Below are 115,343 nucleotides of genomic sequence, written 5' to 3'. Positions count from 1 at the left end.
ATCAATCCGCCCGGGCCCGCCTACGGCGACACCATCTCCGGCACCAACCTGGCCGGTGGCATCGCGGCGGCGCTGCTCAAGCGTGAGCGCACCGGTGAACCATCCGTCGTCGATGTGTCGCTGCTCGGCAGCGGCCTTTGGTCGATGGGTCACACCGTGGCACTGACCGTGCACCTGGGACAGCGGCTGGAAGCGCCACCGCCCGGCATCCACGGTTCTCCGGTCAACCCGCTGGTGGGCGTCTACGCGACTGCGGACGGCCGGTACATCTCCCTGGTGATGATGCAGCCCGGGAAGTTCTGGGCCGATGTTTGCCGGCACATCGGCCGTCCCGAGCTGTGCGACGATCCGCGCTTCGCGACCGCCGAAAGGATCGCCGCTAACACGGCAGATGCTGTGGAGATCTTGACCAAAGTTATCGCAACACGCACGCTTGCCGAGTGGAGCGAACGCTTTGCGACGCTCGCGGGACCTTGGGCGCCGGTGCAGGACACGCTGGAAGCGGCCGACGACGCACAGGTCCGTGCCAACGAGTATGTGGTGCGCGCCGGCGAACTCGAACTCGTGGCCAACCCGGTGCAATTCGACGTCGCAGCGCCGCACACTGGACCGGCGCCGGGGTTCGCCGAGCAGACCGATGAGATCCTGCTGGAACTCGGATTCGACTGGGACCGCATCATCGAACTCAAAGCGGCCGGCGCCGTTACCTAGAACCGGAGCCCATATGACCAACGCCGCCACCGTCGCCGGCCTATCCATCGGATCGGATAACGGTTGTGCGTTTTCGGTTCCCCCTGGACGCGCGATGAGTAATAATCGCCGAACGCGGCAAGACATGGGGCTGGGTCGGGTCAGCATCGCTTGCAAGCGCCAACTCACGCAACAGAACGGAGGACTGGCGTGAGGATGGTAGCCGCTGTACACGGCGAATCGATGCGCTCTGCGGAGCGGTCGATGCTATTCGATGCTCGAATTAGTTTGGTCTGCAGCGTGTTTTGCATCCACGATACGGGAAGTCCGTTGACCTATGGCGAATAGGGCGGCGGACCGCTGGAGCCCAGGCATTACGTTCGGGCGTGGTTCCAAACCGATGCAGGCGGTCGGCGGGCTGTTCGCGATGTCGGCAGACGCCATCAAGTTCATTTTCCGCCGGCCGTTCCAGTGGCGTGAGTTCCTCGAGCAGTCATGGTTTGTCGCCCGCGTGGCGATGTTGCCCACGCTGTTGGTGGCCATCCCGTTCACCGTCTTGGTCAGCTTTACCCTCAATATCTTGTTGCGCGAGTTGGGGGCCGCGGACTTGTCCGGTGCCGGAGCCGCATTCGGCGCGGTCACCCAGGTCGGACCGCTGGTGACGGTGTTGATCGTGGCGGGTGCCGGTGCCACGGCGATGTGCGCAGACCTGGGCTCGAGAACGATTCGCGAAGAGATCGACGCGATGGAGGTGCTGGGCATCAATCCGGTGCAGCGCTTGGTGACGCCGCGCATGCTGGCCTCAGGGCTGGTGGCCCTCCTACTGAACAGTCTGGTGGTGATCATCGGGATCGTGGGTGGCTATGTCTTTTCGGTTTTCGTCCAGGATGTAAATCCCGGTGCGTTCGCCGCCGGCATCACCCTGCTGACCGGCGTACCTGAGGTCATCATCTCGTGTGTCAAGGCAGCACTTTTCGGTCTGATCGCCGGCTTGGTGGCCTGCTACCGGGGGCTGACGATATCTGGCGGTGGCGCCAAGGCGGTCGGAAACGCCGTCAACGAAACGGTGGTGTACGCGTTCATGTCGCTATTCGTCGTCAACGTGGTGGTCACTGCGATCGGCATCCGAATGTCGGCCAAGTAGTTGAGCAAACGAAGGTTCGCGGAGGAGGTGTAAACACACGTTGTGGCGCTAAGAGCCGTCTATCCGCGACTGACGCGGCAACTCCAGAAGCCGGTTGGTGCCCTGAGCCGCATCGGTGACCACACCCTGTTCTATGGCAGGGCGATTGCCGGAGCACCCTTCGCGGCCACTCACTACCGGCGGGAGATCATTCGCCTGGTAGCTGAGATCAGCATGGGTGCAGGGACTTTGGCCATGATCGGCGGCACACTCGTGATCGTCGGTTTCCTAACGCTAGCCGCCGGCGGAACGCTGGCGGTGCAGGGCTATAGCTCCCTGGGCAATATCGGCATCGAGGCGCTCACCGGGTTTCTGGCGGCCTTCATCAATGTTCGGATCGCCGCGCCCATAGTCGCCGGAATTGGTTTGGCCGCCACGTTCGGCGCCGGCGTGACCGCGCAGCTGGGTGCGATGCGGATCAACGAAGAGATCGACGCGCTGGAATCGATGGCCATCCGGCCGGTTTCGTATTTGGTCAGCACCAGGATCGTCGCCGGGATGATGGCGATCACCCCGTTGTATTCCATCGCGGTCATCCTGTCGTTTCTGGCCAGCCAGTTCACCACGGTGGTGCTGTTCGGTCAGTCGGGTGGCTTGTACCAGCATTACTTCACGACATTCCTCAACCCGATCGACCTGTTGTGGTCGTTCCTGCAGGCCGTCCTGATGGCGATCACGATCTTGCTGATCCATACGTATTTCGGCTATTTCGCCTCCGGCGGACCGGCGGGTGTAGGCGTCGCAACGGGTAACGCCGTGCGCACCTCGCTGATCGTGGTGGTATCGGTCACTCTGCTGGTTTCGCTGTCCATATACGGCTCCAACGGCAACTTCCACTTGTCGGGGTAGGGGAGGCCGCAGAAAAAGATGTCGCGCAACCTCGGGCCGAACCCGATGCACCGTTCGGAAACCACCAGCACCGCAACACCCGTCGCGGCGTCGCCGGGTCGCCACTTCGGCGTGCGTTCCTACGCCCGTCCGTTGACGGGCCTGGCGACCGTCTTGGTGGTCGTCGCCATCGTTGCCGTCTCGGTCGCCTTGTTCCGCGGTGACTTCACCGAGAGCGTGCCGGTCACCGTGGTTTCACCGCGGGCCGGATTGGTGATGAACCCGGATGCCAAGGTGAAGATGCGCGGCGTCGAAGTGGGCAAGGTTGCTGGCATTGATGTGCGGCCCAATGGCGACGCCGTTCTGCACCTCGCGATAGATCCGGTGCAGATCAAACTCATTCCGCACAATGTGCTCGTCGACATCGCGTCGACGAGTGTGTTCGGCGCCAAGTTCGTCGAACTGGTCCCGCCCGACAAGCCGTCGTCGCAGAGCCTGCAACCTCATCAGGTACTCGACGGCAAACACGTCACCGTGGAAGTCAACACGGTATTCCAACAACTCACCTCCCTGCTGTCGACAATCGATCCGGCCAAGCTCAACGAAACCCTTGGCGCCATTGCGTCGGCGGTGAACGGCCGCGGCCACCAGATCGGTCAGATGTTGTCCGATCTGGATTCGTTTCTGACCAAGCAAGATCCAAGTCTTCCCGATCTCGGTCACGACCTCTCGGTGCTGCCCGTGGTGAGCAACGCCTACGCGGACGCGGCGCAGGACCTCATTACCACGGCGGACAACGCGATCAGAATCAGCAAGTCGATCGTCGATGAGCAACGAAACCTGGACGCGTTCCTGATCAGTTCGATCGGCTTAGCCGATATGGGCAATGAAGTGGTCGGCGGCAATAGACAGGCGCTGACCGATGTCCTGGATCTGTTGGTGCCGACCAGCGATCTACTCTACGAGTACCGCCAAGCGCTGTGGTGCGGCATTTCCGGTTCCCTGGTGAATCTCCACGCGCCGCCGCTGCCCGAGCCGATGATCAAGGTATTGGTTTACCTTGGCTTCGGCGCGGAGCGCTACCGGTATCCGTCCAACTTGCCCAAGGTGGCCGCCACCGGCGGGCCACAATGCCATGACCTCCCCGTGGTGCCCTTCGACAAGGCGCCACCGTTCGTGGTGGCCGATGTCGGCGCCAACCCGATGGAATACGGCAACCCGCAACTGCTGCTCAACTCCGACGCGCTCAAGCAGTTGTTGTACGGGCCGATCGACGGGCCGCCGCGCAACTCCATGCAGATCGGACAACCCGGATGACCGGCTCGCGCGCGATGATCATCAAGTTCGGGGTGTTTGCCGCCGTGATGATCCTCTTAACGGTGTTCCTGTTCTTCATATTTGGGCAATACCGAACCGGTGCGACCAATGCGTATTCGGCCGTGTTCAACGATGTATCGCGGCTCAAGCCCGGAGAGACGGTACGGGTCGCAGGGGTTCGGGTGGGCACTGTCAACAGCGTCTCGCTGCGTGCGGACAAGAAGGTTCTGGTGCAGTTCGACACCGACCGCGGTGTCGTGCTCAGCACCGGCACGCGTGCCGTCGTTCGGTATCTCAATCTGGTCGGTGATCGCTATCTGGAGCTTGTCGACGGACCCGGATCGACCAAGGCGCTGCCGCCCGGCGGGCAGATCCCGATCGATCGGACGGCACCGGCCCTCGATCTCGATCTGCTGCTCGGCGGACTGAAACCGGTTACCCAGGGCCTTAATCCGCAAGACGTCAATGCGCTCAGCGCGGCGCTCATCGAGGTCTTCCAGGGCGAGGGTGGGACGCTGGAGTCGCTGCTGAACAAGACGTCGTCGTTTTCCAACACGTTGGCCGACAACAACGAGACCGTGCAGGCGCTGATTGACAACCTCAATGTCGTGGTGGGCGCCGTAGACAAAGACGGCGCCAAGTTCTCCGACGCCATCGACCGTCTCGAGCGGTTGGTCAGTGCCCTGTCGCAAGACCGCGACACCATTGGCGCCGCCATCACCGCCCTGGACAATGGAACCGCTTCGATCGCGGATCTACTCGGCCGCGCCCGTGCGCCGCTGGCCGGCACTGTGGATCAGTTGAATCGGTTGGCCCCGTTGCTGGACAAGGACAAGAACCTAATCGACATCTCGCTGCAGAAGTTGCCGGACAACTACCGCAAACTGACGAGGTTGGGTTCCTACGGCGCGTGGTTCCCGTACTACCTGTGCGGACTTGCGTTGCGCGTCTCCGATCTGCAGTACCGGACGGTGGAAGTTGGGGTAACCCACCAGGTCACCGGGAGGTGCGCAGAACCCGATGCTTAAGTACCGCGGAGCAGGTCTCATTCGGGCCGGATTTATCGGCGCCGTTCTGGTGGTGCTGGTGATCGCCGTCGGGCTAAATCCCGAACAGCTACTACAACGTGCCACCACCGTCCGCTATCAGGCGCTGTTTTCTGATGCCGGTGGTTTGGCCGTCGGCAACGATGTGACGGTATCGGGTATCAAGGTCGGCAGCGTGTCGGGGATGTCGTTGCAGCATGGCGACGTCCTGGTGACATTCACCGTTAGCGGGAAGGTCGAACTCGGGGCGGCCAGTACCGCGCACATCAGGACGGGCTCGCTGTTGGGCCAACGGGTGCTCACCGTGGAATCCGCGGGCGACGGTACGTTGCGTCCAAGGGCCGTCATCCCGATATCGCGAACCTCGTCGCCCTATTCGCTATCCGAAGCCGTTAGTGATGCGGCAACCGATATCGCCGGAACCAACACCGATGCACTCAACCAGTCCCTCGATACGCTCTCGGCAACGTTGAATCAGATTGCGCCGCAACTGGGTCCATCGTTCGATGGACTGACCCGACTATCGCAAGCGCTCAACAGCCGCAATCAGACGCTCGGTGAGCTACTTAAGGGCGCCGCCGATGTCACCGGCATCTTGTCGCAACGTAGCCAGCAACTTAACACGCTGATCCTCAACGCCGACGACCTTTTGTCCATGCTGGTGACGCGTCGCCAGGCCATCGTGCGGCTGCTCGCCAGCACGTCTGCGGTGGCCAGGCAGCTGTCCGGTTTGGTGCAGGACAACGAAAGCAAACTCGCGCCGACGCTGGAACGCCTCAATTCGGTGACCGCGATGCTGGAGAAGAACCGGGATAACCTCGCCGAGGCGCTTCCGGGGCTGGCGAAGTACGAGTTGACCCAAGGCGAGACCGTGTCCAGCGGCTTCTACTACAACCCGTTTATTCCAAACCTGTTCACAATTCAGTTCTTCCAGTGGTTCATCGATTATGCGTTTGGCTTCCGCGCCCACGGAGCTCCCGGTCAGCCACCCGACAACGCCGGGCCGCGGGCACTGTTCCCCTTCCCCTTCAACCAGAACCCGGGGGGGTCGCGATGATGCGGCTCGAGAGGACTCAGCGCACGGCGGTCAAGGCCGGACTGATGATGGTATTGGTCGGGCTCGTCGTTGTCGGCTCTGCAGTTGCGGTGCGTAACACCTTCTTCCGTCCCACCACGATCACCGCCTATTTCCCCACCGCCACCGCGATCTACCCCGGCGACGATGTGCGCGTCTCGGGCATGAAGGTCGGGAGCATCGCCGCGATCCGGCCGGAGGGGACCCGGGCCAAGATGGTTCTGCACGTCGACCGCGACGTGCCTGTTCCGGCGGACGCGAAAGCGGTGATCGTCGCCCAGAATTTGGTGGCGGCGCGCTATGTACAGCTCACTCCGGCGTATCGGTCGAGTGGCCCCGTGATGGCCGACGGCGCGGTCATACCGATCGAACGCACCGCGGTACCCGTCGAATGGGATGAGGTGAAAGACCAACTGATGAGGTTGGCAACGGAGCTGGGGCCCAACAGCCAGGTGTCCACGCCATCGATTTCTCGGTTTATCGACAGCGCTGCCGACGCGTTGGGTAACGGAAACGGCGTCAAGCTGCGTGAGACGCTGGCTCAACTCTCCGGAGTGGGGCGGATCCTGGCCAACGGCAGCGGCAACATCGTCGACATCGTCAAGAACCTGCAGACTTTCATCGGGGCGTTGCGGGACAGCAACGTTCAGATAGTGCAATTCAACGATCGACTGGCCACACTGACCAGTGTGCTCGACGACAACAAGTCCGATCTGGATGCGGCACTGACCGACCTGTCGAGTGCGGTCGGCGAGGTACAGCGGTTCATCGCGGGCAGTCGTGATCAGACCGCCGAGCAGATTACCCGGTTGGCCGACCTGACGCAGATCCTTGTCGACAACAAGATGGCGTTGAAAAACGTTCTGCACGTTACACCGAACGCGCTGGCGAACGCCTACAACGATTACGATCCGGATGTCGGAAATGTCCGCGGCGGCGTGGGAATCCAGAACCTCACCAACCCGGTGTGGTCGATATGCTCACAACTCGGCGCGATGGAGAACGTCACCTCGGTCGAATCGGGCAAGCTGTGCGGCCTGTACCTGAGCCCGGCGTTGAAGGTGTTCAATCCGTTGCTCTACTTCAACTTCAACTATTTCCCAATCCCGGTCAATCCGATCCTGGCTCCCGCGTTTGACCTGCAAAACGTGGTCTACACCGAGCAGCGGCTGGCGCCGGGCGGGCAGGGACCGAAGCCGATCGCGCCCGAGCTGCCGCCGGCGGTGTCGGCGTACACCGGGCTGCCGGGTGATGTACCTCCCGCGCCGCCGCCCCCGCCGCCGCCGGCGCGGATACCGGGCGCGGCGATGCCGGAGCCGCCCCCGCCGAGCACGCCGGTCGAAACCTCGCCGCCCCCGGCGAAGGTGTCGGACATGCTCCTCCCGGCGGAAGGGGCGCAGCCGTGACGGGAAGGGGCGCCGTACCAGCCATGGCCGCGATTGCCAGGGGTCTGGGCATTTGTTGCTGTGTCATGCTGGTCGCGACCGGGTGCGCGTTCAACGGGCTGAACTCACTGCCGCTTCCCGGCGCGGTGGGCCGTGGACCGGGGGCCACCATCTACCACGTTGAGGTCGCCAACGTCGGTACCCTCGAGCCGAATTCACCGGTGATGATCAACGACGTCGTTGTCGGCAGCATCCGAAAGATGACGGTGCAGCGCACGGCAAAGGGTTGGCATGCGGACGTCGAAATCTCGGTGAATCCCGATGTTGAAGTGCCGGGCAATGCGGTTGCCCGCGTCGGCCAGACCAGCCTGCTGGGATCCATGCATCTGGAACTCAATCCGCCTCCGGGCAAGCTCGCCGAAGGAAAGCTCGAACCGCGTTCCACGATCCCGCTGGACCGGTCCTCGACCTATCCGTCGACCGAGCAGACGCTGTCGTCGCTATCGGTGATCCTCAATGCCGGCGGACTGGGACAGATTGGGGACATCATCCACAACGTCACCGCCGCGCTGTCCGGGCGCGCCGGGGACATTCGTGACCTAATCGAACGTCTGGACAGATTCGTCGGCACGCTCGATGACCAGCGGGACAACCTGGTCGCATCCATACAAGCCCTGAACCGCCTTTCCGGCACCTTTGCCAGCCAACGCGACGTGATCACCCAGGCGCTGTACAAGATTCCGCCGGCGCTAGACGTGCTCCTCCGGGAGCGGCCGCGTTTCACCGCGGCGCTCAACAAACTCGGCACGTTTAGTGATACCGCCACCAGACTGGTCAACGACGCGGGATCAGATTTGGTCAAGAACCTGCAAAATCTCGGTCCAACGATTAGTGCGCTCGCCGACATCGGGCCGGATCTCGACGCCGCCATTGCCTACGCGCCGACCTTCCCGTTCACTCAGGGATTTATCGACCGCTATGTCCGAGGTGACTACGTCAACGGGTACTTCATCATCGATCTGACCAATGCCGGGCTACGTAAGAGCATCCTGCTGGGAACTCACTGGGGACGGCTAGGGGCCGAAGGCGTGCCCGCGCCGGGAGATCCGGAGTATCTGCAGTTCAAATTTGGCGCTCCGCTACCGCCCGGTCCGCCACCGGCTGGAGAGCCGGCTCCGGTGGGCCCGGCCCCAGGCCCTGCGCCCGAATCTACTGTCCCGATACCGGGCGCGACTCCGGCCACCACCGCGCTGACGGAGGGGGGCCCATAGGTGCTGACCCGTTTCGTCCGAATCCAGTTGGCGATCTTCGCGATCGTAGGAATCATCGGTGTGGCGGTGATGGTTGTGTGGTACGTCCAGGCGCCGACGCTGCTGGGCATCGGCAAGATGACGGTAACCCTGGAGCTGCCCGCCACCGGTGGTCTCTACCGCTTCAGCAACGTGACGTACCGCGGGGTGCAGATTGGCAAGGTGACCGCGATAGCATTGACTCCCCATGGAGCGAAAGCCACTCTTGCTCTTGATACTTCTCCGAAGATCCCGGCGAATCTGCGAGCCGAAGTGCGCAGCATCTCCGCGGTGGGCGAGTACTACGTGGATCTTCGGCCACGCACCGATTCGCCGCCTTACTTGCACAATGGGTCGGTAATTGCCAAGGAGCAGACCGCTATTCCACAGCCGATCGGTCCGGTGCTCGATCAGACCAGTGCCTTGCTCAGCAGCATCCCCAAGGGCAAGCTCAGCACATTGCTCGATGAGTCGTTCGACGCATTCAACGGGGCCGGTTACGATTTCGGGTCGCTGTTCGACTCCTCCGCACAATTCTCGGGCGATCTCAACGGCGTCGCCGATCGCACTCGTACCCTTACCGAGGAGACTGGACCGTTCCTGGATGCGCAAGCGCAGACCAGCGATTCGATCCGATTGTGGGCGCGCAGTCTCGCCGGAGTCAGCGGCCAGCTGGTCGACAACGACCCGCAGATACGCACCCTGCTCGAAAAGGGCCCCGGCGCCTTCAACGAGGCCTCAAAGCTGCTAGACCAGATCAGGCCGACGCTGCCGGTGCTGCTCGCCAATCTCACTACGGTGGGCCAGATTGCGGTGACCTATCACGCATCACTCGAGCAAGTGTTGGTGCTGCTGCCGCCGTTCACTGCCGCGATCCAGTCCTTCCTGGGTACCAAGAGTCCGGTTGGGTTGGCTACGGGCGCATTCAATCTCATCATCAGTGATCCACCGGCATGCACGGTCGGCTTCTTGCCACCGAGTCAGTGGCGTAACCCTGCCGACACCACCATCGTTGATACGCCGGACGGGTTATACTGCAAACTGCCGCAGGACTCCCCGATCGGAGTGCGAGGCGCCCGCAACTATCCGTGTATGGGGCAGCCCGGAAAACGGGCGCCGACCGTCGAAATCTGTGAGAGTGACCGGCCATTCGAACCTCTGGCAATGAGACAGCACATATTTGGCACCTACCCGCTGGACCCGAACCTCATCGCGCAGGGCATCCCGCCGGACGATCGGGTCAACTGGAACCGCGAGCGAATCTTCGGTCCGGTGGAGGGGACACCACTGCCCCCGGGTGTGGGTCCGCCGGCGGAAATGGCGATGCCGCCGGGACCGCTGGGCCCATCGGCGTCGGTGGGACCGATGGGCGAGGTGTCGCCCATCGCACCCATTGACGTTCCGGACGTTCCGTCCACCCCGCCTCCCGCGCCCAGCGGGGCGCCGTCGGCCGCACCAAGCGGACTCGGACGGGGCGCGTCAAGACCCGGCCCGTCAGTGGCCTTCGCTCGGTACGACCCGCACACCGGCAGCTACGTCGCCCCGGATGGCCAGGTCTACCGCCAGACGGATCTGGTCGTGCCCAAGGTGCCGAAGACATGGAAGGACATGTTCCCCACGTGAAGTCGTGGGCCCGACTGCTGAGCTAGGTGTGTGCGGTTACCCAATTTTGTCCAGCCGGAATGGCTGTTCGATGTACAGCGGGGCGTTGTTGCCGCAGGCGCCGCTTGGTCCGGTCGTCTTTTCCCGGCCAGCCAGAACGGGCGAACCAAGTTGGGTCTCACCGGTTTCCGGATTTGCTGGATAGAAGTAGATGACGTCGTGGCCGGTGAATGTTGTTCCGTCGGGGCAGGTTTCCCAGTTCGGTAGGTCGCGTTTGACGGTCCACAGTTGCCCGTCATGCATGGTCAACGGTGCGGTCCAGCCTTGGTCACTGGCTACCTGGCCGCTGCAATCCTGGGCGGTGCTGCACGAGGAGGTGATAGTCCAAATGCTACGTACCACCGGCTCGTCGTGATAGACCGTGTTGGTTCGTGCCCAGTCGCCGATCACCGTGGCGGTGTAGGTGCCGTTGATGGCCGGATTGTAGGCCCACGCCGGCGACGCCATGCTCACGCTGCCGGCCATCAGTATTGCGCCAACCACCATGCTAGTTGAACGCATCATTTGCTCCTGGACGCGCCATATTTGGCCACTTTTGGTGAGATCCAAAGACTAACACCGTCTCCGCGTACGGTGGTATGGGTCTGAGCCGGAACTTGGCATTCACATCGGATCGAATCTCTCGATAAGCCACGAATTATTGACCTTCAGCAGCGTCACCCGAACACTGCTTGATGTCACAATTGGTTCCGGCTTTGCCCTACTGGCGGTCTGTTGTTTGACGAATACCAGCACCACCGCTAAATGCGGTTGCAGCTCGGACACGGCCGCCTTGATCACGGTCGCGGTCGTCGTGACTCCGCCACGCTGTGCCGCCGGGCCCACGACCTGGTCCGCGAACTGCCGGTAGTAGGCCAGATAGTTGTCGGTGAGTCGCGCCTTGGCGTTGGTGAAATCGCGGTCAAGAGTGTCCGGCGAGTAGGACAGCAGTGCCGCGGCGCCGTCGCTGGCCGCCGTGATTGCCTGTTGTGCCGCAGCATCATCGGTTTGCAGATCTGTTCGGTAGGCAAAATGGAAATACCCCGCTCCAAACGCGAGCGTGGCAACAAGCAGCGTCGTCAACACGATTGCGCGCCACCTGGCCAGGCAGCGACGCATTATCCCTTTCAGACGGCCGGTTGGGCGCCCAGGTGTCGCAGTCGTGGTTGTGTCATCGTCGACCGTCACGGGACGAACTCGACTTTCGAAATCTTAAGCTGTGCGCCGTCCCTTTCGACGTTAACGACTATGCGCCAAGAGCGCGATTCCGGCTTTGCCTGATCAGGCTTGATGATTTCAGATTTCGCCGCCACCAGGACAACTGCCGAATCCGTGGTCATGGACTCTACGGCGATGGCTTGAACGGCGCCCTTGATACGGACCTGCGATTGTTCGACCGCCTTGACGAAGTCTTCGGCGCTCATCAATATGCCGGCCTTGAATAGCCCGGTGGTGTTGTCGACGAAGCGCTGTACGTCGTCTCGGGCCGTGGTCGCATCGATCGACATCATCGTCACAACGGCATTGCGGGCCGCTGCGGAGAACTCCGTCGCCCGCTGACGTTGCTGCCCGACGCTGCGGTGCTGCCACAGCAAAAACCCGCTTGCGGCCAGCGAGGCGCAGATTACGACGGCCGCGGCCCCGGCGGCCAGGACTTTTCGGGCCGGACGACGGGACCGTCGGCCCGGCGCCAGCGCCGTCGCGTCCTGCTCGGCGAGCGTGGCGCTGGCGTCGCGCTCACTGGATGCCGCCTCGGCCAGTTGGCGCAACCGGAGCGCGCGGGCACGGGCCGCCTCGGCGCGGGCTTGCGCTTGCGTGAGCTGGTCTGCTGCGGCGGATTCGGCCGCGGTCCCTGCCTCCGAATCGTCGGCGTCGAGCGTCTCAACTGGAAGCTCGCGCGGCGGCAATGGAATCACCTCCTGGTCCGCACCTGTAGGAGAGCCACATTATCACTGGCAAAGCGGGCACCAGAGCCGTCGCGGATTGCTCTGTGTCTGCGCGCTCTCTGAAAAGCAGAATTTCCTTCCCAATTTCTTTCCCCCCTGTGGCAAAGTTACTTTGTGCGATTCATCGTGGCATCGGTCGCAGCGCTGGGCATTGCCGTGGGGGCCGGTATGTCGGCGCCGCCGGCTGCTGCCGGACCGAGCACGTGTGACTATCCGGACTGCACGCCGGGTATCAGGCCGCATGTCGTGCTCGGTGCGCCCTGCGACAGCACCACCTACTACGTGTTTGGCACGGCTGACTATCACGTGTCCTTCGCCACTGAGCCGGGACGGCTGATGTTCTGTGGCTCACCGAGGCGGTATGAACCCCGCTGGTTCCGGTCGCCTCCGATGGCGGGCGTCAAGGACGAGAACGCGCCGTGCAGTGACTACCCGGAGTATTACGTGGCGCAGGCGCCGGATGGCCTATTCCTGGTCTGCGTCGCGCACGACGGTAGACAGGTCTGGGAGCGCGGCGACACCTAACCTTGTTCACGGCAACGTGTTCGGGATCTCGGGCCAGTCTTGGAAGGGGCTAGGTCCGAAGTAGTCACGGTTGTGAATAGTGCCGTCCATGTCGCGATGGTGTGCGTCATGGCAGGTGGTGGGATCCCACTGGGGTCCCCATGCGGGATCGAAGGGCTGGCCCGGACACCAGTGGTACCCCACGAACGGCCAGGGTGGGTCGTCGGCGTGCGCGGTGGACGCGGTACCCACACTCGCGAGGCCACATCCGGTGACGGCCATGGTTACTGCGGCAACCAAGCGAGCGGCTCTGCTCATGGTGGAAACGGTACCCGAACGCTGTTGCGGAGTGTTGTCTTTGGGCGATGCGGGGTGGCCACACGATCTGAATTCACTTGTGTCGCTGCGCGTTAAGCACTCTGCTTAAGACGCTCACCGCCGCCCCTGCGGCGTAGAACGTTCAGACGTCTAGCCGTCGCGCGCGTCCATGAGCCGGCCGGTAATGCGTAGCAGCTGCGCGCGCAGAGTTTTATCGTCGACGTCGGCGACCAGCGGGTGCAATACGCCGACGGCGATGGCACCGGACAGCATTGCGGCCAGCACCCGCGTGTCGTCGCCGGCATCGCCGACCAGCACGCCGTAGAGACGCTGGATGAATTGCTGAAACGGTTGGTGCTCGGCAAGCAATCGGACGATGACGGGATCGAACTGCAAAGTGCTGGCCGCTCCGCGCCGCTCGATGGCAAGCTCGATCACCCGGTCAAGCAGCAACTCCCGTGCCCGGGACGGATGATCCTGGGCCTCGGCCGCTTCCAAGGCCGCCTCAAGTCCTCCGAGTTCGCGTTCGGTGAGCGCGACAACGATCTGTTCTTTGGTCTTGAACTGGTGGTAGACCGCCGCTTTCGTGACTCCCACGGTATCGGCGATCATCTGCAGCGAGGTTCCGCCGACCCCGTGTTCGGCGATCAACTGCAGAGCGGCATCCAAGATGCGTGTTTGCGCGGCGCTGCGCTCGATGAAACGGAACCGGCTTGGGGACTGCGTCGACGCCACATCGAGAGCCTAGCCGATCGGCTATTGACCTCGGCTAGCCGATCGGCTAGTTTCGCTGACGAGCCGGCCGGAAGGAGTTCACCGATGTCCGACCTTGGCGGCAGCCCGGCGACCGGTGCGCGGCGGGCGGGAATCGCGCGGCGACGAACCGATGGCGAGCTGATCCTGTTGTGGACATTGCCGGTGGTGGTGATGATCTGGATCTCCGCTTTTGTGCTGTTTCCCGGCTTTACCCCGCCTATGTCGCCCGCTATGTCGGCCGAGCGAGTGGCCGAGTTCTACCGAGAGAACCAGTCCAGCATTCGGTACAGCATGATTCTGTTCAACTGGTTCTGCGTGGGGCTGGTCCCAATTCTGATCCTGCTCGTGATGCAAATCCGCCGGATGGCTCATCGAACGCCGATCTTTGGCTACTGCATGCTCGGCTGCGTGGCCGGCGGTCCCACCCTATTTCTCATCGCCAATGTCTGCTGGCTGCTCGCCGCCTTCCGCCCAGAGCGAAATGCCGAATTAACGTTGCTGCTCAACGATCTCGCGTGGATCACGTTCACCACCGTGGTTCCCTTTCTCATCGCCCAGAGCGTGATTTTGGCCCTGGCCATCTATTGTGATGATCCGGTGCATCCGGTCTTCAACAGCTGGGTTGCCCATTTCAACCTGGTTGTCGCGGCCGCGCTGACGCCCGCGGCATTCGTCGGGCTGGCATCAAGCGGCCCGGTGGCCTGGGATGGGTTAATGTCGTTCTGGCTGAAGAACATCACCATCGCGGTGTGGATCGTCGTCATGACTGTCGTTGTTGGACAAGCTATTTATCGGGAGCGCGGCGAGGACTCCGGGTGAAGCCAACGGCTACCCCATCAACATCGCCGGCGAATGTGCCCACCGGCTCGCTGCGCCGACGGATGGTTTGGCACTGCCGGCGCAACCCGAAGCGCGAACTCTGGTTGGCCTGGGGGACGCTCGTTGCGTTTTACAACCTGTTCGTCCTGGTGTTTTTTGTGCTGACCCGTACCCAGCCCCCTCCCAGCCCCGAGTGGGATGCGCCGAAGATCGTGCAGTGGTTCAACGACAATCACTTTGGGATCCTCGTCGGCTTCGCCGTCATGTTCGTCATCGCCGGCATGACCACGATGAGCAACGCGCTCATCGCGTATTCGATGCGCCGCATGTCGATCAGTCGCGCAATCGCGTACTCGTACCTCATCCTGTATTCACTTAGCGCTATCCCGGGCATGCTGCTGATGTGCATCGCGCTGACGGTCGGGGCAATGCGTCCGGACCGTGATCCCGAGGTGATCCACTGGATCTACGACTTCGCCTTCTTGTCGTTTGTGGGGACCATGGGTGTGTTCCTGATCGGATCGCTGGTGTGGATGCTGGCGATTCTCATTGACCAGAACGAGGTGTTCCCCAAGTGGTTTGGCTACCTCAACCTGTGCAACGCATTGACGGAGATCGTCGTGTCACCCGCATGGATCTTCCGGCGGGGGGTCTTCGCCTGGAACGGTCAAATCGCGTGGTGGCTGGACATGGTTGTCTTCGGGATCTACACGGCGGTGTTCATCGTCCTGCTGCGCCAAATGATCCAGCGTGAAGACTTCGGCACCGGGCCGCTACCGCGGCCTGCAACCCACCGGGAGGCGGTGCGGTGACCGGGGCCGCCCGTGAGCGCAGGGCCGCCGGGTTGGTACCCGGCCAACCCGACATGTGGGTCTTCGTGCTGTTCGAAACACTGGTGTTCACTGGATATTTTGGCTTCTACCTGTTCTATCGGACCCAGAGCCCGGAGCTCTTCCTGCGCTCTCAGGTGGAATTGGACCTGCGTATCGGAGTCGCCAACACCCTCCTTTTGCTGCTCAGTTCGTGGTCGGTGGCGCGATGCGTTCAGTCGGCCCGCGCCGGTGCGTACCGCCCGGCGCTCAAAGACGCGCTGCTTACCGCGCTCTTGGGCCTGATGTTCCTGGGCTCGAAGATGGTGGAGTGGGTCCGGCAGATCCAGCGGGGCAACAGCCTCTCCGGCGATGACTTCTTCACCTACTACTTCTTCCTCACCGGAATCCACTTCGTGCACTTGCTGATTGGCTTCGTAGTACTCGGTGTCCTGGTCTATCAGCTCGCACGCCCGGCGCTCAGATCCCAGGAGCTTGTCGAAACCTGCGCTACCTACTGGCACACCGTCGACTACCTTTGGGTGCTCATCTTCGCGCTGCTCTATGTGGTGAGGTGATCAATGATCAAGTTCAATGTGAGGCTCCTGGTCGTCTGGCTGGTGTTGGCCTCGTGCACGCTGGCCTATCTCTGGGTAGATCACCCCAGCGGGGATGAGATTGGCTCGCCTCGGTCGAGTACCGCTGTCACCTCGGCGGTGATCGTGATCGCAGCCATCAAGGTGCGCATTATCTTTCGCGAGTTCATGGAAGTCCGGCAGGCTCCTGCCCTACTGCGACGGCTGACGGATACCTGGGTGGTGCTCATCGTGGTGAGCCTGTTCGGCTGCTACTTCACCGGACTGATGATGCGCTAGCGGCTCACCTCCGACACGGCTACCCGGTAGGTGTGAACGTGATGTGCAGGTCGGTCAGTCCGAGCAGAATGTACGTCGGCTCGTAGGTGTAGCAGCGGTCGTCGGCCGGTCCGTGTCGGTGCTCATTGATCGCGATGTCGAGCATCCGGTCCAGAATTCGCTGCAGTGACACCCGACCCTCTACCCGGGCCAGCGGACCGCCTGGACAGGAGTGCACTCCGCGGGCGAAAGCCATGTGCTCGCGCACATTTGGTCGGTCGAGGCGAAACTCGTGAGGGTTTTCGAAGCGGCGTGGATCGCGGTTGGCGGCGCCGGGCAACACCATCACGACGGTTCCGGCCGGTATCTTGAGACCGCCCACCGTGGTCCGCTTGCGGGTCAGCCGAGAGTCGCTCTTGACCGGACTGTCCATCCGCAGTGATTCCTCGATAAAGTTCGGTATGAGGCTGCGGTTTTCGCGCAGCTTTTGCTGGATATCGGGGCGGTCGCCAAGCACCCGCATGGCGGCGGTCAGCAGCTTGGCGGTGGTTTCCTGACCGGCGGCGAACAAGAAGGTGGCCGAGCGGACGACCTCGATGACCTCCGGCGTCGAGCCGTCCGGGTATTTCGCTGTGGCCAGTGCTGTCAAGACGTCGTTGCGCGGCCGACGTCGTCGGTCCTCGATGTAGGCACTGAACTTGTCATCGAGCCACTGCAGTGGGTTGACCCCCACCGATTCATGGTTCAGCGCACCAACCCGACCCATGCGGTCGGCTCCGAGCACAACGCGAAAGTCCTTGCGGTCGTCCTCGGGGACGCCGAGGAGGTCGGCGATTACCAGGGTCGCGAAGGGCTTGGCGTATTCGCTGATGAACTCGCATTCGCCGGCGCTGAGAAATTCGTCGAGCTGGCGGTCGGCCAGCCGCCACATGAACTCCTCGTTCTGTTTGAGCCGGCTGGGTGTCAGCAGCCGGCTCAAGATCGATCGCGCGCGACTGTGCTCGGGTGGGTCCATGGTGACCATGTGCTCGTACATCGGAAATTGTTCGCGATGCGCGTCGATCTGGGCGTTGACGTCGTCACTGTCGGGAGCGAAGGGCAGGGGAGGGAAGGGGCCACCGAGCGCGACACAGTTTGAAAAGGAATCGGTGTCTTTGTATACCGCTGTCGCCTCCTCGTAGCCCGTGACCGCGACCACGCCGTGATGCGGTAGCCGCAGCACCGGACTCTGGCTACGCAGGTAATCGAAATAGGGATGCGGATCCGGGATCAGCGATGGGTCGGTGAAGAAGTCGATCGATTCGTAGGTGCTCATCTGGTGCATGCCTCCCGTTGCCGGACCTGTGCCGACCTGGCCGAATGGTGCATCGGCGGCGAGAGCTGGCGCCGCCGGCCAAGTCCGATGTCCGCCGTGCTGAGCACCTGCTTAGCACGGTACTCATGTCATGGTCAACATCCCGCGCGGCGATACGATCGTGGCGACCCGTGCGGATGCGTGGAGAGTCTGGAGTAGCGGTATGACATCGGCTCGTCGGATAGGGGCGCCAGACGCGAAGAATCGCGGTTTGCTGCTCGATACGGCCGAGCAACTGATGATCGAAGAGGGCTACGCGGCAGTGACGTCGCGTCGTCTCGCGAGCAAGGCGGGACTCAAACCGCAGCTGGTGCATTACTACTTCCGCAACATGGAGGAGCTGTTCCTGGAGCTTTTCCGCCGCCGCGCCGAAGAAGGTCTGCAAGCGCAGGCGCAGGCGTTGCAATCGGCTCAGCCGTTGTGGGCGCTGTGGAAATTCGGCAGCGATCCGGCGTTCGCCCGAATTTCCATGGAATTTATGGCCCTGGCCAACCACCGCAAGGCGTTGCGGGCCGAAATCGCCCACTACGCGGAGCGTTTCCGTGATGAACAGCGACGGGCCATCACAATCGCGCTGCAGCGCTACGGCGCGGACAGCCATGATGTGCCGCCGGTGGTGTGGACCGTGCTCATGACCAGTTTGTCGCGTTTTCTGGTGTTGGAAAAGGCACTCGGAATGTCCGGCGGTCACGCCGAGACCACCGAGTTGGTGGAGGGGTACCTGCGCCGCCTGGAAGGCGAGCCGTAGGTTCACCAGGTTCGCAGCGAGCAGAGCACGCCCCGAGGCCCGTCCTTGGAGACTTTGACCACCCCGTCCACGGCGAGTTCGCAGTGAAACTGCGGGGTGCCCGGTTGCCTGCCGGTGGTGGCGGTGACCACCGCCCATTGACCGGGGTTGGCCAGCATGACCTGCATCGTCCACGGCTTACCCGGGGCAATATCGGCCTGGATATTGGGAGTAAACGAATAGTTGTTATGGCTGTAGTCGGAGAAGACGGCGGGATCCTGGTCCCCATAATAGATGTCGGCGTAGATGGGACTTTTCGTCGAGACGGTATAGGTGACCTGATGCATGGGCGGATCGTCCGCGCTTGCGCGTGGCACCTGTACTAACGCGCCAGATAGGGCCGCGACAGCTGCCAGCATCGCTGAGCTGACACCAAGCCGGCTGTCGGTAGTGCTTCTCATGTCGCTCCTCCGGCTGCCGGGCGCGGCCTGGGGGTGCGGCTTATTACCCGCTCTGCGGCCTGCCAGTGTGCATCCGCAACCCACAGCCGTGCAAATGATGCTATCGCTTCATCGGGTGACACTCCGCTGATTACTCGCTTTATCTCGGTTGCCGGACGGCGAGCCAGCAATCTGGCGATCGATCGCCAGCCGGCATCTGGCGAGTCGAAGGAAGAGCGGGGTAACACTAGATCCACCAAGCCAATTCGCTCCGCCTCGGCGGCGTCGAGCGCGATGCCGGTGCCCGCCAACAGCAGTGCCTTGCTCTTTCCGACCAGGGTGGCCAACCGCTCGGCGCCGCCCCAGGCCGGCATGATCTCCAGCTGGACCTGATTGAAGGCGATCTTGATGTCGTCGGCGGCCACCCGGATGTCGGCGGTGACGGCCACCTCGGCGCCGCCGCCGAAGGCGTGGCCGTTGAGCACGGCGATCACAGGGGCCGGAAAGGCGGCCAGTTGATCGCAGATGGACCGCATGCGTTTGGCCATCGCCGAGGCATCCTCGTGTGTTCGCAACGCGCTCAGTTCCCTGAGGTCGCCCCCGGACACGAAGGCCCGATCGCCGGCGCCCCTGATCACCAGGGCCTGCGCGCCCACCGCCGCATCGAGCGCGCTCTGCAGCTGATCCATGGTGTCTAGCGCAATGGCATTGCGCGCGTGCGGGCGATCGATGGTCAATACTGCCAGCGCCCTATCGATCTCGTCGTACTCCAATTCCACCATGTGGTCAATGCTCCTGGACGAGTCCAGCGCGAGTCTGGTCAGGGCTATCCGATATTGGCATTCTCTTTGAGGGAGAATAACATCATCGCTGCAGGTCCAGAAGTTGCCGTTGGGCGGAAGCAAGGTGGTCACGTGCGGAACCAAATCGCGGCGATGGCGGTGGCGGGGCTGGCGGCGGCCGGTCTGACAGCGTGCGGTACACCCTCGGATTCGCAACTGGCCAGCACCGCATCGATGACCGTCAACGGCAACGACGTGCGCCCGCAGGTGGTGCGGTGCGACCAGATCGAGTGGTACCGAACGATCCAGATCGGCGACGAAGCCTCCGGGGCCAGGATCCTCATCGATCAAGGGGTCCGGCCAATGGTTACGAAGTCCGTTCGCATCACCAACCTGGGCGGCTTCACCGGACTGTACTCACAAACCGATGGCGGCGACGCGAACACCAGCTTTAGTGGTGACAAGGTCACCATCAGCGGGACCGCCAACGGGTTCAACACCGACAAACCCTCCGAACCGACAACCGCCTCGTTCAAGATCAGCGCAAACTGCTGATCGCGCATCTGGCGTGCACTGCCTACCGGGGCCCGTTGCGGCCGTCGCCCGCTGAGAATAGTATTCTCCTAAATCGCGAAGGAGGATTCCATGGCGGCCGACGTATCCAAGAGTTGCGAGTTGTCGTATCCGTTGTTTGATGCGGACAACCATCTCTACGAGACCGAGGAGTCGCTGACCAAGTACCTGCCCAGGAAATACCGGGGCGTGATCCAGTACGTCCAGGTGAACGGCCGGACGAAGATCGCGATACGCGGTCAGATCAGCGACTACATCCCCAACCCGACCTTCGAGGTGGTCGCCAGGCCCGGCGCGATGGAGGAGTACTTCCGGGTGGGCAACCCCGAGGGCAAGAGCCGGCGAGAGATTTTCGGCGAACCAATGCGGTCGATTCCGGCCTTCCGCGAACCCGGTCCCCGCTTGGAGCTGATGAACGAATTGGGCGTCGACCGGTCGTTGATGTTCCCCACCTTGGCCAGCCTGATCGAGGAGCGGATGCGCGACGATCCGTTGCTCATTCACATCGTGGTACACGCGCTCAACGAATGGCTGCACGAGGAATGGGGCTTCCGCTACCAGGACCGGATCTTTACAGTGCCGGTGGTCAGCCTGCCGATTGTCGAGAAGGCCATCGAGGAACTGGATTGGGTGGTCGAGCGAGGTGCGCGCGCGATATTGGTGCGCCCGGCTCCGGTGCCCGGGTATCGCGGTCCGCGATCGTTTGCCCTGCCGGAATTCGACCCATTCTGGCAACGCTGTGTCGAGCATGACGTATTGGTTGCCATGCATTCCTCGGACAGCGGGTACGCCCGATACACCGCCGAGTGGGACGGCGGCGACAGGGAGATGTTGCCCTTCCAAACCAATGCATTTTCCATGCTCAACGAGTGGCGCCCGGTGCAGGATGCCGTGGCATCCTGGGTGATTCACGGCGCGTTGTATCGGGTGCCGCAGCTCAAGGTTGCGGTCATCGAGGCCGGCTCCAAATGGCTGTTCCCGCTGCTGGACCAGTTGGCGGACGTCTACAAGAAAACGCCGGAAAGCTTCCCTGGCGGCGACCCCGTCGAAGAGATCAAAAACCGCATCCACATCAGCCCCTTCTACGAGGACGGAATCGGTGATCTCATCGAGTTGATCGGTGCGGATCGGGTGCTGTACGGCTCCGACTACCCGCACCCCGAGGGACTCGCGCAACCGCGCCACTACGCCGACGCGCTGCAAGATCTCGCCGTCGACGACCAGGCGAAGATCATGGGAGGCAACCTCGCTCGGCTGATGTCGGTGTGAACCAATGGCGGACCATCCCCGAGATGGTCTTGAGCGCGAGTGAGCGTTTCGGCGATGCGGAGGCTATCGTCGACGGGTCGCTGCGGATCACCTTCACCGAGCTGACCGACCGCGTGCGCCGCGCCGCGGGTGCGTTCGCGGCGTTGGGCATCGAAAAGGGGGAGCGGGCCGCCATCTGGGCGCCCAATTCGGCGCAGTGGATCATTGCGGCGTTCGGGCTGCTGACCGCCGGCGGGGTGTTGGTCCCGGTCAACACACGCTTCAAGGTAGACGAGGCGACCGACATCATCCGTCGCAGCGGTGTCAGGGCTGTGCTGTTCGAAAAAGGCTTCCTGGGGCTGGATTTCACTGTTCCGGGGGGAATTCCAGCGATCGATCTGCAGTCCGGGTTTCTCGAAGGTGGTTCGCCATTCGAAAACGCGGTGAGCGGATCAGATATCGCTGACATCGTCTACACGTCGGGCACCACCGGGCGGCCCAAGGGCGTGATGATGGATCATGCGCAAACGTTGCGGCACTGCGCGCAGTGGTGTGATCGCGCCGACCTGCGCACTGGTGATCGCTATCTGATCGTCAACCCGTTTTTCCATATCTTTGGTTACAAGGCGGGTTGCATCGCGTCGCTGATCAGGGGCGCCACCATCGTTCCGGTGCGCGTTTTCGACATCGACAAGGTGCTGGAATTGATTGAGCGCGAGCGAATTACGATGCTTCCAGGACCTCCGACGCTGTACCATTCGTTGTTGTCTGCTCAAGGTGAGCGGGATTTGTCGTCGCTGCGGGCGGGCGTGACCGGCGCCACGGATATACCGGTGGAGCTCATCCGGCGGGTCCGCACGGAGCTGCCTTTTCAAACCATCGTGACCGGTTATGGCCTGACGGAGGCCGGAACCGTGACGCTGTCCAAGCCAGACGATTCTTTCGAGGCCATCGCTACCACCGCGGGTGTGGCCTGCGACGGGATCGAGGTGGCGATCGCCGGCGACGGTGAGATCTTGGTGCGCGGATACAGCGTGATGAAGGGCTATCTCGACGATCCCGTCGCGACCGCCGAGGCGATCGACGACGAGGGCTGGCTGCACACCGGCGATCTCGGCAACCTCGACGAGGCGGGTCGCCTGCGCGTCGTCGGCCGCAAGAAGGACATGTTCATCGTCGGCGGATTCAACGCCTATCCGGCCGAGATTGAGGGCTACTTGCTCGGGCACGAGGCGGTCGCTCAGGTGGCTGTCATCGGCGTTCCGGACGCACGTCTGGGACAGGTGGGCAAGGCGTTTGTGGTTCGTAGAAGTCGCAAAAGCGATGTCAGCGCTGAGGATTTAGTGGGCTGGTGCCGGGAACGGATGGCGGGATTCAAGGTCCCTCGCTCGGTGCAGTTCGTCGATACGCTGCCACTGAACGCCGCCGGGAAAGTGGTCAAAGACCTGCTCCGCTAAGACAGGCCGCCAGTGTATGTCCAACACGAGAACAATATTTCCGCAAGAAAAATTTGATTTCCGGTTTGGTGTAGCGTTGACGCAGCAGCCGATTTGAGCAACCAGCGACAATGTGGCTCTCCAAGAATCATCGAAGCAAGGGGTCGATGCCGCGACATGGGCAGCAAGTCCGTCTGGCCGATCGCCAGGATTGCGGGTGCTCGCCGCGAGTGCGACATCGGCGCTGGTGCTCGCCCTTTATCGGGTGGTGCTAGTAGGGTTGCGCAACAGCGACGTCCGTCGTACCCCGCGCGCGTCATCGAAGCCGGCGCCCAGGCTCGATTCGTGCCGGGATATCGTCGCCGGCCGGTAGCAGATGGCAGTGAACATGCCGATGACGGATCAGGGGTAGAGGAGTTCCGCATTGAGCCATACGAGCAGTCGTCTTATCGGGCCGGTGCAGTGTGAGCACGGATATTGAAAACGGTGCTGCTGATTCGAGATCGGTTCCGGTGAACGAGGACGACATTCCCAGCACGGCTGCGGACATGCGGGCGTTGGCCGAGCAGGCCGAGGCCGAGGCCGCGGAAGCCGAAGCTCTGGCCGCCGCGGCCCGCGCCCGCGCCCGCGCTATTCAGTTGCGTCGTCAGGCCGAAGTCGCCGAGGCAGGCGCAAACGTTGAAGCCTCCGATGCCAGCCCCGTTGAAGCCCAACCGAGCACTGGGGACGATGCTTCCGCCGAATCGTCCGAGCATCCTGTCGAGGCGGTCGAGCAGGCGCAAGGAGTGGAAGTCGAGGTGGCCGAGATCGACCTCGTGCCCAAGGTCGATGAGTCTGAGGCCGAACCGGACGGGCGGCCAAGGCGACGCTGGTTGAGTAGGCGTCCCCAACGGTCCACGGTTGCCGCCGTGGTTGCCGTGATCGTCATCCTCGCCGCGCTGACGGGCAGCGTGTACATGGTCCTCGAACATCGCGATGCGGCCCGGCAACGTCAACGCGTGGCCGAGTTTGCCGCGGCGGCGCGGCAGGGCGTTGTGACTCTGACGTCGCTGGATTTCCAAAATGCCAAGCAGGGGATGCAACGCATCCTCGACAGCTCCACCGGGTCGTTCAAAGATGAGCTGCTGAAGACCTCGGACGATTTCATCCAAGTGGTGGAACAGGCGCAGGTGGTGGAGCAAGGGACCGTCCAAGCGGTCGCGGTCGACTGGGACTCGATGACTGACAATTCGGCGGTGGTGTTGGTTTCCTCGACGTCGGAAGTGACCAACGCTGCGGGCGCCAAGAGGGATCCCCGCAAGTACCGACTGATCGTGACCATCACCCGCGACGGCGATCAGCTTAAGATGTCGAAAGTCGAGTTTGTGCCGTGAGTGCAGAGGAATCCGCGGTTCGGGCGGAGATGCCGGACGAGAGTGGCCAGCTTGAGTCGCCCAAGCGGAAAGCCGGCTGGCCGAAAAAGTTGGTGTCCGGCAAGGTCGTTGCCACCCTGGTGGCGGTGCTCGTGGTGGCCCCTCTTGGGTTGTTGGCTTGGCTGTACTTATTCTCTTACCGTCCCGACCGCGCCGTCGATACCCAGGCCGCGCAGTCGGCAGTCTCGGCGGCAATGGACGGAACCATCGCCATACTGTCGTACTCCCCGGATACCCTTGAACGCGACTTCTCCTCCGCCAGATCGCATCTGACAGGCGAGTTCTTGTCGTACTACGACCAATTCACTCAGGAGATCGTTGCGCCGGCTGCTAGGCAGAAATCGGTAAAGACCCGCGCGGTGGTGTTGCGGGCCGCCGTATCGGAACTGCAACCGGATTCGGCGGCGGTCCTGTTGTTCGTCAATCAAAGCACGCAAAGCGCGGACCGGCCCGAGCCGACGCTGACCTCCAGCAGCGTCATGGTGAAATTGACGAAATCCAATGGAAAATGGCTTATCTCATCGTTTGATCCAGTCTAGATCGGTCCAGATCCGGTCTAGAAAGTCGGTGGGTGACGGGAAGCTCGATGATGACCAATGACATCCACTCGATGGTAATTGCGTCGGACTACCGGGTCCCCGATCCGACCAGGGTGTGGCCGTTGTTGGAGCGCAACAAGTCGGCTCTGGCCGACATCGGTGCGCATCACGTTCTGGTCTACGCATCGACGCACGACTACGGTCGCGTCTTGGTCATGATCGGTGTGCACAGCCGGGAGCCGGTCGTTGAGTTGCTGCGCTCGCGGGTCTTCTTCGACTGGTTCGACGCGGTGGGCGTCGACGACATTCCGGCGGTCTTCGCCGGTGAGATCGTAGACAGGTTTGTCGGCGTACCCACGGTGGGAGCTGCGCAGGCCCCGGGAGTTGTGCTGGCCGCCATCGCATCGGTCGCCGACGTGCCAACCCTAACCGCGAAAGTCGGCCTTGCGATGGATCGGTTCACCGCCGCCGGTATTCGGAAAACTTGGGTTTTCCAGGCTTTCGACGATAGCCACGAGGTTCTGATCCTGCAGGAATTTCCCGACGAGGAGCGCGCCCGCGAGTGGATCGATCATCCCGACGCCGCGGCGCAATGGGTGAGTCGGACGGGACGGGGGGCCTACCCGCCACTGTTCGTGGGGCGCTTCTCCGAGATGATGCGGATCGACCCGTAGTGAGTTGGTCGCGACCACTGTCTGGCTGGTGACGCCGGGTTGCCGCGCGCACCGACCAAGGATGTCGCGCAGGCCTGCGGAGCGGGTGCCGACGGCTCGTGCTATCGGCGTACACCGCGCTCGGTGTGCGTCTCTCAGCGACGCACACTGCCGTCCTGGGACAGAGGTTTAACGAGTTCGCCAAGCAGGTGCGGGATTTCGAGTCGCGGCAACATCGCCTCGACTAACACCATGCGGTCCTTGTGTTTCGCGGCCGCGGTGAATGCATCGTCGAGTTCACCATAGGTGTGCGCCCGAAATGCCAGGTGATCGCGCACTCCCAGCGCGTTGGGGACATCGACCCAGCTCCAGCTGACGATGTCGTTGTAGGGAGCCGACTCGCCATGAATCGCGCGTTCGACGGTGTAGCCGTCGTTGTTGACCACCACGATGACTGGAGACACGCCCTCCCGGGAGAAGGTGCCGAGTTCCTGCACGGTCAGTTGTGCTGCGCCGTCGCCGATCAGCAACACGGTCCTACGGTCGGGATGCGCCACCGCTGCTCCGACCGCTGCAGGAAGCGTGTAACCAATTGAACCCCACAGGGGTTGACCAATAAAGGTAACGCCTTTCGGCAACCGGTGGTCGGCCATGCCGTAGAACGAGGTGCCCTGGTCGGCCAGCACCACGTTGCCCGGTGTGAGCGCTACGCAGAGCCGGTCCCACAGCATCTGTTGGGTGAGCGGATCGTCGCGCGACGGCGTCGGTGGTGCCGCCTCGGCCGGTGGCGTTGCGACCGGCGGTGAACATATACCGCGTTGTCGCAGGATCGCGGTCACCGCCTCAAGTGCAGCGGCCATTTCCAACGGCGCGAACACTTGGTCGGCCACGCTGCTTTGGTATTGCCCGACATCGATGGTTCGACTCGGGTCGATCCGCTGGCTGAAGAATCCGCTGACCATGTCGGTGAACACCACACCCGCTGTGAGCAGCACCGGTGCCTGCTCGATCGCCGCGCGTACTCGGTCGGCGCTGGCCGCCCCGGCATAAATCCCGAGAAAGTTTGGTGAACTCTCGTCAAGCAGACTCTTTCCCCACATCAACGTGGCATGCGGCACGACGTCGGCGGCCAGCAATTCCTCCAGCTCCTTGATCACCTGCAATCGATGGACGAGCAGGTCGGCCAGTACGGTCAGCTGGTGGTCAGCGATCAGTTCGGTAGCGGCTTCGGTGAAATAGGACAGCGCACGCGGGCTGGTACCGCCGGTGTAGGGGGGCAACGGGGCCCCAGGTGGTTCGGTGGGAAACCGCGCCACGTCGGTCGACAGCAGTAGGTATCCGGGACGCTTCTGCTCCCGCACCTCCGACAGCACCCGATCAATTTCCCGGCATGCCGTTGCGGGCATGAGATTGGCTTGGGCGCAGGTTATTTCGCGGCTGATCCGGAAGAAGTGCTCGAAGTCTCCGTCGCCGAGTGAATGATGCAGCGCGCGCCGGGCGCCCTGAGCGTCTTTGGAAGGGCCGCCGACGATGTGGACAACCGGCACGTGTTCGGCGAAACTTCCCGCGATTGCGTTGGTCGCGGAAAGCTCGCCGACCCCGAATGTCGTTACCACTGCTGACATTCCGCGCAACCGTCCGTAGCCGTCGGCGGCGTACCCGGCGTTGAGTTCGTTGGCGCTGCCAACCCAGCGAATGGTCGGATGCGCGACGATGTGGTCGAGAAACTCCAGGTTGTAGTCACCGGGGACGCCGAAGATCTCGGAGACGCCGAGTTCGGCGAGACGGTCAAGCAGGTAGTCGCCCACGGTGTAGACGTCGTCGTTCGCGGCACTAGTTTCGAGTGGGGTCACGGAGACGACGCTACGCCGTCGAAACTATTCCGGTGGGGCCGCCGCTTCGCTATGGTGCGGCCATGGCAATCAAAGAATCCCGTGAGATCGTCATCGAAGCCAGCCCCCAGGAGATCATGGATGTCATTGCCGATTTCGAAGCGATGCCCGAGTGGTCCCCGCCGCACCAGAGTGCCGAAATTCTGCAGACCGGAGAGGACGGTCGGCCCAGCCAGGTCAAGATGAAAGTCAAGACCGCCGGTATCACTGACGAGCAAGTGGTGGCCTACAGCTGGGGGGACAACAAGGTGAGCTGGAAGCTCATCAGCTCTGGTCAGCAACGCTCCCAGGATGGGAGCTACGTCTTGACGGCGGAGGGCGGCAAGACCCGGGTGAAACTCGAGCTCACCGTCGACCCGGTGGTACCGCTGCCGGGCTTCGTGCTGAAGCGGGCGGTGAAGGGATCGGTGGAGTCGGGCCTCGATGACCTGCGTAAACAGGTACTCAAAGTGAAGAAGGGTAACTAGGTACCTTGCCCGGTGGGGGGCCTCTGGCCGGGGTTAGGGTCATCGAGCTCGGTGGTATTGGACCGGGTCCGCACGCCGGCATGGTGCTCGCCGATCTGGGTGCCGACGTGGTACGGGTGCGTCGCCCCGGCGGCCTGCAGATGCCCTCCGAGGACAGCGATCTACTGCACCGCGGAAAGCGGATCGTCGACTTGGACGTCAAGGCGCAGCCTCGGGCGTTGTTAGAGCTGGCTGCCAAGGCCGATGTGCTGCTGGACTGCTTTCGCCCTGGTACCTGCGAGCGCCTCGGCATCGGGCCCGATGACTGCGCGGCCGTGAATCCGCGGTTGATCTTTGCGCGAATCACCGGCTGGGGGCAGGACGGTCCGCTCGCGTCGACCGCGGGCCACGACATCAACTACCTGTCGCAGACCGGTGCGTTGTCGGCGCTGGGCCATCGAGACCGGCCCCCGATGCCGCCGCTGAATCTGGTTGCCGACTTTGGTGGTGGGTCGATGCTGGTGCTGCTGGGTATCGTCGCGGCGCTGTACGAACGCGAACGGTCCGGCCGGGGTCAGATTATCGACGCCGCGATGGTCGACGGTGTCAGCGTGCTCGCCCAAATGATGTGGACCATGAAGGCCATCGGCAGTCTGCGCGATGAACGCGAATCGTTCCTGCTCGATGGCGGTGCGCCATTCTACCGCTGCTATGAAACCTCTGACGGCAAGTTCATGGCGGTGGGCGCCATCGAGCCGCAATTCTTCGCGGCGTTGCTGGCCGGGCTGGGCCTGTCGGCCAGCGAGGTGCCAGCCCAGCTGGACGTGTCCGGCTACCCACAGATGTGCGAGACCTTCACACGACGGTTCGCCAGTCGGACCCGCGACGAGTGGACCAACGTTTTCGCCGGCACCGACGCATGTGTGAGCCCGGTGCTCACCTGGAGTGAAGCTGCGGCCAACGATCACTTGAGAGCGCGGTCGACGGTGATCACCGCCGCGGGTGTCGAGCAGGCCGCGCCCGCGCCCCGCTTCTCGCGAACCCCGGCAGCTCCGGTGCGCCAACCGCCGGCCGAAACCACACCGATTGACGAAATCAACTGGTAACCACGTATTTGCACCGAACCCGGTCCGCGAACGTGGCAGCGTTGCTAGCTTGAAGTTGGTGGCCGTAAAAGCATCGCGGGAATTCATCATTGATGCGCCCCCGGAAAAGGTCATGGAGGCGCTGGGAGATGTTGGTGTCCTGGAATCCTGGTCGCCCCTGCACAAACGGGTGGAAGTGATCGACTACTACCCCGACGGTCGCCCCCATCACGTGAAGGCCACCGTGAAGATTCTGGGACTCGTCGACAAAGAGATCCTGGAGTATCACTGGGGCCCGGACTGGGTGTGCTGGGATGCCGACAAGACTTTCCAGCAGCGTGGGCAGCACATCGAGTACACCGTCCGGCCCGAAGGTCTCGACAAGTCGCGGGTACGTTTCGATATCACCGTCGAACCGGCGGGCCCGATTCCCGGCTTCATCGTCAAACGCGCCAGTGAGCACGTGCTGGATGCGGCGGCGAAGGGGCTGAGCGAGCTGCTGACGGGTGACCGCGACCCGGACAAGACGACATAGGCCCGTTTCCCCTGCCCCGCAATTGGGATCGCGTTGCTAACTTGGTGTCAGTGGCCGTACAAGCGTCGCGCGAGATCGTGATTGATGCGCCTCCTGAGGTGATTATGGAGGCGCTCGCCGACATGGACGCGGTGCCGTCCTGGTCTTCGGTGCACAAGCGGGTCGAGGTCGTCGACACCCATCCAGATGGTCGACCCCATCATGTGCGGGTCACCGTCAAAGTGACGGGCATCGTCGACACGGAGCTGGTCGAATATCACTGGGGCCCGGACTGGATGGTGTGGGATGCCAAAAAGACAGCGCAGCAACACGGTCAGCATGGCGAGTACAACCTGCGCCGGGAGGGCGAAGACAAGACCCGGGTGCGATTTAGCATCACCGTCGAACCATCGGCACCGCTGCCCGAATTCTGGATCAGACGTGCCCGCAAGAAGATCCTCCATGCGGCATTGGAAGGTTTGCGGAAGCGAGTCATGGGTGCCGCGGAGTAGCTCCATCCCGCAGTACAGCGAGTCGCTTGACCGCCTCGTCGAGGGTTTCTTCACTTTTGCAAAAGGTGAACCGCACCAAATGATTCCACAAGTTTGCGGGTTTTGATTCATGGTCTGCCGCCGAATCGCAGAATGCCGACATCGGGATCGCGGCGACCCCGGCCGCTTCCGGTAGTACGGCGCAGAACTCCGTGCTGTCGTGATAGCCGAGCGGACGGGGGTCGGCGCACAAGAAATAGGTGCCGTTGCTGTCGTGCACCTCGAATCCAATTTTGGTCAACCCAGTGGCGAGGCGATCTCGTCTGGCCTGCAGCGAATTCCTCAACGCTGCCACCCAGGCGCCCTCGGTCTCCAGGGCGAGCGCCACCGCGGGCTGGAACGGTGCGCCGCCGACATAGCTCAAATATTGCTTGGCCGTACGCATTCCGGCTATGAGTTCAGAAGGGCCACAAGCCCATCCGATTTTCCAGCCGGTGCAGTTGAACATCTTGGCCGCGCTCGAGATGGTGATCGTGCGCTCGGCCATACCGTCGAATCCGGCCAGTGGATGGTGGCTGTGGCCATCAAACACCAGATGCTCGTAGACCTCGTCGGTGATCACCAGAAGGTCTGCGGCGACTGCGATCTCCGCGATGGCGGCCAGCTCCGAGTTGCTCAACACGGCTCCGGTTGGGTTGTGCGGCGAATTGACGATCAGCGCACGACTCCGGGGGGTCAACGCGCGCCGCAGCGCCTCGGCGTCCAGAGCGAAGCCGTCGCCATCGGGCACCATGGGCACGGCCACCCGGTGCGCGCCGGCCATCGCCACCACCGGCGAGTAGGAGTCGTAAAACGGCTCGATCAGCAATACCTCGGAGCCCGGTTCGACGAGGCCGAGCACCGCCGCGGCGATGGCCTCGGTGGCGCCGACCGTCACGAGCACTTCGGTGTCGGGGTCGTACTCGATACCAAAGTTTCGCCGGCGCTGCCCGGCGATCGCGTGCCGCAGCGCCGGGATGCCCATCCCCGGCGGATACTGGTTGACGCCGCTGGCTATGGCTTCTTGCGCGGCCTTCAGCATGGCCGGCGGTCCATCCTCGTCCGGAAAGCCCTGTCCGAGGTTTACCGCGCCAATACGCGCGGCCAAGGCCGACATCTCGGCGAACACCGTCGTCGCGTAGGGCTGCAGCCGCGACACCGTCATGGCGGTCGAGCCTAGCTGGACCGACTGCATGCCCGAAGTATCCGCCGGCGAGCTTGTCCGCGGGGACGCGGGGCCGCGGGGCCCGCGTTGCCACATTCGCCACGCTGGCCCCTGTCGGGTGGGGTGTTCGTTGTGCCCGCCTTCGCGCGACACGACGCCGATGGCAGGGCACATTACGGGTCTGCAGAGCCGGATAGTGAGCTGGCGTCGCGGCCACGGCAGTGGCTGTGGCCGAGGTGACCAGGGGTGTGTGCGGCCCCGCTCGTATCGGGCGGAGAGGACCACGTCGGCGGATGCGGGCAAGCCGGATGGTGGGTGCTCGCTGGGTCGATGCGACCGACGAAGACCTGCCCAACCAACAGGTTGGCCGAGGCCCCTGTTAGTGTGCCTGTACTGGACCTAGTCTTGATGACAAATCTGAACCCCAATTTTTGCGAACAGGAATACAGACATGTCCGAAGAAGCCTTCATTTATGAGGCCATCCGCACGCCCCGTGGTAAGCAAAAAAACGGCTCCCTGAACGAGGTCAAGCCGTTGAGCCTGGTCGTCGGCCTGATCGACGAGCTGCGCAGACGCAACCCCGACCTCGATGAGAATCTGATCAGCGACGTCATCCTGGGATGCGTTTCGCCGGTGGGCGATCAAGGGGGCGACATTGCCCGCGCGGCGGTGCTGGCTTCTGGCATGCCGGTCACTTCCGGGGGCGTGCAGCTCAACCGGTTCTGCGCTTCGGGGCTCGAGGCCGTGAACACCGCCGCACAGAAGGTGCGCTCTGGCTGGGACGACCTGGTTCTGGCCGGCGGTGTCGAGTCGATGAGCCGGGTGCCGATGGGAGCCGACGGCGGTGCCATGGGCATGGACCCCGCGACGAACTACGACGTCATGTTTGTTCCGCAGGGCATCGGTGCCGACCTGATCGCCACCATCGAGGGATTCTCCCGCGATGATGTCGATGCCTACGCTCTGCGCAGCCAGGAGAAGGCCGCAGAAGCGTGGTCGGGCGGCTACTTTGCCAAGTCTGTGGTGCCGGTCCGGGACCAAAACGGACTGCTGATCCTCGACCACGACGAGCACATGCGGCCCGACACCACCAAGGAGGGTCTGGGCAAGTTGAAGCCGGCCTTCGAAGGTTTGGCTGCGCTGGGTGGCTTCGACGACGTGGCACTGCAGAAGTACCACTGGGTAGAGAAGATCAACCACGTGCACACCGGCGGCAACAGCTCCGGCATCGTCGACGGCGCCGCGCTGGTGATGATCGGCTCAGAGGCCGCCGGCAAGTCACAAGGCCTGACACCCCGGGCCCGGATTGTGGCCACCGCTACCAGCGGAGCCGACCCAGTCATCATGCTGACCGGCCCGACACCGGCCGCCCGCAAGGTGCTGGACCGTGCCGGGTTGACCGTCGATGACATCGACCTGTTCGAGCTCAACGAGGCGTTCGCGTCGGTGGTGCTGAAGTTCCAGAAGGACCTGAACATCCCCGATGAGAAGCTCAACGTCAACGGTGGAGCCATCGCGATGGGCCACCCGCTGGGTGCCACCGGCGCGATGATCCTGGGCACCATGGTCGACGAGCTGGAACGCCGTAACGCTCGGCGGGCATTGGTCACGCTGTGTATCGGCGGCGGCATGGGTGTCGCGACAATCATCGAGCGAGTCTGAGAGGCTGCGAAAACAGATGGCAGAAAACACTATTCAGTGGGACAAGGATGCCGACGGCATCGTCACACTGACCATGGATGACCCGTCCGGGTCGGCTAACGTCATGAATGAGGCCTACATCGAGTCGATGGGTAAGGCCGTCGATCGCCTTGTCGCCGAGCGGGATTCGGTCACCGGCGTGGTGATCACCAGCGCGAAGAAGACCTTCTTCGCCGGTGGTGACGTCAAGACCATGGTGCAGGCGACGCCGGAGGACGCCGGAAACGTCTTCGACACCGTCGAGACCGTCAAGAAGCAATTGCGCACCCTCGAGACACTGGGCAAGCCGGTGGTCGCTGCCATCAACGGGGCGGCGCTCGGCGGTGGGCTCGAGATCGCGCTGGCCTGTCATCACCGCATCGCTGCCGATGTGAAGGGCAGCCAGATCGGACTGCCCGAAGTGACCCTCGGCCTGCTGCCCGGTGGGGGTGGCGTAACCCGCACCGTGCGGATGTTCGGTATCCAGACCGCGTTCGTCAGCATCCTTGCCCAGGGCAACCGGTTCAAGCCGGCCAAGGCCAAGGAGATTGGGCTGGTCGATGAACTGGTGAGCAGTGCTGACGATTTGGTGCCCGCCGCCAAGGCGTGGATCAAGGCCAACCCGGACGCGCACGAGCAGCCGTGGGACAAGAAGGGCTACAAGATGCCCGGCGGTACCCCGTCGTCGCCGGGGTTGGCGGCCATCTTGCCGTCGTTCCCGTCGAACCTGCGCAAGCAGCTCAAGGGTGCGCCGATGCCCGCGCCGCGGGCCATCCTGGCGGCCGCGGTCGAGGGTGCGCAGGTGGACTTCGACACCGCCACCCGCATCGAGAGCCGCTACTTCGCCTCGCTGGTCACCGGCCAGGTCTCCAAGAACATGATCCAGGCGTTCTTCTTCGACCTGCAAGCCATCAACGCGGGCAAGTCGCGACCGGACGGCATCGGCAAGACCCCGATCAACAAGATCGGTGTGCTGGGCGCCGGCATGATGGGCGCGGGCATTGCCTACGTCTCGGCCAAGGCTGGCTACGACGTGGTACTCAAGGACGTCAGCCTCGAGGCCGCGCAAAAGGGTAAGGGTTACTCCGAAAAGCTGGAAGCCAAGGCGCTCGAGCGAGGCCGCACCACCGAGGAGAAATCCAAGGCGCTGCTGGGCCGGATTACCCCGACCGCCGACGCTGCTGATTTGAAGGGCGTGGACTTCGTGGTCGAGGCCGTCTTCGAGAACCAGGAGCTCAAGCACAAGGTGTTCCAGGAAATCGAAGACGTCGTTGAGCCCAACGCGGTGCTCGGGTCGAACACCTCCACGCTGCCGATCACCGGTCTGGCGACCGGCGTCAAGCGGCAGGAAGACTTCATCGGGGTCCACTTCTTCTCGCCGGTCGACAAGATGCCGCTGGTCGAGATCATCAAGGGCGAGAAGACTTCTGACGAGGCGCTGGCCCGGGTGTTCGATTACACGCTGGCCATCGGCAAGACGCCGATCGTGGTCAACGACAGCCGCGGCTTCTTCACCTCGCGGGTCATCGGCACCTTCGTCAACGAGGCGCTGGCGATGCTGGGCGAGGGAGTGGAGCCGGCTTCGATTGAGCAGGCAGGTTCCCAGGCCGGCTACCCGGCCCCGCCGCTGCAGCTATCCGATGAGCTCAACCTGGAGCTGATGCACAAGATCGCCGTCGCGACCCGCAAGGGCGTCGAGGACGCCGGCGGCACCTACGAGGCGCACCCGGCCGAGGCGGTCGTCGAGAAGATGATCGAGCTCGGTCGGTCCGGCCGGCTGAAGGGCGCGGGCTTCTACGACTACCCCGACGGCAAGCGGTCCGGGTTGTGGTCGGGCCTGCGGGAGACATTCAAGTCGGGCAGCTCGGAGCCCCCACTGCAGGACATGATCGACCGGATGTTGTTCGCCGAGGCGCTGGAAACCCAGAAGTGCCTGGATGAGAACGTGCTGATGTCGACCGCCGATGCCAACATCGGCTCGATCATGGGCATCGGTTACCCGCCCTGGACCGGTGGTAGCGCGCAGTTCATCGTCGGCTACTCCGGCCCGCTGGGTACCGGCAAGGAAGCCTTTGTGGCCCGTGCGCGTGAGCTGGCCGCCCAGTACGGTGACCGGTTCCTGCCGCCGGATTCGCTGACGTAGTACCGCTTTGGTTCTGCGTTAGTCCTGTCGAACGTAAAGCCCCCGACGCGTCAGCGTACGGGGGCTTTTACGTCAGGGCGTGCCGGTGTCCCCGCGCCGAGATATAAGTCAGGGCCGGTGTATCCGGCGTGTCTTCGCCGCAGGTTATGTGTCGGCTAGTCGACTACGGACGCTCTGTAGCCCGTGAACTGCATCGAGTCGCAGAGTCGGCGCGCCGCAGCAATAACTCTTGTCCCACGACATGTCGGTAGTGATAGTCGAGTTCTTCCTGACTGCGGAACCTGAACACGGTTCGCGCGTCATCCAGCGGCGGAAGCTGGTCTGGGGCCCGAAGCCCACCCTGGCGGAATCGACCCGCGCGGTGGTCGCGTTCGGCGGTTTGTAGGACTGTTGTTCTGCAGTTTCCAGACACGCCCCACGACGAGTTGCGTACGGTGTCGGTGCCGGCTGCGCTCGCTGCACTGGGTGTGTGACGCACTCCCAAGTTTGGGTTGGCCGGACTAGAGTCCCAGCCATGCGCTTTGGTCTCTTCATTCCACAGGGTTGGCGAATGGATCTCGTCGGCATCGCGCCGGATAAGCACTGGACGGTGATGCGCGACTTGGCGATCCACGCCGACGGCGGCGTGTGGGATTCACTGTGGGTCTACGACCATTTCCATACCGTCCCGCTGCCGACCGACGAAGCCACGCATGAGGCGTGGTCGTTGATGGCGGCATACGCCGCGACGACATCGCGGATCAAGCTCGGTCAGATGTGCACCGCAATGAGCTATCGCAATCCTGTCTACTTGGCCAAGGTGGCGGCCACCGCCGACATCATCTCCGGCGGCCGAATTCAGATGGGTATCGGCGGTGGGTGGTACGAACACGAGTGGCGCGCTTATGGTTACGGGTTTCCGACGGCCAAGGTGCGGTTGGGTCGGCTGGACGAGGGCGTGCAAATCATGCGTGCAGCCTGGCGCGACGGCAGAGTCTCTTTTCCTGGCGAACACTACCAGGTCGACGGTGCAATCGTGGCACCGAAGCCATTGCAGGGCAACGGAATTCCACTATGGGTCGCCGGAGGCGGTGAGAAAGTGACGCTGCGCATTGCGGCCAAGTATGCCCAGTACACCAACTTCACGCCGGAACCCACCGCATTTGCGCACAAATCCGAGGTGCTGGCACAGCACTGCCGCAAGCTCGGCACAGACTTCGATGCCATCGTTCGTTCGGCCAACTTCACCGCCGTCGTCGGAGCGTCGGACACCGACGTCAAGGATCGGTTGCAGCGGGTCCGTGATCGTCTGGTTGGCTATGTTCCCGAGGCGGTGGCGGATTCAATGATCGGCGGTCTTCCCGATTCGGCCACCGGCACGTCAGAACAGGTGATCGAGCGGATGTCCGCGCTTCGCGACTTGGGGTGCCAATACGCGATCTGCTATTTCCCCGAGGCGGCCTACGACCGATCCGGCATCGAGCTATTCGAACGCGAAGTGATCCCCGCGTTGAGCTAGCCTGCCCGACCGTGGGGTGGCCTTGCCGGAAGACTGACGTATATCGACAAGGCAGGCGTGCCGGGCCGTGCCCCCATTTCACTCAAGGCCATTCGGATACGGATCAACACGCTGATTGATAGGGGTCCGCGTCGGCATTTTCGTCGAGTTCATAAAATTCATCCCCTGCGGGCGGCGAATACCCATATTGCCGACGACTTCACGAACGGGGTCACCAATGCCTTGGCGAAGGTGCGGCCGACGGTGAATATCGGTACAGCCCTGCTGATCTCGATGCCGTCCTAGGATATCAAGCTATTCCTGGACGGCGTGTCGCAAGCGGTCAACGGTGCCCCGGTAGCGGGGCTGGTTAATGCGATTGGCATGCCGATCGCCGCCAACGTCGGACTGGTGACACTCCTGGGCGGTTTTGAGCTGTTCGTTCTGCGGGGCTTGGTATCCACCGCCCACTCCGCTGTAGCCCGCCCCGTGGTGAGAACATGATTTTCGATTGTGCGTAATGCTGTTGTACCGTTTGGTGAGGAGCATTATTTCGTCCCGCCCGCCGGACGGAGGATTCCTCGATGCAGAAGGTACTGGCCCCGGATATTTCGACGTGGCCCGATGACAATCCACAACTGATCGGTAGCCGTTGCAGAGATTGCGGGGCCACCGCCTTCCCCGCACAGCGCTGGTGTCCCCGCTGCAGCGGCGAGGAAATGGGTGAGGTGTTGCTGCCTCGGCGCGGCAGCCTGGTGGCATGGACCACCCAGGGATTCCCGCCGGGACCTCCCTATGCCGGTCCGGGTGGGAAGGATTTCGTGCCATTCGGTGTGGGTTTGGTCCAGTTGGGGGACGTGATCCGCGTCGAGGCGCGGTTGACCGAGAACGACCCGGCCAAGCTGCGGTTCGGCCAACAGGTCGAACTCACCATGGTGCCGCTGGCCAGGGACGAGGAGGGGGCGCAGGTCATGACGTTCGCCTTCCGGCCGGTTGGGTGAGGAGCCCGGTATGAGCAACGATGTGGCGATTATCGGTGTGGGCCTGCATCCGTTCGGTAGATTCGACAAGACCGCGATGCAGATGGGCGCCGAAGCGATCAGGTCCGCACTGACCGACGCCGGTGCCCAGTGGAGAGACATTCAGTTTGGGTTCGGCGGCAGCTACGAGGTGTCCAACCCGGACGCGGTGACGCGCCTGGTCGGATTGACCGGTATCACGTTCACCAACGTGTTCAATGCCTGCGCCACGGCGGCAAGTGCGATTCAGCAGACCGCTGACACGATCCGGTTGGGCAAGTACGACATAGGCATCGCCATCGGCATGGATAAACACCCACGGGGCGCGTTCACCGACGACCCGGCCAAGCTGGCGTTGCCACAGTGGTATGCCCAGAATGGGCAGTTTGTCACCACGAAGTTCTTCGGGATGAAAGCCAACAAATACCTGCACGATCACAACATCTCCCAGGCGACGCTGGCCAAAGTGGCTGCGAAGAACTATCGCAACGGTGCTCTGAACCCGAATGCCTTTCGACGCAAGGCGCTTCCCGAGGAAGAGATCCTCCATTCGGCTGTTCTGAACTACCCGCTGACGCAATACATGTTCTGTGCGCCCGACGAGGGTGCCGCTGCCGTGGTCATGTGCCGTGGAGACCTGGCGCACAAGTTCACCAAGAAACCCGTGTATGTGCGGGCCTGCGAGATCCGTACCCGCAGGTATGGAGCCTACGAAGTGCACGCGACGTCGGCCCCGCTAGACGAGGACGCTTCACCGACCGTGTACGCGGCCAAGGCCGCCTATCAGGCAGCGGGAATCGGGCCCGAGGATATCGACCTGGCTCAATTGCAGGACACCGACGCCGGCGCCGAGGTGATCCACATGGCTGAGACGGGTCTGTGCGCCGATGGTGAGCAGGAGAAGTTGATCGCCGACGGCGATACCGAGATCCACGGCCCGATACCGATCAACACCGACGGCGGCTTGATCGCCAACGGCGAGCCGATCGGGGCGTCGGGACTGCGACAGGTGCATGAGCTGGTACGACAGCTGAGGGGAGAGGGCGGTGAGCGTCAGGTGCCTGGGACCCCACGCGTCGGCCTGGCACAGGTCTATGGCGCGCCGGGCACCGCGTCGGCGACCATCCTGTCGCGCTAGATCGCGGGTCCTAACAGGTCGTCGGCGTCGCGGATGATGTACCCATAACCCTGCTCGGCCAGGAACCGCTGCCGGTGGGCGGCGTATTCGGCGTCCAGGCTGTCGCGGGCCACCACGGAGTAGAAGATGGCGCCTCCGCCGTCGGACTTGGGCCGCAGGAGTCTACCCAGCCGTTGGGCCTCTTCCTGGCGCGAGCCAAACGTACCCGAAACCTGTACCGCTACCGAAGCTTCCGGTAGGTCGATGGAGAAGTTGGCAACCTTGGACACCACCAGCGTAGAGATCTCGCCACGGCGGAAGGCGTCGAACAGCGCTTCGCGTTCACGGGTTTTCGTCGCCCCTTGGATTACCGGCGCATCCAATTCGGCGCCGAGCTCATCGAGCTGATCCAGATAGGCGCCGATCACCAGGGTTTGTTCTCCCGGGTGCTTGTCCAGAATCGATTTGACCACCGCGATTTTGGTATGCACGGTCGAGCAAATCCGATAGCGCTCTTCGGGCTCGGAGGTGGCGTACATCATTCGTTCGTTGTCGGTCATGGTGACCCGGACCTCGACGCATTCGGCCGGCGCGATCCACCCTTGAGCCTCGATGTCCTTCCACGGCGCGTCATAGCGTTTCGGGCCGATAAGGGAAAACACGTCACCTTCGCGGCCGTCCTCACGGATCAACGTAGCGGTCAGGCCCAGCCTTCGCTTGGATTGCAGGTCCGCGGTCATCCGGAACACCGGCGCCGGTAGCAGATGAACCTCGTCGTAGATGATCAGTCCCCAGTCGCGGCTGTCGAAGAGCTCGAGATGACGGTATTCGCCTTTGGTGCGACGGGTAATCATCTGGTACGTCGAGATAGTGACGGGCCGAATTTCCTTGCGCTCTCCGGAGTATTCGCCGATCTCGTCTTCGCTCAGCGATGTGCGCGCAACCAGCTCGCGCTTCCACTGACGCGCGGCCACGATATTGGTGACCAGAATCAGTGTTGTCGCGCGAGCCCTGGCCATTGCGGCCGCACCGACCAACGTCTTGCCCGCTCCGCACGGCAAAACGACCACTCCGGACCCGCCGTCCCAGAACGAGTCCGCAGCCAGCTGTTGATAGTCGCGCAGCTGCCAGCCGTCCTGCTCTAGGCTGATCGGGTGCGCTTCGCCGTCCACGTACCCGGCTAGATCTTCTGCTGGCCAACCAATCTTGAGCAGCAGCTGCTTGACTCTGCCCCGTTCGCTCGGGTGAACGGCCACCGTGTCGTCATCAATCCGGGTGCCCAACATCGGTGCGATCTTCTTGTTGCGCAGCACCTCCTCGAGCACAGCGCGATCTAGGCTCACCAGCGTCAAACCGTGCACCGGGCTCTTGACCAACTGCAGCCGCCCGTAGCGGGCCATGGTGTCGACGATGTCGACCAGCAGCGGCTGTGGCACCGCGTAGCGCGAGAAACTGACCAGTGCATCGACTACCTGCTCGGCGTCGTGGCCGGCGGCGCGGGCGTTCCACAACGCCAGCGGTGTGATGCGATAGGTGTGTATGTGTTCGGGTGCCCGTTCCAACTCGGCGAACGGTGCGATGGCGGCGCGTGCGGTGCCGGCCTGCTCGTGGTCCACTTCGAGTAGCACCGTCTTGTCGGATTGGACGATCAACGGTCCGTCGGTCACCAGAGTCGGTCCTGTCTACGGTGAGCGAGCGGACCCCGCCCACCGCATCGTCGTGCATCGTCTTCGGCGCGAATCATGGGCTCCATTATCGGTCGTCGGCCGACATCACCGACGTGATGCGGTGGATAGCAAAGTCGCGTAGCTTTCCCGACGTCGAATCGAATGCCATCAGCTGACCGCCCCGAACGACGATCGGCGATACCACGCGCTGCGTCGCCACGCCGGCGGCGTCCAGGTAGCCGATCACCAGCGTCGTCTGGTCCTTTGCGGCCCGTTGCAAAAGCGACATCGCGACCGCCGGGTCCACGCGGATATTGCCGAACGGTGCGGCGGTCACTGTTCGCAATACCGCGATGATCCCGTTCAATGTTTCGCTGCTGGGCCGGGGAGTCGGGCGGTAGGGCCGGCGTTGGTTTGGTGCGGGTACCCGGGCGCTGAGGGGCCGGACATCGACGATGGCGCCGGTGGAATCCTCGGCGGCCGGGGTGAAGCCCGCGTTTCGCAACGCGACGAGCACCTCGGAGATCGGGGCGGGCGAGACCGCCACCGTTGGTGCCAGGGCCCGCAGCTGCAGTTCCTCGCCCGCGGGTGCTGCCATGGCCTGCGCCAACAGCGCGGGATCCTCACATCGGACAAACGACGCCGCCATGCCGATACGCAATTGCCCGTGCCGGCGTGCGACATCGTCAATGAGATAGGTGAGACCCTGCGGCACTGGTGTCTTGGAGTGGTCGGCGAAAAAAGCGTGCATCCAGTCACGGGATTTGCCGATATCCAGTGCGTGCCGGATGGACTGCTCGCTGACTCGGTACACCATGGCCGCGCCGGCTGATTCGACGTTCGCTACCGCGGCCAGCTCATTGGCGAGGTCGCGTTGCAGCGGGCCTGGCGCTACCACGGTCAGGTCCGCCTGCACCAGGAAGTGATCAATGGGTTTGGGCAGCGCTCGCGTCATCGCATCGACCACGGTTGTGGGCTCGACGCCTTCATCCAGCAGCGCTCGACCCGGCGCGCTTATGGCCCCGCGGCCCACCAGGCCGAGCGCATGGCACTCGTCCAACAGGTCCGAGACCGGGCCCGGCTGCAGCCGCCGGCTCCACCGCGGCCGGTGCCAGATCAACGCCGCCGACGCCGTCGCCTGGTCTACACCCGCGCCGATGGGCAATTCGGCAAGCATGCCCAACAGCAGGCGACGATCCAATGGTGCTGCGGTGGAAAACAGCGAATCAGACAGTGCGCTATAGGGTTTGCCGTCCGGGCCGCGGCTGCCGATCAGCGCTGGCCGGCCGGGCAGGTCAAGCCAGGTGTGGGCCAACAGGTGCCACCGTTCGGCAGGGGACATCGCGGTGAAGCGGTCGGCGGCTGCCGTTGGCGCCCAAAACGGCCCCTCGCCGTGGGAAGGGAGCGGATCAGGCATCCCGCTGGCGATCAGTCCGGCCGCCGCCGCCACTTCGAGGATTAGGCCCAGCCGCTGTTCGTCGACTCCAAGCGTCTTGGCCAGCCGCTTGATTTCCCGCACTCCCAACCCGCCGCTGCGCAGTTCGGGGACCGGCGTGCTGCCGAGGCTGATCAAAAGCACGTCTGTCTCGCGCAGCAGGTCGATGGCGGCCCCGGCGGCTGCGGCATCGACGTCGTCGGGGGTGGCGGTGGAAACCGCCGGGTCGGGCGCACCGAGCTGCATCGGACCCGGGCGCTCGCCGCGCAGCACCTGTCCGACATGCCAGGGCAAGATCACAGTCTCGGCGTCGATGCGCCTCAGTAACCCCATCGTCAGCAGGCGGGGAACCGGCCGGTCCGGCGAGGCGCCGGGTGCGGCATCGCGGGTCCGCCCCATCGGGGACCCTTCGAGCAGCTTCTCCAGCACCTCACGCTGTCCTTGGTCGAGCCCGGCGATCAGCTCGGCGATTTCATCGCCGGTGCGCGCACCGTCCTCAAGGGTGACTTGGCCGGGATGCCACGGCAGTGCCGTACCCGTATCTGGCGCGACTCGGACCACGCCTTCGCCCCAGGCCAGGGCGCGTTGTGTGAGGTCGGCCAGTGCGTCGGTCACTTGGGGGTGGGGCGCGCGGTCGCCGATGAGCGATAGCAGTTTGGCGATCGGCACTGGTGTGGTGTCGGCCTGCAGCACTAACAATGCGTCGAGCACTGCCAGTCGCAGAAAGTCGAGGTCGTCGGTGGCGGCCTTGACCGACTGACGTGCCTGGGCGCGCGCGGCTAGCGCAGCGATGCTGCCAGGTGGCGGCTGGGCAAGGTCTGGCCGCAGTTCCAGCAGTCGGATCAGCCGCTCGTCAGGCAAGTCGGCAAGCCAGGACCCCAGCGGGATATCCGGGGTGTGTTCGGTCATTGCTGATCAGCCTAGGCCCGACCCGCGACCTTGCGCCGCGGGCGTGCGTTGGACCTGTCAGAATGGACGACGTGGCTGACATTGCTGACGGCAAGGCGCGCAAGACCAAGTACGTGGACAACGGCTGGCCCACCACGGACCCGGACGATCATGCGGTGAGCGAACTGGTGACCGACCGGACCGGTGCGTTATCCCCCTTCGGTGAGGTGGCTTTCCCCGTGGCCTCCGATGACCTGCCCTATGTCCACCCGGTGACGGTGGTCAACAAGTAGTCGCCGGGATGGCCGGGGGCCTCAAGGCTTCCGCGGCTTCGGCCACGTCTGAGGTTCGCTCGCACCGCTCGAGTCTGACGGCACACTTGGGCGGTCGACGGAACGAGCGTGCGAAGCAGGCGCTGGCGGCTCTCGCGCGGCGGGTCCTACGCTCTACCACATGAGCAACGTGGTGGTGCCGGCCGCGCGTATGGACGACATCCGGATGCCTAGCAAATGCGGCCGGTGTAGCGGAAGCTGGCCGCGGTGACGAGCGGCCGCTCCGCGCGTATCATCATCGCGTCGACCCGAGCGTCGGCCGGCGGGTATACCGATGCGTGTGGTCCGATTATTACTGAATGGCTTGAGCAGCGGGGTTTTTCGCCGGTGGAGTCGGAGGTTGTCGCCGATGGAAATCCGGTCGGCGAGGCACTGCGCGAAGCCGTCGGTGCCGGAGTCGACTTGATCATTACCTCCGGGGGCACCGGCATCTCGCCTACCGATGCCACCCCGGAGCACACCGTCGCGGTGCTGGACTACGTCATCCCGGGGCTGGCCGACGCCATCCGGCGCTCGGGCCTCCCGAAAGTTCCCACCTCAGTGTTGTCGCGCGGCGTCTGCGGGGTGGCCGGCCACACGTTGGTAGTCAATTTGCCGGGTTCAGCCGACGGCGTTCGCGACGGCCTTGGGGTGCTCGACGACGTCGTGGATCACGCACTCGATCAACTCGCTGGCCACGATCACCAACGATGACGCAGGTTGTGCGCGCCGCGCGATTGCGGTGACTAGCCGATGACGGTTGGCTGCGCCAGCGCGTCCAGCGCGTCGTTGCCGCTGATATTTTGCTCCACGATCGCCTGCCACAGCTTCTTGGTGTAGGCGACGGTCGACACGTCGTGGATTTGCACCGGCGGGTTGATTTCGTCGGCGGGTGGCGGCACTTCGGCGGGCTCGGGAAGGGGCGCGCCCGCTTCCTCGACTGGGGGAGCATCCGGTGCTGGCGGGAGGTCGGCGGGTGCTGGGGGCAGGTCGGCGGGTGCCGGGGGTGCCAGGTCGGCCGGTGCCGGCGGGAGGTCGGCGGGTGCTGGGGGCAGGTCGGCGGGTGCTGGGGGCAGGTCGGCGGGTGCCGGGGGTGCCAGGTCGGCGGGTGCCGGCGGGAGGTCGGCGGGTGCCGGGGGTGCCAGGTCGGCGGGTGCCGGGGGTGCCAGGTCGGCGGGTGCCGGCGGGAGGTCGGCGGGTGCTGGGGGCAGGTCGGCGGGTGCTGGGGGCAGGTCGGCGGGTGCCGGGGGCAGGTCGGCGGGTGCCGGGGGTGCCAGGTCGGCGGGTGCCGGCGGGAGGTCGGCGGGTGCCGGGGGCAGGTCGGCCGGCGCTGGGGGCAGGTCGGCTGGAGCGGGCAGCTCGTCGCCGACCAATTCCACCGCGGGTGCCGGGGCGGGCGGCGGAGTGTCCGCGGGTGGTGGCGCGTCGGCCGGAGGCGGTGCCAGCGGAGCTGGCTCACCGTTGAGACCAGGTGCGTCCAGCGGCGCGTCCATTGCGGCCGGAGCGGGGACCTCGCGGGGAGTGGCCGCCGAAAGGCCGTGTCCGCATACCGGCCAAGCACCCCGACCCTGGGTCGCCAGGACGCGTTCGGCGACCGCGATCTGCTGTTCTCTGGTGGCCAACTGCGCCGACGGGGCGTATTCACCGCCGCCGTGCGAAGCCCAGGTTCCTTGCGCGAATTGCACGCCGCCGTAGTACCCGTTGCCGGTGTTGATCGCCCAGTTGCCTCCGGACTCGCAACGGGCTACCTGGTCCCATTCGCTGTCGGTGGCTGCGGCCGCTTGGCCCGCCAGGGCAATGCTTCCGCTGCCAAGTACCGCGCCGGTGAAGGCGACTTTGGCAACGCTGACGCTCGATGCGGTGGGCTTACGGTGACGTCCACTCATACGGCTGGTGATTCCTCTCGGTTAACGCCTGCGAGGTCAGCTGTCGGGTTCGGGTTGGAGAGGTAACCCGGCCAGCGTCGTTCTCCGTTGAGACGACATCGGCTTCACCCCAAGGAGCCGTACACGGCTCCGGTCCCGTCTCGGCGGACCTGGTGGGTCCCCCGCCTCCATCCGCGGTCGGAATCCCTCGCCTACTGGATGGAGCTCGGCGCTTTGCAGGCAGGGAGGCAAGTCACTTGGGTCGGTTGACAAGCCTCCCGAGACGGTAGCGGGTTCAGCCGATCTCGTCACGTGCGGGTTGACCCGGCGTTTTCCTCACAGTCGCTCGCAAAAACGCCAGGAATGCCCGCCGTTTGCGCAGCTCATAGCATTCCGACATCGGAGCGTGTCCCGGTCGTTATCGTTCCGTTACGTGACATATTTCACATGGCCTACCTGCCGCTGACTGCCGGGACTACGTCAAGTGTGTCGCCGGCGAATAACGATGCGGCGTCAGCTTGGACGGCAATTGACTCATACACCTAGGCAGATGCCGAGGGCCATGGCCCAACATCGTCGGCGGCGGGGCGCTCGGGTGGGCCGCGGCACGGCTGCCTCCCCGGCGTGATGCGGGTGCTCGATAGATCGGGCGGGTCAGTCCGCGGGAACGATCTCCTTCCCCAGCGGCACCAACGACACCGGAATCAGCTTGAGATTGGCCAGCGCCAGCGGAATGCCGATGATGGTTACTGCCATCGCCACGGCGCTCACCAGGTGCCCAATGGCTAGCCAGATGCCAAACAGCACTACCCAGATGACGTTGCCGATCAACGCGCCGGTCCCCGCGGTCGGCTTCTCAACGATCGTCCTGCCGAACGGCCACAACGCGTACGACGCGATCCGCAATGCGGCGAAGCCGAACGGAATGGTGACGACCATCAGGAAGCAGACTATTGCCGCAAGCAGATATCCGACGGCCAACCAGAGGCCGCCGAAAACAAGCCAAATGACGTTGAGGATCAGGCGCATATCTTCTCCTGTTGTAACGCCAGGCTACCGAGTGCCGGGTAAACGGGGATGCTTGTCGGTCAACCATCCGAGTAGGATCTGAGTTCGTCATCGCGTCCTGCGCATGCGGGACGCTTCTTCTGTTGTAAACCCAGTGATCCATCAGACAAGCAGGTGAGAGCAGTGCCGACCGGCAAGGTGAAGTGGTACGACTCCGACAAGGGGTTCGGCTTCTTATCGCAGGAGGACGGTGAGGATGTCTACGTCCGTTCCTCGGCGTTGCCGGCGGGCGTCGAGGGACTCAAAGCGGGGCAACGTGTCGAGTTCGGCATCGCGTCCGGACGGCGCGGACCGCAGGCATTGAGCCTCAAACTGCTCGATCCGCCGCCAAGCCTTTCGCGCACCCGCCGCGAAACCGTTGAGCACAAGCACAGCCCAGACGAGCTGCACGGCATGGTCGAGGACATGATCACCTTGCTGGAAAGCGCCGTGCAGCCAGAGCTGCGGAAGGGACGGTACCCGGACCGCAAGACGGCTCGCCGGGTTTCCGAGGTGGTCAAGGCGGTCGCCCGGGAACTAGACGCCTAGCCGCTTTCGCGCTTCGGTGGTGTGTTGCTGACTGCGCCGCCGGCAAAGGTTGCCGGGACCAGCCGTTGGCTTCTCGCGACCGGGCTAGCTGAATCGCTGCGGCCGCGATGCCGTGGGTGAACCCGTCGTCCTCTGCGCCGCCGGCCTCGGTTCTTGAGCCATCGGGACGGAGAATTCCGACCGGGCGGTGCGGGTGTCTTGTGCGCAGCGGTGCGTGCCGAAACGAACGGTCGCCGGTATAGGACGCGCGGCGAGTATTAAAGGTGTTACCCGCCAAAGGTTTTAGCGTGCATGCCGCCGGCCCGGGTCGCTGCGACGGCGATCGTCTTGCTGGTCAACGTGTCGCGGTGGTGCTGGGCGATCGCCTAGCCTCGTCAAGAATTCGGAAGCGGCTACTTCGACGTTGCCGCGTCGTACTATTCGGGCAGGAATCGGGTAATCAACACTCGATGTCGGTCCGTAGCGAGGAGGCTGCGATGGCGCAGCAAGTGCAGGTCAGCGAGGAGCAAGCGAGAGCGGTTGCCGAGGAGTCGAGGCAAAGTGGTTGGGAAAAACCATCTTTCGCCAAGGAGCTGTTCCTTGGTCGCTTTCCGCTAGAACTTATCCACCCGTTTCCCGCGCCTTCGGACGTCGACGAGGCTCGCACCGAAGCATTTTTGGGAAAGCTGCGGGAGTTCCTTGATTCCGTAGACGGCAGCGTGATCGAGCGAGACGCCCAGATTCCGGATGACTACGTGAAGGGCCTAGCCAAGCTGGGGTGCTTCGGCATGAAGATTTCCTCCGCGTATGGCGGCTTGAACATGTCGCAGGTTGCCTACAACCGCGCATTGATGATGGTTTCGACGGTGCACCCCAGCCTCGGGGCATTGTTGTCGGCCCATCAGTCGATCGGGGTGCCTGAGCCGCTTAAGCTCGCCGGAACTTCCGAGCAGAAGCAGAAGTTCCTGCCGCGATGTGCCGCCGGTGCTATTTCGGCGTTTCTGCTCACTGAACCGGATGTGGGGTCGGATCCCGCTCGGCTGGGCTCGACGGCAACGCCGGTCGACGACGGACGCGCCTACGAGCTGGAGGGCGTCAAGCTCTGGACCACCAACGGAGTGGTGGCAGAACTGCTGGTGGTGATGGCCCGGGTCCCCAAGAGCGAGGGGCATCGAGGCGGAATCAGCGCATTCGTGGTGGAGGCCGATGCGCCTGGCATCACCGTGGAGCGGCGCAACAAGTTCATGGGTCTGCGGGGCATCGAAAACGGTGTCACGAGGATGCACCGCGTCCGAGTCCCCGCCGAGAACCTGATCGGCCGCGAAGGAGACGGGCTGCGGATCGCGCTGACCACACTTAACGTCGGGCGCTTGGCTCTTCCCGCGATGGCGACCGGCTCGGCTAAGTGGGCACTGAAGATAGCGCGTGAATGGTCATGCGAGCGGGTGCAGTGGGGCAAGCCGATCGGTAAGCACCAAGCCGTCGCTGAAAAGATCTCATTCATCGCCGCCACCACCTACGCGCTTGACGCGGTGGTTGAGCTTTCTGGTCAGATGGCCGACGAGGGGCGCAACGACATCCGGATCGAGGCGGCGTTGGCCAAATTGTGGTCCAGCGAAATGGCGTGTGTTATCGCCGACGAGCTGATGCAGATCCGAGGGGGCCGTGGCTATGAGACTGCGGACTCGCTCGCTGCCCGCGGCGAGCGCGCGGCACCGGTCGAGCAGGCGCTGCGCGACCTGCGAATCAACCGCATCTTTGAAGGATCCAGCGAGATCATGCGATTGTTGATCGCGCGAGAGGCGGTCGACGCTCACCTAACTGCCGCGGGCGACCTTGCAAAACCTGATGCCGCATTTCGGCAGAAGGCTGCGGCCGCGGTTGGCGCCAGCAGTTTCTACGCAAAGTGGTTGCCGAAATTGGCGTTTGGCGAGGGGCAGCGGCCGACGGCTTACGACGAGTTTGGTCCGCTCGCATCCCACCTGCGATTCGTCGAACGCAGTAGCCGCAAGCTGGCCCGCAACACGTTCTACGGGATGGCGCGTTGGCAGGCGAGTTTGGAGCAAAAGCAGGGGTTCCTGGGGAGGATCGTCGATGTTGGCGCAGAGCTCTTTGCCATGGCGGCGGTTTGTGTGCGGGCGGAATCTCAGCGGGCGGCTGATCCAGTGGTCGGCAAACAAGCCTACGAGCTGGCTGACGTCTTCTGTCAGCAAGCGACCCTGCGGGTGGAGGCGCTATTCCATGCTCTTTGGTCCAACACGGACAGCAGCGATGTGCGGTTGACAAACGACGTGCTCAAGGGTCGTTATACCTGGTTAGAGCATGGCATCGTCGATCAGTCGGAGGGAACCGGACCGTGGATAGCGGATTGGGAACCGGGTCCGTCCGCCCAGACCAACGTTGCCCGACCGATTGTCACGGTGCCGACGTCAGCCGACGCGCAGTGATAGCCGCAATGGCTGATTATGTGGCTGGTAAAGGTGAATTCAATCGAGACACCGCCTATATCACCACCCGCATCACTGCCGACGGGCGTGACGGCTATCCGGTAGAGGCGGACCGATATCGGCTTGTCGTCGCCCGCGCCTGCCCATGGGCCAACCGCGCAATTATCGTTCGGCGTTTGCTTGGTCTGGAACGCGTTCTTTCCATTGGATTTTGCGGGCCCACCCACGATAGGCGCAGCTGGACATTCGACCTTGATCCCGGGGGTGTCGACCCAATACTGAAGATTCCGCGTCTGCAGGACGCTTACTTCAGGCGTTTCCCCGATTACCCCAAAGGCATCACCGTTCCGGCCATCGTCGACGTTCCTAGCGGCGCGGTGGTCACCAACGATTTCGCGCAGATGACTTTGGACTTCTCCCTGGAATGGACGGCTCATCACCGCGACGGCGCGCCGCAGCTATACCCAGCAGAGCTGCGGCCGCAGATCGACGAGGTGAACAAAAGGGTCTACACAGAGATCAATAACGGTGTGTACCGATGCGGCTTCGCCGGCTCGCAGGATGCCTACGATGCCGCATACCGGCGGCTGTTCAACGCGTTGGATTGGGTGAGCGAGCATCTGAAGGAGCAGCGTTATTTAGTGGGGGACACCATCACCGAAGCCGATGTGCGGCTGTTCACCACTCTTGCCCGGTTCGATCCGGTCTACCACGGGCATTTCAAGTGCAATCGATGCAAGCTAAGCGAGATGCCGGTGTTGTGGGCATACGCTCGAGATCTGTTTCAGACTCCCGGCTTCGGCGACACCGTCGACTTCGTTCAAATTAAACAGCATTACTACATGGTGCACACCGACATCAATCCCACCCGCGTCGTACCTCGGGGCCCTGCACTGGCAAATTGGCTGGCGCCGCACGGCCGGGAAGCATTGGGTGGCAGGCCTTTCGGGGATGGGATACCCCCCGGGCCACCAGCGGAGAGCGAGCGGGTGCCGGCCGGTCACGGCGCGTAGAAGCCGACTCGCGGCATCGCTTCGAGCGACGGAGCCGCGTCGATTGACCCTGAGCTCGTTGTTCCGGCATGCGCTCAGATGGGACATCCCGCGGCCAGCAGGGCGCGACGAACACGCGCCAGCACCACATCGGGTCGGTTTCCTAGCATCTCGGCACTGATTCGAACAATAATCCAGCCGCAATCTTCGAGTCGGGCCAGTGGATCGATGCTACGAGTTCGGAATGCCGCAGCTGTCCCGTTCGGTGCGCTGTCGAATTCAAGGGCGACTCTCCATTCCCGCCAGCCCATGGCGACCCGGGTCAACGTCGCCCGCGCGCCGGCGGGTACCTCGATCTGGGTCTGCGGCCGGGGTAGTCCGGAGCGGATGAGGATCAGCCGAGTCCTTGTCTGGCAGGGTGATTCGGAGCCTCCGTCGACAAGAGGCAATATCTGCCGTAGCTGCACCAGTCCACGCGCACCTCGATGGCGCTCGGCGAGCAGTTCGATGTCGGCAGTCTTCACGTCTGTGGCGTGTGCCAGTGCATCGAGTCGACTCAACGCTGCAATCAGTCCTTTTCGTCTTCCGAGGTCGAAGGCGGTGCGCGCCGGCGTGGTCACCGATATCCCGTTGAGCACGCAAATTTCGTCATCCGCGAGGGTATCGCTGTGCACGGTGATGCCCCGCGCATTGTCGCGGCTTCGCCTGTTGAGTTCGGCGGGGAGCCAGTCCTCGATCCCCGCCGTGCGGTGCAATGCGGCCGCAGACAGGCCGGCCACCGTCGCGGTTCGCCCAGACCAGAGCCAGGCAGCAACGGCCCGCGTCACGGCCGTCAGATTTTGTCCACGGGGAATGTACACATTCCGGTGAACCATTTCGAAGTCGGTACGTAGCCGATGCGGTGTCACCACCTGTGCTGCCAGTGCTTCGGTGCCGCGGAACGGCCAGTCCAGAATGTCCATGCCGACACGGTGCCTGCCGGTACCGACACATCTGGCCCAACGTCGACCTGTTGGGAGAAACCGGCCGATGTCGGTGCATAGCTCCATGGCTGGGGCCACCCGGCGGCGTGGCTAGAAGCTAGAAGATAAGGCGGACCGACCATTCCGCGTGAGGTGCCTCCTGTAGCTCACCGGAGGGGTCGATCACCAGCGTTAACAACTGCACGACGATCCCGGTCAACCGGCCACGTTGTGGGTCGACCGTGGGGATCGTGACTGCCAACCTGCCGTCCGGCCGGAAGATGGTAGCGGTGGTATCGGCGGGATCCTCATACACCTGCAGCAGCCGCCACGGTGCGCGGGAAATGGCTTGGGGTACCGATAGCTGCACCGGAAAGCGTTCGCTCACCGGCAATTCGCCCTGTGTCTGCGGTGTTTGACAATCGTCGAGCCGCAGTGCACTGCAATACATGTAGGGACCGACGCGGGTCAGGTGCCCGTGTGAATACGCACTGATCTCCGGCCGCAGCGGAGCGGAGCCGCGCACCAGCAGCCATGCGCCGAAACCTGCCCCGGCGGCCAGCAATAACACCGCGACCGTGATGAGCACGGTCACCCAGCGTCTCACCGCGGCATCACCACCGCGCCACGGCGGGTGCTCTCTTGCTCCACCATGACCGGTCGGTTACCGCCCAGGCCGGGGATCAACGAGTCGCCCCGGAAGCTGACGATCGTTTGTGCCAGACCGAGGATCAGCAGGGCGCTTACGGCGGTGAAGCCGACCCACAATTCCGTGTAGATCAACACGCCAACCGCGCCGCCCAAGACCCAGGCGAGCTGCAGGGTCGACTCCGAGCGGCCGAACCCGGACGCCCGAGATTCCTCGGGCAAATCGTGTTGCAACGAAGCGTCCAGGGAGGCTTTGGCGATCGCGCTGGAACCCGAGGTCATCAGGGTAGCGATGGCAGCCACCATCAGGTTGCCGGCCACCGCGGCGGCAAGTGCAACCGCAGTCACCACCACGGTGCAGCGCACCACCACCACCGCGGGTCTGCCGAGTTGAAGGCGCGCACTGGTGAAGTTGCCGGCGAAATTGCCGATGGCGGCCGCCGCGCCAATCACGCCCAGCATGGCCAACTGAACCCACCCGTCGGCATCGTGGGCCTTGGCGACAAACGCTGGATACAAGAATAGGAAGCCCACCATCACCTTGATCGTGCAGTTGCCCCACAACGAGGTAATGATGTTGCGGCCCAGCGGTTGCCGGAGTGTGCCGCCGAGGTTCTTGACTTCTTCTGGCCAGCTTCGCCGCAACCTGCCGCTATCGCGGTGATAGCTCAACGTGGCTGGGACCTCGCCGGTGGTGACCTCGACCCAGCGCGGAATTCGCATCGATAACAAGGCACCGGCAACGGTGATTGCGACAACGACGAACAACGCGCCGGGCAGCTCGAATAGATGGGTGCAGGCGAACTCGACGCCAGCGGCGACGGCGCCACCGGCCATCGTGCCGCCGAGTAGACCGAATACCGTCAACCGGGAGTTGACCCTGACCAGATCGATGGTCGGCGGCATCACTCTTGGTGTCATGGCGCTGCGTAGCACGCTGAACGACTTGGAGAACACCATCATTGCCAGCGCGCAGGGATACAGCACCCATGATGGGAAGCTGCCGGCGACGCCGTCGTAATTCATGATCAAGACCAGCGCCAACGCGGTTCGAAGCCCGAATGACAAGGCCAGCGCGACGCGTCGGCCGTGCTGCAGTCTGTCCAGGGCGGGACCAATCAGCGGTGCGATCACGGCGAACGGGGCGATGGTGATCAGCAGGTAGAGAGCCACTTTGGATTTGCTCTCACCGCTGGCGGCGGCGAAGAACAAGGTATTGGCCAGGGCGACAGCCATGGCGGAGTCCACCGCAAAATTGGCCATCACCGGCCAGGTCAGTGCGGTAAGGCCGGACTTGTCGGCGCCATCGGCGGTGGCCGCGCGCTGGACCATCCAATACATCCGGGAACCCATTTCACGGCTGCGCATCGCAGCGGCACGGGTAACCGTGATCCGTTCGCCGCTGATGAAACCGCGCGGTGGCGTTGGATCACTGTCGTGTTGGGGCGCTGGCTCCCGGTCCAGCGGCGGGAGATAGCGGTTTGCGCTCGGCATGGGCGGCGGGCGGCGTGGACGACGCGGACGACGCGAGTCAACGTCGTCGGCCGGGTAGTTCGCCATGCCCGGGTGCTGATTGCTCGATCCGTTTCGGATCGGGCGGCCCGGGGATGGGGCCACACGGCCCGGGTTGTCACGCCGCCGTCCAGACACGAAATCAATTCTGTCCTATCCCGGCTTTCCGCGTAGGCAACCGGGTGTGGCTGGTTGCCCGTGTCTTCCGGCAGTATGGAGATGCATTGCAGAGAGGAAAGAGAGTGACCGGACCTTTCGAGGAATCCGCTGTGGCGACGATGACCGAGTGGCCTGCAGACTTGGCGTCGATACTGACGGGGGCGGCCGACCAGGCCAGGACGGCGGTCGAGGAGTTCAGCGGCGCCGACGCGGTCGGCGACTATCTGGGTGTCAGCTACGACGATCCCAACACCGCCACTCACCGATTCCTGTCGCATTTGCCTGGTTACCAGGGATGGCAGTGGGCCGTTGTGGTCGCTACCCATGGCGGCGCCGACCACGCCACCATAAGCGAGGTGGTGCTGGTTCCGGGGCCGACCGCCTTGCTGGCGCCGGCGTGGGTGCCGTGGGAGCAGCGGGTGCGACCGGGGGATTTGGGCCCGGGAGACCTGCTGGCGCCAGCCAAGGATGATCCGCGGCTGGTGCCTGGCTATAGGGCCAGCGGCGATGCGCAGATTGATGAGATCGCCGCGGAGATCGGGCTCGGCCGGCGTTGGGTGATGAGCGCGCTGGGCCGTGCCGAGGCGGCGGAACGCTGGCGCAACGGCGAGCACGGCCCCGACTCGCCGATGGCACGGTCGACCAAGCGAGTGTGTCGCGATTGCGGTTTTTTCCTGCCTCTCGCCGGATCGCTGGGTGCGATGTTTGGGGTATGTGGCAACGAACTATCTGCCGATGGCCAGGTCGTTGACAAGCAATACGGTTGTGGTGCTCACTCCGACACTCCGGCTCCGACAGGGGGTGGCTCACCGATGTACGAGCCATACGACGACGCGGTGCTCGACATCGTGGAGCGGCCAGCAGAACCGGCCGACTAGCCTTGCTCGGCGGCAGCCTTGATTTTCGCCAACGAGGCGTTCATGCCGTCGACTAATTCGCGTTCGAAGTTTGCGTTTCCGCCGAAGAACGCGTTCACCGACATGCTTGAGAATGCGCTGACACCGTTTTCGGCGTGGCGGCTTTCGATCACCCGGGTACCGGTGCCGTTCGGCTCCAGCTCATAGCTCCAAATGCTGCGATTGGTGTTTACCCGGAAAGCCAGCTTCTTCTCCGGGATGACCTCGACAACCGTGCAGGTTGTCGGCCAGAACAGGCGGTTACGGCGGTTGAAATTGAGCGTGCGGGTGCCCTGGCGCAGGGGGCCGAATTGTCGCATCCAGCGGCACTGCGGGCTCCAATCCGGCATTCGTCGGAAATCAGAGATCAGCGCCCAGACCTTCGCCGGCGGCGCGTCGATATCGACTTGTACCTGCAAAAGTGGAGTTGCCATCCGTCCTCCTGGTTTGCGGATCTATTTCTGTCCGAGGTGGGTCTCAAGTCCCGCCTGAGCTCCGCGTGCGCCACGGCGGGCCGCGGCAAGTTGCCAGACGAAGAGGCCCGTACCCAGCAATCCCACGCCTAACCCGGCCACTGTCACCGGTCGCCACGATTCAAGGCTGGGTACCAAAAACGCTGCTGTCGCGGCGGCCACCCAGGCGAGCGCACCGACTAGGATGATTGGCCATACCTCGAGGAATGCCGCCGGTAGGGGCGGCGGCTCGGGGCTTCGGCCTGGTTCGTGACTCATCGCGTTTCAACATAGCCCAGCTCGGTGACGATGCAGGCCGCGCGGCGGCGTGAGGAGGAGGCGGGCAATCCGGTACCCCGTTTGCCGTCGTTCTGATCGCGAGCCTTGGGGTTCCGTTGTAACCTCGCGCTGTGCCTGACAGCGATGCGCAGCTGGCTAGTGACCTGTCGTTGGCAGTCATGCGGCTGGCCCGCCAGCTTCGCTTTCGGAATCCGTCATCACCGGTGTCGTTGTCGCAGCTTTCGGCGCTGACGACCCTGGCCAACGAGGGTGCGATGACACCGGGTGCATTGGCGATCCGCGAGCGGGTCCGTCCGCCCTCAATGACCAGGGTGATCGCTTCGTTGGCTGACATGGGTCTGGTGGACCGCACCCCGCACCCTGTCGACGGAAGGCAGGTGGTCGTTTCGGTGTCTGGATCCGGCGCGGAACTGGTTAAGGCGGCCCGGCGGGCACGCCAGGAATGGCTGGCCGAGCGGCTGGCGACGTTGGACATTGGCAAGCGCGAAACCCTGCGCACCGCCGCCGACCTAATGTTGGCCCTCGTCGACGAAAGCCCGTGAGCGCACACGGCTTCGTTCCAGACGTCGATGTTCAGGACGTCACCGATCCCGACGACCCACGTCTTGATGATTTCCGCGACCTGAACAGCGTCGACCGCCGGCCCGATCTGCCGTCCGGCAAAGGACTGGTGATCGCCGAAGGTGTGCTGGTCGTGCAGCGCATGTTGGTGTCGCGGTTCACCCCGCGCGCATTGCTCGGCACCGACCGCAGGCTGGCCGAACTCAAAGAAGACTTGGCCGGTTGTGGGGCACCCTACTATCGAGCCTCCGCAGATGTCATGGCCAAGGCGGTCGGTTTTCACCTGAATCGTGGGGTTTTGGCCGCCGCGAGTCGGGTGGCCGAACCCAGCGTTGCCGAGGTCGTGATCGGTGCTCGTTGTATCGCCGTGCTTGAAGGCGTCAATGACCATGAGAACCTGGGGTCGATCTTTCGCAACGCGGCGGGATTGGGGGTGGACGCGGTGGTGTTCGGCAGCGGTTGTGCCGACCCGCTGTATCGTCGTGCCGTCCGCGTCTCTATGGGGCATGCGCTGTTGGTGCCGTACGCGCGAGCGGCCAACTGGCCCGCAGATCTTGGATTGCTGAAAGAATGCGGATTTCGGCTGTTGGCGATGACTCCGCACGGGGATGCGCTGACGCTGCCCGAGGCGATGGACGTGGTACGCGACCAACCGATCGCATTGTTGGTCGGTGCCGAGGGTCCGGGCCTGACGGCGGCCGCTCTGCGGATCAGTGATGGGCGGGTACGGATCCCTATGTCGCGGGGCACCGACTCACTCAACGTCGCCACGGCGGCCGCGTTGGCCTTCTACGAGCGGGCTAGGCTCGGTCCGTGAGCGACGAGCACAACCAATCTGTGCCCTGGGCAACGGGTTTGGCGGTGGCTGGTTTTGTGGCCGCGGTTACCGGAACCGCGATTGTGGTGCTTAGCCTCGGGTTGATCCGGGTGCATCCGCTGTTGGCGCTGGGTCTGAATGTGGCGGCGGTCGGTGGGCTTGCGCCTACCCTGTGGGGCTGGCGGCGCACGCTGGTGCTGCGCTGGTTTGTTCTGGGTGTGGGCGTGGGCGTGGCGACGGCGTGGACGATGCTGCTAGCGCTAAGCGCATTGGGAGGCGGCTAGCGTTGCCCGCCTGAGCGCACCCCGAGGAGCACGTCCTCCCACGCTGGGATGGGCGGCTTGCCGCGCCGGCTGCTGGCAGGTGGTTCGGCTGGAGGAGCCGGCGGAACCGGAGGTGCAGGTGGGGCCGGGGGGGCCGGGGGCGCAGGTTCGTCGAAGGCCAGGCGTGCGACCGGAGCCAATGGCCGCAGGGGAGCTTTGAAGTCGGGGTCGATCAGCTCGCTGGCACCGTGGTCGATAGCCGCGACCGTACCGCCGTGCGCCCCGGGAACGAACCGGAAATGGGCCAGGTTGTCAGAACGGCCGGCCTTCCAGGAGAGCTGCACAGTCCAGCGCCCGTCCTCGTTACGCCAGGCGTCCCAGCCAAGTCGCTCGGGATTGAGGCCGCGCGTCAGCAACGCTGCGGTGACGGTTTCCAGGAGCGTCAGCACCGCGGGGCCGTCGGCAAGTATTGGATGCGCGGCGGTTGCCAGCTCGGCGGCCCGCGATCGTTCCAACAACACCGGGTGGGCGAACCGCTGGATGCGTGCGATGTCCGACCCCGACGCGGCGGCCACCTGTTCCACAGATGCTCCGGCGCGGATGCGTGCCTGAATTTCTTTGGGACTCAGCATATTGGTGACTTCAATGTCGAGATGGGGTTGGTCAGGCGGTAGCGCCTCACCACTCAAGGCGGCCCGCAGTCGGTCATCGGCCGGCAGCCTGAACTTTTCGGATGAGTTGGCGCCTTCGCACAGGATGTATTTGCCGTCGGCGTCGAGCCCAACCACTTTGAGTTCCCGCATGGCTTCTCCTCGCAGGTTCGGTGCAACCCAGCAACGGACCTGTTACATGCAGCACTCTAGTGCAGGGGCCCGTGCAACCGGTGCTGACACGCTGGTCGGTTGCCGCCTGATGACGACAGCGTTAAAGACGCTCGACAACCCAGTCAATGCACTGGGTGAGGGCGCTGACGTCATCGGGTTCGACTGCGGGGAACATCGCGACCCGCAGTTGGTTGCGACCCAATTTGCGGTACGGCTCGGTATCGACGATGCCGTTTGCCCGCAGCGTCTTGGCGACGGCCGCGGCGTCGACGTCGTCGGCGAAGTCGATCGTGCCCACAACCTGTGAGCGCAGGGCGGCGTCGGCAACAAACGGCGTGGTGTATGGGCGTTCTTGCGCCCACGAGTACAACCGCTGCGATGAGTCCGCTGTCCGTTTGACCGCCCAGTCCAGCCCGCCGTTGCCCAACAGCCAGTCGATCTGTTCGGCCAACAACGCCAGCGTTCCGATCGCCGGTGTGTTGTACGTCTGGTTCTTGAGGCTGTTTTCGATCGCGATGGGAAGCGATAGGAAATCGGGAACCCAGCGACCGGATGCGGCAATGTTCTCGACCCGAGCCAGTGCGGCCGGGCTCATGATTGCCAGCCAGAGGCCCCCGTCGCTGGCAAAATTCTTCTGCGGTGCGAAGTAGTAGGCATCGGTGTCGTTGATATCGACGGGCAGGCCGCCGGCCCCCGAGGTGGCGTCAATAACGACCAGCGCATCGCGCGAGTCGGCGGGACGCCGTACCGGAACCGCGACACCGGTCGAAGTTTCGTTGTGCGCCCAGGCGATCACGTCCACGGACGGGTCGCCTTGCGGTTCGGGTGCGCTGCCGGGATCCGCCTTGATGATGATCGGCTCGCCGACAAACGGGTTCTTGGCGACGGCCGAGGCGAACTTCGAGCTGAATTCGCCGTAGGTCAGGTGCAACGAGCGCTTGTCGATGAGTCCGAACGCGGCAGCGTCCCAGAAGGCCGTCGCGCCGCCGTTTCCGAGAATGACCTCGTAGCCGCTGGGCAGCGAGAAGAGTTCGGCCAGGCCCGACCTCACCCGACCCACCAGATTCTTGACCGGCGCCTGCCGGTGCGACGTGCCGAACAAGGCGGCCGCGGTGGTGGTCAGCGCTTGCAACTGCTCGGGGCGGACCTTTGACGGACCGGATCCGAAGCGGCCGTCGCTGGGTTTGAGGTCAGCGGGAATTTCGAGCGAAGTCGCGAGCTGGTCAGCCATGGCATTCAGGGTAGTGAGCGGTAGCGGTCCGGCCACCCGGTGGGCCGGCAAATGCCCCGCTGAAGCCGCCCGGTGTGAGCAATCGCACACCCGATGTCCAGGCGGGGTTAGCGCACACCGACGATGACAGGTCTAGATAATTCCCGGTACCAGCGGTACCGTGTTCATCACACGTCCGAACGTCAACCTCATTGAGGAGGGCTGAAATGGCAAGGACGCGCATGGTTAGGCGTTGGCGCCGCAACATGGAGGTGCGGGACGACGCCGAGTATGTGGAGCTGCTCGCCACACTGTCCGAGGGGTCAGTGCGGCGAAACTTCAACCCGTACACCGATATCGATTGGGAGTCACCGGAGTTCGCTGTCACCGACCTCGATCCCCGGTGGATCCTCCCGGCCACCGACCCGTTGGGGCGCCACCCCTGGTATCAGGCACAGTCGGATGAACGCAAGATAAAAATCGGGATGTGGCGTCAGGCCAACGTCGCCAAGGTCGGACTGCATTTTGAGTCCATCCTGATCCGCGGGCTGATGAACTACACGTTCTGGGTGCCCAACGGGTCCCCGGAATATCGGTACTGCCTGCACGAATCGGTTGAAGAGTGCAACCACACCATGATGTTCCAGGAGATGGTGAATCGGGTTGGCGCCGACGTTCCGGGGATGCCTCGGCGGTTGCGCTGGATTTCCCCGCTGGTACCGCTGGTGGCCGGCCCGTTGCCGGTGGCGTTCTTCATCGGGGTGCTCGCCGGCGAAGAACCCATCGACCACACCCAGAAGCAGGTTTTGCGCGAAGGCAAGTCGCTACACCCGATTATGGAACGCGTGATGGCCATTCACGTGGCCGAGGAAGCGCGCCACATCTCTTTTGCTCATGAGTTTTTGCGCAAGAGATTGCCGAATTTGACGCGACGGCAGCGGTTCTGGGTTTCGCTGTACTTCCCGCTCACCATGCGGATGTTGTGTAACGCGATATTGATTCCGCCCAAGGCATTTTGGCAGGAGTTCGACATCCCGCGTGAGGTCAGAAAGGAACTGTTCTTCCGATCGCCGGAATCGCGAAAGTGGTTGCGCGACATGTTCGCCGATGTCCGAATGCTAGCCAACGACACCGGGTTGATGGAAAGTCGACTGGCCCGCCTTATGTGGCGCATCTGCAAGATCGACGGCAAGCCGTCTCGCTACCGTAGCGAGCCGCAGCGCCAGCACCTGGCGCCTGCGACAGCCGCGTAGCTTCTGCGAGTTCTCGTATGCCGCACGTTATTACTCAGTCGTGCTGTAATGACGCGTCTTGCGTCTATGCCTGCCCGGTCAACTGCATCCATCCGACGCCGGACGAGCCGGGTTTCGCCACTGCGGAAATGCTCCATATCGATCCGATTGCCTGTGTGGACTGCGGCGCCTGTGTGCGCGCCTGCCCGGTGGGCGCGATTTTGCCGGATACCAGACTCGACTCCCAGCAACTGCCGTTCGTTGAGATTAACGCGTCTCATTACCCGGACCGGCCGGCCGACGAGAAGCTGCCGCCGACATCAAAGCTGGCGCCGGTGATCCCGGCGGCGCAGGTGCATGTGCGCCGCCAGCCGTTGACGGTGGCCGTCGTCGGGTCCGGACCCGCGGCGATGTACGCCGCCGATGAGCTGCTGCTTCAGCCCGGCGTTCAGGTCAACGTGTTTGAGAAACTGCCGACGCCCTACGGGTTGGTGCGCGCCGGGGTGGCACCAGATCACCAGAACACTAAGCGAGTCACCCAGCTGTTCGACCGGGTCGCCAGCCATCGCCGCTTCCGCTTTTACCTTAACGTCGAAGTTGGCAAGCAGCTGAGCCACGCCGACCTGCTTGGCCACCATCACGCCGTCGTGTACGCGGTCGGCGCGCCCGATGATCGCAGGCTGAATATCGAGGGAATGGGTCTGCCGGGCACCGGTACCGCGACACAGATGGTCGCATGGATCAATGGTCATCCCGACTTCGCCGACCTTCCGGTTGATCTCGGCCACGAACGCGTCGTGATCATCGGCAACGGCAATGTCGCATTGGATGTCGCGCGCCTCCTGACGGCCGCCCCGGGCGACTTGGCTCGGACCGACATTGCCGACCACGCGCTGCACGCGCTGCGAGCTAGCGGAGTCCGCGAGGTCGTAATCGCTGCCCGCCGCGGGCCAGCCCACTCCGCCTTCACCCTGCCCGAACTGATCGGGCTGGCGGGTGCCTCTGACCTCGTGCTCGACGCGGACGACCACCGACGGGTACTCGGCGAGTTGGCGACCGTTTCTGGCTCGCTGGCCAAGCAAAAGCTAGAGATCTTGGCTGGCCTCGGCGACGACTCGACGACACCGTCCCGGCCCCGAATCCGGCTGGCGTATCAGCTCACGCCAAAACGTATCCTCGGCCAGCAGCGGGCAACCGGTGTGGAGTTTTCGGTGACCGGCACCGACGAGACTTTGCGCCTGGACGCGGGACTGGTGCTGACGTCAATTGGCTACCGCGGCAAGTTGATTCGAGATCTCCCCTTTGACGAGGCGAGGGCGGTCGTGCCCAATGACGAGGGTCGGGTCATCGACCCTGTTGCCGGCCAGCCTATTCCCGGGGCATACGTGGCGGGGTGGATCAAGCGCGGGCCGACCGGGTTTATCGGCACGAACAAGTCGTGCTCTTTTCAGACGGTTCAAGCTCTGGTCGCAGACTTCAATGCCGGCAGGCTGGCTGACCCGCTGGCCAAGCCGGGGGCGCTGGCCAAACTCGTGCGTGAACGCCAGCCGCATGCCATCGATTCGGCGGGATGGCGCGCCATCGATGCCGCCGAGATTGCCCGTGGTAGCGGCCAGGGCCGACCGCGCAACAAGTTCACCGACGTTGCCGACATGCTCGCTGCCGCGGCCGAGGCGCCGCAAGCGTGGTCGGCTCGCGGGCTACTGGCCGGGATCCTGGGCAGGTAGACGGCAAGGCGCCCAGTCGACAGGCCGACAAGTCCGGCGGTTGGTCAGGCGCGCCGTCACCGACACCCGTGCGACAACGCGTTACCGAGCCGCGGGCGCCGCCGGTACGACGACGCCCGCTGGCACGGACTTGCGAACCGCGTTAGCTATTCGCCTGCGCAGTCATGGCCGCTTGAATTTCTTCCATGCTGACCTCGCGCACCGGTTGCCCCAACGACCACTGGTGGCCGTACGGATCGGCCAGCACCCCATAGCGGTCTCCCCAGAACTGGTCTGCCAGCGGGGTTACCACGGTGGCGCCGGCGTCCAATGCCCGCTGGAACTTGGCGTCGACATCGGTGACCGTCAGGTGGATGGTGACCGGACTACCGCCCAGGGACTTTGGTGTCATCGACTTGCCACCACACATTTCGGGGAAGTCGTCGTTGAGCAGCACCATGAAGCCGTTGATTCGCAAGGCGGCATGGACCAATTTGCCATCGGGACCGGGTACCCGGCCCAGCTCTTCGGCGCCGAAGGCCTTGACATAGAAGTCGATGGCACCAGCGGCGTCGTCGACAACGAGGTGGGGGGACAGAGCAGGTTCGACGTTGATCGCCATGGCAGTCTCCTTACTGTGGGTTTCCCTGACGGGCCTATGAGTACTGACCCGCGCCGCGACGCAAAATCATCGCTGCGGGTTCCATTCAATCGCGGGGCACCGACAGATTTTCGCCGCCGCGGTCTGAGGTTCCGATTCCCGGTTGCGGCGGCACTGGCCTCCGCCCGGTCGCGCGCGTCAACCCCTACCTGTCGTGGAAGGCAGTCGCAGGTTGCACCGGCCCGAGATGTGAGTGTCACTTGCGATCGCCGTGCCCGATGTCGCTTGGGACCGCCGGTCAAGCTATGGGCACCGCTAGCGTCTGGCGCCGGGCGGGTTGTGGGCGAATGCTGTTTCTGGTCAGGAGTAATACTTTCGGCGTCGATCCGATCACGCTCGGATTTCGACACGCTTACCCTTTGGTGTCGAATCGAATACCAATGTGTCACAGAGCGCGCCGATGCTGGCCGAGGCGCATGGGGGATGCAACGGGGAGGAAAGGCAGGGAACGACAGGGCGCCACCGAGTAGCTTTCGCGAGGCGGTCCGCCCGGCCCCGCCAATGCAATGCACACCGACGCCGGTCGCTTGCCGGGATGCATGCTCCAACCGCGGCTGCGGGATAGCTAGGAGAGCCCGCAGAGTTCTTGGTTGCTTTTGTCCAGACCGGCATACGGGGTGGAAAGGCTGGCAAAACTATAGCTTTCGAGCACGTTGTTTGGCGGCGGCGAGCAAATTTGCGCGGCCAGCAATGCCTAGTATGTTTGCTAGAAGATCTGCGGGCCGGTGAGCGCGAGGGGAACTCGCGTGGAAAATCGAAAGACGGTTGTTTACACGGTAATTCGATGGTTCACGAACCAAACCGTGTCGTGCGTTCATCCGGGTGCCGCGGGTATCGGACTGCTTCACGACCGGGAATTACCTTGTTAATTACGACGATACGACAGCATTGACGCCGTGCCGCAACAGTGCAAACCGGGGCGGCCCGCACAGCTGAACCGGCGCAATATTGGGGCAAGGGCGGCTGTGAAATTCTCGATGACAGGACCGATGCCGTGAATTCGCCCAGCCCTCGAAACCGCTCGCGGAGGCGGGATTCGACAACTCGTAGGAGGTCACTGCGGGCCCAGATCGTTCGCTTGCATGCCCACAGCTTCGGGTGTACAACAAAGAACCTCACGTCTTCGATTTCACATTAAGGGTGCGCCGAACTGCTCAAACTCCTGACACCGCTCGACCCCGTCATCATTGAACGCTTGAGGAGAATTTGTGGGTCATGCCAGCCTCTTCGACCGGGTAGGCGCGTTGGCGGTCGTTCTGGGTGTGGGGGCTGCGGTGGTGGTCACCCCACCCATCGGATTGGCGGCACCGACGGATTCAGGCTCCTCTCAGGGTGATTCATGGGCGGATATTCCTTCGCTGCCGGCGGCATCGGACACCGCGTTGGCGCCGATCCCGGGCGCGAGCCTACCGGGGGTCACTGCGCAGCAGGTCGATCCGAGCAGCATCCCGGAAGATATTCTCACCGCCGTCATTAACTTTCTGGCGGCGGTGCGTAACGGTGTCGTGCCGATCTTGGCGAACCGCACTCCGGTGGCGACCCCACAGCAGGTCAGCATTCCGGAGAACGGCAGCACGGGTCCGGTTCCGTTTACCGCCTACGATCCCGACGGCAACAGGATGACCTTCAAGGTCAATCCGCGAGGTACACCGGGGGGACCTCAACACGGTGTTGTCGCCATCGACCAACGAAACGCCAGCTTCGTCTATACCGCCGATCCGAATTTCGTTGGCAGTGACACCTTTACCGTCGCAGTTAGCGATGACACCAGCCTGCATGTCCACGGTCTGGCGGGATATTTGGGGCCATTCCATGGCCACGACGACGTCGCCACCGTCACCGTCTTTGTCGGCAACACCCCCACCGACACGATTAGCGGCGACTTCAGCATGCTGACCTACAACATCGCCGGGCTGCCGTTCCCGCTCTCCAGCGCAATTCTGCCGCGTTTCCTGTTCACCAAGGAGATTGGGAAGCGGCTCAACGGCTTCTTCGTGTCGAATGTTCAGGAGGATTTTAGCTACCACGCGTTCCTGATCAAGAGATCCAGGATGCCCAGCCAGACACCACCCAGCCCGCCTACCCTGCTGTGGCCGATCGGTGTGCCCTTCTCCGACGGGCTTAACACCCTGGCCGTGTTCAAGGTGAAACGGCTCGATCGTCAGACGTGGTGGCAGTGCGATGCCGATAACTGCCTGACGGTCAAAGGCTTCAGCTACAGCCAGCTGCAACTTCCGGGGGGAAACACCCTGGACCTGTACAACCTGCACACGAACACCGGCGGCGGGGCACTCACCAATGCCAACCTCGCGCAACTCTCCAACTATATTCAGCAGAATTCCGCGGGTCGTCCGGTCATCGTCACCGGGGACTTCAACGCCCGGTATTCGGATGACCAAAGTGGCCTCCTGCAATTTGCGCAGAACAATTCGCTCACCGACGCCTGGGTGGAGGTGCAGCACGGTCCCACCACGCCGCCCTTCGCACCGACCTGCATGGTGGGCAATGAATGTGAATTGCTCGACAAGATCTTCTATCGCAGTGGCGTAGGAGTGACGCTACACGCGACCGCCTACAGCAACGAGGCGCCAAACTTCTTGAACTCCAAGGGACAACCGCTATCGGATCACAGTCCACCGGCGGTCACCTTTCAGTACGAAACCACCAATGTGTCTGCCCCGCCCTAACCTAAGTCTCGGCGTTGAGGATGGCGGCGATACCGATCCGGATCTAGGCGTTGCTCAACACCCGATCCCAGCCCGTGACAGCCTCCGGACTCCGCGGACCGGGCCCCACGTAAATGGCCGACGGCCGGACCAGCTTGCCCAGGCGCTTTTGCTCGAGAATGTGGGCGCACCAGCCCGCGGTGCGGCCACAGGTGAACATGGCCGGCATCATGTTGGCCGGCACCTGTGCAAAGTCAAGGATGACGGCGGCCCAAAACTCGACATTGGTTTCGATGGCTCGGTCTGGTCGGCGTTCCCGCAGCTCGGCTAGTGCTGCCTGCTCGAGGGCTACGGCGACCTCGTAGCGCGGTGCGCCCAGCCGCTCGGCCGTTGCGCGCAACACGCGCGCCCGCGGGTCCTCCGCGCGATAGACCCGGTGCCCGAAACCCATCAGCTTCTCACCGCGGTCCAGGATTCCTTTGACCAATCCACGCGCATCGCCGGTGTGTTCCACCTCTTCGATCATGGGCAGCACCCGGGCCGGAGCCCCGCCGTGCAGCGGTCCACTCATTGCGCCAATGGCACCGGATAGTGCCGCCGCTACGTCAGCACCGGTTGAGGCGATCACGCGTGCGGTGAAGGTCGACGCGTTCATGCCGTGCTCGGCGGCCGACACCCAATAGGCGTCAATGGCTTCGATATGCCTGGGGTCCGGGTCCCCTTGCCAGCGGGTCATGAAACGTGCCGTGACCGTTGAACATTCATCAATGACTCGTTGCGGAACCGCAGGTTGATAGATGCCACGGGCGGATTGTGCAACGTAGGACAGCGCCATTACCGACGCGCGAGCGAGCTGCTCGCGGGCGGTGCCATCGTCAATGTCGAGCAATGGTGCGTAACCCCAGATCGGCGCCAGCATCGCTAGTCCGGCCTGCACGTCGACGCGCACATCACCGGTGTGTATCGGCAGCGGAAACGGCTCCGCCGGCGGCAGCCCGCGGCCGAATTCCCCGTCCACCAGTAGCGCCCAGACATCACCGAATGTGACCCGCAGACTCACCAGGTCTTCGATATCGACGCCGCGGTAACGCAGCGCCCCCCCGTCCTTATCCGGCTCGGCAATCTCGGTGGTGAAGGCAACCACGCCATTTAGACCTGGGACAAAGTCTTCCGGGACCACAGTCATACGAAAATTCTCGCACTCCACCTGTGGGCGGACACTACCGCCTAGTAGCTACACCGGTAGCGTTGGCACGGTGACGGGGCCGCGCGACGACCAGCAACTGGCCGCGATGCGTGTGGAGTACGGGTCCATCGAGAAAGACGGCGACCCAGACCTGGACGCGGATTGGCTGGCTGACGGGTGGCTTGCGCTGTTTCGCAAGTGGATGGCCGACGCAGAGCGCGCGGGCGTCGCCGAGCCCAACGCGATGGTGCTGGCTACCGTCTCGGAGGGCCGCCCGGTCACCCGCTCGGTGTTGTGCAAGGCCGCGGATGAGGCCGGGATCACGTTCTTCACCAGTTACGACTCCGCCAAGGGCGCCCAGCTGGCGGCGACGCCATACGCGTCGGTGACGTTTCCTTGGTACCAGCTGGGTCGGCAAATCCACGTTCGAGGCCCGGTGGGTCGGGTGGATCCTCAGGTGACCGAGGACTATTGGTCCAAGCGACCGCGTGGTTCTCAGCTGGGTGCCTGGGCGTCGCGCCAGTCGCAGCCGATTGCGTCGCGGGCGGCGCTGCTCGACCAACTCGCCCAGGTAACGGCGCGCTTTGCCGACTCGGATCGCATCCCCGTACCACCGAATTGGGGCGGTTACGTGATTGCACCCGAGATCGTGGAGTTCTGGCAGGGTCGGGAAAACCGAGTGCACAACCGGATTCGGGTCATCGGATCGCGAATCGAACGCCTGCAGCCCTGATAGCGGCATAGACGCCCGCGTAGTACGCAAAATCTGCTTAATTACTTGCGTGCAACAAAATCGGAATTAGATTCTGATTCGCTTATCGTGGCGAACCAAATTTGACACCGATGGGTATGTGGCCCGTATCTTGTGCTGCCAACGACAGTGTTAATTCAACACCCTATTGCAGAATGCGATTTTAGAAAGAAGTTTTGGTCGTGTGTCCGTCAGAGAGCGGTTAGATCGATGATGAAGCGCGACCCCGCTGTTGCCGTTGTGTGTGCAGGCATGTCTGGACTGTGCCTAGCAATCAGGTTGCTGACCAACGGGATTGAGAATGTCGCCACTCTGTATGAGAAGGCCAGCGATGTGGGCGGAACCTGGCGTGACAACACCTATCCGGGTTTGGTCTGCGATGTTCCTTCGCGGCTCTACCAGTACTCCTTTGCGAAGAATCCGCAGTGGTCTAGCCTTTTCTCGTCGGGGCGCGAAATCCATTCCTATTTTCGTGAAGTGACTGATTACTATCGACTAAGGGAGAGGATTCGGTTCGGGACGGAAATCGCTGGCGCGCGATTCGACAACGGCAGCTGGTGGGTGCGGACCACCGCCGGAGAGGAGTCGAAATTCGTTTTCTTGATCGCGGCGACCGGATTGCTGCACCATCCCCACCTACCCGACATCGACGGCTTGGAGCACTTCGCTGGCAGCGCCTTCCACTCGGCTCGCTGGAATCACCAGGTGGTGCTCAAAGACCGCCGCATCGCGGTGATCGGAACCGGATCTACTGGTGTCCAACTGGTTTCCGCCCTCGCCGGCGTGGCCGCGAAGCTCACCATGTTCCAGCGCACGTCGCTAGTGGATTCTGCCCTGGCCAAACCGCACATATTCGAAGCTGACTCGTGCGATCTACCGCGCTGCTCCGTGGCTTGATTCGTTGGCCTACAAGGCATGGGGATGTGTCTTCGAGCAGTTTACGGCGGCACTGACTCAAACCGGGCTGGCATCGCCGGGGGCGCGGGTGACGTGCCGCGCCAGCCTAGTCTGGTCCGTGACCCGGATTTGCGCCAGGCACTGACGCCTGATTACCAACCAATGTGCAAACGTTTGGTGATGTCCGCCGGCTTCTACCGGGCGATCCAGCGGGACGATGTCGAACTGGTCACCAGCGGCATCGATCACGTCCAACACCGGGGCATGGTGACCGACGAGGGCATGCTGCACGAGGTGGATGTCATCGTGCTCGCCACCGGGTTTGACTCGCACGCCATTTTTTCGGCCAATGCAGCTGACCGGTCGCGGTGGCCTCAAGATCGACGACGTCTGGGAGGGCGGTCCATACGCCTTCCTCACCGTCGCCATACCGGGTTTCCCGAACTTCTTCATGATGTTGGGACCGCATAGTCCGGTGGGAAATTTCCCTCTGACCGGCATCGCCGAATCACAGGCCGATCACATTCTGCGGTGGATTCAGCGGTGGCGCCACCACGAGTTCGACACGGTTGAGGCGACCGCATCGGCGACCGAAGAATTCAATTCCAAATTGCGAGCTGCAATGCCCAACACCGTGTGGACGTCAGGCTGTGATAGTTGGTACCTGAACAAAGACGGAGTGCCGGAAGTTTGGCCTTTTGCGCCGGCTGAACACCGAGCCATGCTCGCGAAACCTGATCTTGAACAATTCGACCTGCGTTGTTGATCCGCGGCAGGTTGGCAGGGCAAGGATGGCGAAGGTGACCAAAATTGCCAGGTTTGATCGACGAGCCTAAGGTCAGCAAACTCGACGCGGGGCAGGTGCCTGGTCGTGGCAACGCCACGGTCGTGCGCGTCAACGCGGCCTTCGATTCCAAGCGCCGCAGAGGTTTTGACAACATCGCGGTCGTTAGCACCATGGCGAGGCGAATGTCGCCGCGTGGCTGGTGACGATCGGCGAGCAGCGGAGGTAGTCCCGCGGTCGACTGACCGCGGTGTGGCAGCGGGTGCCCGCTCGACCGTTTACTGCGCCTTTAGCGCCGCGTGTGCAGGGTGCACAGTGGTCGGCCGATAGCTGTAGCGATTTTGCTCTTGGGCGATTGTCATTTGCGCGGGATTCTGCGAGCGGGAATGCGTCCGTCGGAGATATATTCGGGGTGGCGTTGTCCGCATCTCCATTCAATGCTTGCCACCGAATGCCAGTCGCCACCTGGTTTGCCACAGGTTGTTGGGAGATTCAGATGTCCTTTGTGGTTGTTGCACCGGAATTTTTGACGTCGGCAGCAACGGATTTAGCAAACATCGGTTCGGCGATCAGCGCGGCGAGTAATGCCGCCGCGGTCTCGACCGCCGAGGTTCTGCCCGCGGCCGCTGACGAGGTGTCGGCCGCTATCGCGGCGCTGTTCGGCGCCCACGCCCGGGAGTATCAGACCATCAGTGCGCAAGCGGCTGCGTTCCACGACCGGTTTGTGCAGACCCTGTCCGGTGGTGCGAGCTGGTATGGGGCCGCCGAGGCGGCCAATGTCGAGCAGAATTTGCTGGCGCTGATCAATGCGCCCACCCAGGCGCTGCTGGGCCGCCCGCTGATCGGCGACGGCGCCAACGGTGCGCCCGGGACGGGGCAGGCCGGCGGGGCGGGCGGCATCTTGTATGGCAATGGTGGCGCCGGTGGATCCGGGGCGCCCGGGCAAGCTGGTGGGGCGGGCGGAGCGGCTGGCTTGATCGGCACCGGTGGTGCCGGCGGCTCGGGCGGGGTTGGCGTGAGCACCGGTGCCCCAGCAGCGGGGATGCCCGGCGGAAACGGCGGCGCCGGTGGCCTGCTGTGGGGTAGCGGCGGCATCGGCGGGGCCGGTGGCGTCGGCGCGGCCGGCGGGTCCGGCGGTGTCGGCGGTCACGGCGGCACCGGGGGGCTGCTGTACGGCAACGGCGGGGCCGGCGGTGTTGGTGGTGTCGGCGAACTCGGAGGCAACGGCGGTGACGGTGGGGCCGCACGGTTGTTCGGCAATGGCGGCGTAGGCGGGGCCGGTGGCGACGGACTTGCCGCTACCTCAGGTTCGGCGGCACTCACCCCGGGGGCATCCGGCGGTAACGGCGGTAACGGAGGCAGCGGCGGCAACGGGGGTACCGGCGGGTCCGGCGGGGCGCTGATCGGCAACGGTGGGGCCGGCGGGAGCGGTGGACACGGCGCGGACGGCGGAGTCGGCGGTGCCGGCGCCGCCGGTGCCGGCGGTGCCAGCGCTGGGGCGAATGGCGGTAGCGGCGGCAACGGCGGGATCGGCGGGGTCGGTGGTGACGGCGGTGACGGTGGAGCCGGAGGCGCCGGTGGCTTGCTCGGCGTTGCGGGCAGTCACGGTGTTGGCGGGTCCGGTGGTGCCGGCGGCTCCGGCGGGATTGCCGGCAATGGCGGCAGTGGCGCGGCGGGCGCAGCCGGAGTCAACGCCGGTGCTGGCGGGAATGGTGGAAACGGCGGTGACCCCGGTACCGGCGGGGCCGGTGGGTCCGGCGGCGCCAGCGGTGGAGGCGGGCGCGCTGCAGACGGCGCGGCCGGTATTACGCCCACCAGCGGTGGTGACGGCGGCAAGGGCGGCAACGGTGCCAACGCCATCGGCACCGGAAAGGCCGGCGGGGACGGTGGCAAGGGCGGTGACGGTGGTCTGGTCGGTGACGGCGGAGCAGGTGGAACCGGCGGCGACGGTTTCAACGGGTCCTCGGGTGTTTCCTCCAAATCAGGTGGCGACGGCAGCCAGGGCGGACAGGGTGGAGCCGGCGGCAACGGCGGACTCCAGGCGGGTAACGGTGGGGACGGTGGGGCCGGCGGGGCCGGCGGTAAGGGTGGAGCCGGCGGCAATGGGAACAACGGTTTCGACGGCCTCAGCCCGGGTGCGGACGGTCAGGCCGGTGGCAACGGTGGTGACGGCGGCAACGGCGGGGCCGGCGGCGACGGTGGCGCCGGCGGTAGCGCGCTGGCGGCCTCGGGTCACGACGGCAGCCACGGAGTCGGTGGAGTTGGCGGCGACGGCGGGAACGGCGGGACGCCCGGTAATGGTGGCAACGGCGCGACCGGCACATGGGATCACAACTCCGGTGTCGGCGGGGCCGGAGGCCACGGCGGTAACCCCGGCAGCGGGGGGGTCGGCGGGGCCGGTGGCGACAGCGGCGGTGGCACTCACAGTGCGGCCGGCGCCAAGGGGACCACGCCCACCACAGGCGGCAACGGCGGTAAAGGCGGCAACGGCGCAGACGCCCTGGCTTTCGGCCAGACCGGCGCCGAGGGGGGCAAGGGTGGTGACGGTGGGCGGGTCGGCAACGGAGGCAACGGCGGCAACGGCGGAACCGGCGGCGACGGCCTAAATGGCGTGACGTTCAACCTTCCCGGTGCGTCCGGCTCGGACGGAGAAACGGGTGGGACCGGCGGGGCTGGCGGGGCCGGTGGATCCGGCGGCATGAATGCCGGCAACGGCGGCATGGGCGGGACCGGTGGCACCGGCGGGACCGGCGGGGCCGGTGGCAACGGCATCGACGGAGCCGACGGCGCCAGCGCGGGCGCCAGCGGTAAGGACGGGGGTAACGGCGGGGCCGGCGGTAAAGGCGGGACCGGCGGTGACGGCGGGGCGGGCGGAGCGGCGCCCGCGGGTACACCCGGGAGCCAAGGCGCCGGCGGGAACGGCGGGAAGGGCGGCGCGGGCGGATTTGCCGGTGGCGGCGGTGACGGTATCGATGGGGCCGACGGCGCATCCGTGGGCGCCGACGGCCAGAGCGGCGGTAACGGCGCGAACGGCGGTAAGGGAGGGAACGGCGGCGCTGGCGGGGACGGCGGGGCCGGGCCCGCCGGCACGACCGGAAGCCAAGGCGCCGGCGGGAACGGCGGCGACGGCGGTGCTGGTGGCCTCGCCGGTGACGGTGGCAACGGCGCAAACGGCTCAACTCTGGTTGCTGCCGACGGCGGTACCGGCGGGAACGGCGGGAACGGCGGCAACGCCGGGTCTGGCGGGGCGGGCGGGCTCGGTGGCTCCGGCTCCACCACGGGCGCCAACGGCGCGAACAACACCACGGCGATCAACGGCGGCACCGGCGGCAATGGCGGCGATGGCGGCAATGCGAGGCCCACCTCCGGGGCCGGCGGGGCTGGCGGGACTGGCGGGGACGGCGGCAATGCCGGCCAATTCGGCGATGGTGGCGCCGGCGGGAGCGGCGGGTCCGGCGGCATTGGCAGCGCCGCCATTACGGGCACCGGTGGCGCGGGCGGAGAGGGCGGTGCGGGTGGGAACGGCGGCGCCGGGGGGCAGGTCCGCGGGGCTGGCGGTCTCGGCGGGGACGGCGGCGACGGCGGCACCAGCGGAACCGGCCGCATCGGCGCCGACGGTGGTGCCGGCGGAGCCGGTGGCACTGGCGGGCAGTTCGGCAATGGCGGTGGCGGTGGCACCGGCGGTGACGGTGGCCGCGGCGGCACCGGCGCCGATGGCGGCAGCGGTGGTGCCGGTGGGAACGCCGGCAATGCGGGGCTGTTCGGCGACGGCGGGTCTGGCGGCACCGGCGGGACCGGTGGGCAAGGCGGTGGCGGCAAAGCCGGCGTGGTTGGCAGCGGCGGCAACGCCGGAAATGGCGGCCTGGGCGGGAACGGCGGGGCCGCGACCGGCAACGGCGGCGCCGGTGGAAAAGGCGGGGTCGGGGGCACCGGTGGGGACGGCCAGATCGGCAACACTGGCAGCAGCGGCAGCACCGGCACGTTCGACGGTGGCGGGAATGGTCGCGGCGGCGATGGCGGCGACGGCGGCACCGGCGGCACCGGCGGCAACGGCGGCATCGGCGGCAATGGCGGGGCCGGCGGCAAAGCGCTGGCGGTTTCGGGCCAGGACGGCAAGACCGGGGCCGGCGGAGCCGGCGGGGTCGGCGGCACCGGCGGCCAGGGTGGCTTCGGCGGCTCCGGCGGTAGTGGCGCCAACGGGGACAGCGCCCACGCGGCCGGCACCGGTGGCACCGGTGGCACTGGCGGTGCCGGCGGTAGTGGTGGCACCGGCGGTGCCGGCGGCTCCGGCTCCAGCACAGGCGCGACCGGCAAGACGGGCGCGACGGGCGGTGCTGGCGGGGGTGGCTTCGGCGGGAACGGTGGCCTCGGCTCGGCCTTCGGACCTGGCGGTAGCGGCGGCACCGGCGGCACCGGCGGCATCGGCGTCAACGGTGCGAGTGGTGGCACCGGTGGCACCGGTGGCACCGGTGGTTTCGGCCTCGATGGTTCTGGCGGTGGAAACGGCGGCAATGGCGGGGCTGGCGGCGACAGCTTCGGTGGGATCGCTGGCGACGGTGGGCAGGGCGGCCAAGGCGGCAACGGCGGAGACGCCTTCATCGGCACCGCGTCCGGCGGACCTGGCGGCAAAGGCGGGAACGGCGGAACGGGCGGCACCGCGCACGTCGGGCCGGTTAACGTGGGGGGCAAGACTGGAGACGACGGGCAATTCGGACCCCCCGTGGTCGACTCCCATGGCGGGACCGGCGGCCAAGGTGGCGCCGGTGGTGCGGGCGGCCGCTTCTGATTGCGAGCTTTCCGCCAGCGGACAAGACACGAACGGTTCCACGAGGGCCTGGGGACGTCGTCCAGCACGGCATAGACAGTCCCGGACGTTCCCGGGCGGTCCCGGGTTTCCCGCGACTTTGCCGCCGCCCAGGATCGACATTCGCCTGCCGACTGCCGCTGGACCACCGGCCGGCAGAGACGGTAAACCGCGGGTTGGCAGTTGGGGATTGGCGGAGAAAATTGGTCGGGCACATGGCGTTTCCGGTCCGGCCGGTCCGGCTGGTGATGAACTGCGACGTCGGGCGGCCTCGTCGAGGCGTTGTGCGGCCATCGGCGGGCCTGCGGTGATACGGGGCGGTGCCAGCCGGAAGACCAGCAGACTCGACCCCGGGCAGGCGCTCCGACCCGTCAACGACTACCTTCAGCTATACGCACCGAGTGGGGCAGCCATACAAGCCAGCGCAAAGGGGTTCTCGTGGCCGACACCGACGACACCGCAACTCTGAAGTACCCGGGCGGCGAGATCGACCTGCAGATCGTTCACGCCACCGATGGTGCAGACGGGATAGCGCTCGGTCCGCTGTTGTCCAAGACCGGGCACACCACCTTCGACAACGGCTTCGTCAACACCGCCGCGTGCAAGAGCTCCATCACCTACATCGATGGCGACGCCGGCATCCTGCGCTACCGCGGTTACCCGATCGACCAGCTGGCAGAGAAGTCGACCTTCATCGAGGTCTGCTACCTGCTCATCTACGGCGAGCTGCCGAACACCGACCAGTTGGCGGAGTTCACCGGCCGAATCCAGCGCCACACGATGCTTCATGAGGACCTCAAACGGTTCTTCGACGGTTTTCCCCGCAATGCCCACCCGATGCCGGTGTTGTCCAGCGTGGTCAACGCGCTCTCGGCCTATTACCAGGACGCCCTGGACCCGATGGACAACAGTCAGGTCGAGCTGTCGACGATTCGGCTGCTGGCCAAACTGCCCACCATCGCCGCCTACGCCTACAAGAAGTCGGTCGGTCAGCCCTTTCTCTACCCGGACAACTCGCTGACGCTGGTGGAGAACTTCCTGCGGATGACGTTCGGGTTCCCCGCCGAGCCCTATCAGGCCGACCCGGAAGTGGTCCGGGCATTGGACATGTTGTTCATCCTGCATGCCGACCACGAGCAGAACTGTTCAACGTCCACGGTGCGGTTGGTGGGTTCCTCACGGGCGAACCTGTTCACCTCGATTTCCGGCGGCATCAACGCGCTTTGGGGGCCGCTGCACGGCGGTGCCAACCAGGCAGTGCTGGAAATGCTCGAGCAGATCCGCGACAGCGGCGACGACGTCAGCGAGTTTGTGCGCAAGGTGAAAAACCGGGAGGCCGGCGTCAAGCTGATGGGCTTTGGCCACCGCGTGTACAAGAACTACGATCCCCGCGCCCGGATCGTTAAGGAACAGGCCGACAAGATTCTGTCCAAACTTGGTGGAGACGACTCCCTGCTCGGTATCGCCAAGGAATTGGAAGAGGCGGCGTTAACCGACGACTACTTCATCGAACGGAAGCTCTACCCCAACGTCGACTTCTACACCGGCCTGATCTATCGGGCCCTTGGGTTCCCCACGCGGATGTTTACCGTGTTATTTGCGCTGGGACGGTTGCCGGGCTGGATCGCTCACTGGCGTGAGATGCACGACGAGGGGGACAGCAAGATCGGCCGTCCACGCCAGATCTACACCGGCTACACCGAGCGTGACTACGCCGCGATAGCCGACCGCTAGTCGATCGGCGGCCTACCGAAGCGACGCCAACACAGCCATCGCGGCATTGTGTCCGCCGATACCTGATACCGCACCGCCCCTTCTGGCGCCCGCACCACACATCAAAATCCGCTCGTGCTGCGTGGCCACCCCCCATCGCCGTGCCGGAGTGTCCAACGGTTCGCCGTCTTCGACAAACGGCCACGACAGGGCCCCATGGAAGATGTTCCCGCGGGTCATCTGCAGGGTGCGCTGCAGGTCCAGGGTGGTCGTCGTCTCGATACATTGCCGACCATGCGCGTCGGTCATCAATAGGTCCTGGATCGGCTCGGCCAGAAGGGAATTCAACGACTTAAGTACGGCTTCGGTGAGCCGCGTGCGTAGCGCGTCGGGGTCGTGAGCGCCGAAGACCGAGTGCGGGGTGTGCAGGCCGAACACCGTCATCGTCTGAGTGTCCGAGTCGCGTAGCCCGGCCGACAGGATGCTCCGATCGGATAGGGAATGGCAGTACGCCTCGCACGGCAGCGGATCCGGTAGCTGCCCGGCAATCGCCTGCGAGTGTGCGGTTTCCAGTTGTGTCCAGGTTTCGTTGGCGTGGAAGGTTCCGGCAAAGGCCTGCTCGGGCGTGGTTTCCGCGTCGCGCAGGCGAGGCAGTCGGCGCAACACCATGTTCACTTTGACCTGCGCGCCCGGGGCCAGTGCCGGCTCGGCTTCTCCCAGCAGGCGGGCCAGCACCGCCGGTGTGACCCCGGACAATACAAACCGACCCCGGATCAGATGCTCCTCGTCGGCCCTGCGGTAGCGTACCGCGCCGTTCGGATCGATCGCGAAAACATCTGCGCTAGTCGTCATTTCAGCACCGTGTCGGATAGCCGCGGCGGCCAGCGCCGAGGTCACCGCACCCATGCCGCCGACCGGGACGTCCCAGTCTCCGGTGCCCCCGCCCAGCACGTGATACAGGAAGCAAATGTTTTGCGTCAACGACGGATCGGCCATGCCAGCAAAGGTGCCGATCAACGCGTCGGTAGCGATCACGCCGCGGACCACGTCGTTGCCCACGCCCGCGGTGATGGCACGCCCAATCGGCTCGTCGATCATGGCGTGCCACGTAGCTGCTGCTTCCCGGTCGCCGCATTCGTGGACAAGGCGGCGGGCCTGGTCGCGGGTGCACAATGGTTCGATCAGCGTCGGCCACAGCCGCTGGGTTACCAGCCGGCAGCGACGATAAAACTCGGCAAAGGCCTGCTCGTCGGCGGCGGCGCCGATGGAGCCGAACGTGTTATTGCCGTCGGACCCGATCAACAGTCCGCTGCGTCCGCCCGTGCCCGGGTCAGGGGTGTACGACGAAAAGTTCCGGCGCGCCAGTCGCACGGGCGCATCGAGTTCCTTGACAATCCGCGGGGGCAACAGGCTCACCAGGTAGGAATACCGAGATAGGCGGACGTCGACACCGTCGAAGGCCTGAGCAGACACCGCCGCCCCGCCGAGATGTGCCAGACGCTCGAGCAGCCGCACCCGAAGGCCCGCGCGTGCCAGGTAAGCCGCTGCTACGAGGCCGTTGTGACCGCCGCCGACAATGACGACGTCGAATTCCCGCATGGTGGTGTCAGCCCTGGATGCGTGGCGTTAGCCCGTGTACCCCTCGACTTGGTCGGCGGGACGCACATTTGCCTCACGCGGGTCACCCCCGGTTTCGCGCAGTGCCCGCCGTTGCCGCAGCAGATCCCAGCATTGGTCAAGTTCGATCTCGATTCGGCGGAGCTGCTCACGCTCCTCAACTTCGGTAATGTCGCGGTGCTGAAGCCGCTCTCGTAAGGCCTTCTCCTCGGCGACGAGGTCGCGGATGTGGGCCAGAGTCTCGCTGTCCGTCGGTTTCGTCCCGTTGCCCATTGCTCCAGTGTGCCTGACGTCGGCGGTTGCGCCGGCAGCGAGTCGGTAGGCTGCATATCGCTGGAAGCACGAATGAGTTTGTTCAACAACGCTAAGGAGGCGTGCCGGTGGGTACCGAAGCGGGCATAGACGCGTCGCCCGCCCCCACTGATGCACCCGCAGCATCGAAATTCGACCGTCGTCCGCTGGGCGTTCCCTGGCTAATCGGTCTGGCGGTTATTCCATTGCTGCTCGCGGCGATCGGTTCTGGCGTTTTCCAGAGACCCGCGGGGGTGACCGGGCCAACTGGTGACCTGCCGACTCTGTCCACAACGACCGCTACCTCCAGCGCCCCGGGGTTGTCGCTGTCTTTGCTGTCCGTGAGTCGCAGTGGCAATACCATCACGCTGATCGGTGATTTTCCTGACGAGGGCGCCAAGGCGACCTTGATGAAATCACTCAATGGCCTGCTCAAACCGGATGTCACCGTCATCGACCAGATCAGAATTGATCCCCTTGTTCGCGCACTTGACTTCGCCAACGCAGAACCGGTTTTTACCGCCAGCGCGCTCATTCCGGATTTCACCCTCAAGGTCGAAGGAGATACCGTCACCCTGTCGGGAACTGCCGCGTCGCCCGACCAGAAGGATGCGGTCGAACGCGCGGCGGTGGGCGCCTGGTCCGGAGTGAAAGTCACAAACCACATTGCGGTCCAGGGGCAGGCCCCGCCGGCCGCCGCGACCGCCCCGTGCGGGGACCTACAGGCGACCATTAATGGCTTGACCGGGGGGTCGATCGGCTTTGCCGACGATGGGGTAAGCCTGACCCCAGCCGATAATCAAATCCTGACGAAGGTGGCCGACAAGCTCAAAGCGTGTCCGGATGCCCGGGTGACTCTCAACGGCTACGCCGACAACAGTGGCGGCGAAGGCATCAACATTCCGCTGAGTGCCCAGCGCGCTACTACAGTCGCAAAATTCCTCATTGCTCAGGGAGTGGCCGGTGATCATATCGCCACCAAGGGCCTCGGTTCGACGAATCCGATAGCCAGCAATGACACGCCCGACGGTCGTATCAAGAATCGCCGCGTCGAAATCGTGGTCAGCTAAGGAGAATTCGGCGTGGATTTCCTGATCCAGTGGTTGTGCTACCTGGTTGCCTTCGTGGCGGGTTCGGCCGTTGCCTGGGCGATTGTCGTCGTGTCCATCAAACACGTTAGTGGCCAAGACGATACGGCGGATGAGGTTGAGGCGGATACCGCCGAGTCGGATTCCAATGAGTCGGATGAGGCCGAGTCGGATGAGGCCGAGTCGGATGAGGCTGAATCGCATGCGGTTGAGTCGCATGCGGTTGAGTCGCATGAGGCTGAGGCGGCGCAGTGATGAGCCACGTGCACTGGTGGTTGATCGGGCTGGCGTTCGCGCTCGGGATGATGTTGACATTGGCCCTGATGGTCCGCCCGGTCAAACATCCAGTTCCGGTGGGGGCCTCAATAGGCGGAGCGGATCGCGCCGCTGTACCAACAGCGGAGGACGCCATCGCGACTGCCGAGAAGCGAACAGACAAGGCCGCCCGCAAGGACCCCACAAGACGGATGCCGGTGAAGAGGCCGCCGGCCGGCAAGGGCGCTGTCACTAAAAAGGTTGTGCGGAAGAAGGTCTCGGCAGCAAAATCGCCGAAGAAGCGGATCGTGGTGGTCAAGAAGACTCCGGCGAGGCGGACTGCGGTCGCTAAGGATTTGGCGCCCGAGCAGATTTCGAGTGCCGCGGCTGCGCCGGTGGAAAGGGTGCGTCCCGCTCGGTTCGAGCCTTACGGCCCGGGGTCGGCGCGACCCGACGCCGACGGCAGTGGGCCGGAGGGTTGGTTGGTGAAGGGTCGCTCGGACACCAGGCTTTACTACACGCCCGACGATCCCTCCTATGATGCGACCGTCGCCCAGGTCTGGTTTGAGGACGAGGCCTCGGCCGTGCGCGCCTTCTTCACCGCCTGGTGCAAGAGTGCGCGAAAAAAATGACAGGTCGTCGGCGTTCGGCTAGCTCGGGCCGGGAATTTTGAGTAATAGGCGTGCGCCGCCGAGCGGACTGACCTGCAGAGCCGCCGTCCCGCCGTGCAGCTTGGCCTGCTGGGCCACTAGGGCCAGCCCAAGACCGGAGCCCGAATGAGAAGCCGTTGACCCGCGGGAGAACCGCTCGAACACCATCTGGCGCTCGGCCTCCGGCACTCCGCTGCCGTTGTCGTCGATGGCGATTTCGACCCCGGCCCGGGAGCTTACCGCGGACAACTGCACCCTAGTGGCGCCGCCGTGTTTGACGGCATTAGCGATGGCGTTGTCGACAGCCAGTCTCAGTCCCGCCGGCAATCCGACGATGATGCAGGTCGGCGACGGCACTAGCGAGACATCGAGGTCGGGGTAGATCCGCATGGCATCGTGGGCGGCGCGGTCCAGCAATTCGGTGATGTCGACCGGCACATGGTCTTCCGACGTCGACAGTTCCCCTTGGGCCAACCGTTCCAAAGCGCCCAGTGTCGCCTCGATGCGTGACTGGGTTCGGATCACGTCGTTGAGCACTTCCTTGCGCTGCTCGTCGGGCATATCCAGGGTGGACAACACCTCAAGATTTGTCCGCATCGCGGTCAACGGTGTGCGTAATTCGTGGGAGGACACCGCCGCGAAGTCGCGCGCCGAAGCCAGCGCCTCCTTCGTTCGGTTCTGCTCATTCCAGATTCGCTGCAGCATGCCCCTCATCGCTTCCGCGATCTCAATGGCTTCGCTGGCGCCGTGCACTTCCACCCGCGGTGCCTCGTCCCCGGCGTCGATTGACCGCGTTTGTTCGGCGAGCTGCTTAAACGGCCGCACCGCGAACACCGCAAGCAGCCAGGCGAACACTGCCGCCGCAGCGATGGCGAATCCGCAGATGAGCAACACCCGGCGATGCAGATTGTTGGTTTCGGCGATGGTGGCGTCGTAGGTCGCACCGACGGCCACCGACGTCGGTTCGGGCCCTGGGATCTCCACCGTGCGCACTCGGTAACGCACCCCCCGGATGAAGGTGTCGGCGTAGTCCTCGTGCAGTTTCGGCAACGTGATGTCTGAATTCGACTTGACCAGGTCGCCCCGGCGGACCGTGATCAGGGCGTCCTGGTCGTTGGGGGAGCGCGGTATTTCGTCCAGGCCGCGTGGCACGAACGGAATCGCGAAGCCCGCGGCCTCGTCCAGCCGGCGATCCAACCGCTCTTTGCGGTCGTTGGTGATCCCCACCCACACCACCGTCCCGACGATGAGCACCGGGATCGCGGCGCCGATGGCCGTAGCGACCACCACCCGGGTGCGCAGCGAGGGCGTACGGGCGAAGATTCGCGACAGGATGTTCACCTACTGCATCCTGAGCACGAACCCGACGCCCCGGACGGTGTGCAGCAGCCGGGGGCCACCGTTGGCCTCGAGTTTGCGGCGTAGGTAACCGATGAACACGTCGACGACATTGGTGTCGGCGGCGAAGTCGTAGCCCCAGACCAGCTCGAGCAGTTGCGCGCGGGACAGCACGGCCGTCTTGTGTTCGGCCAGGACCGCCAGCAGGTCGAATTCCCGCTTTGTCAGGTCGACATCGACGCCGTTGACCCTGGCTCGCCGACCGGGGATGTCTACCTCCAGCGGACCTACCGTGATGGTCTCCGAGGAGGACGTTGCGGTCGAGCCGCGGCGGCGCAACAGCGCCTTGACCCGCGCCACCAGTTCGGCCAGGACGAACGGCTTGACCAGGTAATCGTCGGCGCCGGCCTCCAAGCCGGCAACTCGGTCGTCCACCGAGCTGCGTGCGGACAGTACGCAGACCGGGACGTCGTTGTCCATGGCTCGTAGTGCGGTGACAACGCTGACACCGTCCAGCACTGGCATGTTGATGTCGAGCACGATCGCGTCCGGCCGGGTCTCGGTGGCGCTGCGCAGGGCCTCGGCCCCGTCGACCGCGGTAGCAACCTCGAATCCAGACAGCCGAAGGCCACGTTCCAGAGAGGCGAGCACATCGGAGTCGTCATCAACCACCAAGACCCGAGGTGAGGTCGCACCAGTGTCCATGCCGCCTATTTTGCCTGACCGCCGGCAATGTCGGTGGGAGGACGCCCGCCGGGTCGTGAGCCAGCTCATTTCGCGCGAGCAGACGCAGAATCGCATCAAAATCGAGGATTTTGTGCGATTCTGCGTCTGCTCGCGAGGGTGGTACCCCTTGAGGTCGCTCAGACGGCGGCGGCGGCGGCCCTGCCAGCGGCGCGTCCGGAAAATATGCAGCCGCCCAGGAAGGTGCCTTCCAGCGCGTTGTAGCCGTGCACACCGCCGCCACCGAACCCGGCGACTTCCCCGGCGGCATACAAGCCGGGAATCGGTTGACCATCGCTGCCCATCGCCCGTGACGATAGATCGGTTTGAATGCCGCCCAACGTTTTTCGGGTCAAGATGTGCAACTTCGCGGCGATCAGCGGGCCGGCCTTCGGATTCAGTATGCGGTGGGGGGCGGCCACTCTGCCGAGTCGATCACCGAGGGCGCGCCGCGCATTTCGGATGCCCTGGACCTGGACGTCTTTGCAGAACGGATTGGCCACCTGCAAATCCCGGGATTCGATCTGGGCGCGGATCGCGGCCGGATCGAGGAGGGGTTCGTCGGTCAGTGCATTCATCTTCTTGACGAGCTCTTCGAGGTGATCGGCGACCACAAAGTCAGCGCCGTGTCTCTTGAAGGCCTCGACCGGACCCGTGGCGTCCTTATTGAGAAACCTCTCCTGCAAGACGGCCGCGCGGCTCTTGCCGGTGATGTCGGGGTTTTGCTCGGAGCCGGAGAGTGCGAACTCCTTCTTGATGATCTTCTGGTTCAGGATGAACCAGGAGTAGTCATATTGTGCAATGTCGGGCGTAGTGCGCAGATGCCGCAGGGTGCCCAGGGTGTCGTAGCCCGGCAGGTAGGGAGCGGGCAGCCGTCGTCCGAGCGCGTCGAACCACATCGAGGACGGGCCCGGAATGATGCGGATGGCGTGCTGTGGCCAGATTGGGTCCCAGTTGTTGACGCCCTCGGTGTAGTGCCACATCCGGTCGCGGTTGACCAGGCGGACTCCGCTGTCGTTGGCAATGTCGAGCATCCGGCCGTCGACGTAGGCGGGCACGCCGGTGATCATCGACGCCGGTGGTGTGCCCATCCGCTCGGGCCAGTAGCGACGCACCATCTCGTGGTTGCCGCCGATCCCGCCGCTGGTGATGATCACCGCCTGAGCGCGCAGTTCGAATTCGCCGATCTCGTCACGGTTGGAGGGGGCGCCGCGCACCGCGTCATCGGGTGCCAACACCGTGCCCTTGATTCCGGTGACCGCGCCGTCGGTGAAGACCAATTCGTCGACGCGATGGCGGTGGTAAAAGGTCACCAGCTTGTCTTTGGCGCCTTGCCGGGCCGAACCCACAAACGGCTCCACGACTCCGGTACCGGTGCCCCAGGCGATGTGAAAACGCGGAACGGAATTCCCGTGCCCGTCGGCGCGCAGATCTCCGCGCTCGGCCCAACCCACCGTCGGCATCAATCGGATGCCGAGGTCGGTGAGATAGGCACGCTTCTCGCCGGCGGCGAATTCCACGTAGGAGCGTGCCCATTTGGTGGCCCAGAAGTCTTCATCATCGGGCCGGTCGAAGGCCGCGCTGCCAGACCAGTCGTTCCAGGCCAGCTCCAAGGAGTCCTTGATCCCGAGGACGCGCTGTTCGGGAGTGTCGACCAGGAATAGCCCGCCGAACGACCAGAAGGCCTGACCGCCGAGGTTGTTCTCGTTCTCCTGATCGACCACCGCGACCTTCTTGCCCTGGCGGGTTAATTCGTGGGTGGCGACCAGACCGGCCAAACCCGCACCGACCACGATGACATCAGCGTCCATCCGACAGCCTTTCTAAAGTTGCGTGCGGGTATGCCTTACGCCCACATATCCGATACATTAATGCATCGGATGCACTGATGTATCGGAGTGTGATGTAGATGACACCGACGACTCCCGCGACCAACCCGACGCGGGTGACCAAACGCCGCGCAGAAACCCGCGCTCGATTGATCGATGCGGCGTTCAAGGTCTTCGCCGACAAGGGTTTCGGGCACGTGCGAATCGAGGACGTCTGTGCGGCAGCGGGTTATACGCGGGGGGCATTCTATTCGCAGTTCGACAGCCTGGAGGAGCTGTTCTTCACGCTTTACGACCAGCGCGCCACATTTATTGCCGAACAGGTCGGCAGCGCCATGGCGAGCGCTGATGATCCGACGGATGTGCCGGGGACCGTCGACCGGATCGCCAACACCCTGTTACTTGACCGCGACTGGCTGCTCATCAAGACCGACTTTCTGCTGCACGCCGCCCGACATCCGGAGCTGGCTCAGCGCCTGGCGGTTCATCGTGCACAACTGCGAGCCGCCGTCGAAGAACGCCTCGCCGGCGGCGATGTTGAGTTGCCCAAGGCGATCGGCGGTGTTGCCGGTGCCGCCCGCGCCGTCGTTGCGGTCTACGACGGCGTGAGCATCCAGCTTCTGCTCGACAACGAACAGGCCGCGGCGCGTGCCTGGCTTAGTCAACTGCTCAACGTGGTGCTTGCCCGGTAGCGCTCGCTTGCCTCGGGTGCCGAGGCAAGCGAGTTGTCAGTCAGGGTCACGCACAGCGGCGTGTCGTGTGCGGCGTTTACGTGTCGCGGTATCCGCGGCGGCGTAGTGCCTGCCGGACCTTGTACAAGACGTCTGCTAACCGGTCCTCGGCGATCACCCGGATGACGGTCCATCCGAGGTCTTCCAACTTCGCCATCCGGCGTATGTCCCGGACGTACTGGCGCCGGCTCGCCCGGTGTTGGTCGCCGTCGTACTCGACAGCGACCTGGTAGCGTTCCCAGCCCATGTCCAGCAGCGCCACCGTCCGGTAATTGGCCACCACCGGTATTTGGGTTTCCGGGGCCGGTAATCCCGAGTCCAGCAGCGCAAGCCGTAGGCAGGTCTCCTTCGGAGACGCCGCACCCCGATCCACTCGTGGCAGCACGGCTCGCAATTGTCTGAGACCGCGTGCGCCGCGATGTCGCTCGGCGAGTTGCAGCACATCCTCGATGCGGAATGTCGTGGCGCGCATTAATGCGTCGAGACGCGCGACGGCCCGCCGGGGGATAACAGTCGAGCCAGATCGAACGCCGTGCGCGGGAGAGCGGTCACTGGCAATTCCGCGACACGCGTGACCTCGTCCTCCGCGAGGCGTTGGTTGCGTACCACTACACCGGCGGGTGCATGTTGGTTTCGCCAGATCAGCTCCACGGGTTCGTTCTCGTCGATCCAGTCCGAACCATGCGGTGCCGCCGCGGCAAGCCCAGCCAGGACTCCCCTGCGGCCCGACCACAGCCAGGCCGCTTCAGAGCGTAAGCGCAATGACGGCGCCGTATGGCGTGCCAGGTAGATGTCGGGGTAGATGGCGCGGAAGCCGGTACGCAGCTGACGCCGGGTTAGCGTCCCCTGCCGGGTGGCCTCGCTGCCGATAAACGGGTCATTCACGTGCATTAGGACGCCACGCCTCGATGACGGGTTTCGCCGAGACATAAAGTGTGGCCACGCGCAGCGGCGTGTCGTGTGCGCCGTTTATGTGTCGCGGGGTAAGCCGATGCGGCGGTATCGGCGCAGTCTGGTTGCCAAGCGCTCGGCATCGGGCAACGTACGCAGCGCCCGCACCTCGGCCGCGATAACGTCCGAAAGGCGCCGGGCGAACTCGACCGGCTCGTCCGCGGCATCGGGATACTCCGGCACGATGGCGTCGACGATTCCGCTCTGCAGCAGTTCCGCCGAGCGGATGCCTTGCGCCGCAGCGAGTTCAGCGGCGTGCGCGGTGTCGCGAAAGACGATCGCACTGGCCCCCTCCGGGGGGAGCGGAGCCAGCCAACCGTGGAGCGCGGCCAGCACCCGATCGGCGGGCACCATCGCCAGGGCCGGCCCGCCGCTGCCCTGACCCAGCAGCACCGATACCGTCGGAGTCTCCAGCGTGACCAAGTCGGCCAGGCTATGGGCGATCTGTCCGGCCAGTCCACCCTGCTCGGCATCGGCGGACAAGGCGGGCCCGGCGGTGTCGATCACCAGGACCAGCGGCAGTCGCAGCTCGGCGGCTAGCCCCATGCCGCGGCGCGCCGCACGCAGCGAAGCGGGCCCGACGATGCCGCCGCCCACGCCTTGCTGGCCAAGGACGACCACTGGCTGGCCACCGAAGCGAGCGAGGGCGAGCAGCGTGGTTGCCGCGTCGCCGTAGCCGGTACCGGAGAGCAGCACCCGGTCGGTTGCACCATGGCGTAGCAGGTGCTCCACCCCTGGCCGGGTCGGCCGCCGCGACGCCACCACCGAATCCCACGCCGACACATCAGGTATTGGTGTAGAGGGTGGTGTTGTGAGGGGCCGCCCCGGAGCGTCCGTGAGCACCGTCAGCGCGCGATCCAGCGTGCGCCGCAGCTCGCCCAACGCAACGACGCCGTCGATGACCCCGTGCCGTTGGAGATTCTCGGCAGTCTGTACACCGGAAGGAAATGCCTCCCCGTAGAGCAACTCGTACACCCGGGGCCCTAGGAAGCCGATCAATGCTCCCGGCTCGGCGACGGTGACATGGCCCAGCGAACCCCACGACGCGAAGACCCCACCGGTGGTCGGATTGCGCAAATAGACGAGATAGGGGAGGTGTGCTTGTTTGTGCAGCCGGACGGCCGCGGCGATCTTCACCATCTGCAGGAAAGCGACCGTGCCCTCCTGCATACGGGTGCCCCCGGAGCTCGGCGAGGCCAGCAGCGGCAGTCGCTCGGCGGTGGCGCGCTCCACCGCCGCGGTAATTCGTTCGGCCGCGGCGACCCCGATCGAGCCGGCGAGGAAGCCGAATTCGCAGACCACCACCGCAACCCGGCGTCCGCATACCCGTCCCTCGCCGGTCAGCACCGATTCGTCGCGGCCGGTGGCGGCTCGGGCGTCGGCCAGATCACGCGCGTAGGACGCCGATACCGGCAGTGATAGCGGCTCGCTATCCCAACTGGCAAACGAACCTTCGTCTAGCACCGCATCACGGAGTTGGTCGGTGGTGATACGACTCACTCGACGAGGCTATATAGGCTTGCCGCATGATCGGTATCAGCCAGGCCGAGGCCGTTATGACCATTGAGTTGCAGCGCCCGGAGCGTCGCAACGCCCTTAACTCCCAGCTGGTCGAGGAGCTGCGGGAGGCTTTACTCAAGGCGGCGGGCGACGGGTCGATCCGTGCGATTGTGCTGACCGGTCAGGGCACGGTGTTTTGCGCCGGTGCCGACCTGTCCGGAGACGCGTTTGCCGCCGACTACCCCGACCGGCTCATCGAACTGCACCGCGTCATGGACGTGACCCCGATGCCGGTGATCGGAGCCATCAACGGTCCGGCCATCGGCGCCGGTCTGCAGTTGGCAATGCAGTGCGATCTGAGGGTGGCCGCACCGGAGGCGTTCTTTCAGTTCCCCACGTCAAAATACGGTCTTGCCCTGGACAACTGGAGTATCCGCCGGCTCTCGTCGCTGGTCGGTCACGGACGTGCCCGCGCGATGTTGCTGACTGCGGAGAAGCTAAGCGCGGACATCGCATTGCAGACGGGGATGGCCAACCGGATTGGGACGCTGGCCGACGCGCAGGCCTGGGCCGCCGAGATCGCCGGTCTGGCGCCATTGGCGATCCAGCACGCCAAGCGGGTGCTCAACGACGATGGCGCCATCGAGGAACCGTGGGCCGAGCACAAGGAGCTGTTCGACAAGGCCTGGGGCAGTCAGGATGTCATCGAGGCGCAGATCGCGCGGGTAGAGAAGCGGCCGCCGAAGTTTCAGGGGGAGTAAACGTCATGATGGGCCGAGCGCTACGGTTGGCGGCCGGCACGGCCTCGCTGGTCGCCGGAGGATGGCTGTTGCGGGCACTGCACGGCGCGCCGGCGGCCTTGGGCGCCGATCCCTCGTCTATCCAGGCGGTGTCGGAGGGGTCGTCGAACTACCGCGACGGCGTTTTCGTCAACCTTGACCCCTTATCGATGTACACCCTGAACCGTGAAGAACTGCGGCTCATTGCGTGGGAGCTGATCGCCAATCGGGGCGGCAGCCGGCCGTCCAAGTCGATTCCGCTAGCTGCTCCGCAGATCTATAAGGGTGACGCCAGTCCACTTGCTGTCAGCTGGTTCGGCCACTCGACCGCGCTGGTGGAGATCGACGGCTACCGGGTGTTGACCGATCCGGTGTGGAGTGATCGGTGCTCGCCGTCGGATCTTGTTGGTCCACAGCGGTTGCATCCGCCGCCGGTGCAGCTGGAAGGGTTGCCGGCTGTTGATGCCGTGGTGATCAGCCATGACCACTACGACCACCTGGATATCGACACCGTGATCGCATTGGTGCACAGTCAACGGGCCCCGTTCTTCGTGCCGCTGGGGGTGGGGGCACATCTTCGGTCGTGGGGTGTTCCCGAGCATCGCATCGTTGAACTCGACTGGCAGCAAAGCGCTCAGGTCGACGAACTCACCATCATCTGCATGCCAGCGCGGCACTTCTCGGGGCGCTTTATGAGCCGCAACAACACACTGTGGGCATCCTGGGCGTTCGTCGGTCCTACGCATCGTGCCTATTTCGGCGGTGACACCGGCTACACGAAGAGCTTTGCCCAGATCGGCGCGGACCACGGACCCTTCGACGTGACCTTGATGCCGATCGGCGCCTACAACCCCGGGTGGCCGGACATCCATATGAACCCCGAGGAAGCGGTGCGGGCGCATCTGGATGTCACCGATTCGGGCTCTGGGCTGTTGGTGCCCATTCACTGGGGGACCTTCCGATTGGCCCCGCACCCCTGGGCCGAACCGGTCGAGCGCCTGCTCAAGGCGGCGGAGCCGAATCATGTCCAGCTGGCGGTGCCGCTACCCGGTCAGCGAATCGATCCGTCTGAGCCATTGCGGTTCAACCCGTGGTGGCGACTCTGATCCTCTGATTTCGGAAGGGCCGGCGCCGCACTCCGCGGCTATTCGACACGCTTGACGGGCGCCGAAGCCACCAAGCACACCCGCGCTCCCGCCGGCGCCGCCGTTGCCGGGTGCAACCGACAGGTGTGCACTAGCCGGGATGCGGGTGTGGCCGGTCGTGATGCCGGCCTGAGTAGAGAATGATTGAGCGCTCGATGAAGGGTCTGGTCAGCGGGTAGTGCGGCCCGACGTATGCGTGGCGTCCGAGCCCAGCACCCACGACGCTCTTCGTGGTGCGGCCCGCGTCAATGGGACCCCTGCCAGGGCTGGATTCGACTAGTCCGGATCAACTCGCTGCCCGCAGCGTGCGGGGAGTCCGGGGTCGTCGGGCTAAGGTGCGGCCATGACCAAATGCGCGGCGAGCGCCGCAGTTGTGCTGATGTTGCTGGTGCTGATCGGATGCGGACCTCGGCAACCGTCTTCCAGCCCACCGTCGTTGTCGCAAGCGTCACCAAATGAGGTGTCGGGCGTAAACATTCCCCCTGGGCGTATCGATCAAGCGGTATCGAAGGTGGACGACCTAGTCGTCGAGTTGATGAAGAGCAGCGGCATTCCCGGTATGGCGGTGGCGATTGTCCACGGTGGAAAGACGCTGTATGCCAAGGGTTTCGGCGTCAAAGACGTGGGCAAAGGCGATGGCCCGGACAACAAGGTGGATACCGACACCGTTTTTCAGCTGGCATCGATGTCAAAACCAATCGGTGCGACAGTGGTGGCACACGCGGTCAGTACCAACGTGGTCAGTTGGGATACGCCCGTCGTCTCGAAGCTGCCCTGGTTTTCGCTCAGCGATCCCTACGTCACCGGCCATGTGACCATCGCCGACCTGTACTCGCACCGTTCCGGACTGCCCGACCACGCCGGGGACGCGTTGGAGGACCTGGGTTATGACCGCCAACAAGTGCTGGAACGGTTGAAGTACTTGCCGCTGGCACCGTTCCGAATCAGCTACGCGTATACCAACTTCGGGGTGACTGCCGCCGCCGAGGCGGTCGCCGCCGCTGCCGGAAAATCGTGGGAGGACTTGTCCGGAGAGGTGCTGTACCGGCCGTTGGGGATGACGTCTACGAGTTCGCGGTTCGCCGATTTTCTGGCCAGGCCCAATCGCGCGGTTAACCACATCAAAGTGGGGGACAAGTGGCAGGCCCGGTTCCAACGCGATCCCGATGCGCAGGCGCCCGCGGGCGGCGTCAGTTCCTCGGTCAACGATGTGGCGAGGTGGCTGACCATGGTGATGGCCAACGGCGGTTACGACGGCCAGCAGATAACCTCGCCCGAAGCGCTTTTGCCCGCGATCACACCGCAGGTCATATCGACCGCCGCGCGGTCGCCGAAGGCCCGGGCCGGCTTCTACGGTCACGGGTTCACGGTGTCGGTGAACTCGGCGGGCCGCACCCAGTACGGTCATTCGGGGGCATTCGGGTTGGGGGCTGCGACGAACTTCGTCGTGTTGCCTTCGGAAGATCTCGGCATCATCGCGCTAACCAACGCTGCGCCCTACGGAATACCGGAGGCGTTAACTGCGGAATTTGTCGATCTGGTGCAATACGGTGAAGTGCGCGAGGACTGGGCGAACCTATATCGGCAGCAGATTGGCCCGATGAACAATCCGGACGGGTCGTTGGTAGGCAAGCAGACCCCAGTCAACCCTGAGCCGGCCAGGGGGCTGAGCGACTACGTCGGCGTCTATGCCAACGAGTACTGGGGTCCGGCAACCGTGACCGATCATGATGGCCAACTACAGCTGTCGTTGGGGCCGAAGAACCAGACGTTCAACTTGACACATTGGGATGGCGACACCTTCACGTTCACCTTGTCGACCGAAAACGCTTTGCCCGGGTCGATTTCGAAGGCGACGTTTTCCGGCGACACCCTCAACCTCGAGTACTTCGATGCTGACAAGCTGGGAACGTTTACCCGATGACTCGTCCGGCTCCAGGAGGCGGCCTGACCGATGCCGAGGTGGCGCAGCGCGTAGCCGAGGGTAAGAGCAACGACATCCCGGAGCGCTCTACCCGCAGTGTTGCACAGATCGTCCGGGCCAACGTGTTCACGCGGATCAACGCGATCCTGGGTGTGCTACTTCTGATCGTCCTGGCGACGGGTTCGGTGATCAACGGGCTGTTCGGCCTGCTCATCATCGCCAACAGCATCATCGGCATGATCCAGGAGCTACGGGCCAAGCAGACGCTGGACAGTCTCGCGATACTCGGACAGGCGAAACCATTGGTGCGCCGCCAATCCGGCACCCGCACCCTGTCGCCCAACGAGGTTGTTTTGGGCGACATCATCGAACTCGGACCCGGCGATCAGATTGTCGTCGACGGTCAGATCTTGGAGCAGGACAACCTTGAGGTCGACGAATCACTACTGACTGGAGAGGCCGATCCGATCGCCAAAGAGCTTGGTGATCAGGTAATGTCGGGCAGCTTTGTGGTCGCGGGTGCCGGCGCATACCGCGCCACCAAAGTGGGATACGAAGCGTATGCGGCAAAACTCGCTGCCGACGCCAGCAAGTTCACGCTGGTGAAATCCGAACTGCGCAACGGTATCAACAGGATTTTGCAATTCATCACCTATCTGTTGGTGCCGGCGGGACTGCTCACCATCTATACCCAGCTGTTCACGACGAAGGCTGGCTGGCGGGAATCGGTCTTGCGGACGGTGGGCGCGCTGGTGCCGATGGTCCCCGAGGGGCTGGTCCTGATGACGTCAATCGCTTTTGCGGTCGGCGTCATTCGACTGGGTCAACGCCAGTGCCTAGTGCAGGAACTGCCGGCCATAGAAGGATTGGCGCGGGTCGACGTGGTTTGTGCCGACAAGACCGGCACCTTGACGGAAACTGGCATGCGGGTATCCGATGTCGTAGAAATCGGCAGTTCCGGGCGACGAGATCGGGTTACCGACGTGCTGGCCGCCCTGGCTGCAGCGGACTCCCGACCCAATGCCAGCATGCAAGCGATTATCGAAGCGTACGGTTCCCCTCCCGACTGGATCGTCACTGCGACTGCGGCTTTCAAGTCGGCAACAAAGTGGAGCGGTGTTTCATTCCGTGACCATGGCAACTGGGTTATGGGCGCACCTGATGTGCTGCTCGACTCGCAGTCTCCGGTGGCTGAACAGGCCGAACGCATTGGGGCACGAGGTTTTCGGGTTTTGCTGCTGGGCGACGCTAAGATGCGCGTGGACGGCCCGGACGCTCCTGGCGAAGTGGCTCCGGTTGCTCTGCTGGTGCTGGAGCAGAAGGTGCGTCCTGACGCCCGGGCCACCATAGAATACTTTGCGGGTCAAGATGTTTCGGTCAAGATCATCTCCGGTGACAATGCGGTTTCCGTTGGCGCCGTGGCCGCAAAGCTTGGGCTACCCGGCGAGGCGATAGATGCGCGTCAACTCCCTTCGGGGCAAGGGGAACTCGCGAGCGCCGTGAATGGTTGCACGACTTTTGGCAGGGTGCGGCCGGATCAGAAGCGCGCGATAGTGCACGCCTTGCAGTCGCAAGGTCACACCGTGGCGATGACCGGAGATGGTGTCAACGATGTGCTGGCCCTTAAGGATGCCGATATCGCCGTAGCCATGGGGGCGGGGAGCCCAGCATCGCGCGCGGTAGCACAGATCGTGTTGCTGGACAATCGATTTGCCACGCTGCCCCACGTCGTCGCCGAAGGACGGCGGGTGATCGGGAACATCGAAAGGGTCGCCAATCTATTTCTTACGAAAACGGTGTATTCGGTGCTCTTGGCCTTCCTGGTAGGTATCGAGTGCTTGTTCGCCAAACCATTGGCAGCTGATCCGCTGCTTTATCCATTTCAACCGATTCATGTCACCATTGCGGCATGGTTCACGATCGGAATTCCATCATTCATTCTCTCGCTGGCGCCGAATGACGAGCGTGCTTATCCGGGGTTCGTCCGGCGGGTGCTGACGTCCGCGCTCCCCTCTGGACTGGTGGTCGGGATAGCGACTTTCGTTTCTTACCTGGCCGCCTACCCGGGTCGTCACGCGACGTGGGCCGAACGAACTCAAGCGTCAACCGCGGCCTTGATCACCTTGCTGGTAACCGCACTCTGGGTGCTTGCGGTGGTCGCGCGTCCCTACCAGTGGTGGCGCGTGGGGCTAGTAACTGCATGTGGGCTAGCCTATTTGGTGATATTCAGCCTTCCGCTGGCGCAGAGGAAGTTCTTTCTCGACCCTTCGAATCTGGTGGTGACATCGACCGCGCTAGGGATCGGTCTGCTGGGTGCCGTGGCGATCGAGGCGATCTGGTGGATCCGGGCCAGGATGCTTGGGGTTAAGCCGCGAGTGTGGAGATAGTGGCCCAACAACGGTAGTCATAGTCGCAATTTGTGCGGTATCCGAAAGGCAAGAACTGTGCACCCCGCACCCGATACAAAGAAGTCCTTCAGTAGACAAACAGCGTATCGATGCTCCGGGATATGAGGCTTGTACACAGACTTTACATTGCAACAAATTTCGACCGATTATGACCAGTGGTCATATTTTTTTGATAAAGTCCCCGTAATCCTGCGGTGACCACCGTATGCTGGTGCGTTACCAGCCATTGGCCGACGACCGGGTGGATCCTGGCGACTGTCGGGTCGCCGCAGGCTGTGATCGGCAGGTGGCCACGGGCAAGGCGGCCGCCTGAGAGAGGCTGCGGCGATGAGTTTTTCGGTGTCGCCACCTGAAATAAATTCGGCCCGCATGTTCGGAGGTGCGGGCGCGGGGCCGATGTTGGCCGCCGCCGCAGCCTGGGACGATCTAGCCGCCGAATTGGGATTGGCCGCTTCCGCATTCTCATCGGTGACCTCGGCGCTGGTGGGTTCCGCGTGGCAGGGAGCTGCGTCTGCGGCGATGTCGAACCTGGCCGGAAGCTACCTGGGGTGGCTGGCCTTGACGGGGGCGCAGGCAGAACAGGCGGCCAGTCAGGTACGGATGACCGCGGCCGCGTTTGAGGCGACCCTGGCGGCCACGGTGCATCCGGTAACGGTCTTGGCGAACCGCGCACAGCTGGTGTCGCTAGTGACCGCCAATTTGTTCGGATTCAACGCTCCGGCGATCGCGTCAGTCGAGGCGGAATATGAGCAAATGTGGGCCCAGGATGTGGCCGCCATGTTCGATTACCACGCCGGGGCTTCAGCGATTGCCTCCGCGTTGACGCCGTTCACCCGGCTGAGGCAAGGTCCTGCCTTGGGAGGCGGGACCTTGGCCGCGGCCGCGGAGGCCGTCTTCGCTGACCTTTCGGGCCGGACGAGCATTTTTAATGCGGGGTTGGCGAATGTGGGTGTGGGCAATGTTGGTGTTGCTGGTGTGGGTGGTTTGAATGTGGGTGGGGGCAGTGTTGGCGAGGGCAATGTTGGGTTCGGGAATTTTGGTAGTTGGAATGTTGGTTCGGGGAATCAGGGGAGTTTCAATCTGGGGTCGGGGAATGTTGGCTTGTATAACGTGGGGCCGGGGAACTTGGGGTCCTACAATATCGGGTCTGGTAACGACGGTAGCTATAACTTAGGTGGGGGGAATTCGGGGTTCAACAATATTGGGTGGGGTAATCAGGGCAGCAACAATATTGGGATCGGGTTAAGTGGGGATGGTCAGGTTGGGTTTGGGGGGTGGAACTCCGGGAGCGGCAATGTGGGGTTGTTGAACTCCGGGTCGGGCAATGTGGGGTTGTTGAACTCCGGGACTGGGAACTGGGGGGTGGGTAACTCCGGGAGTCACAACACGGGATTGTTTAGCTCGGGGCGGTATAACACCGGGGTGTTCAATACCGGGTTGTTGAACACCGGTGTGGGTAACGCGGGTGACTACAACTCGGGCAGTTTCAATGTCGGGTTGTCCAACACCGGTAGCCTCAACCCTGGGGACACCAATACCGGCTGGATGAACACCGGTGACCTCAACACCGGGTTCGCCAATACCGGTGACCTCAATACCGGTGGGTTCAACCAGGGCAACCTCAACAACGGCTTCTTCTGGCGCGGCGACGCCCAAGGCCAAGCCGGCATCGACTACACTATCACCATCCCAGAAATTGGACTGAGCTTTGGTGTTGACGTTCCCCTCGACATCCCTTTGACGGGCACTATCGGCACCATAGTAAATGGTTCCCCGCAGATTATTATTCCGGGTTTCACGATCCCAACATTGTTCCTGAACGGCCCCGCTTTAAGCGGTTCCGTGGGGCCGATTGTGGTGGATCCGATCAGGGTTATGGGTCCGTCGTTGAATTTGGTGGTGGGGGGTCCTGGGGAGTCGTTGCAGTTGGGGATTTCGGGTCCGGGTGTGGGGCCGGTGGTGATTCCGGTGGTGCAGGTGCCGGCGGGGCCGGGGTTGGGCAATTCCACTGGTGGGCCGTCGTCGGGGTTCTTTAATAGTGGGGCTGGTAGTGCGTCGGGCTTTGGGAATGTGGGTGGTGGCTCGGGGTGGTGGAATGTGGCCGCGGGGGGTCTGGGGTATTCGGGTGTGGGCAATGTGGGGGCGTTGGGGTCGGGGGTGTTCAACCTTGGTGATGGCGTGTCGGGGTGGACTAACACGATCTCGAGTATGGGTTCGGGTGTGGGCACTGTGGGTGATCATGTGGCGGGGTTGTTCTCCCAGGGGCCTGGTCGGCTCGGTGTGTTTAGTTTGGGTTTTGCTAACCAGGGTGGGTTGAACCTGGGGAATGCCAATCTGGGTGATTTCAACCTGGGTAGCGCCAATGTGGGTGATCACAATGTGGGTGGGGGCAATGTTGGTGATCACAATGTGGGGGTGGCCAATGTGGGGGTGGACAACCTGGGTGGGGCCAACGTGGGTGGGGCCAATATTGGTGGGGCCAACTTCGGTGATGGGAATCGGGGTTGGGGTAATACCGGTCTGGGTAACTTCGGTTGGGGTAACACCGGTGTCGGCAACATTGGGTGGGGCAACCAGGGCAGCAACAATATTGGGATCGGGTTAAGTGGGGATGGTCAGGTTGGGTTTGGGGGGTGGAACTCCGGGAGTGACAATGTGGGGTTGTTTAACTCCGGGTCGGGCAATGTGGGGTTCTTCAACTCCGGTAACGGGAATTTTGGGATCGCTAATTCGGGCAGTTTGAATACTGGGATCGGTAATACCGGTAGTGCGAACACGGGGGTGTTGAACTCCGGTCTGGTCAATACCGGGTGGGCCAACGCCGGTGGCTACAACACCGGGGGCTTTAACGCTGGTGAGTACAACACCGGGTCGTTTAACCCCGGTGACGTCAACACCGGCTGGTTTAACACCGGTGACACCAACACCGGGATCGGGAACACCGGCAACGTCAATACCGGGGCGTTCATCTCCGGCGACATGAACAACGGCCTGTTCTGGCGCGGCACCAGCCAAGGCCTCATCGGCGCCGACTACACCATCACCATCCCCCAGATCCCCCTCACTATCGGTGGGGGCGGCATCCTGAACATCCCCATCACCGGCGGCATCACTGCCCTCACCGTGCAGCCCTTCATGGTGCACGGCATCGGGGTCACCAACACCACTCCCATCCCGCTGCACCTTCAAATCTCAGTTCTTGGGGCAATGTCCGACGAGATAGGGGTGGACGTCCGCATCCCCAAACCGATTGACAAGAGTGTCACCATACCGATACCGCCACTGCCGATTAGTTTGGGCATAACCGTGGACAATGAGATCGGCGCGATTCTCATACCGGCGATCACGATTAATCCCATTACATTTGATGAATTCATGATCGGCGGAGGCTCGACCTCGTTGACTGCCAATATTGCCGGTGGTCTTGGGCCGGTCACTATTCCGGTTCTTCAGTTGTCGGCGATGCCGGGTCTTGGGAATAGTACGAGTGTTCCGTCGTCGGGTTTCTTTAATTCTGGTGCTGGTGGGGTTTCGGGCTTCGGCAATATGGGTGAGACGGTGTCGGGGTTCTGGAACGTGGTTTCGCAGGGCTCGGGTTATAAGAACATCGGGAACGTGTTGTCGGGTTTCACCAACGTGGGTGAGGTGCTGTCGGGCATCAACAACACCAACAGTGTGGGGCTTGCGACGTCGGGTGTGGGCAACGTTGGTGATCAGCTGTCCGGGTTGTTCTTCGAGGGCGCCGACCGGACGCGCATTTTTAATGCGGGGTTGGCGAATGTGGGTGTGGGCAATGTTGGTGTTGCTGGTGTGGGTGGTTTGAATGTGGGTGGGGGCAGTGTTGGCGAGGGCAATGTTGGGTTCGGGAATTTTGGTAGTTGGAATGTTGGTTCGGGGAATCAGGGGAGTTTCAATCTGGGGTCGGGGAATGTTGGCTTGTATAACGTGGGGCCGGGGAACTTGGGGTCCTATAATATCGGGTCTGGTAACGACGGTAGCTATAACTTAGGTGGGGGGAATTCGGGGTTCAACAATATTGGGTGGGGTAATCAGGGCAGCAACAATATTGGGATCGGGTTAAGTGGGGATGGTCAGGTTGGGTTTGGGGGGTGGAACTCCGGGAGCGGCAATGTGGGGTTGTTGAACTCCGGGTCGGGCAATGTGGGGTTGTTGAACTCCGGGACTGGGAACTGGGGGGTGGGTAACTCCGGGAGTCACAACACGGGATTGTTTAGCTCGGGGCGGTATAACACCGGGGTGTTCAATACCGGGTTGTTGAACACCGGTGTGGGTAACGCGGGTGACTACAACTCGGGCAGTTTCAATGTCGGGTTGTCCAACACCGGTAGCCTCAACCCTGGGGACACCAATACCGGCTGGATGAACACCGGTGACCTCAACACCGGGTTCGCCAATACCGGTGACCTCAATACCGGTGGGTTCAACCAGGGCAACCTCAACAACGGCTTCTTCTGGCGCGGCGACGCCCAAGGCCAAGCCGGCATCGACTACACGCTGACGATTCCGGCGATCTCGCTGAATCTAGACGCAAAGATCCCCATCAACATTCCCATCAACGCCACCCTCGGAAATATCGTCATCGACCGCTTCACGATTCCTACCTTGTATCTGAACGGCAACAACCTGACGGGCTCCATCGGCCCGATTGTGGTGGACCCGAATCCGATGGCGACGATTACGGGTCCGTCGTTGAATTTGGTGGTGGGGGGTCCTGGGGAGTCGTTGCAGTTGGGGATTTCGGGTCCGGGTGTGGGGCCGGTGGTGATTCCGGTGGTGCAGGTGCCGGCGGGGCCGGGGTTGGGCAATTCCACTGGTGGGCCGTCGTCGGGGTTCTTTAATAGTGGGGCTGGTAGTGCGTCGGGCTTTGGGAATGTGGGTGGTGGCTCGGGGTGGTGGAATGTGGCCGCGGGGGGTCTGGGGTATTCGGGTGTGGGCAATGTGGGGGCGTTGGGGTCGGGGGTGTTCAACCTTGGTGATGGCGTGTCGGGGTGGACTAACACGATCTCGAGTATGGGTTCGGGTGTGGGCACTGTGGGTGATCATGTGGCGGGGTTGTTCTCCCAGGGGCCTGGTCGGCTCGGTGTGTTTAGTTTGGGTTTTGCTAACCAGGGTGGGTTGAACCTGGGGAATGCCAATCTGGGTGATTTCAACCTGGGTAGCGCCAATGTGGGTGATCACAATGTGGGTGGGGGCAATGTTGGTGATCACAATGTGGGGGTGGCCAATGTGGGGGTGGACAACCTGGGTGGGGCCAACGTGGGTGGGGCCAATATTGGTGGGGCCAACTTCGGTGATGGGAATCGGGGTTGGGGTAATACCGGTCTGGGTAACTTCGGTTGGGGTAACACCGGTGTCGGCAACATTGGGTGGGGCAACCAGGGCAGCAACAATATTGGGATCGGGTTAAGTGGGGATGGTCAGGTTGGGTTTGGGGGGTGGAACTCCGGGAGTGACAATGTGGGGTTGTTTAACTCCGGGTCGGGCAATGTGGGGTTCTTCAACTCCGGTAACGGGAATTTTGGGATCGCTAATTCGGGCAGTTTGAATACTGGGATCGGTAATACCGGTAGTGCGAACACGGGGGTGTTGAACTCCGGTCTGGTCAATACCGGGTGGGCCAACGCCGGTGGCTACAACACCGGGGGCTTTAACGCTGGTGAGTACAACACCGGGTCGTTTAACCCCGGTGACGTCAACACCGGCTGGTTTAACACCGGTGACACCAACACCGGGATCGGGAACACCGGCAACGTCAATACCGGGGCGTTCATCTCCGGCGACATGAACAACGGCCTGTTCTGGCGCGGCACCAGCCAAGGCCTCATCGGCGCCGACTACACCATCACCATCCCCCAGATCCCCCTCACCATCGGCGCCAGCGGCTTCCTCAAGCTCCCGATCACCGGTGAGATCAGCACCATGACCATCAATCCCATCACCCTGCACGGGGAGGGCGGGTCCGGAATCCCGCTGATCGCACACTTCACCCTGCTGGGAAGTACGCAGTCAACGAGCATCGACATCCCCGGAACCAGCTTGAGTTTTGACCTACCGTCCCTGCCGATATCCATCGGCGTGGATATCAACGATGAGGTCAGCGCGATCACCACTCCCACGATCTGGATCAATCCGATTACGTTCGATGATTTCCTGGTGGGTAGTGACACAACCCCGTTGACTGCCAATATTGCCGGTGGTCTTGGGCCGGTCACTATTCCGGTTCTTCAGTTGTCGGCGATGCCGGGTCTTGGGAATAGTACGAGTGTTCCGTCGTCGGGTTTCTTTAATTCTGGTGCTGGTGGGGTTTCGGGCTTCGGCAATATGGGTGAGACGGTGTCGGGGTTCTGGAACGTGGTTTCGCAGGGCTCGGGTTATAAGAACATCGGGAACGTGTTGTCGGGTTTCACCAACGTGGGTGAGGTGCTGTCGGGCATCAACAACACCAACAGTGTGGGGCTTGCGACGTCGGGTGTGGGCAACGTTGGTGATCAGCTGTCCGGGTTGTTCTTCGAGGGCGCCGACCGGACGCGCATTTTTAATGCGGGGTTGGCGAATGTGGGTGTGGGCAATGTTGGTGTTGCTGGTGTGGGTGGTTTGAATGTGGGTGGGGGCAGTGTTGGCGAGGGCAATGTTGGGTTCGGGAATTTTGGTAGTTGGAATGTTGGTTCGGGGAATCAGGGGAGTTTCAATCTGGGGTCGGGGAATGTTGGCTTGTATAACGTGGGGCCGGGGAACTTGGGGTCCTATAATATCGGGTCTGGTAACGACGGTAGCTATAACTTAGGTGGGGGGAATTCGGGGTTCAACAATATTGGGTGGGGTAATCAGGGCAGCAACAATATTGGGATCGGGTTAAGTGGGGATGGTCAGGTTGGGTTTGGGGGGTGGAACTCCGGGAGCGGCAATGTGGGGTTGTTGAACTCCGGGTCGGGCAATGTGGGGTTGTTGAACTCCGGGACTGGGAACTGGGGGGTGGGTAACTCCGGGAGTCACAACACGGGATTGTTTAGCTCGGGGCGGTATAACACCGGGGTGTTCAATACCGGGTTGTTGAACACCGGTGTGGGTAACGCGGGTGACTACAACTCGGGCAGTTTCAATGTCGGGTTGTCCAACACCGGTAGCCTCAACCCTGGGGACACCAATACCGGCTGGATGAACACCGGTGACCTCAACACCGGGTTCGCCAATACCGGTGACCTCAATACCGGTGGGTTCAACCAGGGCAACCTCAACAACGGCTTCTTCTGGCGCGGCGACGCCCAAGGCCAAGCCGGCATCGACTACACCATCACCATCCCAGAAATCGCGCTCGATTTGAACATCGGCGTCCCGATTAATATCCCCGTCTCGGGCCACCTCGGCGACATCGTGATCGACTCCTTCGAACTGCCGCTGATACATCTGAACGGGTCCGGTGGCAATAGTCTGACCGGCACCGTTGGGCCGATTGTGGTGGATCCGATCAGGGTTATGGGTCCGTCGTTGAATTTGGTGGTGGGGGGTCCTGGGGAGTCGTTGCAGTTGGGGATTTCGGGTCCGGGTGTGGGGCCGGTGGTGATTCCGGTGGTGCAGGTGCCGGCGGGGCCGGGGTTGGGCAATTCCACTGGTGGGCCGTCGTCGGGGTTCTTTAATAGTGGGGCTGGTAGTGCGTCGGGCTTTGGGAATGTGGGTGGTGGCTCGGGGTGGTGGAATGTGGCCGCGGGGGGTCTGGGGTATTCGGGTGTGGGCAATGTGGGGGCGTTGGGGTCGGGGGTGTTCAACCTTGGTGATGGCGTGTCGGGGTGGACTAACACGATCTCGAGTATGGGTTCGGGTGTGGGCACTGTGGGTGATCATGTGGCGGGGTTGTTCTCCCAGGGGCCTGGTCGGCTCGGTGTGTTTAGTTTGGGTTTTGCTAACCAGGGTGGGTTGAACCTGGGGAATGCCAATCTGGGTGATTTCAACCTGGGTAGCGCCAATGTGGGTGATCACAATGTGGGTGGGGGCAATGTTGGTGATCACAATGTGGGGGTGGCCAATGTGGGGGTGGACAACCTGGGTGGGGCCAACGTGGGTGGGGCCAATATTGGTGGGGCCAACTTCGGTGATGGGAATCGGGGTTGGGGTAATACCGGTCTGGGTAACTTCGGTTGGGGTAACACCGGTGTCGGCAACATTGGGTGGGGCAACCAGGGCAGCAACAATATTGGGATCGGGTTAAGTGGGGATGGTCAGGTTGGGTTTGGGGGGTGGAACTCCGGGAGTGACAATGTGGGGTTGTTTAACTCCGGGTCGGGCAATGTGGGGTTCTTCAACTCCGGTAACGGGAATTTTGGGATCGCTAATTCGGGCAGTTTGAATACTGGGATCGGTAATACCGGTAGTGCGAACACGGGGGTGTTGAACTCCGGTCTGGTCAATACCGGGTGGGCCAACGCCGGTGGCTACAACACCGGGGGCTTTAACGCTGGTGAGTACAACACCGGGTCGTTTAACCCCGGTGACGTCAACACCGGCTGGTTTAACACCGGTGACACCAACACCGGGATCGGGAACACCGGCAACGTCAATACCGGGGCGTTCATCTCCGGCGACATGAACAACGGCCTGTTCTGGCGCGGCACCAGCCAAGGCCTCATCGGCGCCGACTACACCATCACCATCCCCCAGATCCCCCTCACTATCGGTGGGGGCGGCATCCTGAACATCCCCATCACCGGCGATATCTCCGGCCTGACCGTAAATCCCATCACCCTGCACGGACCGGGCGGTTCCGGAATACCGGTGAACCTGCTGCTCACCGTTGACGGACAATCCGGCGGAGCCACCATCCGCGTCAACATCCCCGATACGGATATTGGTTTCGACGTGCACGTCGACGGCCTGCCGATCACATTGGATGTTCCCCTTGACTCGGAGCTGACCCCGGTCGTCATTCCGACGCTGCACATTGGCGCCATCCCCCTGGACTTCACGTTGGGCGGCCCCACGACAAACCTCAATGCCGCTCTAGGCGCCGGCATCGGCCCCATTTCCATCCCGGTCATCCATGTGGATCCGGTTCCGGGCTTCGGCAACTCCACCGGCGCACCGTCTTCGGGCTTTTTCAACTCGGGTGCCGGTGGCACATCAGGTTTTGGCAACTATGGCGACACCCTTTCGGGCGCGTTGAACTTCGGTTCCTATGCGTCCGGATTGCAGAACTATGGCGGTAGCCTCCTTTCGGGCTTTGCCAATTTGGGCGACACCTTCTCCGGCATCGGCAACACCGGCGCACTTGGCCTTGCGATCGCCGGCGTTGTCTCGGGTATCGGGAACGTCGGCAGTCTTCTCTCGGGACTCTTCCTCAGCGGGTCTGCGCCTTAACCGCCGCTGAGGCGCCGGCGAGCCGCCGGGTAGGGTTCGGAAAGGATGCAGAGGATCCCCCGGGATGGGAGGTTGTACATGGGAATCCTGGACAAGGCAAAGAACCTGCTGTCGCAAAACGCCGACAAGGTCGAGACAGCGATCGACAAGGCCGGCGAGTTCGTCGACCAAAAGACGCAGGGCAAGTATTCCGACACCATCCACAAGGTGCAGGAAGAGGCCAAGAAAGTCGCTGGCCCCGGTGCCGCTGGCGACCAACAGCACTGAGCGCATGGCGAAACTCTCCGGATCGATCGATGTCCCGTTGGCCCCGGAGGAGGCATGGCAGCACGCCTCCGATCTGTCCCGCTACAAGGACTGGCTGACCATCCACCGCGTGTGGCGCAGCACGTTGCCCGAATCCCTGGAGAAGGGCGCGGTCGTCGAATCGATCGTCCAGGTCAAAGGCATGCACAACCGGATCAAGTGGACGATCGTGCGCTACAAGCCGCCGGAAGGAATGACCCTCAACGGAGACGGTGTGGGCGGCGTCAAAGTCAAGCTCATGGCCAAGGTCGCGCCCAAGGAAGACGGCTCGGTGGTCAGCTTCGATGTGCACCTGGGCGGGCCCGCCCTGTTCGGGCCGATCGGCATGATCGTCGCCGGTGCTCTGAGAAGCGATATCCGCGAATCGCTGGAAAACTTCGTCACCGTGTTCGCGCCGGCCTGAACGGCGGCTGGGGCGACAGCCAGGCAGGCTATCCGGCGGACGCGGTCGTGCGATGAGTTTCTGAGTCGAGCACGGTCGATATCGGTGAACCCACATCCGGGCCCACACCACCAGGAGGTCATCGTGCCCACCCGTACCGACGCGCCGCTGGGCGCTCCCTGCTGGATCGATCTGACAACATCGAAGGTCGACGTCGCCCAAGAGTTCTACGGCGCGGTTTTCGGCTGGACCTTCGAGTCCGCGGGACCCGATTACGGCGGCTACATCAACGCCGCCAAGGAGGGTCACCCCGTCGCCGGACTGATGGCCAACAATCCCGATTGGCAGTCTCCGGATAACTGGGCCACGTACTTTCGCACCGCCGATATCAACGCGAGCATGTCGTTGGTGACGGCCTCGGGTGGTTCCGGGTGCCTGGATCCGATGGAGATACCCGCCAAGGGGCACCTGGCATTGGCGACCGATCCCACGGCCGCGTTCTTCGGACTGTGGCAGCCGCTGCAGCACCACGGCTTTGAAATCCTGGGTGAGGCAGGAGCCCCCGCCTGGCACCAGCTGACGACGCGCGACTATCGCGGCGCAGTCGAGTTCTACCGCAAAGTCTTCGGGTGGCAACCTGAGCAAGTTAGCGACACTGACGAATTTCGCTACAGTACAGCATCTTTCGATGGACAACCGCTACTCGGTGTGATGGACGGTGTCAACATTTTGCCTCCCGGGTTGCCGTCGCAGTGGAGCATCTTCTTCGGTGCCGACGATGTCGACGCCACGTTGCAGACGGTCGTCGACCACGGCGGCGCGGTGGTGCGCGCCGCCGAGGACACCCCGTACGGGCGACTGGCCGCGGCCAGCGATCCGACAGGGGTCGCCTTCAACTTGGCGTCGGTGCGGCGTTGACCCAGACCGGTCGTCACGCTGGCGTGGCGCTGGCGGATCGACGCCACGCTAACCTGACGGTCGGTTGCTCGGGCGTGGGTCGAATTCAGCTAATGTCACAACCATGACTCGCCACTTGCGTACTGGTTGGCTGGTCGCGTTCTGTGCGGCGGCCATGGCGGTCAGCGCCTGGATGCCCTGGCTGACCACGACGGTTGGTGGTGGTGGCTGGGCCAACGCCATCGGCGGCACCCACGGGAGCCTTGAACTCCCCCGGGGATTTGGCACCGGCCAGCTGCTTGTCCTGCTGTCCTCGACGCTGGTGGTGGCCGGCGCAATGGTGGGCCGCGGACTTTCGATCAGGCTGTCTTCTTCTGCAGCCGTGCTCATTTCGCTGCTGATGCTGGGGCTCGCGGTGTGGTACTACAAGATCAATGTCAATCCGCCCGTGTCGGCCGAGTACGGGCTCTATGTCGGTGCGGCCAGCGCGGTATGCGCCGTCGGCTGTTCGCTGTGGGCGATGGGCGCCGCGATGTTTGGCGACTGATCGCCGTAGTGAACCGGTCAATCCGAGGGGAACTCATGCCTTCCAGAGGCGGCGCTATCGGCGGGTTCGTTGACTCCGTACACGAACGGTGCGAACACCACGTCGCGCCCATCCGGATCGCGGTAGGTCACCGCGCCCACGGCTGACCAGTACGGGTGCTGCTCCACAGGGCTCGCACCCGCATTTTGCAGGCGCATGATGGCCGCCTGCTGGGCTTCCTCGTCCGGAAAATACAGGCACAGCTGGTCGTGATGATCCACCGTGACGGCGTCGTCGGACTCGACGATCTCAAAAGTCAGGTTCCAGCTGGGTAGGCCGAATATCGCGCCGTTGCTGCCATAGCTTTCCCCGAACGTCTCGTAGAGGGGTAGCCCCACAAGTTCACGATAAAACCTCACCGTTTCTTGGAAGTTCGACGATCGCCGGGCGAAGCGGATGGCACCGATAGAGGCCAATTCCTTGGGCCAGTGCGTCATTCGGCGGCGTCTGCCGTAGTTCACCAATCCTCCGTTCGCTGAGCCGCTTGTCGGCAGGCTGATCACATCCCGACGGCGCGGGCAGGATCCTCCACTTGATGCCAGCGGCGCAACTCCGCTCCCGGCACCCAGGCGGAATGTGTGCCGCTGCAAATGCGTTCGGGCAGCCGGAGTTTGCACACTGGACCGTCGCCGACTCTGGAGGCGTCGAAGACCAGGCAGTACGAGGTGTCGTCATTCATGTCGCTGGTCAAGGTGACCAGGTATCCGTCGTCCTCGGCCGCGCTGCCCAGCCGCGGTGCCATCTGGGCCTCGCTGCCGTAGACGCCATCGCCGAACGAGTAGCCCTCCTCGTTCCCGGTGAGCAGATCGTGTTTGACCAAGCCGTCGAACAGGAACCAGCCCGGTTTGCCGGTAGCGGCGTAGACATAACGGTAGCTGTTGGTGGCGTAGTCGGCATTGATGGTTCCGAACTCGGTGATGGACTCCGACATTGGTTCCTCCTGGGCTGCCCCGGTGACCAGATTGAGTCGCCAGCGATGCAACCGGGCCTCCAGTCGATCGAGAGCCAGGAACCGGAAGAGTTTGTCCCATTTCGTGCCACCCGTGTCGAAGGGCTGCGGTGCGCCCTCGAAGAAGCCGTCGAGCACGATCTCGTCGCCTTCTTCGTAGGCGTTGGTGAAGTGCAGCACGAAGGTCGGATCAGCCTCAAACCACCGGATGTCAGAAGTCGCGCCTCGGCGCGGGATCACCGCGAAGCGCGACGGCATGTCGGGATGGAAGCGCGGCAGGTGCACATTGTGCTCGAGCATTCCGGGATCCCAGAAAAGTGGGAAATCGTTGAGTATGGCGTAGTTTTCGGTGAACGCCATGTCGTGTGGCAGGCGTGGGCCGGGGAGCGGGATGTCGACGTAGTGGGCCAGCTCGTTGTTCTGGTCGACGACGCCGTAGCGCATGTATGGGTCCTGCTTGCTGTAGTTGAAGAACAACAGCTCGCCCGTCATGTTATCGACCTTGGGATGCGCGGATACGCCCCAGTCGAACGGGAATTGGCCACTCCAAGTTTCTTTGCCCAGGGTGTCGGCTGAATACGGGTCGACCCGGTACAAATCACCGCACTGGTAAAAGCTGGTCAGTGCGATGCCGCGGTGGACGATGACGTCGGTGCTCGAGGCGTCCTTCATCAGCTCGCGAGCGCCCCAGCCCTTATCACGCTTGGCGAACTGCACCGGCTCGGCCAGCCCAGGCCACAGCGGTTCACCCGCCTCGTTTTCGGCAAGGAAGCCGTCGGTCTTGATAAAGCGGTTGCGGTAGAAAGCTTTTCCGTCACGGAAGCCGACGGCGTGCAGCATCCCGTCGCCGTCGAAGGGGTGATAGGTCTTGAACGCCGGGTGCAACGGGTTTTCGGTATTGCGCAGGTAGATGCCGTCCAGGTCGGGTGGGACCTCGCCGGCGACCACGGTCAGGTCGTTGGCGTCCCATTCGGTGGTCTGGGGCCGCCACGGACCCGTGCGATACGGATGGTCGTCGTTTTCGGGCAGAGTCGATAAGTACTTGCCGACAATCTCAACGTCCATGCTCAAATACCTTTGCTGACAACGAAACTGACGGTGGTGGCGGTGCTTCCTCCGAAATTTAGCGTGCCGAAATTCTGCGCGCCCTCCACCTGATAGTCGCCGGCCATCCCGCAGACCTGTTTGGCCGCGTCCAGCAGCATCCGCACGCCGGAGGCGCCAACCGGGTGGCCGCCGCCGATGAGCCCGCCGCTGGGATTGATCGGTAGCCGTCCGCCGATCTCGATCTCACCGTTCTCGATGGCCTTCCAGGATTCGCCCGGACCGGTAAGCCCGATGTGATCGATCGCCAGGTATTCGCTGGGTGTGAAGCAATCGTGCACTTCGTATCCATCCACATCGTCGAGACCGACCTGCGCCCGGCGCAAGGCATCGAGCACCGCGGCTCGCACGTGCGGCAGGACGTACGGGTCGTCCGCCGTGCGGTCCAGTTTCTGGCGCATACCCAGCCCAACGGTGCGATGCCCCCAGCCGTCGATGCGGGCGATCGGACGCGCATCGGGATGATCTCGCAGGTAGGCATCGCTGACTAACACCAATCCCGCTCCGCCGTCGGTCATTTGGCTGCAGTCGAACCGGCGCAGCCGGCCTTCGGTGATCGGGTTGGTGGCATCGTCGTCGGTGAGTGGGTCGGGGATCTGCCAACCCCGCGTTTGTGCGTTGGCGTTACGGCGTGCATTGGCGAAGTTGAGCTGGGCGATCGCCCGCAGGTGTGTGTCGTCGAGACCGTAGCGCCGGTCGTACTCGTCGGCGACCTGGGTGAACATCGAGGGCCACAGGTAGCGGGCGTCGGCGCCCTCGTGTCCGGTCCAGGCGGCCGCGCCTAGATGCTGTGCCGCCGTGTCGCCGGGCACGGTCTTTTCCAACTCGATGCCGACCACCAGCGCCGTGTCGTATGCGCCCGAGCGCAGGTCGGCCAGCGCTGCCAGCGTCGCCACGCTGCCCGAGGCGCACGCGGCTTCGTGCCGGGAGGCCGGGGTGTCCCAGAGGCCGTCGCATATCGTCGCCGGCATCGCGCCTAGATGGCCCTGGCCGGCAAACATCTCGCCAAACGCATTAGAGACGTGGACTACCCCGATGTCGGCGGCGTCTACCTGAGCGTCGGTCAATGTAGCGGAGACCACCTCGTCGGTCAGGTCCGCAAAGTCGCGGCCCTCCTTGGTGAGGTTGCGAGCGAAGTCGCTCTGGTACCCACCGAGAATCCACACGCCGGTTGTGCAGTCCATACGCGGCACGGTACTCCTGGTCGTGCCACATGCCCGTCGATATCCCGCCGGCCGGGCACGCGGTCGGCGAAAATGACGGTCCCGTCGGCTCTCGGGCTGAACCGACGGGACCTGGGCAAGGCGTATAGGCCGGCCGATACGCCCCCCTCTTGCAACAGATTGCCAGCGAGGGCCGTCGACAAACATCTGCGCCAAAACCCGACATTTCGGCGTCGACAGTGTCCGGCTGAACTGCGCAAACACCGAGATCCCACGGCGCGGACGGCCCCTGGGGTGCGTTGTGGCCGCGCCCGGCCGTACTCGGCGGCCCCGGAGTCCGGAGCACCTGGGGGCTTCAGTTATGACGGCCGGTGGCCGAGTGGTCCCTCGGCGGGTGGCGGCTTTTGGATCACCACCACCGTGGGTTTGCGGTTGGGCTGCCCCTCCTCGTCGGAGGCGTCGTTGCTGTTCCGAGCGCCGGTACCACCGGCGGCGCCACGTGCCGCCAGACTTGCCAAAGCCATTCCGCTCAATAGACCGGTGGGAACTCCGCCGAAATCCGCCTGCGGAGCAGCGCTGAAGCTGGCGCTGGGCAACGACTCGACCGCCAGCTTGATCTCCGGGGCCGCCGTGGTCCAGCTATGCGGCACCGACAAGGCCCCGAGCAGTGCCGCGTGACCCACTCCGGCGGATACGGGTGCGCCTCCGCCGATCGGTGCGGACACCAAAACCTCGGACCCGGAAGTCCGGGGAGCTTCCTCGTCCACGGCGGTGCCCTGTGTGGGGCCGATGCCGCCGTTGGCGGTGTTTCCGTGGGTGAAGTTCCAGGGTCTGGCGGTGTTCACGATTGCTAGCGACATGCTGGTGGTCGCGACGACCGCGATGTAGGTAGCCACAATGTCCAAATCCCCAATCGGGGTTGGAACGACGATGCTGGCGGCCGGGGCCGACGACTCGGAGGTGAGCGGCGCAATCGGCGCGTCGGACCCGATTCCTGCCGGGGTGGCCGACGGTGTGGCAGCGACGTCGCCCCCCGCGGCGGAGGTGCTTGTTCCGGTTCCCGAGGCCGCCTCGGTGGCCTGGACCGCCGTCCCCGTCGGGTCGGCGGTCTGCGCCGGTTGAGTGAATGGTGTCAGCGTGGACGCGGCCTCTGAGGCCGCCGAGTACTGATACATGGCGGCCGCATCCTGCGCCCACATCTCGGCGTAGTCGGCCTGAAGGGCCTCGATGGCCGGGGTGTTGAGCCCAAGGAGGTTGGTGGTGACCAGCGACATGAGCTGGCTGCGGTTGGCCTCGATCAGCGGCGGCGGGACGACCATAGCGAACGCTGTCTCAAACGCCGCCGCCGCCGTATTGGCCTGAATCGCTGTCTGTTGGGCCTGCTCCGTCACCGCACTGAGCCAGCCCGCAAACGGTGCCGCGGCCGCTGCCATCGACGCTGACGCGGGACCCATCCACGCCTCGTGGGTTAACCCGGAGACCACCGCAGCGTAGGAAACCGCCGCGGAATTCAAGACCGCGGCAAGACCGTCCCAGGCGGTCGCGGCGGCCAGCATCGGTTCCGATCCCGGACCCGTGTACAACAGTCCGGAATTGATCTCCGGCGGCAGGGCTCCGAAATCCGTTGCTACCACTTTACTTAGCCAGCCGCGATTACATTGGCGGCCTCGGTCGCCTCGTAAGAATTGGCGCCGGCGGCCAGGGCGGAAACGAACATGTCGTGAATCCCCATGGCGTGCGCGCTTATCGCCTGATACAGCTGCGCATGTGCGCTGAACCGTGCCGCGGTCACGGCCGAGACCTGGTCGGCGGCTGCGGGAGCCACGCCTGTGGTGGGGGCGACGGCGGTCGAGTTCTGTGCACTGACCGCGGCGCCGATCTCCTGCAGATCCCCCGCCGCTGCCGCTAACCTGTCCGGCTGGGTGACCACATAGCTCATCGGATTCTCCTAACCCCAATCGTCAGATCTGCTCAGCCGACACTTCCCGACAGAAGCGCCGAAGTTTCTGTTCTTCAACGGAATTAGTTCTTGCTTTGCGTCTTGAGAACCGAAAAGAAAGGCACTCCCTGGCTGAAGGGTACTTCGTCTATTCCGAAACGGCGCCAGCTTTGGCGGCAATCCTTGCCGGAATGAAAGAATTCGTCTCTTGGCGCGCCACGCGGCAACTGGCGAGTGAGCCGCTAGGTACTTTTCGCTCGTTACCCTCGTCGACTCGAGATGGTCTGGGCTGATACTCGCCAGCGGTGGAACATCAGTCCGGTCGAGAAATTTGCGCACCACCGAGCGGGGGTAGCTTGCTCGACGTTGGCAATTTCGGCATCCGGGGCCGACATGGTGCGAGGACAAAACTGCGAGGATTTGCGCACAGCGGTTGCCCCGTGTCGTCGTCGCGGGTGCTGCCAGGTCAGCGGAAGCGGACGTTCAGCGTCGCCAGGCCGAAGATCTTTCGGCCACCGGACTTCGCGCCGACGATGACGACGCCGGTGCGGGTCGCCGGGTCCAGCGACTTGATCCGGCCGCTGTATTCGATATCCGCACCGTCGAGTGCCAATACGATCGCGGGCTGGGACAGCCGCACCGCGTAGCGGGTAACCGCCCCGGGGTCGCCCGACCACCCGGACGCGAATCCCGCACCCAGGGCCATGGTGAGCATGCCGTGGGCGATCACGTCGGGCAGCCCCGCCATCTTGGCGATGTCCTCGTTCCAGTGAATGGGGTTGGCGTCACCGGCCACGCCGGAGTAGTTGACGAGGTCACCTCGGGACAACCGGGCGTGGTGTACCGGAAGTTCGTCACCGACCTGCACGTCCTCGAAGGACGGTGTCCCCGGCATGCGGGTCGTGCCCGCTTCGGCGAGCCGAACCTCCCCTTCGGGACGTACGGTCTTCCGGTAAGCGGCATCCGATCCGTCGAGGATATTCACGTCGTGCATCATCGCTCTCTGCACGACCGCCTTGATCGCCGGATCGACGTCCTCGGCGGTGATGCCCACAACGGTGGTGTGCAAGGTGTGCACCCGCTCGCCGGCCGCGTCGGTGAAGGTGTTGGTCACGGTGATCAGATCTCTGCCGGCGATCCGGCGCACCGACGCTAGCTCGACGTCGACGTGCAGTTCGTCGCCGGCCACGATCGGGCGGTGCTGCTCGAAGACCTCTTCGGTCTGCATGTAGGTGTCGTAGCCGACGACCACGGATTCGAACATGCGCCGATTGCAGGTCATGCCCGGGACAGACGTGAACGTCAGCGGTGCCACCAAGTCCGAATATCCCAGTTCGGCTGCGGCGGCTTTGTCCCAGTGCGCGGGGTGATAGTCCTGCACGGCACGGGCGTACTCGCGTACCTTCTCGCGGCCCACCAGATAGGTGTCGTCCATCTGGTAGTAGTGGCCGACCCGCGACTCGAGCGTCGACGCTTCTGTTGCTGCGGTCATGAATTTTGCCCAACTCTTCTATCGGCTTGTTCGCTGAAGCCGACCGAAGCACACTAGCGTGCCGACGCCGCAGCACTGCGGGCCGATACCGATGAACGTCGTCAGGGGCCGGATCGCCGTCCGGCGGCCAGGTCGCTTTTCACCGGGGCGAACGGGTGGCTTAGGCGTGGGATGCACGTCGTCGTCGATGTCGTGCTGGGACACTCCGATCAAGGATTTTGCTCGGCGATGCGCCGCAACTTGAGGCCGGTGGTCGGCGTGGCGCGCCCGTCGTGTCGTGTCTCGAGATCAGGGCCGTGCCCATCGTTGAGTGTGTCGTCTGCCGAATTCCGTTGGGCGCCAGCGCGTGACGGTTCAAGACGGCCGCTGAACTCGGTCGATCCTCGCCAGCGACGACCAGACCCCGGCGACTCCCGTCATCATGAGCTTCCGTCGGCACCTGCAGCCGCGACACCATTCGGGCGTCATCCGAGCAGAAATGTCAAGCCGCAGCCGAGGTCGTACAAAGCGGCGAGTGCCCCCGGCAGGATTCGAACCTGCGACACCGGCTTTAGGAGAGCCGTGCTCTATCCCCTGAGCTACGAGGGCGGCGGGGCTGAGCTTACCGGGGAGCCGGCTCAGCGCAGCTCGGCGATCACCTTCGCGAAACTGTCCAGGTGGTTGTCCTGCACGGTGAAGGACGTCACCCCGTAAATATCGCGGTATTCGCACAACGTGTCGGCAATCTCGCGCGGTGAACCGCTGAGCACCGAGTGCAGCGCCAGTATCTGCTCGTCGGATAACTCCGGTGCGTACCGACGGGTCATGGTCAAATCGGGTGCGGTTTCGCCGTTGGCGGGTAGTGCGGTGATCGCCAGGTTCAGCTCGAGCGCCGCAAACCGGTCGCCGGCGGCTTTGCGGACGAAGTCGACGCGCTCGGCCAGCGGGTCTGCGGCCCCGCAAATATTCGATCCGGTCAGCCCGATGATGTCGGCCTGCTGGGCGGCCAGCGTCATCACCCGGTTGCCGTTGCCCGCGATCAACATCGGCACCGTCGGGTGGTGTTCTTTCAGGTAGGTCGTCATGTGTTGGAGGTAGTCCACCCGCTCACCGGCGCTGGGGTAGGGGAGCTCGGCGGCCTCGAATTCCTCCCGGACGTAACCGGTGCCCAGGCCGACTTCTAGCCGGCGGTCACTGAGCAGGTCCAGCGCCTCGACATCGCGACCGAGCAGCGCGGGCTTGTAGAAGCCGGCATTGAGCACATACATGCTCAAGCGGATCTTCGTGGTGACCATGGCCGCCGCGGTCAGCGTCGGAAAGGGGGCGGCCGCACCGAGATGATCGGGCACGCAGAGGATGTCGAACCCGTGGTCTTCTGCCCGCCGCGCCTTCTCTTGCAGTGCCGCACGCGATTTGATGAAGCGAACGCTTACCCCGAAGCGAAATTCGTTGGCCACCCGCCATCTCCGTTCAACAGGTCTCGCCGCGTTTCCCTAGCATTCCTTAGCCAGGCTTACCAGGAACGCGCCGCGGCTGCTAGGCCCCGCACCAGCGCGGTGGTCACCGGCGACAAGCCGTCGTCCCCGGCTAGGGGGCTGCGCGGGCTGAGTCCCCGGACTCGAATAGAGAGTTCCAGCTGCGTCCCGCCGCCGCGTACCCGATTGACCGGGTTGTCCGGGTGCATCCCACGCAGCTCGGGCGGAATGGCGTCGAGATCGGTCACTATCTGGTAGCCGGGCAAGTGGAGGTGCCGGGAGAGGTGGGCGGCCAGCGTGCGGTTGCGTCCGCCGGCCAGCAGTTGGGCGCCGCGGCCGATACGGCCGTAGCCGTGCAGCGCGACCGCGACGTCAACGTGGTCAAGGAACTCGGCCAGCCTCGGCGATTGCGCGGGGTCGAACCGGGCCGACGGCAGGTGATGCGGGTACCGGTCGGGATGACGCAGGATGTACACCGATGCGTCCGCGGCCTGAGCGGCGCGCTCGGCGATGATGTCGGTCATCTTCTCCAGCCCGCCGCCGTGGATGGCAAGAAAACCGAACCGTGACCGCAGTTGGCTGACCTCGCTGACGCCGGGCTCGCGCAACAGCGCTGCCAGCGACTGCGGTGCCGGTCCCGAGGTGGCCCGCGGCCGCGGTTGCGGCCACCGTGCGGGGTCCCAGCGGTGCAGAAAATCGATCCAGCGTTGCGGTAGCCCGTGATGGACGGCGCCGTCGATGACCCGCGTCAGATATCCCGGCCGGGGCGGACCGGGAGTTACCCGGTGGTCGATATAGACCCACGCCGGCGTCGGTCCGTGGTCGGTGTGCACGCTGAGCCGGTTGCGCCGGTAGCGGATGGGCACTCCCTCGGCGGAGTCCAGGACGGCCAGGTCGTGGTCGGAGACTTGCCAGAGCACACCGTGCACCTGACTTCCGGCGAACGGCTCGACGGTGGCCACCCCGCGCTCATTAATCAGCCAGTCGTGATTGGCCAGCACCGCGGGCCGCGGATCTGTCGCGTCCGGGCAGCGCACCGCCATCTGCCCGACGCACAGGTTGGATCCGTATGCGAAGTAGGGATGGCGGCGCGACGGCATTCAGCCCGTCGCCCTTCGATGAATGGGTCTGGGACCGCGGCGCACCTTATCGTGAACCAAGTTGACTCCCGCCGGCCTAATGGACGTTGACGTTACCTATTTTGACCGATGCTGTCGTGGCCAGCGTGAAAACAGAGCAGCCGTTTCACCGCCGGCCTGCGCGCGACGGGCCTGAACTGGGAATCAGCCTGCCGCGGTCAGATAGATGAGCACCACGTTGAGCAGGGTGATCAGCACCGCGACCACCCAGCCGACCAACGTCGTGGCGCGATGGTTGGTATCGGCGCCCATGACCTCCGGATTGCTGGTCAGCCTGACCAAGGGAAGTATCGCGAACGGTATCCCGAACGACAGCACGACCTGAGAAAGCACCAACGTGCGGGTTGGATCCAGGCCCACGGCCAGGACGGTCAGGGCTGGGCACAATGTGATCAGGCGCCTTACCACCATGGGAACCGACCAGTACAGCAATCCCTGCATGATCATGGCGCCGGCATAGGCACCCACCGACGTCGAGGCCAAGCCCGACGCCAACAATCCGATCGCAAACAGTGCCGCGATCGTCGCGCCCAACGTGTCGTGGACGGCGGTGTAGGCGCCTTCGATGGAGGCCGTATCCTGGCGGCCCTGCAGGTTGAGCGCGGCGACCAGCAACATTGCGGCGTTGACCCCGCCCGCGACGACCATCGCCAGACCCACGTCCCACCGGGTAACGCGCAGTAGCCAGCGCCGCTGCGGTCCCGGGGCTGGATGTCCGTGCCGATCGCGGGACAGACCCGAATGCAGATACACCGCGTGCGGCATGACGGTGGCTCCCAGGATCGCCGCGGCCAGCAGCACGCTTTCGGTGCCTTGAAAGCGCGGTACCAGGCCACCGAATACGTCGGTAGGCGGCGGTGTCGCAACAAAGAAACTGGCGGTAAAGCCGATGGCAATCACCAGCAGCAGTCCGGTGATCACGCGTTCGAACAGGCGCTGGCCTCGACGATCCTGGATGAGCAACAGCAACAGCGAAACCAGCCCGGTGATGATTCCGCCGATCGTCAACGGCAAGCCGAACAAGATGCGCAACGCCACCGCGCCGCCGATTACTTCGGCCAAATCGGTTGCCATCGCGACGATCTCGGCCTGCACCCAGTAGGTCAACCGGGCGGGTCGGCCCATCCGGGTGCCAATGATCTCGGGCAGTGACCGTCCGGTCACCAGGCCCAACTTGGCGGACAGGTACTGAACCAGGCCGGCCATGATGTTTGCCGCGACGATCACCCACAGCAGCAGATAGCCGAATTGAGCGCCGGAGCTGACGTTGGCCGCGACGTTGCCGGGGTCGACGTAGGCGATGGCCGCGACGAAAGCGGGGCCCAGCAGATACCAGCTCGTCTTGAGCGAGGTTTGGGTGTCCTGCGCCAATGCACCGGCCTTCGATTAGCGTCCCCGAATAATAAAGTGAGGTTAGCCGAAACTGCTTCGGCCGTTACCGGTGGCCCATTTCGCGGTCCTTCGCCTCAGCGGTAGTCGGGATTGGCGAAGTCCGGCCGGCAGCCGGCATCCCACTTGGTGCGTTGATTGCCATACGCCGGGATGCCGCCGGTGGTGCGCAACATCTGCGCGAGGTGCATCAAGTTGTAGGTCATGAATGTGGTGTTGCGGTTGGTGAAGTCATTTTCCGGGCCGCCCGAGCCCGGATCGAGGTACGACGGACCCGGACCGGCCTCGCCGATCCAGCCGGCATCGGCTTGCGGCGGGATGGTGTAACCCAGATGCTGCAGGCTGTAGAGCACGTTCATCGCGCAATGCTTGACACCGTCTTCGTTTCCGGTGATGAGGCACCCGCCGACGCGACCGTAGTACGCGTACTGGCCGTTCTCGTTGAGCAGGCTCGAGCATGCGTAGAGGCGCTCGATCACCCGCTTCATCACCGAACTGTTGTCGCCCAACCAGATCGGCCCGCACAACACCAGGATGTCCGCGTCGAGGACCTGCCGGTAAAGGGCGGGCCATTCATCGGTTTCCCAGCCGTGTTCGGTCATGTCCGGCCACACGCCGGAGGCGATGTCATGGTCGATAGCGCGGAAACTGTCCACTTCGACGCCATGCTTACGCATGATCTGTGAGCTGCGCTCAACCAGCCCGTCGGTGTGGCTGATCTCTGGCGAGCGCTTCAGCGTTGCGTTGATGAACAGCGCACGCAGCCCGTCGAACCGCGGCGCCGCGGTGTCATCCTGTGCAGTTGCGGTCATGCCTACCTGCCCATCGTCCCATCGTCGTGGCGTCCGGCGCTGGTTATCGCCGCAGGTCGTGATCGTAGTCGTAGCAGCGTGGGCGGCCAACCGCACTGCGGCTAACCGGTGAGGTAAAGCCCCCTGCCAGTGACCAGCGGCAGTTCGAGGGTGGTCCGGATACCGGGCCCGGCGGCCACCACCGCGGGAATCGCGTTGACGATCCGCATCGCGGTGGCGACGAGCCCGGCATGGTTGTGGTCTCCGCGCCGGCTGC

General features: G+C 63.8%; 99 protein-coding genes, 1 tRNA gene, 3 pseudogenes and 1 riboswitch (2 of these 104 cut by a window edge). Of the genes and pseudogenes, 61 read left to right on the top strand and 42 right to left on the bottom strand.

Annotated features, from left to right (window positions below):
* The 9 genes from MB901379_RS19920 to MB901379_RS19880 all read left to right on the top strand — a co-directional run.
* Nucleotides 1-711 carry the 3' portion of a CaiB/BaiF CoA transferase family protein gene (locus MB901379_RS19920; protein ID WP_158018178.1) on the top strand. The gene continues 495 nt to the left of window position 1, outside the view, so only the last 711 of its 1,206 coding nucleotides appear in the window; its start codon lies beyond the left edge, outside the window; its stop codon occupies nucleotides 709-711.
* Nucleotides 712-1,027: 316 nt separating this feature from the next.
* Nucleotides 1,028-1,834, top strand: coding sequence for an MlaE family ABC transporter permease (locus MB901379_RS19915; RefSeq protein WP_158018177.1), 807 nt, complete (start codon nucleotides 1,028-1,030; stop codon nucleotides 1,832-1,834).
* A gap of 42 nt (nucleotides 1,835-1,876) precedes the next feature.
* Nucleotides 1,877-2,722, top strand: coding sequence for an MlaE family ABC transporter permease (locus MB901379_RS19910; RefSeq protein ID WP_158018176.1), 846 nt, complete (start codon nucleotides 1,877-1,879; stop codon nucleotides 2,720-2,722).
* Nucleotides 2,723-2,740: 18 nt separating this feature from the next.
* Nucleotides 2,741-4,018 carry an MCE family protein gene (locus MB901379_RS19905; protein WP_158018175.1) on the top strand — a complete coding sequence of 426 codons (1,278 nt, stop codon included), beginning with the start codon at nucleotides 2,741-2,743 and terminating at the stop codon, nucleotides 4,016-4,018.
* Nucleotides 4,015-5,046 carry an MCE family protein gene (locus MB901379_RS19900; protein ID WP_158018174.1) on the top strand — a complete coding sequence of 344 codons (1,032 nt, stop codon included), beginning with the start codon at nucleotides 4,015-4,017 and terminating at the stop codon, nucleotides 5,044-5,046. The genes MB901379_RS19905 and MB901379_RS19900 overlap by 4 nt, the downstream gene beginning before the upstream one ends.
* Nucleotides 5,039-6,121, top strand: a complete 1,083-nt coding sequence (locus tag MB901379_RS19895; protein ID WP_158018173.1) for an MCE family protein — start codon at nucleotides 5,039-5,041, stop codon at nucleotides 6,119-6,121. Before MB901379_RS19900 ends, MB901379_RS19895 begins: the two co-directional genes overlap by 8 nt.
* The gene (locus tag MB901379_RS19890) at nucleotides 6,118-7,545 is read left to right on the top strand and encodes an MCE family protein (RefSeq protein ID WP_158018172.1); all 1,428 of its coding nucleotides are present in this window, start codon (nucleotides 6,118-6,120) and stop codon (nucleotides 7,543-7,545) included. Before MB901379_RS19895 ends, MB901379_RS19890 begins: the two co-directional genes overlap by 4 nt.
* Before the next feature lie 23 nt (nucleotides 7,546-7,568).
* Nucleotides 7,569-8,795, top strand: coding sequence for an MCE family protein (locus MB901379_RS19885; RefSeq protein WP_158019331.1), 1,227 nt, complete (start codon nucleotides 7,569-7,571; stop codon nucleotides 8,793-8,795).
* Entirely contained in the window at nucleotides 8,796-10,436 is a 1,641-nt protein-coding gene (locus MB901379_RS19880; protein ID WP_158018171.1) for an MCE family protein, read from the top strand.
* A gap of 36 nt (nucleotides 10,437-10,472) precedes the next feature.
* Here the strand turns inward: MB901379_RS19880 and MB901379_RS19875 are convergent, their stop codons facing one another.
* The 3 genes from MB901379_RS19875 to MB901379_RS19865 form a co-directional block, all read right to left on the bottom strand.
* On the bottom strand, nucleotides 10,473-10,976 hold the full coding sequence (locus MB901379_RS19875; RefSeq protein ID WP_158019330.1) for an Rv2253/PknI dimerization domain-containing protein: 504 nt from the start codon (nucleotides 10,974-10,976) through the stop codon (nucleotides 10,473-10,475).
* 102 nt (nucleotides 10,977-11,078) lie between these two features.
* On the bottom strand, nucleotides 11,079-11,573 hold the full coding sequence (locus MB901379_RS19870; protein ID WP_158018170.1) for a twin-arginine translocation pathway signal: 495 nt from the start codon (nucleotides 11,571-11,573) through the stop codon (nucleotides 11,079-11,081).
* A gap of 65 nt (nucleotides 11,574-11,638) precedes the next feature.
* A complete protein-coding gene (locus MB901379_RS19865; RefSeq protein WP_232021912.1) occupies nucleotides 11,639-12,370 on the bottom strand; it encodes a hypothetical protein in 732 nt (243 codons plus the stop codon).
* A gap of 156 nt (nucleotides 12,371-12,526) precedes the next feature.
* Here MB901379_RS19865 and MB901379_RS19860 point away from each other — a divergent pair, with 156 nt between their 5' ends.
* Nucleotides 12,527-12,925, top strand: coding sequence for a hypothetical protein (locus tag MB901379_RS19860; protein WP_158019329.1), 399 nt, complete (start codon nucleotides 12,527-12,529; stop codon nucleotides 12,923-12,925).
* A 6-nt stretch (nucleotides 12,926-12,931) separates the two neighbouring features.
* On the opposite strand, the gene MB901379_RS19855 is transcribed toward MB901379_RS19860, so the two are convergent.
* Entirely contained in the window at nucleotides 12,932-13,222 is a 291-nt protein-coding gene (locus MB901379_RS19855; protein WP_158018168.1) for a hypothetical protein, read from the bottom strand.
* Nucleotides 13,223-13,372: 150 nt separating this feature from the next.
* Entirely contained in the window at nucleotides 13,373-13,957 is a 585-nt protein-coding gene (locus tag MB901379_RS19850; RefSeq protein WP_158018167.1) for a TetR/AcrR family transcriptional regulator, read from the bottom strand.
* Nucleotides 13,958-14,041: 84 nt separating this feature from the next.
* Between MB901379_RS19850 and MB901379_RS19845 the strand changes: the two genes are divergently transcribed.
* The 4 genes from MB901379_RS19845 to MB901379_RS19830 are packed head-to-tail and all read left to right on the top strand — an operon-like array spanning nucleotide 14,042 to nucleotide 16,481.
* On the top strand, nucleotides 14,042-14,797 hold the full coding sequence (locus tag MB901379_RS19845; RefSeq protein ID WP_158018166.1) for a hypothetical protein: 756 nt from the start codon (nucleotides 14,042-14,044) through the stop codon (nucleotides 14,795-14,797).
* Nucleotides 14,794-15,609, top strand: coding sequence for a hypothetical protein (locus MB901379_RS19840; protein ID WP_158018165.1), 816 nt, complete (start codon nucleotides 14,794-14,796; stop codon nucleotides 15,607-15,609). The genes MB901379_RS19845 and MB901379_RS19840 overlap by 4 nt, the downstream gene beginning before the upstream one ends.
* Entirely contained in the window at nucleotides 15,606-16,184 is a 579-nt protein-coding gene (locus tag MB901379_RS19835; RefSeq protein ID WP_408632306.1) for a cytochrome c oxidase subunit 3, read from the top strand. Before MB901379_RS19840 ends, MB901379_RS19835 begins: the two co-directional genes overlap by 4 nt.
* Before the next feature lie 3 nt (nucleotides 16,185-16,187).
* Nucleotides 16,188-16,481 (top strand): cytochrome C oxidase subunit IV family protein, encoded by a 294-nt coding sequence (locus MB901379_RS19830; RefSeq protein WP_158018164.1) that lies wholly within the window; start codon nucleotides 16,188-16,190, stop codon nucleotides 16,479-16,481.
* A 19-nt stretch (nucleotides 16,482-16,500) separates the two neighbouring features.
* On the opposite strand, the gene MB901379_RS19825 is transcribed toward MB901379_RS19830, so the two are convergent.
* The gene (locus MB901379_RS19825) at nucleotides 16,501-17,775 is read right to left on the bottom strand and encodes a cytochrome P450 (protein ID WP_158018163.1); all 1,275 of its coding nucleotides are present in this window, start codon (nucleotides 17,773-17,775) and stop codon (nucleotides 16,501-16,503) included.
* Between the two features lie 202 nt (nucleotides 17,776-17,977).
* On the opposite strand from MB901379_RS19825, the gene MB901379_RS19820 reads away from it, so the two are divergent.
* On the top strand, nucleotides 17,978-18,562 hold the full coding sequence (locus MB901379_RS19820) for a TetR/AcrR family transcriptional regulator (RefSeq protein ID WP_158019327.1): 585 nt from the start codon (nucleotides 17,978-17,980) through the stop codon (nucleotides 18,560-18,562).
* 2 nt (nucleotides 18,563-18,564) lie between these two features.
* On the opposite strand, the gene MB901379_RS19815 is transcribed toward MB901379_RS19820, so the two are convergent.
* Both MB901379_RS19815 and MB901379_RS19810 read right to left on the bottom strand, forming a co-directional pair.
* Nucleotides 18,565-18,960: a hypothetical protein gene (locus MB901379_RS19815; RefSeq protein ID WP_174237118.1), complete on the bottom strand. Its 396-nt coding sequence runs from the start codon at nucleotides 18,958-18,960 to the stop codon at nucleotides 18,565-18,567.
* 38 nt (nucleotides 18,961-18,998) lie between these two features.
* Complete coding sequence (locus MB901379_RS19810; RefSeq protein ID WP_158018161.1) at nucleotides 18,999-19,763, bottom strand: enoyl-CoA hydratase/isomerase family protein; 765 nt, start codon at nucleotides 19,761-19,763, stop codon at nucleotides 18,999-19,001.
* A 132-nt stretch (nucleotides 19,764-19,895) separates the two neighbouring features.
* Here MB901379_RS19810 and MB901379_RS19805 point away from each other — a divergent pair, with 132 nt between their 5' ends.
* From MB901379_RS19805 to MB901379_RS19780, 6 genes are all read left to right on the top strand, one after another.
* Entirely contained in the window at nucleotides 19,896-20,318 is a 423-nt protein-coding gene (locus MB901379_RS19805) for a lipoprotein LpqH (RefSeq protein ID WP_232021911.1), read from the top strand.
* A 90-nt stretch (nucleotides 20,319-20,408) separates the two neighbouring features.
* Nucleotides 20,409-21,605: an amidohydrolase family protein gene (locus tag MB901379_RS19800; RefSeq protein ID WP_158018160.1), complete on the top strand. Its 1,197-nt coding sequence runs from the start codon at nucleotides 20,409-20,411 to the stop codon at nucleotides 21,603-21,605.
* Nucleotides 21,602-23,041, top strand: coding sequence for a FadD3 family acyl-CoA ligase (locus tag MB901379_RS19795; RefSeq protein ID WP_158018159.1), 1,440 nt, complete (start codon nucleotides 21,602-21,604; stop codon nucleotides 23,039-23,041). The genes MB901379_RS19800 and MB901379_RS19795 overlap by 4 nt, the downstream gene beginning before the upstream one ends.
* A gap of 410 nt (nucleotides 23,042-23,451) precedes the next feature.
* Nucleotides 23,452-24,393 carry a hypothetical protein gene (locus tag MB901379_RS19790; RefSeq protein WP_158019325.1) on the top strand — a complete coding sequence of 314 codons (942 nt, stop codon included), beginning with the start codon at nucleotides 23,452-23,454 and terminating at the stop codon, nucleotides 24,391-24,393.
* 29 nt (nucleotides 24,394-24,422) lie between these two features.
* Nucleotides 24,423-24,971, top strand: coding sequence for a twin-arginine translocation pathway signal (locus MB901379_RS19785; protein WP_408632395.1), 549 nt, complete (start codon nucleotides 24,423-24,425; stop codon nucleotides 24,969-24,971).
* Nucleotides 24,972-25,018: 47 nt separating this feature from the next.
* Nucleotides 25,019-25,645, top strand: a complete 627-nt coding sequence (locus MB901379_RS19780) for a fatty-acid--CoA ligase (protein ID WP_158019324.1) — start codon at nucleotides 25,019-25,021, stop codon at nucleotides 25,643-25,645.
* A 134-nt stretch (nucleotides 25,646-25,779) separates the two neighbouring features.
* On the opposite strand, the gene MB901379_RS19775 is transcribed toward MB901379_RS19780, so the two are convergent.
* Nucleotides 25,780-27,477: an alpha-keto acid decarboxylase family protein gene (locus MB901379_RS19775; protein ID WP_158018157.1), complete on the bottom strand. Its 1,698-nt coding sequence runs from the start codon at nucleotides 27,475-27,477 to the stop codon at nucleotides 25,780-25,782.
* Between the two features lie 62 nt (nucleotides 27,478-27,539).
* Between MB901379_RS19775 and MB901379_RS19770 the strand changes: the two genes are divergently transcribed.
* From MB901379_RS19770 to MB901379_RS19755, 4 genes are read left to right on the top strand one after another with little or no spacing between them, the layout of a single operon-like run.
* Nucleotides 27,540-27,983 (top strand): SRPBCC family protein, encoded by a 444-nt coding sequence (locus MB901379_RS19770; protein WP_158018156.1) that lies wholly within the window; start codon nucleotides 27,540-27,542, stop codon nucleotides 27,981-27,983.
* 5 nt (nucleotides 27,984-27,988) lie between these two features.
* Entirely contained in the window at nucleotides 27,989-29,068 is a 1,080-nt protein-coding gene (locus tag MB901379_RS19765) for a CaiB/BaiF CoA transferase family protein (RefSeq protein ID WP_158018155.1), read from the top strand.
* Nucleotides 29,069-29,126: 58 nt separating this feature from the next.
* Nucleotides 29,127-29,582, top strand: a complete 456-nt coding sequence (locus tag MB901379_RS19760; RefSeq protein WP_158018154.1) for an SRPBCC family protein — start codon at nucleotides 29,127-29,129, stop codon at nucleotides 29,580-29,582.
* Between the two features lie 50 nt (nucleotides 29,583-29,632).
* The gene (locus MB901379_RS19755) at nucleotides 29,633-30,073 is read left to right on the top strand and encodes an SRPBCC family protein (protein WP_158018153.1); all 441 of its coding nucleotides are present in this window, start codon (nucleotides 29,633-29,635) and stop codon (nucleotides 30,071-30,073) included.
* Here the strand turns inward: MB901379_RS19755 and MB901379_RS19750 are convergent.
* Nucleotides 30,054-31,256 carry a pyridoxal phosphate-dependent aminotransferase gene (locus MB901379_RS19750; protein ID WP_158018152.1) on the bottom strand — a complete coding sequence of 401 codons (1,203 nt, stop codon included), beginning with the start codon at nucleotides 31,254-31,256 and terminating at the stop codon, nucleotides 30,054-30,056. The two genes, MB901379_RS19755 and MB901379_RS19750, sit on opposite strands and share 20 nt — an antisense overlap.
* 451 nt (nucleotides 31,257-31,707) lie before the next feature.
* Here MB901379_RS19750 and MB901379_RS19745 point away from each other — a divergent pair, with 451 nt between their 5' ends.
* The 7 genes and pseudogenes from MB901379_RS19745 (at nucleotide 31,708) to MB901379_RS19720 (ending at nucleotide 38,714) form a co-directional block, all read left to right on the top strand.
* Nucleotides 31,708-32,919, top strand: a complete 1,212-nt coding sequence (locus MB901379_RS19745; RefSeq protein ID WP_158018151.1) for an acetyl-CoA C-acetyltransferase — start codon at nucleotides 31,708-31,710, stop codon at nucleotides 32,917-32,919.
* A gap of 16 nt (nucleotides 32,920-32,935) precedes the next feature.
* On the top strand, nucleotides 32,936-35,080 hold the full coding sequence (locus MB901379_RS19740; RefSeq protein ID WP_158018150.1) for a 3-hydroxyacyl-CoA dehydrogenase NAD-binding domain-containing protein: 2,145 nt from the start codon (nucleotides 32,936-32,938) through the stop codon (nucleotides 35,078-35,080).
* A gap of 313 nt (nucleotides 35,081-35,393) precedes the next feature.
* Nucleotides 35,394-35,553: pseudogene (locus MB901379_RS19735) on the top strand (TetR/AcrR family transcriptional regulator); the annotation flags it as partial.
* A 41-nt stretch (nucleotides 35,554-35,594) separates the two neighbouring features.
* Nucleotides 35,595-36,578, top strand: a complete 984-nt coding sequence (locus MB901379_RS19730) for an LLM class F420-dependent oxidoreductase (RefSeq protein ID WP_158018149.1) — start codon at nucleotides 35,595-35,597, stop codon at nucleotides 36,576-36,578.
* Between the two features lie 57 nt (nucleotides 36,579-36,635).
* Nucleotides 36,636-36,863: a hypothetical protein gene (locus MB901379_RS24840; protein WP_232021910.1), complete on the top strand. Its 228-nt coding sequence runs from the start codon at nucleotides 36,636-36,638 to the stop codon at nucleotides 36,861-36,863.
* Between the two features lie 278 nt (nucleotides 36,864-37,141).
* The gene (locus MB901379_RS19725) at nucleotides 37,142-37,558 is read left to right on the top strand and encodes a Zn-ribbon domain-containing OB-fold protein (protein ID WP_158018148.1); all 417 of its coding nucleotides are present in this window, start codon (nucleotides 37,142-37,144) and stop codon (nucleotides 37,556-37,558) included.
* 10 nt (nucleotides 37,559-37,568) lie between these two features.
* A complete protein-coding gene (locus MB901379_RS19720; protein WP_158018147.1) occupies nucleotides 37,569-38,714 on the top strand; it encodes a thiolase family protein in 1,146 nt (381 codons plus the stop codon).
* Here the strand turns inward: MB901379_RS19720 and MB901379_RS19715 are convergent.
* Nucleotides 38,711-40,360, bottom strand: a complete 1,650-nt coding sequence (locus MB901379_RS19715; RefSeq protein ID WP_158018146.1) for a DNA repair helicase XPB — start codon at nucleotides 40,358-40,360, stop codon at nucleotides 38,711-38,713. The two genes, MB901379_RS19720 and MB901379_RS19715, sit on opposite strands and share 4 nt — an antisense overlap.
* An 85-nt stretch (nucleotides 40,361-40,445) precedes the next feature.
* The gene (locus MB901379_RS19710; protein ID WP_158018145.1) at nucleotides 40,446-42,704 is read right to left on the bottom strand and encodes a helicase-associated domain-containing protein; all 2,259 of its coding nucleotides are present in this window, start codon (nucleotides 42,702-42,704) and stop codon (nucleotides 40,446-40,448) included.
* A 71-nt stretch (nucleotides 42,705-42,775) separates the two neighbouring features.
* Between MB901379_RS19710 and MB901379_RS19705 the strand changes: the two genes are divergently transcribed.
* Nucleotides 42,776-42,976: a hypothetical protein gene (locus tag MB901379_RS19705; protein WP_158018144.1), complete on the top strand. Its 201-nt coding sequence runs from the start codon at nucleotides 42,776-42,778 to the stop codon at nucleotides 42,974-42,976.
* 246 nt (nucleotides 42,977-43,222) lie between these two features.
* Nucleotides 43,223-43,708, top strand: a complete 486-nt coding sequence (locus tag MB901379_RS19700) for a MogA/MoaB family molybdenum cofactor biosynthesis protein (protein WP_158018143.1) — start codon at nucleotides 43,223-43,225, stop codon at nucleotides 43,706-43,708.
* Between the two features lie 32 nt (nucleotides 43,709-43,740).
* Here MB901379_RS19700 and MB901379_RS19695 read toward each other — a convergent pair whose 3' ends face one another.
* Together MB901379_RS19695 and MB901379_RS19690 are read right to left on the bottom strand one after the other, a co-directional pair.
* Complete coding sequence (locus tag MB901379_RS19695) at nucleotides 43,741-44,880, bottom strand: transglycosylase family protein (RefSeq protein ID WP_158018142.1); 1,140 nt, start codon at nucleotides 44,878-44,880, stop codon at nucleotides 43,741-43,743.
* Nucleotides 44,881-44,889: 9 nt separating this feature from the next.
* A riboswitch (cyclic di-AMP (ydaO/yuaA leader) is annotated at nucleotides 44,890-45,101 on the bottom strand.
* Nucleotides 45,102-45,513: 412 nt separating this feature from the next.
* The gene (locus MB901379_RS19690; RefSeq protein WP_158018141.1) at nucleotides 45,514-45,888 is read right to left on the bottom strand and encodes a YccF domain-containing protein; all 375 of its coding nucleotides are present in this window, start codon (nucleotides 45,886-45,888) and stop codon (nucleotides 45,514-45,516) included.
* Between the two features lie 162 nt (nucleotides 45,889-46,050).
* Between MB901379_RS19690 and MB901379_RS19685 the strand changes: the two genes are divergently transcribed.
* The 3 genes from MB901379_RS19685 to MB901379_RS19675 all read left to right on the top strand — a co-directional run bounded on the left by MB901379_RS19685 (nucleotide 46,051) and on the right by MB901379_RS19675 (nucleotide 49,894).
* On the top strand, nucleotides 46,051-46,455 hold the full coding sequence (locus tag MB901379_RS19685) for a cold-shock protein (RefSeq protein WP_158018140.1): 405 nt from the start codon (nucleotides 46,051-46,053) through the stop codon (nucleotides 46,453-46,455).
* Between the two features lie 476 nt (nucleotides 46,456-46,931).
* Nucleotides 46,932-48,881, top strand: coding sequence for an acyl-CoA dehydrogenase family protein (locus MB901379_RS19680; protein WP_158018139.1), 1,950 nt, complete (start codon nucleotides 46,932-46,934; stop codon nucleotides 48,879-48,881).
* An 8-nt stretch (nucleotides 48,882-48,889) separates the two neighbouring features.
* The gene (locus MB901379_RS19675) at nucleotides 48,890-49,894 is read left to right on the top strand and encodes a glutathione S-transferase family protein (RefSeq protein ID WP_158018138.1); all 1,005 of its coding nucleotides are present in this window, start codon (nucleotides 48,890-48,892) and stop codon (nucleotides 49,892-49,894) included.
* Between the two features lie 74 nt (nucleotides 49,895-49,968).
* On the opposite strand, the gene MB901379_RS19670 is transcribed toward MB901379_RS19675, so the two are convergent.
* The 3 genes from MB901379_RS19670 to MB901379_RS19660 form a co-directional block, all read right to left on the bottom strand.
* Nucleotides 49,969-50,835, bottom strand: a complete 867-nt coding sequence (locus tag MB901379_RS19670; protein ID WP_158019323.1) for a type IV toxin-antitoxin system AbiEi family antitoxin — start codon at nucleotides 50,833-50,835, stop codon at nucleotides 49,969-49,971.
* 118 nt (nucleotides 50,836-50,953) lie between these two features.
* Nucleotides 50,954-51,442, bottom strand: coding sequence for a DUF2771 domain-containing protein (locus MB901379_RS19665; protein ID WP_158018137.1), 489 nt, complete (start codon nucleotides 51,440-51,442; stop codon nucleotides 50,954-50,956).
* Nucleotides 51,439-53,100 (bottom strand): MFS transporter, encoded by a 1,662-nt coding sequence (locus MB901379_RS19660; protein ID WP_158019322.1) that lies wholly within the window; start codon nucleotides 53,098-53,100, stop codon nucleotides 51,439-51,441. Before MB901379_RS19660 ends, MB901379_RS19665 begins: the two co-directional genes overlap by 4 nt.
* 137 nt (nucleotides 53,101-53,237) lie before the next feature.
* Between MB901379_RS19660 and MB901379_RS19655 the strand changes: the two genes are divergently transcribed.
* The gene (locus MB901379_RS19655) at nucleotides 53,238-54,032 is read left to right on the top strand and encodes a DUF3027 domain-containing protein (RefSeq protein ID WP_158018136.1); all 795 of its coding nucleotides are present in this window, start codon (nucleotides 53,238-53,240) and stop codon (nucleotides 54,030-54,032) included.
* Here MB901379_RS19655 and MB901379_RS19650 read toward each other — a convergent pair.
* Both MB901379_RS19650 and MB901379_RS19645 read right to left on the bottom strand, forming a co-directional pair.
* Nucleotides 54,029-54,484 carry an SRPBCC family protein gene (locus MB901379_RS19650; protein ID WP_158018135.1) on the bottom strand — a complete coding sequence of 152 codons (456 nt, stop codon included), beginning with the start codon at nucleotides 54,482-54,484 and terminating at the stop codon, nucleotides 54,029-54,031. The genes MB901379_RS19655 and MB901379_RS19650 overlap by 4 nt on opposite strands.
* 21 nt (nucleotides 54,485-54,505) lie before the next feature.
* Nucleotides 54,506-54,781 (bottom strand): DUF2530 domain-containing protein, encoded by a 276-nt coding sequence (locus MB901379_RS19645; RefSeq protein WP_158018134.1) that lies wholly within the window; start codon nucleotides 54,779-54,781, stop codon nucleotides 54,506-54,508.
* 131 nt (nucleotides 54,782-54,912) lie between these two features.
* Here MB901379_RS19645 and MB901379_RS19640 point away from each other — a divergent pair, with 131 nt between their 5' ends.
* Genes MB901379_RS19640 through MB901379_RS19630 form a run of 3 tightly spaced genes read left to right on the top strand, consistent with a single transcriptional unit; the run spans nucleotide 54,913 to nucleotide 56,464 of the window.
* A complete protein-coding gene (locus tag MB901379_RS19640) occupies nucleotides 54,913-55,344 on the top strand; it encodes an Rv0880 family HTH-type transcriptional regulator (RefSeq protein WP_158018133.1) in 432 nt (143 codons plus the stop codon).
* Entirely contained in the window at nucleotides 55,341-56,180 is an 840-nt protein-coding gene (locus tag MB901379_RS19635) for a TrmH family RNA methyltransferase (protein ID WP_232021909.1), read from the top strand. Before MB901379_RS19640 ends, MB901379_RS19635 begins: the two co-directional genes overlap by 4 nt.
* Nucleotides 56,177-56,464 (top strand): DUF2537 domain-containing protein, encoded by a 288-nt coding sequence (locus MB901379_RS19630; RefSeq protein ID WP_158018131.1) that lies wholly within the window; start codon nucleotides 56,177-56,179, stop codon nucleotides 56,462-56,464. The genes MB901379_RS19635 and MB901379_RS19630 overlap by 4 nt, the downstream gene beginning before the upstream one ends.
* Here the strand turns inward: MB901379_RS19630 and sepH are convergent.
* Nucleotides 56,461-57,246 carry a septation protein SepH gene (gene sepH / locus MB901379_RS19625; protein WP_158018130.1) on the bottom strand — a complete coding sequence of 262 codons (786 nt, stop codon included), beginning with the start codon at nucleotides 57,244-57,246 and terminating at the stop codon, nucleotides 56,461-56,463. The two genes, MB901379_RS19630 and sepH, sit on opposite strands and share 4 nt — an antisense overlap.
* Before the next feature lie 121 nt (nucleotides 57,247-57,367).
* Nucleotides 57,368-58,498, bottom strand: a complete 1,131-nt coding sequence (gene serC, locus MB901379_RS19620) for a phosphoserine transaminase (protein ID WP_158018129.1) — start codon at nucleotides 58,496-58,498, stop codon at nucleotides 57,368-57,370.
* A 206-nt stretch (nucleotides 58,499-58,704) separates the two neighbouring features.
* Here serC and MB901379_RS19615 point away from each other — a divergent pair, with 206 nt between their 5' ends.
* A complete protein-coding gene (locus MB901379_RS19615) occupies nucleotides 58,705-59,730 on the top strand; it encodes an AurF N-oxygenase family protein (RefSeq protein ID WP_158018128.1) in 1,026 nt (341 codons plus the stop codon).
* A 17-nt stretch (nucleotides 59,731-59,747) separates the two neighbouring features.
* Entirely contained in the window at nucleotides 59,748-61,436 is a 1,689-nt protein-coding gene (locus MB901379_RS19610) for an FAD-dependent oxidoreductase (protein WP_158018127.1), read from the top strand.
* Between the two features lie 142 nt (nucleotides 61,437-61,578).
* Here MB901379_RS19610 and MB901379_RS19605 read toward each other — a convergent pair whose 3' ends face one another.
* Nucleotides 61,579-62,037: a VOC family protein gene (locus tag MB901379_RS19605; protein WP_158018126.1), complete on the bottom strand. Its 459-nt coding sequence runs from the start codon at nucleotides 62,035-62,037 to the stop codon at nucleotides 61,579-61,581.
* Between the two features lie 1,247 nt (nucleotides 62,038-63,284).
* On the opposite strand from MB901379_RS19605, the gene MB901379_RS19600 reads away from it, so the two are divergent.
* Nucleotides 63,285-64,763 (top strand): endonuclease/exonuclease/phosphatase family protein, encoded by a 1,479-nt coding sequence (locus MB901379_RS19600; RefSeq protein WP_158018125.1) that lies wholly within the window; start codon nucleotides 63,285-63,287, stop codon nucleotides 64,761-64,763.
* Nucleotides 64,764-64,806: 43 nt separating this feature from the next.
* Here the strand turns inward: MB901379_RS19600 and MB901379_RS19595 are convergent, their stop codons facing one another.
* Nucleotides 64,807-65,928, bottom strand: coding sequence for a citrate synthase 2 (locus tag MB901379_RS19595; protein ID WP_158018124.1), 1,122 nt, complete (start codon nucleotides 65,926-65,928; stop codon nucleotides 64,807-64,809).
* A gap of 70 nt (nucleotides 65,929-65,998) precedes the next feature.
* On the opposite strand from MB901379_RS19595, the gene pdxH reads away from it, so the two are divergent.
* The 4 genes and pseudogenes from pdxH to MB901379_RS19575 all read left to right on the top strand — a co-directional run bounded on the left by pdxH (nucleotide 65,999) and on the right by MB901379_RS19575 (nucleotide 74,898).
* Nucleotides 65,999-66,661, top strand: a complete 663-nt coding sequence (gene pdxH / locus MB901379_RS19590; protein WP_269462769.1) for a pyridoxamine 5'-phosphate oxidase — start codon at nucleotides 65,999-66,001, stop codon at nucleotides 66,659-66,661.
* Between the two features lie 228 nt (nucleotides 66,662-66,889).
* Nucleotides 66,890-68,342 (top strand): annotated as a pseudogene (locus MB901379_RS19585) (flavin-containing monooxygenase).
* A gap of 514 nt (nucleotides 68,343-68,856) precedes the next feature.
* On the top strand, nucleotides 68,857-73,146 hold the full coding sequence (locus tag MB901379_RS19580) for a PE family protein (protein WP_158018123.1): 4,290 nt from the start codon (nucleotides 68,857-68,859) through the stop codon (nucleotides 73,144-73,146).
* Nucleotides 73,147-73,602: 456 nt separating this feature from the next.
* The gene (locus MB901379_RS19575) at nucleotides 73,603-74,898 is read left to right on the top strand and encodes a citrate synthase (RefSeq protein ID WP_158018122.1); all 1,296 of its coding nucleotides are present in this window, start codon (nucleotides 73,603-73,605) and stop codon (nucleotides 74,896-74,898) included.
* Between the two features lie 12 nt (nucleotides 74,899-74,910).
* Here MB901379_RS19575 and MB901379_RS19570 read toward each other — a convergent pair whose 3' ends face one another.
* Both MB901379_RS19570 and MB901379_RS19565 read right to left on the bottom strand, forming a co-directional pair.
* A complete protein-coding gene (locus MB901379_RS19570) occupies nucleotides 74,911-76,476 on the bottom strand; it encodes a phytoene desaturase family protein (RefSeq protein ID WP_158018121.1) in 1,566 nt (521 codons plus the stop codon).
* A 27-nt stretch (nucleotides 76,477-76,503) separates the two neighbouring features.
* Nucleotides 76,504-76,767: a DUF2630 family protein gene (locus MB901379_RS19565; RefSeq protein WP_158018120.1), complete on the bottom strand. Its 264-nt coding sequence runs from the start codon at nucleotides 76,765-76,767 to the stop codon at nucleotides 76,504-76,506.
* Nucleotides 76,768-76,874: 107 nt separating this feature from the next.
* Here MB901379_RS19565 and arfA point away from each other — a divergent pair, with 107 nt between their 5' ends.
* The 3 genes from arfA to arfC are packed head-to-tail and all read left to right on the top strand — an operon-like array spanning nucleotide 76,875 to nucleotide 78,760.
* On the top strand, nucleotides 76,875-77,855 hold the full coding sequence (arfA, locus tag MB901379_RS19560; RefSeq protein ID WP_158018119.1) for a channel-forming protein ArfA/OmpATb: 981 nt from the start codon (nucleotides 76,875-76,877) through the stop codon (nucleotides 77,853-77,855).
* A gap of 12 nt (nucleotides 77,856-77,867) precedes the next feature.
* Nucleotides 77,868-78,128 carry a channel accessory protein ArfB gene (gene arfB, locus MB901379_RS25365; protein WP_158018118.1) on the top strand — a complete coding sequence of 87 codons (261 nt, stop codon included), beginning with the start codon at nucleotides 77,868-77,870 and terminating at the stop codon, nucleotides 78,126-78,128.
* Entirely contained in the window at nucleotides 78,128-78,760 is a 633-nt protein-coding gene (gene arfC, locus MB901379_RS19550; protein WP_158018117.1) for a channel accessory protein ArfC, sunset domain variant, read from the top strand. The genes arfB and arfC overlap by 1 nt, the downstream gene beginning before the upstream one ends.
* Before the next feature lie 18 nt (nucleotides 78,761-78,778).
* On the opposite strand, the gene MB901379_RS19545 is transcribed toward arfC, so the two are convergent.
* From MB901379_RS19545 to MB901379_RS19535, 3 genes are all read right to left on the bottom strand, one after another.
* The gene (locus tag MB901379_RS19545; RefSeq protein WP_158018116.1) at nucleotides 78,779-80,119 is read right to left on the bottom strand and encodes a HAMP domain-containing sensor histidine kinase; all 1,341 of its coding nucleotides are present in this window, start codon (nucleotides 80,117-80,119) and stop codon (nucleotides 78,779-78,781) included.
* A complete protein-coding gene (prrA, locus tag MB901379_RS19540; RefSeq protein ID WP_174237116.1) occupies nucleotides 80,120-80,830 on the bottom strand; it encodes a two-component system response regulator PrrA in 711 nt (236 codons plus the stop codon).
* A gap of 149 nt (nucleotides 80,831-80,979) precedes the next feature.
* Nucleotides 80,980-82,650, bottom strand: a complete 1,671-nt coding sequence (locus MB901379_RS19535) for an FAD-binding dehydrogenase (protein WP_158018114.1) — start codon at nucleotides 82,648-82,650, stop codon at nucleotides 80,980-80,982.
* Between the two features lie 167 nt (nucleotides 82,651-82,817).
* On the opposite strand from MB901379_RS19535, the gene MB901379_RS19530 reads away from it, so the two are divergent.
* A complete protein-coding gene (locus MB901379_RS19530) occupies nucleotides 82,818-83,360 on the top strand; it encodes a TetR/AcrR family transcriptional regulator (RefSeq protein ID WP_232021908.1) in 543 nt (180 codons plus the stop codon).
* A gap of 76 nt (nucleotides 83,361-83,436) precedes the next feature.
* Here MB901379_RS19530 and MB901379_RS19525 read toward each other — a convergent pair.
* Both MB901379_RS19525 and MB901379_RS19520 read right to left on the bottom strand, forming a co-directional pair.
* Nucleotides 83,437-84,290, bottom strand: a pseudogene (locus tag MB901379_RS19525) (endonuclease domain-containing protein).
* Nucleotides 84,291-84,368: 78 nt separating this feature from the next.
* A complete protein-coding gene (locus tag MB901379_RS19520) occupies nucleotides 84,369-85,850 on the bottom strand; it encodes a carboxyl transferase domain-containing protein (protein WP_158018112.1) in 1,482 nt (493 codons plus the stop codon).
* A 26-nt stretch (nucleotides 85,851-85,876) separates the two neighbouring features.
* On the opposite strand from MB901379_RS19520, the gene MB901379_RS19515 reads away from it, so the two are divergent.
* The 9 genes from MB901379_RS19515 to MB901379_RS19475 all read left to right on the top strand — a co-directional run bounded on the left by MB901379_RS19515 (nucleotide 85,877) and on the right by MB901379_RS19475 (nucleotide 103,607).
* Nucleotides 85,877-86,611 carry an enoyl-CoA hydratase gene (locus MB901379_RS19515; protein WP_158018111.1) on the top strand — a complete coding sequence of 245 codons (735 nt, stop codon included), beginning with the start codon at nucleotides 85,877-85,879 and terminating at the stop codon, nucleotides 86,609-86,611.
* A gap of 5 nt (nucleotides 86,612-86,616) precedes the next feature.
* A complete protein-coding gene (locus MB901379_RS19510; protein WP_158018110.1) occupies nucleotides 86,617-87,735 on the top strand; it encodes an MBL fold metallo-hydrolase in 1,119 nt (372 codons plus the stop codon).
* A 382-nt stretch (nucleotides 87,736-88,117) separates the two neighbouring features.
* On the top strand, nucleotides 88,118-89,698 hold the full coding sequence (locus tag MB901379_RS19505; RefSeq protein WP_162334417.1) for a serine hydrolase: 1,581 nt from the start codon (nucleotides 88,118-88,120) through the stop codon (nucleotides 89,696-89,698).
* Complete coding sequence (locus tag MB901379_RS19500) at nucleotides 89,695-92,085, top strand: cation-translocating P-type ATPase (protein ID WP_158018109.1); 2,391 nt, start codon at nucleotides 89,695-89,697, stop codon at nucleotides 92,083-92,085. Before MB901379_RS19505 ends, MB901379_RS19500 begins: the two co-directional genes overlap by 4 nt.
* A gap of 348 nt (nucleotides 92,086-92,433) precedes the next feature.
* Nucleotides 92,434-101,475 (top strand): PPE family protein, encoded by a 9,042-nt coding sequence (locus MB901379_RS19495; protein ID WP_158018108.1) that lies wholly within the window; start codon nucleotides 92,434-92,436, stop codon nucleotides 101,473-101,475.
* A 78-nt stretch (nucleotides 101,476-101,553) separates the two neighbouring features.
* Nucleotides 101,554-101,742: an antitoxin gene (locus tag MB901379_RS19490; protein WP_158018107.1), complete on the top strand. Its 189-nt coding sequence runs from the start codon at nucleotides 101,554-101,556 to the stop codon at nucleotides 101,740-101,742.
* A 4-nt stretch (nucleotides 101,743-101,746) separates the two neighbouring features.
* Entirely contained in the window at nucleotides 101,747-102,184 is a 438-nt protein-coding gene (locus MB901379_RS19485) for a type II toxin-antitoxin system Rv0910 family toxin (RefSeq protein WP_158018106.1), read from the top strand.
* Between the two features lie 123 nt (nucleotides 102,185-102,307).
* Nucleotides 102,308-103,081 carry a VOC family protein gene (locus tag MB901379_RS19480; RefSeq protein WP_158019319.1) on the top strand — a complete coding sequence of 258 codons (774 nt, stop codon included), beginning with the start codon at nucleotides 102,308-102,310 and terminating at the stop codon, nucleotides 103,079-103,081.
* Between the two features lie 103 nt (nucleotides 103,082-103,184).
* Nucleotides 103,185-103,607: a hypothetical protein gene (locus MB901379_RS19475; RefSeq protein WP_158018105.1), complete on the top strand. Its 423-nt coding sequence runs from the start codon at nucleotides 103,185-103,187 to the stop codon at nucleotides 103,605-103,607.
* 17 nt (nucleotides 103,608-103,624) lie between these two features.
* On the opposite strand, the gene MB901379_RS19470 is transcribed toward MB901379_RS19475, so the two are convergent.
* From MB901379_RS19470 to MB901379_RS19415, 12 genes are all read right to left on the bottom strand, one after another.
* Complete coding sequence (locus tag MB901379_RS19470) at nucleotides 103,625-104,083, bottom strand: VOC family protein (protein WP_158019318.1); 459 nt, start codon at nucleotides 104,081-104,083, stop codon at nucleotides 103,625-103,627.
* Between the two features lie 62 nt (nucleotides 104,084-104,145).
* Nucleotides 104,146-105,660, bottom strand: a complete 1,515-nt coding sequence (locus MB901379_RS19465; protein WP_158018104.1) for a carotenoid oxygenase family protein — start codon at nucleotides 105,658-105,660, stop codon at nucleotides 104,146-104,148.
* A gap of 2 nt (nucleotides 105,661-105,662) precedes the next feature.
* Nucleotides 105,663-106,883: an acetyl-CoA acetyltransferase gene (locus tag MB901379_RS19460; RefSeq protein ID WP_158018103.1), complete on the bottom strand. Its 1,221-nt coding sequence runs from the start codon at nucleotides 106,881-106,883 to the stop codon at nucleotides 105,663-105,665.
* A 338-nt stretch (nucleotides 106,884-107,221) separates the two neighbouring features.
* Nucleotides 107,222-108,496 (bottom strand): PPE family protein, encoded by a 1,275-nt coding sequence (locus MB901379_RS19455; protein ID WP_158018102.1) that lies wholly within the window; start codon nucleotides 108,494-108,496, stop codon nucleotides 107,222-107,224.
* A gap of 5 nt (nucleotides 108,497-108,501) precedes the next feature.
* A complete protein-coding gene (locus tag MB901379_RS19450; protein ID WP_158018101.1) occupies nucleotides 108,502-108,801 on the bottom strand; it encodes a PE family protein in 300 nt (99 codons plus the stop codon).
* 466 nt (nucleotides 108,802-109,267) lie between these two features.
* A complete protein-coding gene (locus MB901379_RS19445; RefSeq protein ID WP_158018100.1) occupies nucleotides 109,268-110,293 on the bottom strand; it encodes a fused (3R)-hydroxyacyl-ACP dehydratase subunits HadA/HadB in 1,026 nt (341 codons plus the stop codon).
* 515 nt (nucleotides 110,294-110,808) lie between these two features.
* Nucleotides 110,809-110,881: transfer RNA gene (locus MB901379_RS19440), tRNA-Arg, on the bottom strand.
* 29 nt (nucleotides 110,882-110,910) lie between these two features.
* A complete protein-coding gene (locus MB901379_RS19435; RefSeq protein WP_158018099.1) occupies nucleotides 110,911-111,729 on the bottom strand; it encodes an LLM class F420-dependent oxidoreductase in 819 nt (272 codons plus the stop codon).
* 56 nt (nucleotides 111,730-111,785) lie between these two features.
* Nucleotides 111,786-112,847, bottom strand: a complete 1,062-nt coding sequence (locus MB901379_RS19430; RefSeq protein ID WP_158018098.1) for a poly-gamma-glutamate hydrolase family protein — start codon at nucleotides 112,845-112,847, stop codon at nucleotides 111,786-111,788.
* Nucleotides 112,848-113,030: 183 nt separating this feature from the next.
* The gene (locus MB901379_RS19425) at nucleotides 113,031-114,257 is read right to left on the bottom strand and encodes an Nramp family divalent metal transporter (RefSeq protein WP_158018097.1); all 1,227 of its coding nucleotides are present in this window, start codon (nucleotides 114,255-114,257) and stop codon (nucleotides 113,031-113,033) included.
* Between the two features lie 95 nt (nucleotides 114,258-114,352).
* On the bottom strand, nucleotides 114,353-115,087 hold the full coding sequence (locus MB901379_RS19420; protein WP_158018096.1) for a flavodoxin family protein: 735 nt from the start codon (nucleotides 115,085-115,087) through the stop codon (nucleotides 114,353-114,355).
* A gap of 101 nt (nucleotides 115,088-115,188) precedes the next feature.
* On the bottom strand, nucleotides 115,189-115,343 hold the final stretch of the coding sequence (locus MB901379_RS19415) for an NAD(P)H-dependent amine dehydrogenase family protein (RefSeq protein WP_158018095.1). Its footprint extends 922 nt past the window's final position; only the last 155 of its 1,077 coding nucleotides appear in the window; the start codon falls outside the window, past its right edge; the stop codon is at nucleotides 115,189-115,191.

It is taken from the genome of Mycobacterium basiliense (assembly GCF_900292015.1).
GTDB lineage: Bacteria > Actinomycetota > Actinomycetes > Mycobacteriales > Mycobacteriaceae > Mycobacterium > Mycobacterium basiliense.
The sequence above is the reverse complement of the archived record's forward strand: the minus strand, read 5'-3'. Positions and strand labels throughout refer to the sequence as shown.

Bases quoted from the DNA above. Each gene is read 5' to 3' on its own strand.
- MB901379_RS19450 (WP_158018101.1), bottom strand. From the start codon at position 108,801: ATGAGCTATGTGGTCACCCAGCCGGACAGGTTAGCGGCAGCGGCGGGG.
- MB901379_RS19745 (WP_158018151.1), top strand. From the start codon at position 31,708: ATGTCCGAAGAAGCCTTCATTTATGAGGCCATCCGCACGCCCCGTGGT.
- MB901379_RS19690 (WP_158018141.1), bottom strand. From the start codon at position 45,888: ATGCGCCTGATCCTCAACGTCATTTGGCTTGTTTTCGGCGGCCTCTGG.
- MB901379_RS19730 (WP_158018149.1), top strand. From the start codon at position 35,595: ATGCGCTTTGGTCTCTTCATTCCACAGGGTTGGCGAATGGATCTCGTC.
- MB901379_RS19505 (WP_162334417.1), top strand. From the start codon at position 88,118: ATGACCAAATGCGCGGCGAGCGCCGCAGTTGTGCTGATGTTGCTGGTG.
- MB901379_RS19465 (WP_158018104.1), bottom strand. From the start codon at position 105,660: ATGGACGTTGAGATTGTCGGCAAGTACTTATCGACTCTGCCCGAAAAC.
- MB901379_RS19610 (WP_158018127.1), top strand. From the start codon at position 59,748: ATGCCGCACGTTATTACTCAGTCGTGCTGTAATGACGCGTCTTGCGTC.
- MB901379_RS19535 (WP_158018114.1), bottom strand. From the start codon at position 82,650: ATGGACGCTGATGTCATCGTGGTCGGTGCGGGTTTGGCCGGTCTGGTC.
- sepH (WP_158018130.1), bottom strand. From the start codon at position 57,246: ATGCGGGAACTCAAAGTGGTTGGGCTCGACGCCGACGGCAAATACATC.
- MB901379_RS19510 (WP_158018110.1), top strand. From the start codon at position 86,617: ATGATGGGCCGAGCGCTACGGTTGGCGGCCGGCACGGCCTCGCTGGTC.
- MB901379_RS19420 (WP_158018096.1), bottom strand. From the start codon at position 115,087: ATGACCGCAACTGCACAGGATGACACCGCGGCGCCGCGGTTCGACGGG.
- MB901379_RS19695 (WP_158018142.1), bottom strand. From the start codon at position 44,880: ATGAGTGGACGTCACCGTAAGCCCACCGCATCGAGCGTCAGCGTTGCC.
- MB901379_RS19645 (WP_158018134.1), bottom strand. From the start codon at position 54,781: ATGAGTCACGAACCAGGCCGAAGCCCCGAGCCGCCGCCCCTACCGGCG.
- MB901379_RS19830 (WP_158018164.1), top strand. From the start codon at position 16,188: ATGATCAAGTTCAATGTGAGGCTCCTGGTCGTCTGGCTGGTGTTGGCC.
- MB901379_RS19485 (WP_158018106.1), top strand. From the start codon at position 101,747: ATGGCGAAACTCTCCGGATCGATCGATGTCCCGTTGGCCCCGGAGGAG.
- MB901379_RS19780 (WP_158019324.1), top strand. From the start codon at position 25,019: ATGATGACCAATGACATCCACTCGATGGTAATTGCGTCGGACTACCGG.
- MB901379_RS19800 (WP_158018160.1), top strand. From the start codon at position 20,409: ATGGCGGCCGACGTATCCAAGAGTTGCGAGTTGTCGTATCCGTTGTTT.
- MB901379_RS19815 (WP_174237118.1), bottom strand. From the start codon at position 18,960: ATGCTGGCAGCTGTCGCGGCCCTATCTGGCGCGTTAGTACAGGTGCCA.
- MB901379_RS19460 (WP_158018103.1), bottom strand. From the start codon at position 106,883: ATGGACTGCACAACCGGCGTGTGGATTCTCGGTGGGTACCAGAGCGAC.
- arfC (WP_158018117.1), top strand. From the start codon at position 78,128: ATGAGCCACGTGCACTGGTGGTTGATCGGGCTGGCGTTCGCGCTCGGG.
- MB901379_RS19770 (WP_158018156.1), top strand. From the start codon at position 27,540: ATGGCAATCAAAGAATCCCGTGAGATCGTCATCGAAGCCAGCCCCCAG.
- MB901379_RS19495 (WP_158018108.1), top strand. From the start codon at position 92,434: ATGAGTTTTTCGGTGTCGCCACCTGAAATAAATTCGGCCCGCATGTTC.
- MB901379_RS19580 (WP_158018123.1), top strand. From the start codon at position 68,857: ATGTCCTTTGTGGTTGTTGCACCGGAATTTTTGACGTCGGCAGCAACG.
- MB901379_RS19595 (WP_158018124.1), bottom strand. From the start codon at position 65,928: ATGACTGTGGTCCCGGAAGACTTTGTCCCAGGTCTAAATGGCGTGGTT.
- MB901379_RS19680 (WP_158018139.1), top strand. From the start codon at position 46,932: ATGGCGCAGCAAGTGCAGGTCAGCGAGGAGCAAGCGAGAGCGGTTGCC.
- MB901379_RS19565 (WP_158018120.1), bottom strand. From the start codon at position 76,767: ATGGGCAACGGGACGAAACCGACGGACAGCGAGACTCTGGCCCACATC.
- MB901379_RS19430 (WP_158018098.1), bottom strand. From the start codon at position 112,847: ATGCCGTCGCGCCGCCATCCCTACTTCGCATACGGATCCAACCTGTGC.
- MB901379_RS19785 (WP_408632395.1), top strand. From the start codon at position 24,423: ATGCCGGACGAGAGTGGCCAGCTTGAGTCGCCCAAGCGGAAAGCCGGC.
- MB901379_RS19900 (WP_158018174.1), top strand. From the start codon at position 4,015: ATGACCGGCTCGCGCGCGATGATCATCAAGTTCGGGGTGTTTGCCGCC.
- MB901379_RS19445 (WP_158018100.1), bottom strand. From the start codon at position 110,293: ATGACCGCAGCAACAGAAGCGTCGACGCTCGAGTCGCGGGTCGGCCAC.
- MB901379_RS19825 (WP_158018163.1), bottom strand. From the start codon at position 17,775: ATGAGCACCTACGAATCGATCGACTTCTTCACCGACCCATCGCTGATC.
- MB901379_RS19810 (WP_158018161.1), bottom strand. From the start codon at position 19,763: ATGGTGGAATTGGAGTACGACGAGATCGATAGGGCGCTGGCAGTATTG.
- MB901379_RS19845 (WP_158018166.1), top strand. From the start codon at position 14,042: ATGTCCGACCTTGGCGGCAGCCCGGCGACCGGTGCGCGGCGGGCGGGA.
- MB901379_RS19500 (WP_158018109.1), top strand. From the start codon at position 89,695: ATGACTCGTCCGGCTCCAGGAGGCGGCCTGACCGATGCCGAGGTGGCG.
- MB901379_RS19710 (WP_158018145.1), bottom strand. From the start codon at position 42,704: ATGACCGAACACACCCCGGATATCCCGCTGGGGTCCTGGCTTGCCGAC.
- MB901379_RS19870 (WP_158018170.1), bottom strand. From the start codon at position 11,573: ATGCGTCGCTGCCTGGCCAGGTGGCGCGCAATCGTGTTGACGACGCTG.
- MB901379_RS19475 (WP_158018105.1), top strand. From the start codon at position 103,185: ATGACTCGCCACTTGCGTACTGGTTGGCTGGTCGCGTTCTGTGCGGCG.
- MB901379_RS19750 (WP_158018152.1), bottom strand. From the start codon at position 31,256: ATGACGGTGTCGCGGCTGCAGCCCTACGCGACGACGGTGTTCGCCGAG.
- MB901379_RS19890 (WP_158018172.1), top strand. From the start codon at position 6,118: ATGATGCGGCTCGAGAGGACTCAGCGCACGGCGGTCAAGGCCGGACTG.
- MB901379_RS19875 (WP_158019330.1), bottom strand. From the start codon at position 10,976: ATGCGTTCAACTAGCATGGTGGTTGGCGCAATACTGATGGCCGGCAGC.
- MB901379_RS19740 (WP_158018150.1), top strand. From the start codon at position 32,936: ATGGCAGAAAACACTATTCAGTGGGACAAGGATGCCGACGGCATCGTC.
- serC (WP_158018129.1), bottom strand. From the start codon at position 58,498: ATGGCTGACCAGCTCGCGACTTCGCTCGAAATTCCCGCTGACCTCAAA.
- MB901379_RS19720 (WP_158018147.1), top strand. From the start codon at position 37,569: ATGAGCAACGATGTGGCGATTATCGGTGTGGGCCTGCATCCGTTCGGT.
- MB901379_RS19670 (WP_158019323.1), bottom strand. From the start codon at position 50,835: ATGGACATTCTGGACTGGCCGTTCCGCGGCACCGAAGCACTGGCAGCA.
- MB901379_RS19570 (WP_158018121.1), bottom strand. From the start codon at position 76,476: ATGCGGGAATTCGACGTCGTCATTGTCGGCGGCGGTCACAACGGCCTC.
- MB901379_RS19855 (WP_158018168.1), bottom strand. From the start codon at position 13,222: ATGAGCAGAGCCGCTCGCTTGGTTGCCGCAGTAACCATGGCCGTCACC.
- MB901379_RS19605 (WP_158018126.1), bottom strand. From the start codon at position 62,037: ATGGCGATCAACGTCGAACCTGCTCTGTCCCCCCACCTCGTTGTCGAC.
- MB901379_RS19615 (WP_158018128.1), top strand. From the start codon at position 58,705: ATGGCAAGGACGCGCATGGTTAGGCGTTGGCGCCGCAACATGGAGGTG.
- MB901379_RS19650 (WP_158018135.1), bottom strand. From the start codon at position 54,484: ATGGCAACTCCACTTTTGCAGGTACAAGTCGATATCGACGCGCCGCCG.
- MB901379_RS19885 (WP_158019331.1), top strand. From the start codon at position 7,569: ATGGCCGCGATTGCCAGGGGTCTGGGCATTTGTTGCTGTGTCATGCTG.
- MB901379_RS19905 (WP_158018175.1), top strand. From the start codon at position 2,741: ATGTCGCGCAACCTCGGGCCGAACCCGATGCACCGTTCGGAAACCACC.
- MB901379_RS19895 (WP_158018173.1), top strand. From the start codon at position 5,039: ATGCTTAAGTACCGCGGAGCAGGTCTCATTCGGGCCGGATTTATCGGC.
- MB901379_RS19725 (WP_158018148.1), top strand. From the start codon at position 37,142: ATGCAGAAGGTACTGGCCCCGGATATTTCGACGTGGCCCGATGACAAT.
- MB901379_RS19675 (WP_158018138.1), top strand. From the start codon at position 48,890: ATGGCTGATTATGTGGCTGGTAAAGGTGAATTCAATCGAGACACCGCC.
- MB901379_RS19820 (WP_158019327.1), top strand. From the start codon at position 17,978: ATGACATCGGCTCGTCGGATAGGGGCGCCAGACGCGAAGAATCGCGGT.
- MB901379_RS19915 (WP_158018177.1), top strand. From the start codon at position 1,028: ATGGCGAATAGGGCGGCGGACCGCTGGAGCCCAGGCATTACGTTCGGG.
- MB901379_RS19490 (WP_158018107.1), top strand. From the start codon at position 101,554: ATGGGAATCCTGGACAAGGCAAAGAACCTGCTGTCGCAAAACGCCGAC.
- MB901379_RS19515 (WP_158018111.1), top strand. From the start codon at position 85,877: ATGATCGGTATCAGCCAGGCCGAGGCCGTTATGACCATTGAGTTGCAG.
- MB901379_RS19470 (WP_158019318.1), bottom strand. From the start codon at position 104,083: ATGACGCACTGGCCCAAGGAATTGGCCTCTATCGGTGCCATCCGCTTC.